Here is a 115,343-nt window from a genome sequence, read left to right as displayed (position 1 = left end):
GGTCGGCCGCGATGCGCAGCAGGAAGGGCACCGCCAACGCCCCCACCGGGTAACGACACCCCTGATGGAACATGGCACCCCACAACACCGCGTCCGCCTCCCGCGCCGTGGCCGGATCCGCGGAGCGCATCCGCTCCAACTCCCCGGGCACATCGGGCTCGCGGGCGAACCGGGCGAACGGCACCCGGTCGTAGCGGAAACCGTCCCGCACATCCAGCGGCATCCCCGCCACCACCACCCGCACGTCCCGATCCGTCCCCCGAGCCCGCTCGACCCAGTCCCCCCGCGACCACGCCCACTCGAAACCCTCGCCATGCACCGGCACACACCCCTTCGAGAACCCAATCGACGCCATCGGCCGGCGCAGTCTGGCCCGAGGGACCGCGGCGTCCGGGGTGGAGTCCGCAGCGGGCAGTGGCTCGCCCTACGGGGACGCGGCCGAGGACGGCCTGTCGAAACTCGGCTCCGCCCGGCAATCGGAGGTGGGATCCACCTTCCCGAACGGGCGGTGGCGAACCACGACGGCCTCCACCACCGCACCTCGCGCGTACGCGTTCGCCATCGGCTCCCTGCCCCTCCTCGAAATTTCCACCGTACGATCCGCGAACGCCGCTACGGGCCCGGGGTGTTCCCGCGTGGCGGGGTGGTGCGAGGATCCGTGCCGTGACAAGCACCTGGCACGCCCCGGCGACGGGCGAGGCGGCGAACCGGCACGACGGCCTCACCGAGCCGACACCCGCCCGCAGTTCCTCACCACTTACCTCACGCGACATTCCATACCCGAGAACCTCCCCGCTATCGGGTCGGCGCCGGAACTCGTCCACAAAACACCCGACGCCTCAGGGGCCGCCCGCCCGGAAAGGCCGGGGCGCGGAGGCCACGACGACAGGAGGCGGTGTCAGAGTCCGAGCCAGGTGACCTGGGTGATGTAGATGCATTCCTGGCGGGGGACGGTGAGGTATTCGAAGAGGAGGTTGCGGGCCGGGTCGCTGTAGGTGCGAATGCCCGGGCCGGTGCCCTGGAAGTCGACACCGTCGAGATAGACCATGGAGTTGACCGTGGCCAGGTCCGCGGCCGCGTTCTCGACGGCGGACAGGACCTCGGTCGGCAGACCCGCGGCGACCTCTTCGATGCTGGGCAGCCATTCCCAGGACCAGTCACTCACCGGCGATTTCGCGGTGCGCCTCGGCGCGGAGTCGAGCGATCTCGGTACCCGCGTCCCGAATCTCCTGAGGATCGTGCGACCGCGCCACGACACGTTCCAGCTCCCGTAGACGCCCCGCGAAAGCGGGCCGGCGCTCGATCGCCACGAACACGGCCCATTTGCGCAGGAACAGCCGGACCGCGTTCGGCTGGAGGTTCTCGGCGACCCAGTCCAGCGCCTCGTCCTCCTCCTGCTGGAACTCGGGCAGGTAGGTGGGGCTCAACACGGCCACCGCCTCCCGAAGCGCCCGGATCTTCAACGGCGGCATCGGGATCAACGGCTCGTCGCCCCAGTCGGCGTGCTGTGCGGTCATGATCTCCTCCTTCACCGCCCAGTCAACCAGAACCATCCGACCCACACCCCCACTAGCCACGAACGCGCCGGACCGCGGTGGGCCCGGCCCGGGTGGTGGCGCAACCGCGGCACGGTGGCCGGTGTCGGGTCCCGGTGTCGGGTCCCGGTGCGGCGCGGGAGCACGGCATCCGGTACGGCGGACGACACGGGTCGCTGCCCGCGTGTGTCGCCCACTCCCTCACCCATCCGAACCCGGTCGACCGGCGGGCACTCACCATCCTGAGCCTGTTGCACGGCATCGCCGACCTCGACGTCCTCGGCCTGTTCTCCTCCGGGGAGTAGGCTCCCGAGCCCTTCCACAACACATCGCCCACCGACCCGACCCCGCAGGACGAGGCGGGTCGGCTCACTCCGCGCATGATCGACCGGACAGAGCCTAGGAGCGTGTCCCAGTAACGGGCAACCCGCCTGCGTTTCATGATCATTCGTGCGGAATGATGACGGTATGCGTGGTGGGGATGGGTTGTTCGAGGTTGAGCCGGTCGAGAAGAGGCAGTCGCAGGGTCGTCCGGCGGCGGTGGACAAGCGGTTTCGGGCGTTCGACCCGCACCAGGTCCTGCTGCTGCCCCCGTCGCTGGAGGACTGGCTGCGGGCATTTCCCCTTCATCGAGGACACCCTGATCATTGGATCGTGAAGATCCATAGGACAGGAGTTCCCGTTGGGGACGTCGAAGTACATCCCTGAGTTCCGGGCCGGTGCCGTCGCGCTGTACCGCGCGAGCCCGGGGCGTACGTATGCCTCGGCGGCCAAGGACCTGGGCGTGAATCACGAGACGCTGCGGGTCTGGGTGCGTGAGGCCGAGCAGGCCGCCGTGCGCGGTACTGCCGAGGCCACCGCCCTGACGCGGGAGAACAAGCAACTCAAGGCCCGCGTCAGGGAATTCGAGCTCGAGCGGGAGATCCTGCACCGGGCGGCCGAATATTTCGCGGGCGAGACGAACTGGTGATCCGCTTCCAGTACGTTGCCGACCACCACGACGCCTACGGCGTGAAGCGGCTGTGCACCCTCCTGGCCGTCTCCCGTTCCGGTTTCTACCGCCGGCGCGAGGCCGGCCCGGCCCGCGCCGAGCGCGAGCGGGCCGACCGGGTCCCGACCGAGCGCATCACCGAGATCCACCGGGAGTCCGACAGCACCTACGGCAGTCCCAGGATCACCGCCGAACTGCGGGGCGAGGGCCGACCGGTCAACCACAAACGCGTCGAGCGACTGATGCGCCGGTCCGGCATCGTCGGGGTGCACCTGCGCAAGAAGGTCCGCACCACGATTCCCGCACTCGACGCGACGCCGGTGCCGGACCTGCTCCAGCGGGACTTCAGCGCCACCGCTCCAAACCAGAAGTACGTCGGCGACATCACCTACCTCCCCATCGGGGACGGACAATTCCTTTACCTCGCAACAGTGTTGGACCTTCACTCCAAGCGGCTGGCCGGCTGGTCCATCGCCGACCACATGTGCACCGAACTCATCGCCGACGCCCTGCGGGCCGCCGCCGACACGCGGGGCGGGAACCTGCGCGGAGCGATCTTCCACAGCGACAACGAAGCCCAGTACGCGTCCAGGGAGTTCGCGGCGCTCTGCGACCGGTTCGGCGTGATCCGATCACCCGGAGCCGCCGTCGTACCAGCGCCGACAACGCCGCCGCGGAGTCGTTCAACGCAGGCCTGAAACGGGAGACCCTCCAGGGCACGAAACGCCGGCCCGGAGCCCGCGCCGCCCGCCTCTCGGTCTTCCGCTGGGTCACTCGCTACAACACCGGACGACGGCGCTCCGCCCTCGGCCAACAGAGCCCGATCACCTACGAACAACGATCAACTACGCCAACCATCGCCGCATGACAACCGGTGTCCTCGATCAAGGGGAAAGCCCCCCGGACAGGTACCTCCTCGAAGAGGTCATGAGGCTTTCACGCCTCTCCCCCACCCCCAGCTCACGCTGGGGACGTTCCTGCCGCCGGCTCCGGGGCAGACGCCGGCCCCGTCCCACCCGGGACGGGGCCGGCGCCCGGCTCCTGCGGCGGCCTACCGCGCCGCTGTCAGTTGACGGTGTAGCTGTACGGGATCTGCGCGAGGACCGAACCGGTGCTCCCGGCCGAGCTGTTCGCGGTGGCGACCCCGCCCGGGCCGGTCACCAGGTACAGGACGCCGCGTACGACGCTGCCCTTCGCACCGGTCGGGGTGACGGTGACCTGCAGGCTGCCGGTGGCACCCGGCTGGACGGTCACGGGGGTGGTCGCCGGGGCCGAGGCGTTCACGGCGGCGGCGAACGGGTCACCGGTGCTGGAGGTGAGCGCCGGGTCGAACGCCTGGGTGTGCGCTGTGGCGGTCAGCGTCGAGCTGCCGGCCGGGGCGCCGGCGGCCGGGAACGGGCCGATCTGCTGGACGGACGTCGACCAGACACCGGGGGCGATCGGCTGCCCGGGGCGGCCGGCGTCCTTGGCCACCGAGATGGTCGAGCCGTCCTGGGCCTTCTTCAGGTCGCCGAACAGGTCGGGCGAACCCGTCACACCGCTGATCTCCAGCTGCGCGGGAGTGGTCGAGGCCGCCACCGCAGTCAGCTTGTCGGTGCCCGGCGGGATCAGGAAGCCGGGGACCGTCGAGCTGATGCTCAGCGGCAGCGCAACCGTCGCCGAGGTGCCCTGCGGCACCAGCGGCAGGTCGGCCCGGCGCTCCAGTCGGCCGTCGGCCTGCACCGACTGAACGGCCGTGGTGTTGTTGGTGTAGTTCACCGTCACCGTGACCGGCTTGCCCGGGGCCAGCTTGATGGCGGTGCTGTTCGGCAGGCCGGGCGCGGTCGCCCGGTCCTGGTCGAGGCCGACCGTGCCGGTGAAGGACTGGCCGAGCTCGGCGCCGCTGACCGGGTTGAGTATCACCAGCGCGAAGTGCCAGCGGCCCTCGGCCGGGTTGACCGCGGTCGCCGAGACGCCCGCACCGGTACCGGTGACGCCGCCCTGAGCGTTGGTCAGCGCGTTGGTCTCCGCGTCGGCCGGCGTGCCGTTCGGGCTGATCAGCACCGCCTGCATGAGCAGGTTCGGGTCCTTGGCGACGGTGACGCCGACCCGGACGTCGTGCTTGCCCTTGGGCACGTCGAAGGCGTAGCTGAAGGTCTGCGCGGGTGAGTTGGAACGGGCGTTGCCGCCGGTGATGGTCCCGGTAAAGCTGCCCGCATTGTCCTTGACGTCGACCAGGCTGCGCAGGATGACCGGCACGCTGGTGGTGTGGCCGTTCGAGCTCGCCACGGTGATCGACTCGGTGGTGTCACCGCTGGTGGCCGGGAGGGTGAGCGGCACCCGCAGGGTCCTGCCGGCGCCGGGCGCCAGGGTGACCACCTGCGGGCTGACCGTGCCCGTCGGCACCGCGCGCTGGGTGGCGGTGTCCAGCAGCACCGGGCCGGTGAAGCCCATGGTGCCGGCCGGGGTGTAGAGGACCGCGGTCCACTCACCGGCGACCGGGCGCGGGACGTCCACGATGCCGAAGTTGGGCGAGACCGCGCCGCCCTGCGGACGGGTGTTGGTCTCCAGGCGGCCGGACGGGTCCAGCAGGGTGAGCCGGACCACCGGGGTCACCGTGCCGGCTCCGGACTGCTGGGGCGCGCCCTGCCACGCGATCGACGCGGCGAGCCGGTCCGCGCCGGCCGGGACGGTGAACTTCACCTGGTGCTGCACCCAGGTGGCGCCGTTGGTGGCGTACTTGAACGTCGGGTCGGTGGCGGAGTCGATCCGCACCGTCTGCTGGGCGTCGCCCAGCGGGGCGAACGTGCGGGTCGCGCCGCTGACCGTCTGCTCGGTGCCGCTGGTGTTGACCACGGTGACGTCCGTGCTCCGGGTCGTCCCCGGGTGACCGGTGATGTCGACCTGGCCGGAGGTGACCGCGACGGTCCGGCTGCTGTCCGCGCCGGTACCGTTCTGGTAGCTCCCGGCCGCCTCGGCGGCCGCGCGGACGTCCAGCAGGCCCGCACCCTGCTCCTGGGCCGGCAGGCCGAGGTCCTGGGTGGTGCCGGTGAGCAGCGACTTGACGACGGCGGGCGTCGGCGAGACGCCGTGGTGCCCGATCCGGTACGCCTGTATGACCACCGCGGCGGCGCCGGCCGTCAGCGGGGCGGACTGGCTGGTCCCGCCGAACGACTGGATCGAGGCCGGGGTGCCCGCGAAACTCCCGCACCCGGTGTACCTGGTCAGGTCGGGTGTGCAGAGCGCCCAGTCCGACTCGCCGGGGGCGACCAGGTCCACGGTCCGTCCGGCGTTGGTGACGCCTGCGGAGGAGAGCGCGGAGATCCGGTTGTTCGACCAGGTCCCGTTGGAGAACTGGGCGCCCGCGTAGCCGGTCTGCAGGTAGTTCTGGTTGTCCGTCGAGGCTCCGACGGCGATCACCTTCGGGTCGGTCGACGGGGTGCCGACGGTGCCGTTGATGCCGGCATCGCCGGTGGACACCGTGACCGTCACACCGGCGGCGACCGCCTGGTCGTTGAAGAGCGAGATGGTGTCGTGCGCGCCGCTGTCGGGCACCACGTTGCTGCCGAACGACTCGTTGAGCACGTCGACGTGGGCCACCGAGACGGCGTAGTCGATGGACTGCAGGATCGCGGAGTTCGGGAGCAGTTCACCGCCGGCCTTGAGGGCCACCAGCGAGGCGCCGGGCGAGATGCCCTTGATCCGGATGTTGCAGCCGGCGGGCAGCGCGTGCGCGGGGTTGACGAACTTCGACACGTCGTAGACCTGGCGGCCCTGCGCGATCATCGCGGAGGCGTCGCCGAAGGCTTCGGCCGCACTGCTCGGCGCGTCCCAGCCATCGCCCGAGAAGTCCTTGTAGTCCACAACGGCGTGCGAGCCGTCGGCCCTGACGAAGTCCGGGTTGTTCACGTCCAGGCCATCCGCTATGTAGGCGACCTTGACGCCGGTGCCGTCCGCCAGGGCGGCGGCGCCGGGGTGGTCGGGGGTGCTCTCCACATGGGTGGTGTAGAGCGCCTCGGGCTCCAGCAGCGGCTTCGCCGGGTCACTGGGGCAGACCGTGTTGGTCGCGTTCTCGGCGCCGGCGCCGGCCGCCCCGGGAGCGGCGGGGGCGGAGGGCGCGGCGGCGGACGCCTTGGGGCCCGCCGGTGTCTTCGGGTCGGCCCCGCCTGCCGGGCCGCCGGGCGGGGCCACCTTCACGCTCTCGTCGGCGACCACCGAGGCGACCGCCGGATCGGCTTCCAGTGAGGCCCGCAGCGCGGGGCTCACGGTCGCGGAGAAGGCGTTGCCGACCACGAAGCTCTTGACGTCGGTGCCACCGTTGGCCTTCACCCGGGCGAGCAGCGGGGCCTGCGCGGAGCCGGTCCGCTGCTTGCGCGCGTCGAGGTGCCCGGCATCGGCCGGGGCGCTCGGGACCTGGTCCTTGAGAACAACGATCACCGGTGCCGGAGCGCCGCTCTGCGAGAGCGTCTGAGCACTCACCGGCGTGGGGAGCGGGGCACCGTTCGCGCCGGTCCCGAGGGCGAGGACCACGGACGCGGCGGTGCCGGTGACGGCTGCAGCTAACTGTGCTTTACGCCAGCCGATCATGAACATCCTTTCGTCTGACAAGACGTCAGGTGGCATGCGCCCAGAACACGTGTGATCCGGAGTCGGACACGTGAACGCTTCTGGAACGCCCCTCCCGACAAGCTCAGGCATTCCAGCGCATCGACCGCGTCCGCGACAAGGGGCGGGAGGGAGGGGATGACGGGGCGACAGGCGAGTCCGGCGTCCGACGTCCGGTCAGCCGCAGATCAGCGGGGGTGCGTAGTCTTTTCGGATAATCCCAGAATTGACCCGTGCCATACCGTGGGTACCGGCAGCCCCGCCCGGAGCGCCGCTCATAGGGCCGCAACCAGGGCCGCGACCAGCGGCCAGGACGCCGGCATCCCGACGCCGCGCCACCGGTCGCCGGCCCGTCAGCCGGTCAGCCGGTCAGCCGGTCAGCCGGTCAATCCATCAGCCCGCCAGTCGGCCCAGCGGTCCGGATGGATCGCTCCGTCGGAGGTAGCCCGCAGTTCCTTCTCCCGGGCATCCGGAGAGGACTCCTGCCCGGAGGATCCGGAGACACGTAGGTACTGCGCCTCGAGACGGACACGGTCCGCGCTGCCGGTGACCTTCATCGACTCGACATCGACCGAGGAGAACCTGCGCTCACGTCCGACCCAAGTCACCGGAATCTTCCCCGAGTCAGCCCAAAGACGAAGCGTCACCGGCTGGTGGTTGATCAGCCGGCGTGCGACGGCCCGATCTGCCGCCTGCAGAGGTAGAACAGCTCGGGGTCGCCCTCATCAAGGCCGTGGAGCAGGCCGACCGGGCTCCATCCGGCTCGTTGGAGCAGTCGCTGCATCGGCTGATTGGAGACGTTGGTCGAGGTGAACAGCTTCGGGGTCGTGCACGAGGCAGCCACGGCGTCCAGCAACCGATGGCCAACGCCTCTGCCGCGGGCCGATGACGCCACCATCAGCATCGTGACGAAGCCCTGCTCGAAGAACGTGTACTCAACCACGCAATAACCAAGAAGCCCGGAATCGCCCTCCGCTACGACCACGAGGCCCTGCCGGCACCACCGTCGGATGCTCGCCGGCCGCTCGCCGTCACCTTCCACCGCGACCGAGTCGATCCCAACCAGCGCGTCCGACTCCGACTCACTCGCACGGCGCACAACGAAGTCGCCGCGGTCCACTGCATCCATGAGTCCATGCTGTCAGCATGCGCCGGAAGGCCACCCTGTTCCCGGACATCCATCGCGGACCAGGTCGTAAGCCGACACCGGAGACGAGCAGGCCCTCACCGATGCCGGTGAGGCCGCCGCCGCGAAGGCCCGGCCCAAGACCAAGGCCCAGGCCAACTTCACCGACCCCGACTCGCGGATCATGAAAAACAGCGACGGCGCCCACATCCAGGCCTACAACGCCCAAGCCGTCGTCGACGAGCAGCACCAGGTCATAACCGCCGCCGACGTGACGACCGACGCCTCGGACGCCCTGACCTACACCACCATGCTCGACCGGTCCGCCGCGAACACCGGCGTCCACCCCAAGCAGGCCCTGGTCGACGCCGGCTACTGCTCCGAGACCAACCTCGAAGCCGCACGCCGGCACCAACTGTCCTGCGGCACCGACACGTTGATGGCTACCGGACGACTCGCCCACGACGAACAGGTCCCGCCCGCACCCCGCGGACGCATCCCAGCGAACGCCACCCTCAAGAAACGGATGGCCCGCAAACTGCGGACCAAGTCCGGACGGGACGCCTACCGGCATCGAAAGTCCATTGTGGAGCCCGTCTTCGGACAGATCATGACCTGCCGGAACGGCCGCCAACTCCTCCTGCGCGGTGAAGACGGCGCCCGCGGCGAGTGGCGACTGCTCGCCGCCTGCCACAACCTCCGCAAGATCTTCCGACACGCCGGGCCCGCCGGACTCGCCACCTCGGCCGGCTGACCAACCAGGCATCCCCGACCCCGCCACCGGGCCCCACCCGGCCGAACCCCAGACCGGCAGGACCTGCCCGCGGCCCCACGGACGCCAACCAGACGACCTCGACCGATCCCACCGATCACGGACGACCAGCCGCTTGCCCGTTACCGACCCACGCTCCTAGCGGTCGCGGGCCTGGCGGAAGGCGTTCCTGAGTTCGCTGACCAGCGGTCCGGGGTTCTCCCAGCCGGGGTAGTGTCCGCCGTGCTCCCGCTCGTTCCAGCTGATGAGGTTTCGGTAGCGGCGTTCCGCCCAGCGCCGGGCGACGGGGAACGGCTCGGCCGGGAACAGTGTGCAGGCTGTGGGTACGGTCACCGGCTGTGCGTTCTCCGCCTCCGCGCCGCGCGGAGCCCACCGTACCGCCTCCCAGTACCAGCGGGCGGCGGAGGCGCCGGTGCCGGTGAGCCAGTACAGGGCGATGTCGTCCACCTGCTGTGCCACGCTGACGCCGCCTCCCGCCTCGGGCCGCGTGTCCGAGAAGGCGACCAGCGCCTCGCCCAGCCACGCGGCGAGCCCGGCGGGAGAGTCGAGCAGGGAGTAGCCCAGGGTCTGGGGGAGCACACTCTGGACGATCACGTGGGTGGGGCCGGTCCGCAGGAACCTGTCGCGTTTGGCGATCATGCGCTTCTCCGCCTCGTCGGCCGTTGCCAGGTCCTCGGGCAGGGGCGACGCGATCGGCATGGTCAGATGCAGGGCGGCGACCCGCTCGGGGGCCAGCCGAGCCAGTTCGGTGCTGATGAACGCGCCCCAGTCGCCGCCGTGCGCCCCGAAGCGCTCATATCCGAGCCTGGTCATCAGGTCTGCCCAGGCACGTGCGGTACGGCCCGGGTTCCAGCCGGGTTCCCGGGGCCGCTCGCTGAAACCGAAACCGGGCAGAGCCGGTACGACCACGTCGAAGGCGTCCGCAGCGGAACCGCCGTACGCGACCGGGTCGGTCAGCGGCCCGATGACGCTCTCGAACTCCAGCACCGAGCCGGGCCAGCCGTGCGTCAGCAGCAGCGGAAAGGCGTCGGGCTCGGGCGAGCGCACGTGCCAGAACGCGATGTTCAGGCCGTCCAGTCGGGTGCGGTAGTGCGGTATCGCGTTCCAGCGCTCTTCCAGGGCTCGCCAGTCGTGCCGTCGCCAGGCGTCCAGCAAGCTCCGTAGGCGTTCCAGGCCGATGCCCTGCGTACCGTCCCGAACCGTCTCCGGTTCCGGAAGCCGCGCGCGGTCGAGACGCTCCCGCAGGTCGTCCAGGTCGTGTTCGGGAACGTGCACCGGAAAGGGTTCGATCTCAGGCATGGCGCCGAGGCTAAACCAGGGCCGCCCCACGTACAACGCCACTGCGGTGGCGGGGTCTTCGCTGCGATCGACGTAGTCGGTGTGCAGGTCGGCGACGTCGATGAAGGGGCCTTCCAGCGCGTAGCCGGCGTTGGCGACGACGACGTCCAGCGGGTCCACATTCCGCTCCACCTCCGCGACCGTGTCGAACACCGCGCGGTCGTCGGTCACGTCCAGGACGCGGCCGTGGGCGCGCCCCGGCTCCGACTCCTCGAAAGCCCGCAGATCACCTACCGAGCGAACCGTGCCGACCACGGTGTGCCCGGCGGCCGGCGCGGCCCGGGCGAAAGCCCGCCCCGGGCCCGTGCCGACACCGGTGATGAGCCGGTTGCGCTGCTCCATCGCTCCTCCGGAAGGGGGTGTTCCGAAGAGGCGGTACCGCCTCTTCGCTCAAAAATCCACACCACGTCGATTTTTGTTATCGGCGCGTAGACTTTTTGGAAGTGGGCCAGGACGTATCGCGGCCGTCCGACCCGGCCTCGGGGCCGGAGAATCGGCCGCCGTGGAAACCGCCTGGCCGACGGGACGCCCGTGGCGTCCGGCACCCTGGCCGGGCAGGTCGCCGGGCGCTGCACGACACCGCTGTCGACCCGGCCGGCACCGGGCCCGGCCGTGCAAGGCGTGACGGCGACCGCGGCGCCCAGACCCTCGCGGGCGCAGTCGGCGGGGTTCTCGACGCCGCCGACTTCCAGGGCAACCTGCGGGGTACTGCCGCTGTCCTCGAAGGCCCGGCCCCGGCCACAGCAGAACGCTCTCACCTCCGCCGTACAGCAGCTGCCGAGCAAGCCCGAGCGGCTGTACGAGTAGCGCCACGCCACCGGACGCCCGCCCCGGCTCACCGTTGCGCCATCCGCCACCCGGCGCCGGAACGAACCCTTGACATCTCGACAGCCTGCGACCGTCTCGGCCACCGGCCCGCGGCCGTGTCGGTCAACAAGGCCACGCGGTGGTGATCGCACTGTCCGCAGCCGTCATTCCCCGCGGACGGCACCGGGTTCGTCGGGCCGCGTCGGACGGTGCGTCTTCGGCTGCGGCGTGCCAAGATCCCCGCCACTTACCTCACCCGACGGCATTCGGCGCCGGCCTCGGCGCGGCCCGTACGCCCGCGGAAAGTGGTCCACGCCCCGCACGACCCGCTTCTCGAAATCGACCTCGACCTCGACCTCGACCTCGATGTCCGGCTCCGGCCATAGCGCCGCATGTCCATCCCGGTGGCCGTCGTCGGCCGGCGGCCGGCAGGTCCGGCTCGGCCGGCACCTGGGTCGGAACGTCGAGCAGCACGGTCGCGGCCGGCTCGGTGAGCACCCGGTTCAGGCGCGGGCAGGTGCGGCACGGACCCCTCCGGCGGCTACCGGGCGTCGAGAACTCGGAACGCATCAGGCCCGTGTGCCTGTCTGTCAAACCTCTGATTCGCCCCGAGCGCGACTCGTACCTGCCCCCGGACCCTGCTTATCCCAGCACCCGCCCGAGGAAGCCGCGCAGGTAACCCGCGACGACGTCCAGGTGGCTCTCCGGCAGGAAGTGACCGCCGTCGATCCGTCCCGGGGTCCCGGTGGCAGCGGAATGAGACCTCCAGCTTGCCGTCGGATCCCTTGGCGGTCTCCGGCCGGAGCGCACGAGCGCCCCCGATGCCGAGGGAGACCCGCGGTCGGCCGCGTCGGTGCGGTTCGTCGGGTAAGGCGGCCGGCAGGCCGAACGCGGTGAGCAGCGCGGCGCGCAGCCGGGGCAGGGCCGGTTTCGCCGCCACCGGCACGCGGTGTACCGGGATGCGGGGCGGGAGCAGGCGCAATGCTTGGTGGAGCGCGATCGTCTTGCCGTGTCCGGGGTGGCCGTACCCGCGCCTGATCCCGTGGGCGGCGACGGTGCGGGCGAGCGCTGTGGATATGGGAAAGCGGGACAAGAGGGTGCGGAACAAGCGGATCGGGCCGCGGAATCACCCGCGGGTCCTCGCGGCCGGCCGTGGAGTTCGCCGGCATGTGGCCTGCTGCCCTATCCGATCCCTGCGGCGCGGCCGGCGCGACGGGACAGCTCCGCGAACGCCGCACCCAGCTCCGGCGGGCCAACCACCTCGATCTCGGTGTCGAAGCGGGCCAACGCCGCCGCGAGGGCGGCCCAGGACCAGGATCCCGTCGTCAACCTGGTCCGGTCGGCGCCGAGTTCCTCGACGCCACCGTCGCCGACGAAAGGGGCCACCTCCGCCACCGGCAGACCGAGGATCACCTCGCCACGGCAGGGCCAGGCGTCCGCGCTCTCGGAACCCTTGAACCGGGCCGACAGGAAGGCGGTCACGTCGCCACCCGGCACTTCGCGGGGAGCGAACCGCGGCCCGGTCGGGAGCCGCGGTGTCATCCGGTCGACCCGCAAGGTCCGCCAGTCGCCGCGGTCGGGGTCCCAGCCGACGACGTACCAGCGCCCGGCCCGCACCACCAGGTGATGTGGCTGCACCCGGTGCCGCAGGCGCGGCTCGGCATCCTCGGTGCGCCCCGGTGAGCGGTAGTCGAACCGCAGCTCCTCCCCCGCGCGGACCGCGGCACTCAGCGTCAGCAGGATCGCGGTATCGACCTGCGGATCGACGCCGTGCCCGGCCGCGCCGATCTCGAGGGCGTCGACCCGCTGCCGCAACCGCGACGGCAACACCTGCCGCACGGTGGCCAGCGCCCGCGCGGCTGCCTCCTCGATGCCCGCGCCCGTCCCGACGGCGATCCGCAACGCCACGGCCAGCGCGACCACCTGCTCCTCGTCGAACAGCAGTGGCGGCACCTGGCTGCCCGCTTCGAGCCGGTAGCCGCCGTCGGGGCCCTTGATCGCCTGCACGGGGTAACCCAACTCGCGCAGCCGGTCGACGTCGCGGCGCACGGTTCGCTCGCTGACGCCGAGCCGCTCGGCGAGCAGGCCGCCCGACCAGTCGCGGCGGGCCTGCAGCATCGACAGCAGCGCCAGCAGCCGGCTGGAGGTCGTCGTCGAGGAGGCGATCGGCATGTTTTCACCATGCCACAAGTAGCGGACGTTCCCTGACCTGTACTGCCGGCATCGTCGGTCCCGTCGCCGGAAACCTCCGGCACCGGAAATCACTCGTGAAGGACCCGAACACGATGTCGCTCAACGCTGTCGCGCACCTCAACTTCCACGGCCAGGCCCGCGAAGCCCTGGAGTTCTACCAGTCGGTCTTCGGCGGCCGGCTCACCATCGCCACCTACGCCGACTTCGGAATGCCCGCCGAACTGCCCGGCGCGACGAACGTCGTATTCGGTCAGGTCGTCGCCGACAACGGCTTCCGAGTCATGGCCTACGACGTGCCCGGCGAGCACACGCCCGCCGCCCCCGGCGCGCCCACCACGCGTCGGGAAAACGGCACCACGATCACCCGGGAACCGTTCTTCCTGTCCGTCCGCGGCGACAGCGTCGACGAGGTCACCCCCGTGTGGGAGGGCCTCGCCAAGGGCGCGACCGTGATCGAGGCGTTCGGTCCCGCCCAGTGGGCGCCTGCCTTCGGGATGCTGGCCGACCGCTTCGGCGTCACCTGGATCGTCGACGTCGCGGCCGAGTACACCCAGGCCTGACCGTTCCGCGAGGTGTGCGGCCGGACCGGCCGCACACCTGCACCCCGGGAGAAACCCATGCGAACCCGTCCACTCGGCCGGACCGGCATCCAGGTCAGCGTCTACACCCTGGGCACGATGATGTTCGGCCCGTACGGCAACCCCGACCCCGACTACTGCGTCCGCATCGTCCACCGCGCCCTCGATGCCGGCATCAACGTCATCGACACCGCCGACGTCTATGGCGGCGATGGTGAAGCCGAGAAGATCATCGGGAAGGCCCTGCGCGGCCGCCGCGACGACGTCGTCCTGGCCACGAAGTTCAACGGCCCGATGGGATCCGACCCCAACCGGCGCGGCAGCTCCCGCCGGTGGATCGTCTCCGCGGTCGAAGGGTCGCTGCGCCGCCTGGGTGTCGACCACATCGACCTCTACCAGGCCCACCACCCCGAGCCCGGCACCGACATCGAGGAAACCCTCGGCGCGCTGACCGACCTGCTGCGCGCGGGCAAGGTCCGTGCGATCGGCCACTCCAACCTGCCCGCCTCGGACATCGTCGAAGCCCAGTGGGTGGCCGAACAGCGCGGGCTCGCCCGCTTCCGCTCCGAACAGCCGCACTACTCGATCCTCAACCGCGGGATCGAACGCGAGATCCTGCCGGTCTGCGAGCGCTACGGGCTGGGTGTCCTGGTGTGGAGCCCGTTGGCGATGGGCCTGCTCGCCGGTCGCCTGCGCAAGGGCAGCGCGGAAACGGCCTCGGCCGGGCGCCTGCACTGGGCACGGCAGCACATGACCGACGAACGCAAGCTCGACGCCGTCGAAGCACTCGCCCGGATCGCCGAGCAGGCCGGACTGTCGCTGCCCCACCTCGCTCTGGCGTTCGTGACCGCCCACCCTGCGGTCACCTCGGCGATCATCGGCCCACGCACACCCGACCAGCTCGACGACCTGCTCGCGGGAGCAGACACGCTCCTGGACGACGACCTGCTCGACCGCATCGACGAGATCGTGCCGCCGGGAACCGACGTCGGACCCGTCGACGTCGCCTACGTCCCACCGGCGCTCGCGCAGCCGGAACTCCGCCGACGCACCACCGAAACCCGGGCAGCGCGCCGACAGTCGCCACCGTGACGACGGCTTCGGCATTCACGGTGCTCGCTCCGGGGCGATGGGTTCGGCCGGGCCGCCGGTTCCGGCGCTGCGACGCCGGGGCCCGCAGGAGAGCCGGAGCCCGCAGGAGAGGGGTGTCGGCCCTTCTTTTTGCCGGTGGTGATGACGAGTCGGGCTGCTCTTCTTGCCGGTGGTGATGACAAGTCGGGCTGCGATGTCGGGCAGGCTCATCTCCTGGTCGCGCAGGTGTACGGCCATGGACACCATGTGGTCGTCGGCGAATGGCGGTCACCGCGTCCTTCACCGACGAGGAGGTCCCGGACGGCCACATCCGGATCCGGCGGTTCGACAACGAGGCGCAGCGCGTCGAGTTCGAGGCCGCCGTCCACGACGGCGACCACTGGAACGACGTGATCGACCCGGTGGTGAAAGACCTGTCGATCCCTGGGAAGTCCGTGGCCACCCGCGCGGCCCCGGCGCCCTGCCTCGCCCCGGGCCGACCCGTCCTCGGGCCGCGGTGCTGCGTTACCTTTCCGGCGAAGGCGGCGTACAGCTGATCGCGGGCCGGCAACCGGAGAAGGGCGACACCCGCCCGTGGCTGCTGGCGTCCAGCCCGGGCAGCGCGGAACTGGCGGCGCGACTGGGACTGCCGATCGCGCTGGCGCACCACATCCGCCCGGATCGCACGATCGCCACGGCAGCACGTTATCGGGAACTGTTCACGCCATCACGGTGGGCGGACCGGCCCTACGTGATGGTCGCGGTCGAGACGGTCGTGGCGGACACGGAGGCGGAGGCCGCACGCCTGGCCCGCCCGACCGACGTCGCGAGATCCAGGCAGACCCCATCGGCGCTGCTGTCCCCGGAAGAAGCAGCCGTCTACCAGATTTCGGAAGAGACCCGCGGCTACGTGGAAGCCACTGGTGCGGCACAGGCACGCGGCACGGTGACGACGGTACGGCGACGGTTCGCGGAGATCGTGGAGCAGACCGGCGCGGACGAGCTGATGTTGTACGCCTCCATTTACGACGCCGACGCACGGATCCGCTCCTATGAACTGGCCGCCAAAGCCGCCGAGTAGGCCCAACGACGACACGCCACGCACCGCAGGTGCGGTGTCCGGGCCCGCGCGGTCCACCACTGGGTGAGACCTTCGTAGCTGAGCCCGACCATGCCGACCCGGCCCGTGCACCAGTCCTGCTCGGCGACCCACTCGATGCCGTCGTAGCCGTCGTCGCCGTCGTCGCTGTCGTGCACGAAGGGCCGGAAGTCGCCGTCGGAGTCGTCGCGTCCGCGCATGTCGATCATGACGTAGGCGTAGCCGGCGGCAACGAGCCGCTGCATCCAGATCCCCGGCTTGCGGTTGTAGGGGGTCCGGCGTGGGGGTCCGTGTCACCACTGCCGAAAACGGACCGTCGCCGGCCGGGACCATGATGTCGCCGGCCGGTTCGATGCCGTCGCGCATCTGGATGCGGCAGTTCCACAGGGCTCAGACCTGTGTCGTGTTCCCCTTCAGTGCGGGCATCAGAAGGCCTTGGCGTACGCGTTCAGCGCCGGCTGGCCGCCGAGGTGCGCGTACAGCACGTTCGAGTCCTTGGGGATGTCGCCGTTGCGGATCAGGTCGATCAGGCCCGCCATCGACTTGCCTTCGTAGACGGGGTCGATGATGATCCCCTCCGTCTTGCCGGTGAGGCGGATCGCGTCGAGGGTCGACGGGACGGGGATGCCGTACTCGTCACCGGCCCAGCCGGGGAGCACGGTGATCTCGTCCTCGCGCAGGTCGCGCCCGAGCCCGATGAGCTCCGCTGTCCTTCGGGCGATGCGATCGACCTGGTCGACCGTCTTCCCCAGGGTGGCCGACGCGTCGATGCCGATGACGCGGCGGGGGCGACCGCCCGCGTCCTCGAGTGCCGCGAAGCCCGCGATCATCCCCGCGTGTGTCGAACCGGTGACGGTGCAGACCACGATGGTGTCGAAGAAGGTGCCGAGTTCCCGCTCCTGCCGGGCCACCTCGTAGGCCCAGTTGGCGAAGCCGAGACCGCCGAGGCGGTGGTCGGATGCGCCGGCCGGGATTCCGTAGGGCTTGCCGCCGCGCCTTTCCACGTCGTCGAGCGCCTGGCGCCACGAGTCGCGGAAGCCGATGTCGAAACCGGCGGGGTCGAGGCGCACCTCTGCCCCCATGACGCGGCTGAGCAGGATGTTGCCGACTTCGGTGCTCGACGGGTCGGTCCAGGAAGGCACCCAGTTCTCCTGGACGAGGACGCATCCCAGCCCGAGGTGGGCGGCGACCGCGGCGACTTGCCGGGTGTGATTGGACTGGTGGCCACCGATCGACACCAGCGTGTCGGCCCCTTGGGCGAGCACGTCGGGGATGAGGTATTCCAGTTTGCGCGTCTTGTTGCCGCCGTAGGCCAGGCCGGAGTTGCAGTCCTCGCGCTTCATCCAGATCGAGGCGCCGCCGAGGTGGGCACTCAGACGTGGGAGCGGGTGCACCGGGCTGGGGCCGAAGGTGAGCGGGTGGCGGGCGAAGTCCTCAATGGACACGGCTCGTTCTCCTCTGTGGATACGAAGATCGACGACGAGGGCATCAGCGTGCCTCGTGCGATCAAACTGTCACTCATCCGGTTGCCCTGCTTCGTGGATGAGGCCGAACCTCGGGTGTGGCTTTGGGCCGGAGTCACGACAATCGGCGGGCGGCACGGGAGGCTTCCTGGTTGTTGCGGCCCCGCGCGGCGACGGCCCAGGGGCGCAGGGCGCCTCTGTGGTCGATCCAGAGGTGCTCGGCCGGGTTGCCGGCCGCGCAGCAGTGGTTGGGAACCACCGCGACCCGGCTGCCCAGCGGAGGCAACGAGGCTTCGCCCATGTCCACGACGGCGTGGTGCTCGGGCTCGATGATCATCCGGGAGTCCGCCACGACGATGTCCAAGAGCGTGTCGAGCGGATCCGCGTCACCGCGCCACATCGCGACCTGCGCGAGCGTCATGCCGTTCCCCTCGGACGTGTTGCCGCTCAGGAGCAGGATTCCGTCGGCACCGCCCGCGTTCAGGTAGGAGTTGTCCCAGTCGGTTCCCGGGGCTCGGATGGCGTCCTTGACCGTGGCTCGGAAGTCCTCGCGCATGAGCTTGCCGCGCAAGGCGTCCGGACCGCCGTCGTGGAACCGTGGAGGGATGATGCAGGCGTCCAGGCCGGTGGCGCCCGCCTCGTACGGATGGATGTCGGCGGTGATGGCGAGGCCGGTGGCCCTCGCTTCCTCGATGCGCTTGATCGCGGAGGCCGTCACGGGCTGGTTGCCCCGGCCCGCCGCCTTCAGGTGGTAGACCTCGGCCCGCGCTCCCGACCTCTCGGCGATCGTGATGAGCTCGTCCAGGCTCTCGAGCAACGAGGCGAACCCGTTGCGGATGTGCGAGATGCGGATGTGCGAGATGTAGAGCGCGTCATACTTGGCGAGCACCTCGGCGAAGGCGGTCAGCTCCTCGGTCGAGGCGTACATGCCCGGGGCGTGGATGCCCGGGGCGTGGATGAGGGCGGAACCCAGCCCAGTGCGCCGTTCGCCGGCTCTTCGTCGAGGAGCCCGCAGGCGGCGGCCGACTCGCCGGCCGTCAGCGGCCCGTTCCTCCACCGCCCGAGCCGGTCCGCTCGTATGGCAACGGCGAAGTCCCATGTGGCAATCCGCAGTTGTCGACTACGTACTGTCATATGACTGAGTCGCGGGCTCGGAGTCGGCCGCAGTGCTGCACTCGTATCCGAAGTCTTGCGCATGGCCGTGATCAATGACGACGAGCGGGCGGTGGCCGGAATCCACTCCGCAAGTGTTTCGGCACAGGCTGCGGACGCGCGGTCGATTCGACCCGCCCGCGTCAGGCCATCGCGTCGATGGTGATGATGCCGGTACGTTCGGGGCCGACCAGCAACAGGCAGCCGTGGAAACCGTAGTCCTCGTCCGATATCTCGAATGGCAAGCCGATCCCGTATGCCGCCGGTCGGCCGTCGCCGGGGGCGCCCGCGACCTGCGCCGCGGTTGCGTCGAACACGTCCCGGCCGAGGAGGGCCACGAGCCGGTCACCCGGGAAGCGGGGCTGGGAGTCGTCGTCGATGTCGTAGTCGTCGATCTCCCCCATGGCCCACGCGCCGCTTCCGGCCATCGAAACGTTGTGTTCCTGGAAAGCGGCCAGGAACTCGGTGAGGGTTTCCTCGTCCAGCGGACGGAGCTGCTCGTCCTCTTCCCACCATTCGTCGTCCACCAGTCGTGCCCAGTGGTCGGATTTTCGCCACCACGCGCGGACCGCGTCGTCGGGGTCGGCGGGGTCGAGCCCGAGGCCGTGGGGCACGATCCGCACCTCGACCCGCATGCGCTCGTTGTTGCTCAGCCAGACGAACTCGCCGAGCAACTCCGCCGCGCACTCGGCGCGGCCGGCCGGCTCGGCCCGCCGGTCCGCGCCCGCGTACGACCCGCCGAGAAATGCGGCAGAAGGCGCAGCGGTGATGGACAGCCGCAGCGTGTCCCCGAGGTGGGATCGCACGAGCAGATGCAGTTCATCGTCGAGTGGTGCGCCGCCGGGCTCCGCAGCGACACCGACGCGGAGCAGGTCCCTGTGGCCACCGGCCAGTTCCGCTGCCAATACGGCGATCAGCTCCCGGGCCTGTTCGTCCGGAGCCCCCGCATCCGGGCCCGGGGCGAGCGCACAGGGCCCCGATGGGCCCGGGGCGAGCGCACCGGTCAGCAGCCGCTCGATCTCCTCGGCGACCTCTTCCGCCGGACGCGCGCTCGTCCACGAGTGGCCCAGCCGCTCCGGCACGACGATCGTGTGGTTCACCGTCTCGACGGCCACGGGATACCGGTGCCCCGACGGTCCGTCCTCGGTGGACGTCTCCGGAAATCCGCCGTATCGGGTGACCTCCGCCGGTGACGGCGGCACATCCCACAGCCGCTCCGTCGGTGGCGGTGCCTGACCGCTCACCGGCACGCACCGGTACGCGGGCAGATCGGTCCCCGGCCGCGTCGGCCCCCAGTACTGCAACAAGCGCATCGCGGCAACCGGATCGAGCGATGTCATGCGTACCCTCCTTGCCGGCCCGAGCCCCACTCCGATCCGGGCTCGGCGCGACACACGCTAGCCAACGGCACTGACAACCAAGGGCGTTGAGCGGCACGAGGTCACAGGTCCCGGGCCGCTTCGACAGACGCCCTCAGCGCATGGTTTCGACGGAGTAAGTGCGCCCGGGAGCACAGAGACAAGGGCTTCGCCGCCAAGGAGTTCGAGACCGATCTCGCCTTCCAGAGCGTCGAGTTGCTCCGTCCGTCGACCCCGTTCGGGCCAATGCGCCGCCCATGCGTCGACCTTCGGGCGTGGCGGGCGGACGTGCGCGGTCGTGCCGTCGTCGACCGCGAGGAAGTCGTCCCGGGGATCGACGGGTTCGGGTTCGGCGGTGGTCGGCGCCGCCGGTGCGTCGTGCCGGCGGCGCTCTCGAAAGGACAGTCCGTCCGGCTGACGCGTGGGCGGCAGTTGCGGTGAGCTGACGCGTGGGCGGCGGCTGCGGTGCGCCGATCGGCCGGTGACCGGTGCCCTTCGACATCGACGCCCGAGGTCTTCGTCGGTCTGGCGGGTCGTGTGGGTCAGCCGCCCTGGCCGGCGCTGCCGATGGGGCCGACGTTGACCGGGGAGCCGGCGCCGTCGACGACGGGCAGGGTGGGGGTGCCGGGCCAGTTCAGGGTGATGGCCTTGGTCTCTCCGGGCGGGGTGACCTGCAGGCCCGTGACCTTGACGCCGTAGTCACCGGTGGCGCCGGAGGGGTAGGTGATGCCGAACGACACCGACGTGCCGCTCTTGAGGACGAACGGGTCGGCCGGGGCGCCGACGCGCTTCGCGGACAGGGGTCCCTTGGCGGTCTGGAGGTCGACGCCCGCGAATCCGGACATCGTGCAGTTGTGGCCGATGTTCTTGAACGTCACCGCGACGGTGAGTTCGGCGTCGCCGCCGATGGTCGCGTCCTGCGCGGTAGCCCTGAGGTCGTCGGTGCGGCACTTGCCGATCGAGCCGTTGTCGCCGCCGCCCCCGCCTCCGGCGGTCATGGCCTGTCCGCCGGAGCTTTTCCCGGCGGAGTCCTTCCCAGCGGAGTCCTTCCCGGCGGAGTCGGTCCCGCCGCCGCCCCCGCCGGCTCCCGGGTTGCCGCCCGTGTTGCCGCCTGTGTTGCCGCCGGTGGTCGACGCGCCGGTCGCGGCGGCCGGCGGGGCGACGGGCGAGGAGCCCTGCGCGGCCCCCGAGTTCGAGTTCGAGTCCGTGCCCTGGCACGCCGTCGTCAACATCGCGCCGCCGAGGACGGCCGCGGAGACGAGGAGGGCGGTGCGACGGTTGCGGAACATGAACGACCCCTTGATATCCGGTGGTTGGAGCCGAAACACCCTCGGCCCCTCGGTGCCTGCCCGACCACCATGGCCGGGCCGCCGGCCCCGGCGATACCCCGGTCGTCGCACCACGACACCGCTGTCACAGAGCGGTGACAAGGTCACAAGAAGGAACGACAACCACCCCGACCGAGCTGTCCAATACTCCCGACAACACCGCGTCTTCCCTGGTCACAGCCATCACAGGTCGCCCCGAAGAACGGTGTTACAACACCCCCGCCGGCCGGCGACCCAACCGCCTTCCCCACCCACGGCCCGGTAACACGCCGCTGACCTCGCGGACCTTGTCGGTCCTCGAATTCGCCCGGCCCGCTCGGGAGCGGACGGGAACGCCGCTGCGCGGGGCGAGACGTGTGGAGGAGCGGGTCGAGACGGCCGTCGCGCCGGACCGGTCGCCGGGCGAACGCACCCGGCACGCGGCGGTGTTCGCCAAGCCGGCGAGCGCGCTGCTGCCCGGCGACTACCTGCGCGTGCACCGCCGCGCCCCGGAGACGGCCCGCAGTGTGGACGAGGGGTTCTGCCGAGTGCACTGGACCGCGATCCTCGAAGGCGCGGCGCGGCCCTGGAACGCGTCTTGGCGGAACCGGGCCGGGCGGGCGCCTGGTCGTCGTCGCCTGCTCCGGCAGCCGGACATCACCCGTTCAAGTTCAGTAGTTGGTACCAGTTGCCATCGACGTCGCAGCAGCCCCACCGTGGCGACGTCGTCCCACCGCCTCGCCGGGCGGACGTACTCCCGGAACACCGCTGAGCCGGCGGCGTGTCCGCGGCCCTCGCGGACCCGGTCGGGGCGCCGGCGCTGCCGGTACCCGACCGGGACCCTCAGTGCGGGCATCGTCGGGCGCTCGGGCAGTTCGACGGCCACCCCACCCGCCCCTGCACGGCGCCGCCCGCCTCGGCCTCCCCACCGCCACAACGGCCCTCGCCGACCTCGTGCCCGACACGGACCCGGCGCGCCCGGCCGCCGCCCTGGTCCGCGTCGACCTCGACCCGCCTCCGGCCGAGCGGCTCGCCCGAGGGCCGGGTCAGGAGACGAAGCCGAAGGTGCGCCAAATCGGCGACTGGTAGGGGGACTTGGCCCAATCGATGAACATGGGTGGCGCAGTGGCGCCGAGAAAGGCGGCGGCCGACGCCGATGAACCACGTTACAGACGGCACCCGCGCCCGCATCCACTCCCGGGGAGCACCATGACCGTTCCGACGACTCCCGTACTCGGCCCTGCGCTCGGGCAAGCTACGGCAGAGGAACAAGCAGCTCAGGGCGACCGGGGGCGGTCGGCCGGCCGTGTTCGCGCAGCATGCGCACGACGGTGTCGGGTGAGGGGTGCCGGCCCTTCTTCGCGCCGGTACGGAAGTGACACGGATCACTTGGCCGCGATCTCGGCTTTGTGTTCTCCTACAGATGTCCAACATTTGGAGGTTTACATGGGGCTTGCCGAACCTCGCCGGGTGGCAACGTTGTCCGCCCAGGTCGCCGATCAGCTCCGGGACGAGATCGCCTCCGGCCGCTGGCCGGTCGGTGGGCGGATTCCCGGCGAGCACGAGTTGGTCCGCATCCTCGGGGTCAGCCGCAACACCGTGCGGGAGGCCGTGCGTTCGCTGGTGCATCTGGGTCTGCTCGAACCCCGGGCCGGGGACGGTACCTACGTCCGGCTGACCAGCGAGTTGGAGGCCGTGCTGGTGCGCCGGGCCTCGACGACGCGATCCTGCGACGTGCTCGAGCTTCGTGCGGTGCTCGAAGAGCATGCCGCCGGTCTGGCCGCCGAGCGTCGGACGGACGCCGATGTGACGCGTCTTCGGGAGCTGCTGCGCCGAGCGCACGAGACCGATCACGCTGAGATGACCGCGCTGGCCGACGCCGACAACGCCTTTCACCTGGCGGTGGTGGAGGTCGGCGGGAACGAGTTGCTCGCCGAGGTCTACCGGCACCTGGGCAGCGCACTGGCCGCAGTCGTCGCCGAGTTGGCCTGGGACGAGGACCTCGCCGCCCGGCACAACCACTGGCACACCGCCCTCGTGGACGCCATCGAGGCGGGCGACCCGGTGTCCGCGCGCCTCGCGGCGGCCACGCTGGTACAGCTCACGCGTCGCGCCGGGGAGGGGTGAACATGCCCGCCCCGCAGGCCCCTCCCGGAACTCCCACCACTGCCCCGCCGACGCACACCCGACGCCGAGCGCCGAGCGGGACAACCGGAACAACCGGGACGACCGGGACGACCGGCTGGGTACTCCTCGTCGCCATCGTCCTGGTGGCGGCGAACCTGCGGGCCGCGCTCACCGGAGTCGGCTCGCTCCTGCCGACGATCGAGGACGGCACCGGCCTGTCCGGCACGGCGGGTGGACTGCTCAACACGCTACCGCTGCTGACCTTCGCGGCCACCTCGCCGCTGGTGAACCGCAGCGCGCGACGCCATGGGACCCACCGTGTCCTGTGGGTCGCCCTGCTGGTCCTCACCGCCGGGACCGTGCTTCGCTCGTTGCCCGGCGCGGCGGCGCTGTTCGCCGGCACGGTGGTACTCGCGGCCGGAATCGCGTACGGCAACGTCCTGTTGCCCTCGCTCATCAAGAGCAGCGTGCCCGACCACCGGATCGGCACGGTCACCGGGCTGTACGTGACCGTCATGGGCCTCGTCGCCGCCGTCTCCTCCGGGGTATCCGTGCCGCTCGCCGACCACCTCCCGGGGGGTTGGCGTACCGCGCTGGGCTGTTGGGCCCTGCTCGGCCTGCTCGCCCTCCTGATCTGGACTCCGCAGGCGATCCGTCACCGCCCCCCGGCCCGGGTTCCGGACTGCGGCCCCGACACTCGGGCCCGTACCCCCTGGCGTTCGGCCCTGGCCTGGCAGGTCAGCGCGTTCATGGGCCTTCAGTCCCTCGGCTTCTACACCACCATCGCCTGGTTCCCGAGCATCGTGCACGACCACGGCGTCTCCGATTCGGCCGCCGGCTGGCAGCTCTCCCTGTTCCAGTTCGTCGGTTTGTTGTCCGGCAGTGCCGTGCCGCTGCTCGCGCGCCGCCTCACCGATCAGCGGTTGCCCGCGGTCGCCGGCTCGCTGATGTGCGCGGGTGGCTACGCGGGACTCCTCTGGGCGCCCGGCATCGCGCCGGTGTGGAGCGTACTGAGCGGCTTGGGCGGCGGCGCCTGCCTGGTGCTCGCGCTCACCTTCCAGAGCCAACGCGCCGCCGACGCGTCCCAGGTCGCCGCGCTGTCCGGAATGGCGCAGAGCGTCGGCTACCTGGTGGCCGCCCTCGGCCCGCTGGTCATCGGCTCACTCCACGAACTCACGAACGGGTGGACCGTACCGCTCACCGTGCTCATCGCCCTGGCCGTGGCCCAGGCTCTCGCGGGCCTGGGAGCAGGCCGCGACCGGCACGTCTCCATGTCGGCAGGTCCGCCGGCCCCGCCGAATCCCCCGATATCACCGGAAGGGACCCCACCCGCATGAACGCGACGAACGCCTTCAGCTATCTGGACACGCCCACGGCGGCGCCCCTGTCCATCACCGAACTGATGCCCGGCGCCTATCACTTGATGGAGTACGCCGCCGTCGCCGCAGGCGAACGGGTATTGATCCTGACCGAGAACCCGGTCGACCCGGTGGTGGTGCAGGCGCTCGCGGCGGCGGCCTCGTACCGCAACGCGGACGTGCATGTGCTGGCCGTCCCGCCCTTCAGCGCCGGCGGCTGGGATGCCGGGCAGGACTTCGGGATCGCCACCGCCGCCCACGCCGCCGCCGATGTGGTGCTGTCGTGTACGTGGTGGGGGGAAGTGCACGGCGACGGCCTGTTCTTCGACGAGATCGCCAAGCGCCGGGCCAGGTTCGTCTCCCTGCACCAGACCGCCACCGCCGCGGCCCTGGTCACCGGCGCGCGTTTTCCGCTGGAGCTGTATTTCGCGCTGGAGGCCAAGGCGACCGCGTTGCTCGCCGCCGCGGGCGAGATCCGGGTGACCACCGCCGCGGGCACCGACGTGACCTTTCGCAACTTCGTCACCAGCGGCCACCATGCGCCACTCACCCCCGGCATGTGGCGGCCCTTCCCGTACGGGGGCGTCAACTTCTACCCCGACCGCACGGATGGGGTCCTGGTCATCGAGGAATCCACCGTCACCGGCACACCGGTCGAACCGGTCACCGTCGAGCTCACCGACAACATCGTGACGTCGATCGACGGGGGAAGCTCGGCCGCCGAGCTGCGCCGCTACTCCCCCAAGGGCTACTACCTTCGGCACGCGCTCATCGGGCTCAACCCGAAGGTACGCGCCGGCGGCGGAACCCAGTTCGAGCGCGAGAAGCACGCCGGAGCCTTCTATCTCGGCTTGGACGCCCTCGCCGACCGGGGCGCCCCCGACCGTAGCGGCCCCGGACACGCCCATTGCGACTGCCAGTTCGACCGTCCGACCATCACGATCGACGGCACGCCGTTGGTCGACGGCGGACGGCTGTTGCTGCTCGACGACCCGGAAATCCGGGCTCTGGCCGACCGGTTCGGCCCCGCCGACGTACTCCTCGACGCCAACCCCCGGATGGTGCTGCCCGCCCGATACACGCGGCGCACTCGGTAGCGGGCCGACGCCGGCAGGGGTCGCCCGGCCCCCCGTGAGCACGGGGGGCCGGAGCAGCCGCCGGGATGGGGTGGTACGACGACCCTTGTCGTCCGAGTCGACTGTCACGCGGGCAACCGGCGGGAGGCTCGTCGCACTGGGCTACACGCCGATCGTGCGCCGCCCGATCCCTGAAAGGGCCCCATTGACACCACTGTTGGTCTAGTCCAATGTGGTGAAGCAAGGTCATCCGCACGAGTCCGGCGGAGCCCCGCGCCCCGGCACCGACACCGGCACCGACACCGCTCGGGACTCACCGGCCACTCGACTCGACTACATCACCGCTGCTTTGAGGAAGTCATGCGGCGTTGCCATGCTTCGATCCTCGGACGGGCACACGGATCTGATGATCGATCGGAGACGCCGTATGCGCAGAGCCCGTTCGGCCTTACCGACGATCCCGAACTCTTCGGCCGACGCCGCCTTCACCGGCCGCGCCGGGACCGTTGGCGAGCTTCTCCCCGCTCCGAACGGGTACGAGCGAGTACCGCCGGACGCGTCCTGTCGCGAACCGGGCGGCGGGTACGCCGGGTTCGCCGACCGTCCGGCGCTTGCGCAGGGGTGTCTGCGCGGCGAGGCTCGGGCCGACGAGGAAGGCGCCCACCCGCTCCGGGCCGGGGGGCCTCCGGGCGAGGCGGCCCGGACGGTCGGAGGTTCCGCGTCGATGGACGGCGACGTCGACTTCCGCCTGCCGGCCGAGGACGCCCGGGACGCCGCCGCGGCAGGGGCGCGTTCCACCCCCGCCGGTCCCCGCCGTAGCTCTCCGGCCGCACCGGTGGCCTCGTCCGTGGTGGCGCAACGGGCCGGTCGAAACCGCCGTCCAGTGCCCCGTTCCTCGCTCGACCGACAACTGCTGTAACGAATCCGACGACCGGACGGAGAGTCCCACACCATGCAACGAGTCTGCCTCGCCCTGCCCACCATGCGTGCCTGTCCCGGCACCATCGTGGACCTCGCCGAGGAGGCGGCCTACGCCGTCGCGACCTTCGGGGTCGAGGTTCACCTCCTCGTCCTCGACACCACCGAAGCCGCCGAGTTCGCGCAGAACGCGGACGCCGTGGCCGCACTGGCCCCCACTCCCGGCGTGTTCGTCCACCACCTCGGCGAGGCGCAGCAGCGGGAGTTCCTGCGCGGGGTGGTCGAGCGCTCCGGCGCGGCCGACCCCGAGCTGCTGCTCGACCTGATGCTCCCGCAAGGTGTCGCGTACGGTTCCTGCGTCAACCGGCTCTTCCTGGGCGCGGCTGCCCTGGGCTGCACCTCGGCGCACCTGCGCAACGACGACTTCGACTTCCAGGTCGTCGACGGTCGCAAGATGTTCCCGATCCACCACGAGTTGCTCTCGATCGGCCGGCCGGCCGGCGAGGCGGTGGCCGGCGTGTCCCGCTCCGAGCTGGACCCGGCCGACGCGGACAAGCCGGTGATGCTGGTCAGCGGCTCCTTCATCGGCGAACTCAACGTGGACATCGGCGAGATCCAGGAGCTGGACCCGGCCGTCTACCGCGACCTGGTGCGCCTGTGGACGCCGCCGGTGTGGTCGGAGGAGGACCGGGACGCGATGGTGGACGTCTCCTTCAAGGGCGCCGGCTCCGAGCCGTTCGGCTCCGACGACTCCGTCCTCGGCGTGCCCGACATCTGGGACGTCTATATGTGCAACGTCGCCCTGGACCACCGGGCTTACGAGGTGTTGCCGCTGCTGCCCTCGGTCCAGACCATCGGCAGCGACTACGCCCTGCTGCACGCCCTGGTACACGCCCGGCTGCCCGGCGTCGTCCACAAGCGCCACATCGTCAACTACTACACCCCCGAGCGGCGCATCGGCGCCGGCTTCATCTCCTACCAGATGCGGTTCGTCAAGTTCCTGCTCTCGATGTTGTACCTGTACCCGGTCTACGGCGGGATGATCGACCTCGGCCGCGGGATGCTGGACGAGCGCAACGAGCTGAGGGTCGAGCCGATCCTGGACCTGGTGCGGGGCAGCGTCGGCTGGGACCGGGCCGGGAACGAGCACTGCCTGGACGTCGTGGACCGCTCCTACCGCAAGCTGGGTGGCAAGTACGCCGAGCTCGCGGACGTGGTGGCCGGGCAGCGGCAGCAACTCCTGGACGAGGCTGAGGAGGACGCCGAACGCTGGGCGGTGCTGGTGCAGGCCTGGGCCGAGATGGTGGCCGCCGCCCGCGCGCAGGGCCTGGGCGTGGACGGGACGGCCGAGTGAGCGGGGAATTCCTGATCCGGCAGCTGATCGACGACGACTGGGACGCCGTGGTCGCGCTGGAACACGACGCCTACGCGGCCGACGGCCTGTCGGAGGGCCGGGAGGCACTACAGTCCCGCGCCCTCGGCTCGCCGGGGACCTGCTTCGTGCTGGAGCAGCGCGGCACGGTCCGCGGCTACCTGTTGAGCCTGCCGTACCCGCCGCTGCGCTGCCCGGACCTCGCCGAGGCGGAGGACACCGCGTTCGAGTCGAGCAACCTGCACGTGCACGACCTGGTGATCGCCGAGGACCTGCGCGGCGGGGAGGTCGCGGAGGACTTCATGGGGTATCTCCGGGCGCGGGCAGTGGAGTCGGGCTTCGAGCAGATCTCGATGGTCGCGGTGCGCGGCACGGACATCCTGCTGCGGCTCCTCGGCTACCGTGCGCACAAAGAGGTGGCCGTCCCCGCGTCCTACGGGCGGCGTGCGGTCTACATGTCGATGCCGGTGCACTGACCTGCGGGGGCACCCGGACGGATCGCCACTCCTTCGGCCCGGATGAACGAGCCTGATGTGCCCGGTGATCGGAGGCGATCGGTGAGCGGGTGACCGGTGCTCGGATCAGGTTGTCGTGCCGGATGCCGGCAGCCGACGCGCGGACGCGCCGGGTGACCCGGATCGCGACGCCCTCGAAGGCCCGCGCGCCGAGGCCGAGTTGCCCTTCGAGGGGGTCGTCGACCGACTCGGTCCGGCGGCGGACCTCTCGAGCATCGGCTCACCGTGCGCTTTGTCGATCAGGGAGGTTCAGGGCAGCCGCGGGGCGATCCAGCTGCGGTGGCGGACCGTGAAGGGATGGTCCAGGTCGGCGGCGACCGCCGCGCGGAACGGGCCCGGCACCGTGACGTCGGACAACCACAGCGGACCGGGTCCCAGCGGACCCGCGTCGGCCAGGCGCAGCGGCGAGGGACCGGTGAGCGGGAGGCCGAGGCCTTGGGCGAGCCGGCCGCCGTGGACCTTGACGCAGGCCTCGCGACGGCACCAGAGCCGGGTGAAGCGGTCGGCGCTGTCGGCCGGGGTCGGTGCTTCGAGGACGAGCGCGGCGTCGGGGGCCGGGAAGTGGCGGCGGGCGATCCGTGCGCCGACGCCGGGTGGGTGGATCTCCTCGACGTCCGCGCCGACCCGGCGCCCGTCGGCGATGGCCAGGACTGCGAGGGCGCCCGAGGCGGACCAGTTGACGTGGATCCGGCCGGCGGCGGACGGGCGGACGGGTGCGGGTTTGCCGTGCGGGCCGCGCTGCCACACGAGGTCGGCGGCTCCGGTGCCGAGCCGGTCGGCGACAAGCAGGCGGACGGCGCCCCTGACCACGGTGAAGCGCTCGCCCCGGACCGGGTCGTGGGCTCGGTCGGCGCGGTCTCGTTCGTCGAGGTCGAGCAGGCCTCGCAGTCGGCGCACGACGGCCGGGGGTTGGTCGGTGGGGATGGTCCAGACGTCGATCACGTCGGCGGCATCGACCACCTCGCCGACGGGATCGGCGTTCACGGCAGCGACAGGGTGCTGAGCCTGCCCAGCCGCCGGTCGTGGTCCGCGACCAGCAGCGGGCCACCGGTTTCCGGGCGCTGTGCGAGGCGGTCGGCCAGCAGAGTCCAGACTCCGGTGAACGGTTGTCCCGGTCGGGCCGTCTCGACGGCTTCGGGGGTGTCGTGCGCGTCGAGGTCCGCCGCCGGGGCGGCGCCGGCCAGGTCTGCGGCCAGCAACAGCCCAGCCCCCCGGCCGAGTTCCCGGTGGTCGGCGAGTACCGACCGCAGGGCCTGTGCGCCGTCCACCTGCGCCTGCTGGTGGACGCGCATTCCCTCCCCCGCACCCTCCTCGCAGACCAGGACGACGGCACGGTGCTCCTCGGGCAGGCCGACGGGCTCGGGGGCCTCGTAGTGCAGGGCGCTCTGCTCGGCGAGCACGATCACTGCCCGCCGGCAGCCACCGGTGCGGTGGTGGGCGGCGGCGATCCGAAGGGCGGTGAAGGCTGCCGCGCTGCCCTGGTCGCAGACGGCGAAGGCGGTCGGCTGCCCGGGGCAGTGCCGGCTGAGGTGCAGTGCGGCGGGGGCGCCGGGCCGGACGTCGGGGGAGGAGAAGGCGAGGATCAACAGGTCCGCGGGCTCGCCTGCGGGCAGGGCCTTCCCGAGCAGTCCCTCGGCCATCTGCCCGTAGTCGTGTCCGGCCCCCTCGCGCAGCAGGTCCTCGCGCAGTGGCAGGCCGTACGGGCGGACCAGGTCGCCGACGAAGGTCCGCAGATCGGGGTGGAGCGAGGCTTCGGAGCGGCCGTCGAACCCGGCGGCGATCGCCCTGGTGACGCGCAGGCCCCGGGCCCGGGCGGCGGGCACCGGGTCAGTCCTCGTCGACGATGTGCCCGGCGACATAGTCGGTGAGGCTGCCGATCGAGCGCAGGTCGTCCACGCCGAGGTGCTCGATGTCGACCTGGACGTCGAGTTCCTCCTCGATTTCGAGGACCAGCTCGATGATGCCGGACGAGGTGAGGCCGAGGTCCTCGAAGAAGCAGGTGTTCTCGGAGATGTCGGCGAGCTCGATCTTGAGAATGCGGGGCAGAACTTCCTCGATGCCGCGCGTGACGCGGCCGCGCAGCTCGGTGTCGACCGGTTCGGTGCCGGGGAGGGCGGAGTCTGACATGGGTGGACCGTCCCGTGGTGGGTGATGGGAATACGGGGGCGAGGCGCCGAGACGAGTGCGGCGACCGTCCGCTGACGGCGCGTCAGTGCCGAAGGGCCATGGCCGAGAAGGTGGCCCCGACGCCGGCGGCGGCGATCAGGTAGTGATCGCCCGGCCGGAGCACTCCGCCGGTGACGGCGGTGCGGAGGTTGATGAAGGCGTCCGCAGCGAAACTGTGCCCGACCGAGGGCACGTTGTCCAGCATCAGCCGGTCGAGGGGGTAGCCCAATCGACGGCAAATCATGCGCCAGGATGCCTGGTTGACGTTGTGCGGTAGCAGTAGCGCGATCTCGGAGAGGTCCAGGCCGGCCTGATCGAGTGCGGCTTCGATGGCCTCGATCATGGTGGGCTGGTACTCCCTCTGGTAGCGCGCCAGCAGCTCCGGGTCCTCGGCCAGCCGGCCGTCGAACTCGGGCCGCTGGCGGACCGCGTAGGAGAGCACGCGGTCGCGGGCACCGCCGGGGCCGACCAGGCAGGCCGCCGAGGCCTCCGCGAAGATCGAGGTGTCCGGGACGACTTGGGCGTCCCGGGTGAAGGTCTTCTCCCCCGCCACCACCAGGGCCAGCGCCGACGGATCGGCATCGTCCGCCAGGAGTCGCCCGGCGAGGTCGACGGCCAACAACGAGGCCGCGCAGGCCTGTTGGGTGACGGTGAACGCGTTGGCATGGGTGAGGCCGAAGCGCTCTCGGAGTTGGTGCAGGGGGTTGAGCGGATAGGGCACCGCGACCGGCATGCTGCGCGCGTGCAGCAGGTATCGGACCCGGTGTTCGTTGCCGCGCAGCTCGGGCAGGCCCCGTACTGCGGCGTCCAGCAGGTCGAGCAGCGTGCCGTCCGGGTCCAGGCGCACCTGGTCCAGGCCGTGGAAGCGGCGGAAGAGTCGAAGTTGACGTGGGGTCAGGCCGATCCGCGCGCCCACGTCCTCGATCGATTCGAGTTGTGGGGGGAGGTGGACGGCCACTGCCTCCAGTGCGGTCACCCGGGCTAGTATTCCCACGCTCCGCGGGTCGCACAAGTGATCACCGACCCGGAGCCCTCCCTTTCGCCCCCGTGCCGTCGAGCTGGTGGAGCCCCCGATGACTGATTTCGAGCCTTCCTTCGTACCCTCCGAACCCGATGCGGACCGGTCACCCGACACACCGTCCGAGCCGCCGTCGGTGGTGGACCCGGAGCTCGTGGCGCTGCTGGTCGCAGCCGCCGATGCGTCGCCCCAATGGGCGGAATTGGTGGTACCCCAGGCCCGACTCGACGCCGATCTGCTCCTGGACGAAACCGAGTTCGCCGTCCTGGACACCTTGTTGCGGGCGCGTTTCGGCGTCGATCTGGGCGCGCTGCGGGCCGGCCTGGACCTGGATGGGCTGGCCGCGCTGACCGTCGGCGACCTGGCGGAGCTGGTGCGCCGATGAGCCGCTTCCTGCTGGTGGTGCCGCCGTTGACCGGGCACGTCAATCCGGCGTCCGGGATCGCGAAGGAGTTGGCCGCACGCGGCCACGAGGTGGCCTGGAGCGGCACCGAGACGGTGTTGCGGCCGCTGCTGGGTCCGCACGCACAGGTCTTCGGCACCGGCACCCGGGCGTTCCGGGCACTGGGGGGCCACGGCCTGGCCTCGCTGCGCTCGCTGTGGGAGGGCTTCGTCGTCCCGTACGCGCGGTTCACCACGAAGCCGCTGGACGCTGCGGTGCGGGAGTTTCGGCCCGATGCGCTGCTGGTGGACCAGCACACCCCGGCGGGCGCGCTGGTCGCGCACCGGCACGCACTGCCGTGGGCGACTCTGGCGCCGGGGGCGATGGAACTGGGCCGCCCCTACCGGGCGTTGCCGCAGGTCGAGGCCTGGATCGTGGGCCTGTTGGCCGGGCTGTGGCAGCGGGCCAAGCTGCCCGTCGCCGAGTTCACCGATCCGCGGTTCTCGCCGCACCTGGTGCTGGCCACCACCGGCCGGGCGCTGCTCGGCGACGTGCCGACGCTGCCGCGGTACGCCCTGGTGGGACCGGTGCTGACCGAGCGTTCGGCGGATCCGGCGTTCCCGTGGGAGCGGCTGGACCCCGGCCGGCGCACCGTCCTGGTCACCATGGGAACCATGTCGGACGCGATCGGCGCGGACTTCCTGGACCGCACTGTCCGGGCCCTGGCCGGCTTCGGCGAGGGCATCCAGGCCGTGGTCGCCGCCCAGCGCGGGGCGCTGCCCGCCGCACTTGCGGACACCGTGGTGGCGGCGGAACGGGCGCCGATTCTCGAGCTGTTGTCCAAGGGGGCACTGGATGCGGTGATTTGCCACGGTGGCATGAACACCGTGGGCGAGTCGTTGGCGCACGGCGTCCCACTGCTGATGGCGCCGATCCGCAACGACCAGCCCTTCGTGGCGCAGCGGGTCGCCGAGGCCGGGGCCGGCCTCCGGGTTCCGTTCGCCCGGGTCTGCCCCCGGGTCATCGCCGAGCGGCTGCGGCAGGTGCTCGACGAACCCTCCCACCGCACGGCCGCGCAGCTGCTCGGGCGTGAACTGATGTCCGGTGGCGGGGCGGTGGCGGCCGTCGACCGACTGGAGGCGCTGGTCACGGCCTCGCCGACATCATCCCCCTGAATTGGTCTAGTCCATTGCTTCCTGGGCATCGGAGCATCTACTGTGAGGCAGCAGCACCGGTGCCCAGGAGCCCCTGCACCCCATCCCAGTACGGGAGTTCTGGTTGATCGAGACCAAGGGACTTCGCAAGTCCTATCCGTCCGGAAAGCGCGGCCGAACCGTTGTCGAGGCCGTCCGCGGCATCGATCTGGACGTCCGGGCACGGGAAATCTTCGGATTCCTCGGCCCCAACGGTGCCGGGAAAACCACCACCTTGCGCATGCTCGCCACGCTCATCCGCCCGGACGGCGGCGAGGCCCGGATCGCCGGCGCCGACCTGTTGGCCGACCCGGCCGGGGTCCGTCGGCGGATCGGCTACGTCGCCCAGGGCGGCGGAACCACCGACGCGGTCACCGCCCGCGAGGAACTGGTGCTGCAGGCCCGGATGTACGGCACCGGCAAGGCCGAAGCCCGCCGACGGGCCGAGGACGCCCTCGATGCCTTCGACCTCACCGAGTTCGCCGACCGTCCCTGCCGCACCTACTCCGGCGGCCAGCGCCGCCGGGTGGACATCGCCCTCGGGGTGATCCACACCCCGCAGGTGCTGTTCCTGGACGAGCCGACGGTGGGCCTGGACCCGGCCGGCCGCAGCCGGGTGTGGGCCGAGATCGAGCGGCTGCGCACCGAGGGCATGACGGTGGTGGTGACCACCCACTACCTGGAGGAGGCCGACGCGCTCTGCGACCGGGTCGCGATCGTCGACCATGGCCAAGTCGTCGCCGAGGGCACGTCCGAGGCGCTCAAGCGCGAGATCTCCGGCGACGTCGTCCTGCTCGGCATCGCCGCCGGCGAGAGCGGGCCCGCAGCCGACGCCCTTCGCGACCAACCCTGCCTGCACCGGCTGGAGCAGCAGGGCGAGGACGGCCTGCGGGTCTACGTGCCCGACGGCGCCGCGGCCATTCCGCAACTGCTGCGCATCCTGGCCGAGGCGCGCATCGTCCCCAGGACCGTCCAGCTGCAACGGCCCAGCCTGGACGACGTGTTCCTGGCCCGCACCGGCCGCTCCATCGAACAGTCCGGACAATCCCAGGGGTCCCTTCCGTGAAGCTCGCCCGTGACACCTGGCTGGTCTTCCAGCGGCAGTTGCTGCTGATGTGGCGTACCCCGATCTGGCTCGTCGTCGGGTTGACCCAGCCGATCTTCTACCTGCTGCTGTTCGCTCCGCTGCTGAAGACGGCACTCGAACCCGTCGGTGCCGACACCTATGCCGATGCCTACCGGATATACGTCCCCGGCCTGTTGACGGTGCTCTGCATCTTCGGCGGGCTGTACACCGGATTCAGCCTGCTTGCCGAGTTGAAGGCCGGCATCATCGAGCGCTCCCGGGTGACCCCGGTCAGCCGGCTCGCCCTGCTGCTGGGGCGGGCGCTGCGCGAAGTGGTGGCGCTGCTCGCCCAGGCCGTCGTCATCACTGTGCTCGCGCTGCCGTTCGGCCTGCGGGTCGGCCCGCTGAACCTGGTGCTGGCCTACCTGCTGCTCGGTCTGCTGGCCCTGATGACCTCGGCCATCTCGTACGGCATCGCCCTGGTACTGCCCAACGACGCCGCGATGGCGCCGCTGGTGAACACGCTCTCCCAACCGATCGCCCTGCTCTCCGGGGTGTTGTTGCCGCTGGCGCTGGCGCCGATGTGGCTGCGGACGGTGGCCAAGTGGAACCCCTTCTACTGGGCGGTGGAGGGCATGCGGGCGCTGTTCTCCGGCCACATCGGCGCCGACGCGGTCTGGCAGGGACTGCTGGTCGTCGTCGTGATGACGATCGGGGCGGTCTACTGGTCGGCCCGGCTGTTCTCGACCCGGGTCCGGTAGGGAACCGGCCCGACGGTTCCGACCGGACCCTCGGGGTCGTGCAGTGGGAGTCCTGTCCAGCCAAGGGGAGGGGCCGGGTGAGCACCCGGCCCCTCCCCTCGACATGTCTGCGGCGGTGCGGTCAGCCTGCGGACTCCCGGATGAAGTCGGCCAGTCGGGCCACGCCTGTCTCGATCCGGTGCTCGCTCAGGGCGCTGATGGACAGCCGCAGGCGGCGCTCCCCACCGCCTGCCGGGTAGAACGGGGCCATCGGGGTCCAGAGCACCCCGTGGTCGCGGGCGCAGCGCTCCATGGCCGCCTCGTCGGCGATGAACGGCACGTCGAGCACGGCGAAGAAGCCGCCTTCGGGCTCGTTCCAGGACAGGCCGAGGCGGGCCCGCTCGGCCGCCGGGAAGTGTCGGGCCAACTCCCGTAGCAGCACGGTGAGATTGGCCGCGTAGTAGGCACTGGCGGCCGCGTTGGCGGCGCGCAGTCGGCAGTCGTGGGTGAGCAGCATGCCACCGATCACGGCTTGGCTGAGCGCGGGGGTGTTGACGGTGGTCATGCTCTTCAGTTTGGCCAACTGGTCGGCGAGCAGGCTGGTGCGGCCGTCCGGTGCGACGACTTCCTGATCGGCGACCACGTAGCCGAGCCGGGCGCCGGGGAAACAGGTCTTGGCGAAGGAGCCGAGGTAGACGACCTGGCGGCGGCGGTCGAGGGCCTTCAGGGTGGGCCGTTCGCCGGGCTCGCGGGCGAAGAAGCCGTAGGGGTTGTCCTCGATCACCAACAGCCCCTCCCCCGCTGCCGCGTCCAGCAGCCCGGCGCGGGCCTCGACGGGCATGCTGGTGCCCGAGGGGTTGGCGAAGTCGGGCACCACGTAGAGCGCGCGCGGACGCCGGCCGCGGGCTCGTACGGCACTCGCGGCGGCGTGCACGGCCTGCGGGTCGGGGCCGCCGTCGGGGCCCTCGGGGACCGGCACGGTGGCGATGTCCAGCAGTCGGGCGGCGCCGGTGACCCCCACGTAGCAGGGCGAGCTGACCAGCAGCACGTCCTCCGGGGTGGCGCACAGGGCGCGCAGCACCAGCAGCATGCCCTCCTGGGCGCCGACGGTGAGCACCAGCGCCTCGGGCGCCACCGCCAGGCCCTCGTCGTTGGCGAGGGTGCGGGCGACCAGGTCGGCGATGATGCCCTTGGTCGGGCCGTACTGGAACAGTGCGGTGCGCACGGCGTCGGGGCTCAGACCCCGGTCGGCGAGATGGGCGAGGTAGGTGTCCAGGTAGGTGTGCACCGACTCGGGTTCGAAGAAGCCCTCGTGCGGGCGGCCGGGGGCGAAGGAGAGCGCGTCCGGGTAGCGCTCGGTGACCTCGTTGAGGAAGGTCATCGCGTCCAGCAGCGGATCGGCGAGGCTGGCGTGCAGCTCCCCCAGCGGCAGTGGAACCGCGGGACCGGTCGCCGGAGTTCTCGGGTCGGAGGCGGTCACCGCAGGGCCTCGCGCAGCCGCCGGGCGGCGTACTCCTGGGCCTCGCGGCCGTCGTCCAGCACCCCGGCCATGGCGAAGAAGCCGTGCGGCATGCCCGCGTAGCGGCGGGCCTGCACCGGGACGCCGGCGGCGCGCAGGGCCTCGGCGTACAGCTCGCCCTCGTCGCGCAGCGGGTCGTACTCGGCGGTGATCACGGTGGCGGGCGGCAGGCCGGACAGGTCGTCGGCGCGCAGCGGGGAGGCCAGCGGGTCGGCGCCGTCCGCCGGGTCGGCCAGGTAGTGGGACCAATACCAGGCCACCGAGCGGCGGTTGAACAGCAGCGGGTCGTCGTGCTCGCGCATCGACGCGGTGTCCGCGCCGCAGTCGGTGTTGGGGTAGATCAGGAGCTGGTGGCGAAGGGCCGGGCCGCCCCGGTCGCGGGCGAACAGGGTGAGCGCGGCGGCCAGGTTGCCGCCCGCACTGTCACCGGCCACGGCCAACCGCCCGGGGTCGATGCCCAGTTCGGCGGCGTGCCCGGCGATCCGGCGGGCAGCCGCGGCCACATCGTGGACGGCCGCCGGGAACGGGTGCTCGGGCGCGAGCCGGTAGCCGACCGCGACGGTCACGCAGCCGACCGAGTTGGTGAGCCGACGGCAGATCGCGTCGCCGGTGTCCAGGGAGCCCAGGGTCCAGCCGCCGCCGAACAGGTACAGCACAGCGGGCAGCGGACCGTCCGGGACGGTGTCCGCGGCGGGGCGGTAGACCCGCAGGGTCAGCGGTCCGCCGGGGCCGGGGACGGTGAACTCCTCGACGGCGCCCACCGGTTCCACGTGGCCCGCCGAGGCCCGGATGTCGGCGAGGTCCGCGGCGCGGGCCTGGGCCGTGGTGAGGGAGTAGAGCGGGGGCGTACCGGCCGCGGAGCGCTGCTTGCGCAGGGCCTCGGCCTGGGGGTGCAGGGGCAAGGGGTGTCCTGTGGATCGGTCGGCGGATGGTTCAGTGGTCGGTCGGCCGGGCGACCGCGGTGTGGTCGAGATCGGCCAGCCGTGGCCGGCCCAACAGGGCCATCGTGTCGTCGAGTTCGGTCTTCAGGAGATCGAGGACTCGGGCGACGCCGTCCTCGCCGTCGGCGGCCAGGCCCCACAGGATCGGGCGGCCGATCAGGACGGCCCGGGCGCCGAGGGCGATCGCGAGGGCAACATCCGTGCCCGTGCGCACACCGCCGTCCAGCAGCACGGGCAGATGCGGCGGTACCGCGGCGACCACTTCGGGCAGAGCCGAGAGGGTCGCCAGGGCACTGTCGAGTTGGCGTCCACCGTGGTTGGAGACCACGACGGCGTCGACACCGTGCTCGGCGGCCAGCCGGGCGTCCTCGGCGGTCAGGATCCCCTTGAGGACGATCGGCAGGCTGCTGCGCTCGCGCAGCCAGGACAGATCGGCCCAGGTCAAGGTGGGGTCGAACTGCTCCCTGGCATGGTCGGCGATCCCTGAACTCCCTTCGCCGGCACGGTGGCTGGCGGCCATCAGGGCCTGGTCGAGGTTGACGGCACGGATGTGTGCGGGGATGGCGAAGCCGTTGCGGGCGTCGCGCAGCCTGCGGCCGATCCGGGGGGCGTCCACGGTCAGCACCAGGGCGCAAAAGCCGGTTGCCTCGGCGCGTTCGATCAGCGCGGCCAGCGCGTCGCGGCGGCGCAGCCAGTACAGCTGGAGCCAGAGCGGGCCGGTGGCGGCCTCGGCGATGGATTCCAGGGTCCGGCTGGCGAAGATTCCGGCGACCAGGAGCGCCCCGGCCCGCCCGGCCGCGCGGGCGGTGGCGATCTCGCCCTCGGGGTCGAACAGTTGGTGGTAGGCCATCGGTGCGATGCCGATCGGAGTGCGCAGCCGGCTCCCGAGCAGGGTGAGGCCCTGGTCCGTGTCGGAGACGTCGACGAGGGTTCGCGGGCGTAGGCGGCAGCGTTCGAACTGGGCCCGGTTGGCGGCGAGGGTGCGTTCGGCGCCGCTCCCGCCCTGGACGAAGTCCCAGATTTCGGCGGGGAGTCGGGTGCGGGCCGCGCGTTCGACGTCGGCAAGTTCGAGTGGCCCCACCAAGCTTCCTTTCCGGGCATGCCTCGTTCGGGCCGGCTCCACCTGGGCAGCGTAGGAGGCCGACCGCCCATTGGTCTAGACCTTGCGTTTGCTCGATCGCCTGTGCAATCGTCGGGAACTCGAAACCTACCCCGTCAGTTGCGCACGGTTTCCCTGCAACCTCCCCCTTCGTGGAGTGGTGTTGACCGGCTCTGTCTCCCTTCCTCCCCTGCCGGCCGGGGCCTCGCATGCCAAGGCCCCGCAAGACTGGGTGGATCGCCTCCTCCTGGTCGGCCCCGATGACCAGGAGTGCCTCCACTTCGGCACTCCCGTCGACCGCAAAACCCTGCGCGGACTCGTCGCCGAGCAGGCCGAACGGCTCTCCGGCGCAGGTCTGTCGACCGGCGGCACGGCCGCCCTGCGGCTGGCACCCTCGCTCGGCTATCCGGCCGCGCTGTTGGCCTGCTGGCAGTTGGGCGCCCAGGTGATCCTGCTGGACCACCGGCTCACCGACCACGAGGTCGGGCTTGCCGTCGAACGGCTGGCCCCCCAGGTGCTGGTGGAGTCGGCGCACCGCCCCGCGGCGGCGCTGCGCGGCTTCGCCGAGACCGACCCCGTGCCGCGCGCCCTCCTCGGCGGCCGGCCCGCGGCGACCGAGCACGCCCTGCTCCAGCTCAGCTCGGGCTCCACCGGCCCCGCCAAGGTGATCGCCCGCACCGCCGCCGACCTGCTGCGCGAACTCGACTGCTACCGGCGGCTCGCACTCTTTCCCAAGGCCGGCGAGCGGGTCGTCCTGCTCTCCTCCGTCGTGCATGTCCTGGGTCTGGTCGGCGGACTGCTCAACAGCCTCCACTCCCATGTTCCGCTGACCGTCCCGGAGCGGATGACGGCGGCCGGGATCCTGGCCGCGATCGGCCAAGACGACCGGCCCACCACGGTGATCGGCGTCCCCTTCCACGCCGAACTGCTGGCCGGCGCCACCGCTCCCCCGCAACTGCCGCACCTGCGCCGGATGATCGTCGCCGGCGAGCCGATCCGCCCCGGGCTGCCCGCCGCCTTCACCGCCCGCTACAAAGTGCCCCTGGGCACCATGTACGGGATGACCGAACTCGGGGTCATCGCCACCGATCTCGACGGCAGCCGGTACCCGCAGGCCGAACCGGTGCACGGCCTGGACGTGCGCGAGGACGGCGGCGAACTGCACATCGCCATGGCCGATTCCCCTTACCCCGGCCGCGCCGACCCCACCCGCTGGTCGGACGGCTGGCTGCACACCAGGGACGCCGGGCGGGTCGATCCGCGGGACCGCCGGGTCACCGTGCTCGGTCGGCGCGACTCCCAGGTCTCCATCGGCGGACTCAAGGTCGACCTCACCGAGGTCGAGCAGACCCTCGCGGCCCTGCCGCAGGTCCGCGAGGCCGTGGTGGTCTTCGACAACGGCGCCATCGAGGCCTACCTGGCCACCGAGCCCGCCGCCGACCCCGCCGCCGTCCGCGACGCCCTGACCCGCGAACTGGCCTCCTACAAGCGCCCCAGGCAGCTCTCGTTCCTCCCGGCGCTGCCCCGCACCACCACCGGCAAGCTGGTGCGCGACACCACCGCACTGCGCGCCGCGGTGCCCGCCGCCGATGCGGCCGGCGCGCCCGCACCCTGATCCGAAGCACGCACCACCGCACCGGCCCGACACGGCACGAGGAGTACCACCATGCAGGAGCGCATCCGCGAGTTCGTCCTCGCGGCACTCGCCGAGATGAACTACGACGTCTCCGAGGTCACCGGCGACACCGACCTCGGCCCGGCCGGACTCGACCTCGAGTCGCTGGCACTCGCCGACCTGTCGGTGCAGGTCGAGGACGAGTTCGGGGTCAAGTTCGACCTCGACGAGATGGAGACCACCGCGCTGATGACCCTCGACCAGTTCACCGCCGACGTGGCCCGACAGATCGCCGCCGCCCCGACCGTCTCCGGCAGCCCCGCGTGAGTACGCCCGTACTGCCGGACCGGGCCGAGGTCGTGGAGATGCTGGCGGCGTTCGGGCAGCGCCCCGCCGACCGTGTCCCGGAGACCCTCGGATCACTCGAACTCACCTGGCTGACCGCCGAGTTCGAGCAGCGCTACGCGGTGGTCCTGGAACTCTCCGACGAGCAGTTCGAGGCCGTCCGCACGGTGGACGACGCCGTCACGGTGCTGCGCGAAGCCGTCCTCGCCGCCGCCCTCACCCCCGGCCCCGGGGCCACCGGAACCAGTGGGGTCACGCGGTCATGAGTGCCGGCGCACCGCCGGACGTCCGGCCGGTGTTCACCGGTCTCGGGGTGCTCAGTGCCTTCGGCCCCGGGCTCGCCCCGCTGACGGCCGCGACCGTACACGGCAGGACCGGCTTCACCGAGGTGACCCGCTTCGACGTCGGTCGGCGCGGCACCCGGCGGGCCGCCCTGCTGCTCGACCCGCCGCCGCTGGCCCGAGCGTTACTCGGCGTCGTCGCCGACGCGTGCCGGCAGTCCGGGCTGCCCGCCGGGCCCGGTGACCCGCCGCTGCTGCTCGCCCTGCACAGCGATCTGCGCACCCGCGAGGTGGTCGAGGCGGTGACCAGGGGCTCCGCCGCCCTCGGCCTGCCCGGGGTGACCCGGGTCTACACCGGCGCCTGCGTGGCGGCCGCCACCGCGGTGGCCGACGCCGCCGCCCTGGTCGCCTCCGGCCGGCACCCCCGGGTGCTGGTCGCGGCCGGCCACCTGGTGGAGCCGGGCATCTTCGCGGCCTTCGACGCGGGCCGGGCCCTGGCCCGCGACGGGGAACTGCGGCCGTTCAGCAGCGGGCGGACCGGCACCGTGCTCGGCGACGCCGCGGCGGCAGTGGTCATCGAAGCGGACACGGCCGCCGAACGGCGCGGCGCGCCCCCGCTGGCCCGGCTGGCCGGCTGGGGCCGCTCCGGCGACGCCCATCACGTGTGCCGGCCACGCCCCGACGGCGAGGGCGTGGCCCGCGCCGCCCGGGCCGCGCTGACCCGGGCGGGTGTCGCCCCGTCCGAGGTGGGCTACGTCAACGCCAACGGCACCGGTTCGCCGATGTCCGATCTGGCCGAGGCACGGGCGCTGCGCCAGGTGTTCGGCGACGCCCTGGACGAACTCCCGGTCAGCTCGAGCAAGTCCGTCCACGGCCACGCCCTGGAAGCCTCCGCACTGCTCGAACTCGTGGTCACCATCGCGGCGTTGCACAACGAACGGCTACCGGTCAACGCCGGCTGGCTGGGCCCCGACCCGGAGATCGGCCTGAACCTCGTCCTGGCGGAATCGCGCGCGGACCGCCCCCGCTACGCCCTCAGCCTCAACTCGGCGTTCGGCGGCGCCAACACCGCACTCCTGGTCGCCGCCGCATGAGCAAACTGCGCACTCTCGCCACCGCGACCTGGCCGCCCCCGCAGGGAACCGGCGAGCCACCGCCGTTGCCCGGCTTCTCGGCCTCCACCTTCAACCCCCTGGTCGCGGCCGTCGCCGAGCTGTGCCTCACCCGGCACCTCGACCCGGGCCGGGAGGGCGGCAGAGCGGGGGCGGACGGGCGCGACGACCGGAGCGAACGGCCCATGCCGGGCACTACGACCCCGCCGGCCCGATCCGACGGGCCGGATGGAGCACCTGGGGACCACCCGTCCCCACCACCCGCGACCAGCCGCACGGGGCTGGTACTCGCCAGCGCCGGCGGCGACCGCGCCACCGCACTGGCCATCGACACCGCCGCCGCCTCCGGGCGCCGGATGCCGCCGCTGCTGTTCTTCCAGTCCAACCCCAACGCGATCCTCGGGCATATCGCCGCCCGCTGGGGGCTGACCGGCCCGGTGGTCGCCATCAGCCCGCGGGAGGCAGCCGCACCCGGCCGAATCCCGGCGGACGCACTGGAGTTGGCCGCTCTGCTCCTGGCCGACGGCGACGCCGACCAGGTCCTGGTCATCGCCGCGGAGCAGGCCGAACCGGCGGGGGGCACCGATCACGGCACCGCCGTCCTGGTCGCCGCCGGCTGACCGCGCGACGCACCGTCGCACCCCACCGACCGCGCATCCGCGCACACTGCGGACACCCCGTCCGTACGCGTCCCGAACGCCGCACACCGCATGGCCGGCACCATGGAGGGATCCATCACCGTGAGCATCCGCAGTATCCGCAGCCTCCTGGCGGGCGACCCGGACGTCGGCGCAGGAAACGTGCTGACCAGCAGAATCGCCCTGGGCATCGGTCTCGACGACCCACTGCTGACCTTCGACACCGCGGTGGACGAGCACGCCGCCTGGGAGCCCTTCACCCTGCGCGAGGTCGACCGCGCCGTCCGGGCCCGGGCAGCCGCGCTGCACACCCTCGGGGTCGGCCGGCGGGACCCGGTGGTGGTGTATGCGACCGCCGCCGCCGACCACGTCCTCTCCTTCCTGGCACTGGTCCGGCTCGGGGCGATCCCGGCGCTGCTCAACCCCGGGGTGCGGGGCGAGCGCGCGGCCCGCTACATCGCCCGCCTCGGCGCCGTCGGCATTCTCACCGACCCCGAGCACCGGGCCGAGTTCGCCGGGCACGACCCGGCGACCCCGGTGCTCGCCGATGCCTGCGAGCTCGGCTCCGGCGACCCGGACGCGGCGCCCGAGCCGTACCGGCACTGCGCGGACGACCCGGTGGCGATCACCCACTCCTCCGGCACCACCGGGATGCCCAAAGCCGTGGTGCACTCGCACGCCAGCCTGTACGCGGCGATCCGCCACCGGGCCACGCTGCCCCGCCCGCAGGGCTCGGACCGGATGCTCAGCGCCCTGCCCGCCCCGCATGCGGCCACCCTCATCGCCGTGAACTTCGCCCTCAGTACGCACGCTGAACTCGCCCTGCTCTCCCAGCAGTCCGGGATCGGCGTGCTGGCCGCCATCGAGAACTGGCAGCCGCGCGGGGTGATCGGCTTCGCCGCCACCTGGGCCGACCTCGCCCACCACGACCTGTCCACCCGCGAGCTCGACACGATCGCACTGTGGTGGAACACCGGGGACTGCGCGCACGAGGCGCACATCCGCCGGCTGATCGCCACCGGCTCGCGCGAGACCGTCACCCGCCGGGGCCGCGGCCGCGAGCCGGGCTCGGTGTTCGTCGACGGCCTGGGCTCGACCGAGATGGGCCACTCGCACTTCTTCATCACCCACGCCCCCGGCACCGAGAAGTACGGCCGCTGCGTCGGCCGTCCGCACACCTTCGTGGACTGCGAGGTGGTCGGCCCGGACGGCGACCCGCTCGGCCCCGGCGAGGTCGGCGAACTCGCCACCGCCTCCCCGACCCTGGCGCCCGGCTACTGGAACGACTCGGTCACCACCTACCGCACCCGGCTCCGTGGCCGCTTCCTCACCGGCGACCTGATGTACCGGGACGAGGAGGGCTTCTACTACCACGTCGACCGTCTGGTGGACTCGGTCGACCTCGGCGACGGCAAGCGGCTGTACACCGCGATGTCCGAGGAGCAGGTGCTGGCCCGCGTCCCGGGCGTCCGGGACTGCACGGTCGTCGCGGTCAAGGACGGCGACCGCGTGGTCACCGACGTGTTGCTGATCCTCGCGGACGGCGCCGACCCGGCCGCCGACCGCACCGAGGAGGTCGTCGCCGCGCTCGACGAGCACACCGCGGCCACGGTCCGCTCGGTCCTGGTGGTCGGCGACGAGGACATCCCGCTCGGCCCGACCGGCAAGGTCCGCAAGGTCCTGCTGCGCGAGCGCTACCTCGCCTCGGTGACCGGCCGATGACCCCGACCGCGCGTCGAACCCCGAGCCGGCCGGGCGCCGTCGTCACCGGGATGGGCCTGGTGACCCCGCTGGGCCGCAAGCCCGCCGAGGTCTTCGCAGCGCTGACCGCCGGGCACAGCGGCATCGTCGCCGTGCCGCGGGGCCACGCCGCGCACGGTTGGCTGCCCGCCGCCGGGATCGCCCCCCACATCGAGGGCCGGGAGGTGTTGCCGCCGACCGAGACCCGCTGCGTGGACCGCTTCGTGCTGCTGGCCCTGGCCGCCGCGGACGACGCGCTGGCCGACGCGGGACTGGTGGTCGGCCGCGACGTCGACGCCCGCCGTACCGCCGTGGTGCTGGCCACCGGCGGCGGCGGCCTGGAGACGTTCGAGCAACAGTCGCACCGGCGCCTTGAGCGCGGCCGGCCCGGCGTCAGCCCGTATCTGCTTCCGGGGATGCTCTCCAACATGGCCACCGCCCGGGTGGCGATCAAGCACGGGATCCGGGGCTACAGCACCACGATCGTGACGGCCTGCGCGGCCGGCGCCCAGGCGGTGGCCGAGGGGCTGCGGCTGATCCGGGCGGGCGACGCCGACGTGGTGGTGTGCGGCGGGACCGAGTCCTCGTTGCATCCGACGATCGCCGCCGCCTTCACCAACGCCCGTGCGCTGGCCCAGGGTTGGCCCGACCCGGCGCAGGCGAGCCGACCGTTCGACACCCGCCGCAACGGGTTCGTGCTGGGCGAGGGCAGCGCCGTCCTGGTCCTGGAGAGCGCCGAGCACGCGGACGCCCGGGGCGCGGCCGGCTACGCCGAGCTGATCGGTTGGGGCTCGACCACCGACGCCCACCACCCGACCATGCCCCGCCCGGACGGCGAGGGCGCGGCCGACGCCATGCGCACCGCCCTCGCCGGCGCCGGCCTGGCCGCATCCGACATCGGCTACGTCAACGCACACGGCACCGGCACCAAGCTCGGCGACGTCGCCGAATCGGCCGCGCTGAACGCGGTGTTCGGCGAGCACCGGCCCGCCGTCAGCTCCACCAAGGGCGCCACCGGCCACCTGCTGGGCGCAGCCGGAGCGGTGGAAGCCGCCATCACCGCGCTGGCCGTGGCCCGCAGCCTGCTCCCGCCCACCCTCAACCTGGCCGAGCCCGACCCGGCATGCGCCCTGGACCACGTGCGCGGCACCGCCCGGCCGGCCGAACTCCGGGCCGCGCTGAGCAACGCCTTCGCGTTCGGCGGCCACAACACCAGCCTGATCTTCGGGCCGACGCCCACCCGCACCGTCAAATAGGCCGCCCCAGCCTGCGCCCTCCGCTCCCAACTCCTTCCGCCAGGAGCCCAGTTGTCCATCCAGACGATCACCCATGTCGAGTACCACTGCGCGGACGCCGCGCAGACCGCCGCCGAACTCCAGACCGGCTTCGGCTTCCTGCGCGACACCGACCCGCCCGGGGGGCAGCCCGAGGTGCAGACCATCCACCTCCACCAGGGCGCCATCCGACTGCTGCTCCATTCCAGCGAGAACACCGATCACCCGGTGGCCCGCTACGTCGAGCGGCACGGCGAGGGCGTCGCCGCGCTGGCGCTCGGTTGCACCGACCCGCAGGCCGCGCTGGAGCGGGCCGAGCGGCACGGCGCCGTGGTCCTGGACCGGGCCGGCGGGCTGATCGCCGGCTTCGGCGACACCGCGCTGCGGTTCGTCCCGCTGCGGGACGAACCGGCCCACACCGGCGGCGAACTGCTGGACGCCATCGACCACGCCGCCATCTGCGTCCCCGCCGGGCAACTCGCGGACGCCGTACGGTTTTGCGAGGCCGCACTCGGCTTCCACCGGATCTTCGACGAGTACATCGAGGTCGGCGAGCAGGCGATGGACTCCAGCGTGGTGCAGAGCGCCTCCGAGGGCGTCACCTTCACTCTGATCGAACCGGACACCAGCCGCCGGGCCGGCCAGATCGACACCTTCCTCGCCGACCACGACGGCGCGGGCGTCCAGCACCTGGCGTTCCGTACCGACGACATCACCACCGCCGTCCGCACCGCCAGGTCGCACGGCATCGAGTTCCTCTCCACCCCCGGCACCTACTACGACGGCCTGGCCGAGCGCCTGGACAGCACCGCGATTCCGGTGCAGACGCTGCGCGAGCTGGACGTGCTGGTCGACCAGGACCACGGCGGCCTGCTGTTCCAGATCTTCGCCCGCTCGACCCACCCCCGGCGGACCTTCTTCCTGGAGGTGATCGAGCGCCGGGGCGCAGGCACCTTCGGCACCGCCAACATCAAGGCCCTCTACGAGGCCGTCGAGCGCCAACGCGCAGCCGCTTCCGTCTGACCCGCCGGCCCGACTCGTCCGTCCGACCCGTCCGTGCGACGCGTCCGTCCGACCTCCGAGGAGGAGCACCCCATGACCACCGCACCCGAGTTCGTCCTGGCCCGGGGCGAGCGCGCCCTGCTGCCCACGCCCGAGGAGGTGGCGGGCTACCGCGAGCACGGCTGGTACCTCTCCCACCGGCTGTTCACCGACGAGGAGCTGGACACCCTCCAGGCGGCCACCGAGAAGTACTACGAAGGCCACCGAGACCGCACCCTCGCCGTCCGGCCGCCGAACCTGGCCTCCTGGGAACCCTCGCACGGACCGGTCCAGCGGCACAACGACTACGTGCACTACGAGAGCGACGCGATCGCCGCGATCCTGCGCAAGCCGCTGGTCGGCGCGGTCGCCGCACTGCTTGCCGGAACCGAGGAGATCCGGGTCTTCCAGTCGACCCTGATCCTCAAGCCGCCCGTGCCCGAGGAGCCCTCCAACCAGGTGCCGTGGCATTTCGACAAGCACTACTGGCACACCTCGTCCTCGGACGACATGTTGACCGCCTTCATCCCCTTCCACGACTGCGGGGTGGAGAACGGCACCATCACCATGATCGACGGCAGCAACCGCTGGCAGGAACTCCCCTCCGGGGAGGATGCCACCCGGCACTTCGCCCGGCGCGACCGCGCCGAACTGGAATCGATCCTCGCCGCCAACGCCCACCACAACGGCGAACAGGTGCGCAAGATCCCCGTCGTCATCCCGCGCGGGCACGTCAGCTTCCACCACTGCCGCACCTACCACGGCAGCGGCGCCAACCTGGCCGACACCCCGCGCCGGGCCATCTCACTGCACCTTCAGGACGGCGGCAACCGGTACCGCCACGCCACCCGCCCGGACGGCACCCCCGCCTCGTACAACCACGACGTGGTGGTCCGCCGCACCCCCGGCGGCCGCCCCGACTACGCCGACCCGCAGATCTGCCCCGTCATCTGGCGGGGAACCCGGTGACCGACCCCGCCCACCCCGACTCCGCCGGCCTCGGCTCCCCCGCCGCGCGCTACCGGATGTTGCGGCTGATCCGCAGCTTCGAGGAACTCGCGCTCGGCCTGGTGAAGTCCGGGGCGATCATCGGCGGTATCCATCCCTACATCGGGCAGGAGGCGGTGGCCGTCGGCGTCTGCGCCGCACTGCGCCCGCAGGACCGGATCACCTCCACCCATCGGGGCCACGGCCATGTGCTCGCCAAGGGCGCGGCCCCGGACCGGCTGTTGGCCGAACTCCTGGGCCGTACCGCCGGGTTGAACAAGGGCCGGGGCGGCTCGATGCACGCCGCCGACTTCTCCCTCGGCATCCTGGGTGCCAACGGCATGGTCGGCGCCGGCGGCCCGATCGCGGTCGGCGCCGCCTGGTCCGCCCGGCAGGCCGGCGAGGACCGGGTCGCCGTCGCCTTCTTCGGCGACGGCGCACTCAACCAGGGCGTCCTGCTGGAGTCCTTCAACCTGGCCGCCATGTGGCAGTTGCCGGTGCTGTTCGTCTGCGAGAACAACGGCTACGCCACCACGCTGCCGGCCGCCACCGCAGTGGCGGGCAGCGCCATCGGCCGGGCCGCCGCCTTCGGGATCCCGGCCGCCGAGGTGGACGGGATGGACACCGAGGCCGTCCGCGCGGCTGCCGCCGAGGCCGTCGAACGGGCCGCCGGCGGCGGCGGTCCCGGCCTGCTCGAGTGCCGCACCTACCGCTTCGAGGGGCACCACACCATGGAACGGCTGATGAAACTGCACTACCGCACCCCGGAGGAGATCGCCGACTGGCGCAGCCTCGACCCGCTGCCGCGCGCCGCCGCACTCCTGCCCCACGGCCGCGCCGCGCAACTGGACACCTCGGTCGCCGAACAGCTGGCCGCCGCACAGCAGTTCGCCCTCGCCTCCGAACACCCGGACCCGGAACGGGCTGCGGACCATCTCTACGCCGACGGGCTGCGCCCGAGGGCGGGGTCGACGGGATGAGGCTCTCCTACACCAAGGCACTCAACCGGGCGCTCACCGACGCCCTCGCCGAGGACCCGGCGGTCTGCGTCTTCGGCGAGGACATCGGCGCGGGCATGGCCGGCCCCACCCTCAACCTGCTCGACCGCTTCGGCCCCGGCCGGATCGTCGACACCCCGCTCTCCGAGCAGGCCTTCACCTCCATGGCCATCGGCGCCGCCCTGACCGGACGGCGGCCGGTGATCGAATTCCAGATCCCCTCGCTGCTCTTCCTCGTCTTCGAGCAACTCGTCAACCAGGCCCACAAGTTCTCCCTGATGACAGGTGGTCAGGCCGGCGTCCCGCTGACCTGCCTGGTCCCGGGCTCCGGCTCCAGGGACGGCTGGGCCGGCCAGCACTCCGACCACCCCTACAGCCTCTTCGCCCACGCCGGCATGAAGACCGTCGTGCCGGCCACGCCCACCGACGCCTACGGACTCCTGCGCTCCGCGATCGCCGACCCGGACCCGGTGATCGTCTTTGCCCCCGCCGCCGCGCTGCCGGTCCGCGAGACCGTCACCTGGGAACTCGCACCGATCCCGCTCGGCTCGGCCCGCATCCACCGCGAGGGCACCGACGTCACCGCGGTCGCCGTCGGCCACCTCGTGCACGACGCACTGGCCATCGCCGAGGAACTCGCCCCGGAGATCTCCGTCGAGGTATTCGACCCCCGCACCCTCCACCCCTTCGACTGGCCGGCCCTGGCGGCCTCATTGGAACGCACCGGACGCCTCGTCGTCATCGACGACTCCAACCGCAGCTGCGGCATCGGCGCCGAGGTCCTCGCCACCGCGGCCGAGGAGATGCGTCTTGTCGCCCCGCCCCGGCGGATCACCCGACCGGACGGCACCGTGCTGCCGTTCGCCCTCCGCCTCGACCGCGCCCTGCAACCCCACCGCGACCAACTGCGCAACGCCCTGCGCGCGGTCATGAAGTCATGAAGCAACCCCCGGCCCGGCGCCGTTACGCAACCCATTCAGCGGAGGATCGGCACGTCCGACAACCGCTACCACGGGGACCGTGAGCAGTTCCAGGAGCGGAATCCACGCCGCTCCCGGCGGCAACCATCGGTTCGGTGCCGGTTCATTCGGCCGCGGCCATGCCATGCCGCCGTCGTCGTCGGCACACTCTCCTCCACCGGGCTCCTCCCCTACGCCGTCGTGGTCTGACAACATCGAGGATGTGGAGGACGGGGAGGAGATGGTGCCGCGTTTCGCCGTCCGCGAGGGCTACCTGTTGTATGGGGGTCCGTCGGTCGGCAACACCTTTCATGGTCACGCCGCCTTCCAAGTCTCCATCGCGGCCCGGGGCGAGCTGACGATGCTGGACGCATTCGGCACCCGTCATCGAGCCGGAGCACTGATCGTGCCGCCGATGGTGCGGCATCGAATGTTGCCGGCGCCGGCCGTGCTCACGTTCTTTGTCGAGCCACACTGCGCGTTCGCGGATCGGCTGCGTCGACGTTGCGAGCAAGGCATCACCCCGGCCCCCGGGATGCGTGACCTCAGCGAGGAGAGCATCCGGCCCGCCGGCGCGCACCGATCGAGCGAACTGGACGCCCGCCTGGTGGAGGCGATGAACACCCTGGCGCACCGGAGGGTTTCGATGCCTGCCCTCGCCGCGCAGGTCGGACTGTCACCGCAACGTCTTCGCGCCCTGGCACGGGGTCAGTTGGGCCTGCCACTCGCGCGCTGGCGGATCTGGCAGTGCCTGGGCCGCGCGGCCCAGGCACTGTACGAGGGCCAGTCGCCGGCCGAGGCGGCGATCACGGGCGGCTTCGCCGACCAGGCGCATTTCAACAGGCGGATGCGCGAGATGATGGGGCTCACGCCGTCGGCCATGCTGCCGGTGTTACGCCCCTCAGTCGCGATGGGCGACGTAAACCGAGATCGAGCCGGTGACCGTTGACACCACCTCGACCTCGCGCGGGTCGCGGAATCCGGCGTCGGACATCAATCCCGGCAGGACACCGTCGGCGTTGGGCTGGGTGTCGTCCCTGCCGTCCGCCAATTGCACGACACGGAACGCGAGGCGCATGCGCCTTGTCCGCTGCAACCCATAGTCGGCGATCACCAGCCTTCCGCCGGGTCTCAGCACCGCGAACATGGACGCGAGGATCGCCCGCTTCATCGCCATCGGGCATTGGTGGAGCACGAGACTGGAGACGACGGTGGTCGCCGAGCCGGCGCCCAGGATCTCCGTCAGCGTGTCGCCCATGCCGACCCGCCATTCCGGCGCCACGCCCGCGGCGTCGGCCTTTCCTCGGGCCACCGCCAGCACGTCAGGATCGGGGTCGATGCCGACGAGCCGCGCGCGCGGCTCGACACGGCTCAATAACGACGCCAGTGAACCGGTACCGCAGCCCACGTCGATGATCACATCCTCGGGCCGCGGGGCCACATGCATGGCATGCAGGCCACGCCACAGACGTTCGCGCGTCAGGGCGACAAGCGGATCGTAGAAGCGCGTTGGGGCGAAACGGCCCAATGCGGGGGTGAAAGCTCGTTCGGTCATGCGTACAGGTTCGAACGCACCGCGCTGCACGGTCTTGAACAAACCGCTCGCGCGCGCAGCCCGCTCGCGAGCCCCGCCCGGCCTCCCGCTCGGGCGGGTGTGCCGGTCGCCGGCCACGCAAGCCGAACCCCACCGACACCCCGCCCCTCTCTGTCGGTGTGTGACGAGACGAGACTCCCCGATCGATCCGGCGGCAGGCCGCGGAACACCCACAGGTCTCGGCCGGCACCGTGGTTCGGTGGAGTTCGCGGGGCGCAACTCGCCGGACGGGCCTGCCTCGTCGAGTGCGGGGCCGTTCCCCGCGCGGCTCGGCACACCCGAACCGGCCACCGCGAACCCACCTTCGCCGGGATGACCACGTCCGCCACTGCCACCGACCACGCCCTGCTCCTGGCCCACGGGCGGGACGGGAGACTGATCTCGGGCGGGGCGAGAAACTCCGTATGCACCGAGCCCGTCGGCGAACCCGCCGGACCGTGACCATGGCCGCGGGTACGGGCCGGTGTTGCCGCCCGGGTCGGGCCGACGGTCGGGCGGGGTCGCACGGACGGCCGGGCTACGAAGGCTGGAACGCGAAGTGTCGCGGAATGTGGCCGAATGGCAACTGGACGTGGATTCCAACGCCTGCTTTGTTGTGTCCGTGCACATCTGGACCTCTGCGGTCTGAGCCCGTCTGGGTGGGGGTGGGGCGGATGCACGTGCAAATCCTGGGGCGAGTCCGCGCGTGGCGGGACGGTACCGAGATCGATCTCGGTCGCGCGAGACAGCGCGGGTTCCTGGGGCTGCTGGCGTTGACGGTCGGACAGCCGTGGTCGCGGGCCGACTTGGTGGACGCGCTGTGGCGGGACAGTCCACCGGCCACTGCGACGAACGTCATCCAGGGCTACGTCAAACACCTGCGCCGACTCCTGGAGCCGGACCGCGTGCGGCGCACCCCGAGCGTGGTCATCCCCGCAGTCGGCGACGGGTACGCACTTCAGCTCGCGGACGGCGGCGTGGACCTGGCGCGGTTCCGCGGACTGGTCGCCGCAGCCGACGAGGCCGTGCGTGCCGGCGAACTCCCCCTGGTGACCCGGTTGCTCGGGGACGCACTGGGGTGCTGGCAGGGGCCACCCCTGGCCGACGTGCCGGTCCTCGCCGACCACCCCAAGGTAGTCCGCCTGCTCGGCGAGCGCCGGACCGTGCTGGCCCGGTACGTGGACGCGTTGCTGGCCTCGGGTGCCGCGGCCGAAGCACTGCCGCTCCTGGAAGAGGAGGCGTGCTGCCACCCTTTCGACGAGGCCACGCAGGCGCGGCTGATCCGGGCGCACCAACTGGCCGGGCACCGCGGAAAGGCGTTCGTCGTCTACGAGAGCGTCCGGCGTCGGCTCGCCGCCGAACTCGGCGTCGATCCCGGGCCTGAACTGGCCGCGGCACACGCCGCGCTGCTGAGCCGGCGAAACGACGCCGAAGGGACGGTGGCCGTTCGCCGCGCCGCCCCGGTCGAAGGGCCCCGGCGGGAGGCGGCCGGGGCCGAGGCACGGCCTCCCGCCGGGGCCGAGGTCCCCGCCCAACTCCCCCCGGACCTGCCCGTGTTCGTGGGACGCGGCAACGAGCTGGGGCAACTCGACGACCTGCTCGATTGCCCGGCGCCACGCGCCGACGCGGTGACGATCGCGATGATCACCGGTGCCGCAGGCGTGGGGAAGACCGCCCTCGCGGTGCGCTGGGCCCACCGTCGGGCCGATCGGTTCCCGGACGGGCAGTTGTTCGTCGACCTCAGGGGATTCTCCCCGGGTGGGCCGGCGGTGACGCCGGCAGAGGCGGTGCGGGGGTTCCTGGACGCGTTCGCGGTGCCGCAGCAGCGTATTCCGGTCAGCGTCCAGGCGCAGAGCGCGCTGTACCGCAGCCTGCTGTCCGGCCGTCGTGTACTGGTGGTGTTGGACAACGCCGCGCACGCCGAGCAGATCCGTCCGCTTCTACCCGGTTCGCCCGGCTGCCTGGTGCTGGTGACCAGTCGCAACCGGATGCCTGGCCTGGTCGCCGCCGAGGGGGCCGCGCCGACCGTCCTCGATGTGCTGCCCGCCGCCGAGGCCAGGAAGTTGCTGGCCGGCCGGATCGGCCCGCATCGGGTGGCGGCGGAACCGCAGGCGACCGACGAGCTCATCACCCGGTGCGCGGGGCTGCCGCTGGCCCTGGCCATCGTCGCCGCCCGGGCGGCCACCCACCGCGACTTCTCACTCGGTGCGCTCGCCGGCGAACTGAGCGCCGCCCGCACCGCCCTCGACCTCTTCGCCGGCGATGACCGGGCCACCGACGTACGGGCGGTGTTCTCCTGCTCACACCGCACTCTCGACACCGCAGCGGCCAGGCTCTTCCAACTGCTGGGCCTGCACCCCGGACCGGACATCACGCCGCCCGCGGCAGCCGGCCTGGCAGCCGTTCCGGAGTCCCGGGCACGCCGGCTGCTCGAGGATCTGGCCCGGGTGAATCTGGTCACCGAGCACCTGCCCGGCCGGTTCGCCTGCCACGACCTGCTCCGTGCCTACGCCGTCGAGCTCGCGGAGGCCCACGAGCGCCCCGCGGAACGCAGCGCGGCGACGCGGCGGATTCTCGACCACTACCTGCATACGGCGTACCGGGCCGCGCAGATGATGGATCCGCATCGGGATTCGGTGCCGGCGGCCCGGGAGCGGATCGAGCCCGGGAGCAGCCCGGAGCAGCTGACCGACCGGGATCACGCGGTGGCCTGGGTCGCCGCCGAACAACGGGTGCTTCTCGCCGCCGTTCGGCTGGCCGCCGACACCGGCTTCGACGCCCATGCCTGGCGGCTGGCCTGGTGCCTGACGGACTTCCTCGACCTGCGAGGGCACTGGCAGCAGCAACTCACGATGCAGATGTGCGCGTTGGAGGCGGCACACCGCCTCAACGACCCGGTAGGACTGGCCCACACCCACCGGGTCCTCGGCCGGTGCTGCGCTCGACTGGGCCAAAACGCGGACGCGCGCCGCCACTTCGAGGCGGCACTCGCCCTGTTCCACGACGTCGGCGACCTGGTCGGCCAGGCCCACACGCACCGCAATCTGACACTGCTCTTCAACAGCCTGCGCCACTACCCGGAGTCCCTGAAGCACGCCCTGCTGGCCTTCGAAATGTTGCGGGCCGCGGACCACCGCGACGGGCAGGCCAGGGCCCTCAACATGCTCGGCGAGGCATACGCGCACCTGGGCGACCAGCAACGGGCCCTGACCTACTGCCGGCGGTCGCTCGTCCTGGCCCGACGACTCGGCGATCGTTACTGCACGGCCAACGCCCTGGACAGCCTCGGCTTCGCGTACGCCTGCCTCGGACGGCACCGATGGGCGGTGGACCACTACGACCAAGCCCTGGAACTGCACCGGGACGGTGGGGACCGCTACTACGAGGCGGAGACCCTGACCCGGCTCGGCGACAGCCACCAGGCCCTGGGCGGCCTCCCCAGGGCCCGTGACGCGTGGCACCGCGCACTCGCCATCCTCGACGACCTCGGCCACGACCACGCGGCAGCGGTCCGCACCCGGCTGCGGCAGTAGCGTCCTCGCCTCGGTGCGGGACAGCGGTCGAGCCGGGTCCGCTGGAGAACCCGGCTCGACCCGGCGCCGACGCGGCGCGTTGGTCGGGAACGGCTCAGCTCACCCCGTAGACGCCTTCATTCACCCGGCGGCCCTGGGGGCACCGGGCATACACGGAGTAGCTACCCGGTCCGTGAGGAGCGCTGGTGTACGTGCCGCCGATCGAGCACTGGATCCAGAACACGATGGCACCGCTGTGCACCGTGCAGTTCCACTGCGCCGCGTTGTTGTAGCGGAACGGCGGGAAGCAGGTGAAGTTGGCCAGTACACCGGCAGGTGCCTGGGCCGACATGGGGACCGCAGGTGCAGCCTTGACACCGGTTCGCTGTTCCTGCCAAATGTTGCTCTTCCCCGGCGTGGGCGCCGCGTGTGCCGAAGCCATCGTCGCGATGCCGATGATCATGGCGGCCAGGACCGCCAGAACCGCCTTCGGCATCATGTGCGTCTTTTTCACCATGAGGGACACTCCTTCGAAATCTCGCACGCGGATCGATCCGCGTGCGACGACGATTGCAGTGCCGACTGGACCACCACTGACCGCCGAGTGACCGTCCGCTGAAACGACCGACGGGATCACCGTCGGCGAACGTGCGTCACGGTCGCGGCGTCGAGGCGTTCCGCGAGGGCGGAGTTCTCATCGACGAAGGCCGTCCACCCGGCGATGCGGGCGGACTTGGCAGGCCATCTCGGGCCGACTACCGCGTTCGGGACCCGCCCGGGCTCTCACGATCATGCCCCTGGAGTCGGGAACTTTGGTCCAGGGCACCGGAGTTCCGGTCCACGGAGAGGGAGAGGGGAAACCGGATGGCGAAAGACTTTGACGGGTCGCCATGGCTCGTTGTTCGGCCGGCCGCAGCAGGCGGCCGTGCAGCAGTGCGGTCTCGAAGCGGAGCAGGTCGCCGGTGGTGGAGAGGATCTCGCCCGACCCGCCGACCCGAGCAGCCGCAACGAAGTGCCCTACGGGGTGCGGATCTGCTCGGCCGGCGGCTCGGCGACGTCCACGGGCGATCCCCAACCGGTGTGCGTGACGAGCACGCCGAACGCGAGCGGCTTCGGCATCGTGTCGAGGTCTGCCGGATCGTCCACGGCGGCGGCCGACGACTGCCTGCTGCCCGGCCGGCCGGTCTTGAACAGCGGGTCCTCGGCGCGCTCGTAGCGGCTCTTCGCGCTCTGACGCACCGGCAACCGGTCGGGTCCGAGCCAGATGTCGAGCAGCACCGAAGTCTGCCGGTTGTCCAGGAACTCGACCGCAAGGCGCCGGTACTGGCCCTCGGTCAGGCCGAGCGACGCCGCGGTCGCGGACTTGAGCGCGGACGCCGGGTAGACGCCCCGGTAGTGCGCGCTCGGGATGCCGTCCACCGGCTCGTCGCCGACTTTGCGCACGTCGGGAGCCGCCGCCAGCACGGCGAGCCCCACCACCGGGTCCTGCAGGGCGAGGTGCGCGTCCGCCGTGGCCGAAGGCATCCTCGGGCCGTCCGTGTCGGCCGCAACGACAGGGGCAGGGCGCCTGATCCACAACCTCGAAACGTCGCCGGCATCGGGGAGGTCACCGCCGTCGAGGACCTTCGCGTAGAGCTGGGTCTCGGTGACGAGGTACTCGATCGACGGCGACCGCATGCCGTTCCCCGGCTGCGCCGACCCGCCGAACATCGTCGCGGCGTGCACGACCGGGGCCGGACCGTACCGGAACGCGGAGTCCACCGACAGAGTCGGGCCGGTCTCGCCGACGGTGATCGTCCCCTTGCCGCTGACGGTCTGCTTGGCCGTCGCGGCTTCTTGCGCATCTCGGAGTGCGCGCATCGCCCCTGCGTCGCCCGTCGACGCCGCCTCCTTGGCGGTGGCCGCGCCGTCGTTCGTGCCGGTGCACGCCCCGGCCCCGAGCACGACTGCGGTCAGGCACGCCACAGCCGCCGACGCCCGTCCCATCCGTGAGCCCATCGAGCAGTCCCCCCTCGATCCTGCGCAGACCCAAAGCCCGGGAGCGTCGGGCGCTTCCGGGGGTCTACAGGAATGGCGAGAACACTAACCGTCGAGACAGCCGGTGTTCCAAGCGGGGTGGGCGCACTTGCAGCGGGACGAACAACGGTGCAAAGGCTCCGGATTCCCCGAGCCACGCGCGCGTCGGAAGCCGAGATCTGATGCACAGTCAGAAATGGCCGGCGGCGGCCCGGACAACGGTGACCCGCAGCACGGCCTTCGAGATCTCGTAGCGGATGACCACATCGGCAACGGCGGCACCGCGGCAGTCCTCGAAGCCGGGGCGAGCGGGACCCGATCCGTGTCTGCCCGCGAAGGGCGGCGTAGTCGACGGCGACGGCGACCTTGGTCGAGGAGGCTCGGGCGCCGGGAGATCCGATCGCGCGGATGGACCCGTCGTCCGCTTCGGATCGGTAGGCGCTCACTCTCGCCGCGGCCCGGCTCGGCCCGCGTCCAGGGTGACCCGCTGCCGCTCGCCGAGATCCCACAGGGCGGCGGTGGGTGGTCGACCCGCTCATGGATCGCCGCCCACCGCTGCCCCGCCCGGGACTACTGGACCGGTCGTGGACCCGTGCTGCGCCGGGCGGTGAACGGCGTCATGCCCGCGGCCCCGCCTGCGGGGCCGCCCGTTGGGCTACGGGACCGCCCGTTGGGCCCGCAGCCCCCGTCACGGGGTTGTCTCGACGTCGAAGGGGGTCTTCCACACGTTCCAGGGGGTGTCGTTCGCGCAGTCGAAGATCTCCAGCTGTTCGCCCTTCGTCCCCACGGGGTTGGGGGGTCGGAGGCAGCGACCGGAGGCCGGATTGATCAGGTGACCGTTGGCGTCCTGTACCCACTTCTGGGCGGGGACTCCGCCGGGGACGCAACTCCACACCTGAACCTTGGTGTTGTTGCCCGTCCCGCCGCCGGCGACGTCGAGGCACATATGAGAGGTCTCGGTCGGGGCCGCCATGATCCTGCCGTCGATCAAGGACCAGAGCTGCGCCGAGGACAGGTTGCAGTCCCAGAGCTGTACCTTCGTTCCGTCGACGTTTTGTCCGCCGGCGATGTCCAGGCACAGGTCGTTGTAGCCGAAGACGATCCGGCCGCCGTGCGGAATCACCCAGCGCTGGTAGTTCGCCATGGTGCAGTCCTGTATCCGCAGCTGGATGCTGGGTGCCCCGACACCGGCGTCGATGCAGCGCCCGGAATTGGGGTTGACCAATTCCCCGCTCGAGTACGCCTTCCACTGCTGGCCGGGCGCGCCGTCGGTGCAGTCCCACAGCTGCAACGGGGTGGCGGTGGCCGTTCCCCCGTTGGGGATGTCGAGACACTTGCCGAGGACTCTCAGCGTGCCGTCTGCGTGGATGGTCCACTTCTGCGCATCCGACCGGTTGCAGGTGTAGACCTGCGCGGAGGTTCCGTTTCCGGAGTTGCCGCCCGCGGCGTCCATGCACAGTCTGCTGTTGCTCGCCGAGAAGATCGGTCCCAGCCGGTTCGCGGTCGGCGTCACGGCCGATGCCGGCGCCCCGGACAGTACGAGTGTCGCGAGCGACAACACGCACACGACGCCCACGGCTGCGAACTTCCTGATCCAGTTCACTTCCACCCCTCGTCTGATCGTCGATCCGGTACGAACTGTGTCGACGCGCCGGCACCTCCCCTGCTTTTCTCACGCCGGTATTGCGGTCGACGGGCCGTGCGGTACGCCTCCTTGCGCCGAGCCGTCGTCGAGCCGGGGAGGGTTGGACGGCCTTCGATCGTCGTGGTGGTCGCGCGGTGGCGACGGTCCGGGTCGGTGGTCGCCACGCAGGTCCGCGGGACGCTACAGGCCGTAGATCGTCTTGACCGCGTCCCTCTCGGCGTCGGTGGGCACGGCCAACGTGTCGGAGCAGCCGGCGGGGACCTCCGTGTCAGTCGCCCTCATGACTTCGCATCCGGGATCGGTGGCGTGCGCCAGTCCCAGGGTGTGGCCGATCTCGTGAACCATGAGGGCCACGGCGGCAGTCCTCCAAGTGGCCGGCCAATTCGCGGTCGTCCGGCCGACTTCGACACGCTGGGGAAGCCCGAGGGAGCATGTTCCGTCCAAGCAGCCCTCGTTCGGCCCGGCTTGGGCCTGACTCCACAGCTCCCAGTCCTCCACGATGCCGAACGTGATTCCGGTGGTTTGCCTACCTGGGCGCTGGGGGTCCGGTTGCCTCGCGTCGCGCTTGAAGAGCCCCTTGTCTCCCACCAGTTTGACGCTCCAGTTGTCGAGCGCTTCCCCGATGGCTTCCTGCTGACGGGTCTCGAACTCGGGTGAAATCCACACGGTGATCTGCTTGATGCCGGCGCTCGAGTCGAGTGGGGCATGCCTCTCGGACTTCGGGAACGGGTTGGGCGTGGCCGCGGCGGGAGTGACGGTTGCCAGTTGGAGTCCACAGGCCAGGGCCGCGGATACGGCGGTCGCGGACAGGAAGCGTCTGGTTTTCGGGGTCATCTTCTCTCCGATGTGATGGCTGCGGGCAGGTGTTTCGTGGTCTTCCGACGGCCCGGCCGTGCGTCTGCGCGGCCGAGTGGCGACACCGTGGGTGTGCCGGGTGCTCCCGTCGTCGTCGACGTCGCACCGTCTTCGACGGGACGCGGGCGGGACAACTTCGGGAAGGGGACCGACGGCCGACGGCCGGGCGCCGGCGCGGGTACTCGAGCGCCGGAGCGGTCGGACCGGGCGGGCACGTGCCCGGCCTCGGGTCGTTCGGGCCGTCCGGGTGCGCCGGTCGCGGCCGTATGGGCTCACGAGGGGCCGATGGGATCGCCCGTGACCGCGAAGGGCCGGACGGCCCGGTCGAGTCCGGAAGGTCGCCGGCTCGTGCCTTTTGGGCGTCCGTGTACCGGGCAGGCGTCGACGCGTGCCGGGTACACGGACGCAAGGGGGGCGGACGACCACGCCGGGAACCGTGGCTCTCGTCCGGCGCCGGCGCCAGGAACGACCGCTTCGGAGGCCGAGGAACGCTCCGCGAGGATCCGCCGACGTCGGGTGTCCTCCCGGTCCCGGTGGACTGTCGCGAACCGGTCCGTTCCCGCTCCCGCTCCCGCTCCCGCGACATGCCTCGTACACGGTGCCGGGTCGTCCGCCACCCGGCGCGGACCACGTTGCGTCACAGCGCGTCCCCTCCCCCACCGCATGCTCCGACCCGACCGGTAAGCCCCACCCACCGGTCCCTTCGACAGCCCCTGAACCGTAATCGCGCCTGTAACGCCGTCACCAGAACACTTCAGGACACAACCCACACCCCCGGAATCAGCTATTCCCCGGGCAACCGAAGGACGCCCCCCGTGCCCCCGCGGACGGGCGTGAGCTCCGCCGGGAGCGCAAGGACCGGCGAAGCCGGGAGCCATCCGCGCCTGCGCAGGGTGGGCGCGCGCGTGCCGCACCGGCGCGAGCGGTACACCCGCCACTCCGGCTCCGACAGCGGCTGCGCGCCCACCGGGCAATGCCCCGGCGCGAGCACGGGGATCAGGCCCTCCGGGAGCCGGCGGACATCGGTCTCCTCCCGGCCGGTCCGGGGCTCGACATCGGCCCGGCAACCGGCCGGAAGCTCCGCGAACACGGCGCGCGGCACCGGGAGTTCCCGGCGGCGGACGCCGAGGAGGTCCAGGTACTGCTCGAGCGTGGCGGTGCGGGTGAGGTGGAGGCCGACTCCGTCGACGCGGTGCTTGTCGTAGGTGCCCGGGAGGAGGTGGCCGAGCAGCCGGTGGGCGGTGGGCGGTGGCCCGGGAGAACTTCCGTGCCGGTATCGGGATTCGCGGGATCCGAATCTCGTCCGAGGTCTAATCTGCGGACATGCCGCGCTACCCACTGCGGCCATGCGAGGAGGTGTTCCGTGTCATCACCCTGCGATCCTTCACACGCCCCCGTCGGCGACGTGGGTGCGGCGCTCATGATGGTCGACTCTCGGCTCAAGAGCATCCATGGCGGCGACGTCCACACCGATCCCGAGCAGCAGGAGTTGACGGACCGGTTCGTCGCGTCACTGAGCCCCGAGGGAGCGGCGGCCGTGTTGGACGGCGCGTGCACGCTCATCCTCCTGTTCATGGAGTGGTTGCGGGGCGCCTATGCCGAGCATGGAATGGACCCCATCGAAGGTGTGCTGCCCAACCTCGTGGCCACGCTGCGCATGATGCCGGTGAGCATCCGTCCGGAAGCCATCCCCACCATGGCCGGCCTGGTCGTCGCTGCGGGAACAGGTCTGAGCCCCGGTCTGTGGCGCGCGCAGTACGGACGCTGGACCAAGGACGAGATGACCCCCTTGGAGGCAACCGCCTTTCTACTCGCGGAGCACATCAATCGCCTCACCGACGACCCCGGCTTCGCCACCCGCATGATCGCCGACACGCTGTCCGCCTCGGACCGTGACTGACGTACCCCGGCGGGCCGATTCTCGGCGAAGGTGACCCTTGACTCTTCCGAGTCCGGACGGCCCATAGCGAGGTCACGTACGTCGTCCGCATTGGGATATCCGTTCACCCATCCGACCGGGCGGGGTTCGGAACGAGCGCAGCAGCCTCGAGGACATCGCCGGCCGCGTGGCAACGAGCCGGGGCCGTGATCGCGGTTGTCGTGGTGGGCGGTGCGGTCTCCTCGCCGTCGCGCACCGCCCCGGCGTCCGTGCGCCGGCCGCCGATCAGCGTCAACGCCACCTCGGGGGCCGGGCGGCGGTGGGGTCTCGTTCGCGTGAAGTTCGTGCAGTGGGTGGGTGGTTGCCGGCAGGGCGGGCGGGTGCCGTTCGCGGGGGTCCACACATTCCGCCTCGCGGCGGGCTGTGCGGGCTGTGCCCCCACGACGGAAACCCGGACGGCGTCGACCGCACATGTGACCGGCGCCTGTCCCGCCCATCCCGGATCGAGGTCGTCGTGTCCGCAGGCACACGCTACGGAGCGCAAATCCGTCGACCACGGCTCACCATTCGCGGTTCCCAACGCTCGCCCGCCACCACCCACCACCCACCACACCAGCGCTCCGCCACGCCGCAGGGTCCGGGAGTTAGGGTTGCCTGGTTGCAAGATCGAACTTGGGGCAGGGGAAGTGCTGGTCATGGGGGGAAAGTTGCCGGGGAGGGCCTTGGAGCTTCGGGTGCTGGCCGAGGCCGTCGGGGCGGCGGGTGAGGGCCGCGGCAGGGTGGTCGTGCTCTCGGGCGAGGCCGGCATCGGCAAGACGACGTTGTTGCGGTACGCCGGTGAGCTCGGCCGCGCCGCGGGGGCGCGTGTGCTCTGGGCCAACGCCAGTGCGCTGGAGCGTGAGTTCGCCTTCGGTGTCGCACGGCAACTGCTTCCGAATCTTGATGGGGCCGTACTGAAGGCGAAGGTCGAGGATCCGTTCGAGGCGATCCAGGCTCTTTCCTCGGGGATCAGGGAGATCGCCTCGGCCGGGCCGGTCCTGCTGGTGGTCGACGACCTGCAATGGGCCGACGCGGCCTCGCTGCGTTTCCTCAACTACGTCGCGACGCGGATCGACACGCTGCCGGTCACGGTGCTGGCCGGGCGCCGCCTGGACGACCCGAGGGACGAGCCGCTGGTTGCCGAACTGACCGCGCGTGCGGCCCAGGTGTGGGTGGCGCCCCTGGACGCGGGCGACGTCGCGGAGCTGGCCGGGCGCACGTTCGGCGAGGAGGTGGACGACGGCTTCGCTCGGGCCTGCCACGCGGCGAGCGGCGGCAACCCGTTCCTGGTCACCCAGGCACTCGCCGTGCTCCGGGAACGCGGGGTACGCCCGACGCGGGACGCGATCCCGGACGTGACGACCGTGACCTCGCAGGCCGTCGTCGACTGCACCGCGTCCCGCCTGCGGGCCGTGGCCGGCGCCCTGGAGCTGGCGCAGGCGCTCACCGTGACCGGTGACCACGGCAGCCTCGAACTGGCCGTCGAGGTGGCCGGGTTGACCACGGACCGGGCCGCGTCGGCGCTGGACGCGCTGCTGCACGGCCGCATGGTGAAGTACGAGCAGGACGAGATCGTCTTCGTCCACTCCATCATCGCCTCGGCGGTGGCCGCCACGCTCAATCCGCTGCGTACCCGTGCCTTGCACTTCACCGCGGCCGAGTTCGGCCACCGGCACTTCCGCAGTACCGAGCGGATCGCCGCCCATCTGCTCCAGGCCGGGCCGCCCCGCGAGGACTGGCAGATCGACGTGCTGGCCGAGGCGGCGGCGGGCAGCCACCGGGTGGGGGCGTTCGAGTCGGCCGCCACGCTGATGAAGCACGCGCTGAGCGCGCCCAGCCTGCCGAAGGGCACGCGCCTGCGCCTGCGGGCCGGGCTCGGTGCTGCCCTGATCGTCGACGACCCGGTCGCCGCGCGGGAGGCGCTGGTCGAGCTGCTGCCGCTGACCAGCGGCGATCTGTACGCCCAGGTGGCCTCCGACCTGCTCCTCGCCACCTTGAACACGCAAGGTTTCAGCGCGGGAACGAAGGTGATGGGTGCGGTCATCGACAAGGTGGCCGGGCATGATCCGGCCGCGACTCTGCCGCTGATCGCCCGCTCGATGGGCGCCGGCTGGCTGTCCGACGGCCCGGTGCGCGCGATCCTGGACCGGGTGGAGACCGTGGCCGACGCCCATCCGCACGGCCGGGCGATCGTGTGCGCGGCCCGCGCCCAACTCGCCGGGGAGATCGCTTCGGACGCCGAGGCCTGCGCCGTTGAGGCGGCCAGGGCGCTGGATCTCTTCTGGGGCGCGGGGGAACCCGAAGCGGCCGATATGCACATTCAGTACGGGGCGGTCCAAGGGCTACTGACATCCGAACGCTTCGCGGACGCCCTGGCCTGGACTGCCAGGGCGGAGGAGTTGGCGGCTCGCCGAGGCTGGCCGGTCGTGTTGCGGGGCACGGCCTGGGTCCGGTTCATGTGCGCCATGCTGGCCGGCCACACCGACGACGCGCTGGCCGCCGCCCGGGACGTCGAGGAGCCCCAGGCCGCTCCCGGGAGCGGGAGACCGATCTTCCACGCGGGCGGGTTCGTCGCGGGCGCACTGCTCGCGGCGGGCCGTCTCGACGAGGCGGAGAAGGCCCTGGGAGCGCTGGCCTTCGGTGAACTCCGCTCGACGGACCAGTTCGTGGTGGCGGGTACGCGTGCGGGTCTGCGACTGGCCCAGCACCGGTGGGAGGAAGCGCTCTCCGACGCCCTCATGTGCGGGCGGCTGCTGCCCGAGACGGTGGACAACCCGCTGGTCGTCCCCTGGCGGTCCCTCGGGGCGCTCGCCGCATACGGGCTGGGCGACGTGGCGCAGGCCCGTCGGCTGGCCGACGACGAGCTGCGGCCGGCCCGCCGGTGGGGCACCCCGCACGCGCTGGGCGTCACGCTTTCCGCGGCCGGGATCGTGCACGGGGATACCGCCCTGCTGCGTGAGGCCGTCGACCTGACCCGGGACACCCCCGCCCGGTCGGCACTGGTGCGGGCCCTGCTGGCGCTCGACGAGCCGGACGGGCTGGCCGAGGCACTGCGGATCGCGGAACAGTACGGCATGGGTCTGTTCGTGCCCGCCCTTCGCGAGGCGCTGCGTGCCCACGGAAGGCGCCCCGGCAGCAGGCCGGCAACCGCCCTGACCCGCAGCGAGCACACGGTCGCCGACCTGGCGGCCCGAGGACTGACGAACGCGGCGATCAGCGGCCGGCTGCATCTGGCGCCGCGCACGGTCGAACAACACCTGACGCGCACCTACCGCAAGCTGGGCATCGCCGGGCGCACGGAGCTGGCGCCCGCGATGCGGGCCGCCCGGCGCCGCTGAACGAGGCGAGGTCGTCGAAGGCCGGAGCCGGCCGGACGTCCGCGCCGGCCGGGCAGCTCCGCCGGCACCACGCCGGGCCGCCGGCCGCATCGGAGGAGTTGCCCGCGTACGCCGCCGGACGAGGGCGGCGGCCCGCCGTGCGGCCGACCGCGCACGACACGCATCCTCCGCCGAGCCGCAACCGGTGTGCGTTGATCGCCTGAATACGCGGTCCCCCGGCGCAAAGTACGCGGTATCCGCCGCCCGGTTGACGGTTATCCCGGATCGGCACGGGTTCTAGCGTCTTCCTGTGTCGCCCCGGCCGCCGGCCGTCCCGATGAGCGACTCCGTCACCGCGCGGTGCAGCGCCTGGCGCATCTTTTCGCTCCGTCCGTGCGTTTGTCCGTCCATCCACCTGTCTGTCCAAGGGAATTCCCATGTCCAAAATCATCACCGCCGCCATTCCGGCACACGGCCACACCGGACCGCTGCTCGCCATCACCGCCGATCTGGTGGCTCGCGGCCATGAGGTGGTGTTCCTCGGCGGGGCACGGTACGGCAAGGCTGCCGAGGCGGCGGGCGCGCGGTTCGTCGCGCTGCCTGCCGAGTCCGACTTCGACGACCGCGACCTGGGCACCGCCTTCCCCGGGCGGGACGCCACCACGCCCGGTCCGGAGCGCGTCGCGTTCGACATGAAGAACCTCTTCCTGGACCCGATGCCCGGTCAGTACCGCACCCTGCGCCGGGTGTTGTCGGAATTCCCCGCCGTCGCGGTCATCGCCGATTCCGGCTTCGTGGGGGCCCAGGCCCTGGCCCTGGCGCTGCCGACGGACCGGCGGCCGACCGTGGTCAACATCGGCACCGGCGTCCCCCCGCTGCAGAGCGTGGACACCGCCCCGTTCGGTTTCGGACTGCCGCCGGTTCCGGGCGAGGAGGGACGCGCCCGGAACGCGGCGCTCAACGCCGAGGTGGCCAGGCTCAGCGAACCGCTCACGCGCTATGCGGCGGAACTCTTCGCCACGGTGGACGCACCCCTCCCGGAGGGCTTTTTCGGCCACGTCCTCTCCACCGTCGCCGACCACTTCCTCCTGCTGACGGTGCCCGGGCTCGAGTACCCGCGTACCGACGCCCCGTCGAACCTTCGCCTCGTCGGGGCGCTCCCGGCGCCCGCGGGCGACGATCCCGAACTGCCCGGCTGGTGGGACGACTTGGCGCAGGATCGGCCGGTGGTCGTGGTCACCCAGGGCACCGTGGCCAACGACGACCTGGACGAACTGGTCGCCCCCACCGTCCGGGCCCTGGCCGGCCGGGACGTCCTGGTGGTCGCGGCCACCGGCCGCCCGGACGGCCCCCGGATCCTGACCGGCCTGCTCGGCGAACTGCCCGAGAACACCCGCGCGGGCGCGTACGTGCCCTTCGAGCGGCTGCTGCCGTACGCCGACGTCCTGGTCACCAACGGCGGCTACGGCGGGGTGCACGCCGCGCTGCGCCACTCCGTTCCCCTGGTCGTGGCAGGCGCGTCCGAGGACAAGCCCGAGGTGGCCGCGCGGGTGCAGTGGAGCGGAACCGGCCTCGATCTGCGGACCGGACGGCCGACGGAGTCCGCGATCGCCGAGGCGGTCACCGCGGTCCTGGGCGACCCCCGCTTCGGCGAGCGGGCCCGCGCCCTGCGCAACGAACTCGTCCTGCACCGCCCGTTCGACGTGATCGCCGACCTGGTCGACGGGCTCGGCTGAGCGGCACTCCACGGGTCGGCAGGGAGCGGGCCGACCGGACCGGCCGGACCGCTCCCTGCCGACCGCCCCCTGCCCGGCACCGTCATCCGGAGAATCGAGGAGTACGTCATGCAGCTCACGACATGGAAGAGCAAGGTCGCGGCGTTGGTGGCGACGACGACTGCGGCGGTACTCGGCCTGGGCACCACCCCGGGAACCGCTGTCGCATCCGACGGCGGGGCACCTCCCGGCCGCGCCGTGCGGCCCGCGTCGGTGGTACGGACCGACTCCGGCGCGCTGCGCGGCGCGGCGGACCACGGCACCTGGACCTTCGACGGCGTCCCCTACGCCGCCCCGCCCGTCGGCGACCTGCGCCGGCGCTCGCCCGCACCCGTCACCCCGTGGACGGGGGTGCGCGACGCCACCCGGCCCGGGAACCGGGCGATGCAGCCGGCCGACGGGTCGGGGCTGCTTCCCGTCGATCTCAACCCCGGCCACACACCCCGGCCCATGAGTGAGGACAGCCTCGATCTGAACGTCCGGACCCCGTTCGGTTCCCACCTGCCGGTGCTGGTGTGGATCCACGGCGGTTCGTTCACGGGGGGCAGCGGTGCCGCCTACGACACCTCCGCACTGGCTCGCAAGGGCATCGTCGTGGTCTCCGTCAACTACCGACTGGGCCCGCTGGGCTTCCTCGCCGATCCGTCGCTGGACCCGGAGGGTACCGGCGGCGACTACGGCCTGCAGGACCAGCAGGCGGCGCTGCGCTGGGTCAAGCGCAACATCGCGGCCTTCGGCGGCGACCCGCACCGGGTCACCATCGCGGGGGAATCCGCCGGTGGCATCTCGGTTGCCGCGCATCTGGTCGCGCCCGGTTCCCTCGGTCTGTTCGACGCGGCCGTCATGGAGAGCGCGGACGCCTCCTCCACCATCCCGCTCGAGACCGCCCGGCAGACCGGCGCGGACTACGTCACCAACGTGCTCGGCGTGCCCACCGGCCCCGACCGGGCGAGGCAACTGCGCGACCTCGACGTCCGGAAGATCACCGCCGCCGAGAGCCGGAGCGCGACCAAACTGGGCTACCCGATCCCCCTCGGCCGGCTGCCGACCTACGGCAGGGGGTCGTGGCTGGTGTCGGGCGGATCGGTCCTCCCGGAGAATCCGGCCGACGCCATCCGCGCGGGGCGGGCCGCCCGCGTCCCGGTGCTGACCGGCACCAACAAGGACGAGATGCGCATCTTCGGCTTCCTCATGGAGAAGGCCGGATATCCGATCACCGACGCGAGCTACCCGGGCAATCTGCGCGACATGGGCGTTCCGGCGGCCCTGGACCGGTACCCGCTCACCGCGGGTGCCCGGCCCCCGGTCGTGCTGGGCACCGCGCTGACCGACGCGTGGGTGGGCGATGTGCGGAGCCAGGCACACGATCTGGCGAAGTACGCGCCCGTGTACGCCTACGAGTTCGCCGACACGGCCCCCGCCCTGCCCGGGCAGGCTTTCGACCTGGGCGCCTACCACACCGCCGAACTGCCGTACCTGTTCAACGTCGCCGACCTGCCCGTGCGGCTGAACGCCGAGCAGCGCCGACTGTCGCGGCAGCTGATCGAGTACTGGGCGAACTTCGTCCGCACCGGCGATCCCAACGGCCCTCGCGTCCGGACCACCTGGCCGACCCTCCCGTCGGCGGTCGCCTTCCGCCCCGGAGGAACCGTCGTCGCTCACGACGACGAGTTCGCAGCCGAGCACAACTGGGCGTTCTGGCGGAACCAACCGTTCCTCCGGTAAGTCACCGCGACCGTCCGCCACATCCACATTCCGAGTCGATCGCGGGAGTCAGATTGCCTGCCCAGAGTCCGTCGCCGGCACACGGACGGAACCCCATACCCGATGCTCCGATATCCCGGGCGAACCGAAAACCGGGGCTCGGGTTGCTTGCCTGCATCCTCTCCGCGGCCCTCGTCGCGGGAGTTCTGTCGTTCTTCCCAGGCATCGTCACCCCTGCCCGGGCCCAGGATCGGAACGAATTCCGGGTCGCGACCTGGAACATGCACAACGGGGCCCAGGGGAAATGGACGGAGGCGATCCCCCGGATGCTCGACGAGGAGCATCTCAACGTCCTGAGCCTCCAGGAGCACAACGACCCCAACTTCTTCGAGCAGCGGCCCGCCATGTTCACCCGAATCGGGCAGCTCGAACAACTGGGTACCGATCCGAACGATCGGCTGGGCACCTACACGTTCCGCAATCCCACGAACGGGCGGACGTACTACGTATACGTCCTGCAACGAACCAACATTGCCCACCGCACCCGGGTCATCGTCACCGATCGCGCCGCAGACGAGCTCAGGGCCACCCCCGCCACGGCGGGACCGAACTCCCCGCGTCCGGCCTTCGGCGTACGGCTGGGCCGGACCTGGCTGTACAACATCCACGCCGACTCGCGGGCGAACCAGCTCAACGACGCACCGAATCTGCTCGAAGGCATCCGCACCGCACACCCGAACGACCCGTGGATCACCATGGGGGACTTCAACGTGGAGCCCCTTCGCATGCTGCGGGACTGGGACGCGGTCGGGCCCGACGAGATCATGCTGAGTACCGGACAGCAGACTCAGCAGAACACCATGGGCCGACCGGAGGAGTTCCCGCCGGGAAGCCGGGGCAACGAGTACGACTACGCGGTCGCCAACCGCGTCCGCCCGACCGACACGCCCTGGACCAGCCGGGATTACACGGGTTCCGACCACTACCCGGTGTTCTTCCGATTCACCGCACTGCAGGACGCCGACGGGCCCTTGCACACGCTTCGCCACCAGCGCGACCAAAGGTACATCGGGGTGTCCGATCGAGAAGATGGGCGCCACTTCGCCGAAGGCTCGTCCACCCCTGCCCTGTCGAGCACCTTCCAGGAGTCCGGCTCGGTGGTGGTCCGGGGCGTGCGGTTCTTCCTGCTGGTCAACCCGCTGTCGAGGCGATGCCTGGGGACCCGGTCGTTGGTGCCCAAGTCCTCGGCGGGAGACGAGCCCGCACTGGAACTGGTCTCCTGCGCGACGGATACGCCGCCGAACAGCCAACTGTGGCGGTTCGACGAGAACGGCGCCCTGCGCAACGCGGACGACCGGGCGGTGTGGAGCGACGACGCGTCGGCCGAGCAAGTGCTGCGGCTGGGGCCGGCCGGCAAGGAACAGCCCCAGGACACCTGGGAGCACTGCTCCTGGAACGCGGCTTCCCAGAGCCTGAACCGGCTGGAGCTGACCCCCGTTTCCTGTAGCCACGGATCCGCCCCGCCGCCTGCGCTCATCGACGCGCCGCGCGGCATCGACGCGTCGTTCGTCGATCTGTCGGGGGCGGGGAAGGACATCCGGTTCCAACTCTTCTCGGCCGGTCGGACGGCGACGCTGCGGTTCGACCCGGACAAGCCCGAAGCGGCCGATACGCTCACGCCGTCCCGCGACTTCCCCGAGCCGGAGAACACCTTCCTGCAAAACGCCGACGCAGCAGTGTCCACCCTGTCCAGTCTCGGCGACGGAACGTTCCTCGTCTTCGGCAAGGACGGTCGCTACGCGCGGATGAAGCCGGGCGCGCGCGGGATGGTCGACGCCACGGTCGCCGTCGCGGACCAGCCGAAGCCGATCGGCGACGCGTTCCACGCGCTGCGCGGGACGGTCTTCGAGCACGGCGTGGACGCGGTCTTCGACGTGCCCGGTGAACTGGCGCTCCGGAACGAGGTGTACCTGTTCAAGGGAGACCAGTACGCCCGGATGGCCGTCGACCTCGGCGGCACCGGAGACAAGATCACCAACGGTCCGCTGTCCATCGCGGACAACTGGGGCGACCTCAAGGACAAGGCCCCGGAGTTCACCCGGGACCTGGACAGCGCCTTCATGTTCGGGGAGTTCGCCTACCTGTTCAAGGGCGACAAGTACGTGAAGATCAAGATCACGCCGGAGGCGAATGCCGACCGGGTCGTGGAGGGTCCGGCCCGGATCTGTGCGCGCTTCAAGTCGCTGTGCGGCACCGTCTTCGACGGCGAAGTCGTGAAGAACCGCGGCGACTTGGAGATGCAGCAGCGCGCCGGGCACAAGAGCGTCGGCGGGCAGGCCCCGGCGCAGCCGGGCGGAGTGCAGCCCGTGGGTGGCCGGTTCGCGACCCTGACCTCGGCCGCCGGCCCGGCTGCGGACCTGGCCGGCGGCAACACGGCGCCGGGCACCCGGGTGTTGGCCTGGGATCCGGAGGGGACCAAGCCGAACCAGCAGTGGGCGCTGCGTGATCTGGGCGGCGGCGGGACCTGGCAGCTCGGCACCGCGTCGGCGCCGAACACGGTCCTGGACCGCAACATGGCCAACCAGCAGGTGGTGGTGTGGGGCGCCGACCCCGCCAAGGAGAACCAGCAGTGGGAGTTGGAACCGGGTGGCCAGGGTTGGTACGCGCTGCACAGCGCCGTCGACCAGAACTGTCTGACCGCCTCGGGCAAGGGCGCCGACCTGACGGTGGCCCCGTGTGACGCGAGCGCCGCGCAGTGGTGGAAGTTGTCGTTCACCACGCCGCCGGCCGGAGCCGGCGACCCGTTCGACGCGGCGCCGGATCAGCGGGTCGCCAAGCCGCCCGTGTCCGGTTCGCAGGCGCAGTGTCGGCCGGACGGCATGGCCGCGACGGCGGGCGTGGACGCGCGTTACTGCGACGTGTACGACGCCGGCGGGCGTGAATGGCTGGGCGGCGCCGGGCACGACAAGCGGGTGGTGGGCTACTTCACCGGCTGGCGTACCGGCGCCAAGGGCGACCCGCGCTACCTGGTGAAGAACATCCCCTGGTCGAAGGTGACGCACCTCGACTACGCCTTCGCCGGCGTCGTCGACAACAAGATCTCGATCGGCAACACCGAGGACCCGACCAACCCGGCCACCGGGATGACCTGGCCGGGGGTGGCGGGCGCGGAGATGGACCCGTCCCTGCCGTACCGGGGGCACTTCAACCAGTTGGCGAAGTACAAGAAGCTGCATCCGCAGGTGAAGTCGCTGATCTCGGTGGGCGGTTGGGCCGACACCAAGGGCTTCTACGCGATGGCCGGCAACGCCGACGGCAGCGTGAACCAGGCCGGGATCGACACCTTCGCCGATTCGATGGTCGGCTTCCTGGACCGGTTCAAGGACGCCTTCGACGGGGTCGACATCGACTACGAATACCCCACCGCCCTGCCGCAGACCGGCAATCCGAACGACTGGGACCTCGCCGACCCGCGCCGCAAGGGGCTCCAGGCGGGCTACACCGCGCTGATGAAGACGCTGCGCGCCAAGCTGGACCGCGCGGGCGCCGACCGGGGCCGCTACTACCTGCTCACCTCGGCCGGTTCCGGCTCGGGCTATCTGGTGCGCGGCTACGACGCCGGATCGGCGCTGCAGTACCAGGACTTCGTCAACGTCATGTCCTACGACCTGCACGGCTCCTGGAACAACTTCGTCGGCCCGCAGGCCCCCCTGTACGACGACGGCCGAGACAACGAACTGGCCGCCGCCGGGGTCTACAACGACACCGACCCGAACACGAAGGACTACCGCAAGACCGGATACTTCAACGTCGACTGGGCCTACCACTACTACCGGGGCGCACTGCCGCCCGGCCGGATCAACCTGGGCATCCCGTACTACACGCGCGGTTGGCAGAACGTCAGCGGCGGCACCGACGGCCTGTGGGGCACCGCCGCGCTGCCCGACCAGAAGCAGTGTCGGCCCGGCACCGGCATCACCGCCCCCTGCGGCAGCGGGGCCGTCGGCGTCGACAACGTCTGGCACGACTCGGACGGCCGGGGCGGCGAGGTGGCCGCCGGCTCCAACCCGCTGTGGCACGCCAGGAATCTGCAGAACGGCATCACGCCGAGCTACCTGTCCGCCTACACCGACACCAGCACGGAGGCGGGTCGACTCAGGGGCACCTACCAGGAGAAGTACGACCCCACGTTGCAGGCGTCCTGGTTGTGGAACGCGGACAAGAAGGTGTTCCTGTCCACCGAGAACGACGCCTCCATCGACGCCAAGACCCAGTACGTCAAGGACAACGCCATCGGCGGCGTGATGTTGTGGGAACTCGCCGGCGACTACACCGGCGGCCCCGGCGGGCAGTACGGCATGGGCTACGACGTCACCACGCGCATCGACAACGCGCTGCGCAACTCCGGTACGTACCAGGCCGATCGCGCCGGCGCCACCCGGCTGCCGGACCAGGTGGTGGACGTGCGGACCGAACTGGTCGACTTCCCCACCGACGCCAAGGACATGTGGTCCCTCCAGCCCACCCTGCGGATCACCAACAACACCGGGACTGCCCTGGTCCGGGGCACCGAGATCGCCTTCGACCTGCCCACGTCCACGCCGCCGGTGGTCAAGGACGGCGCCTGGCAGCCACTCACCGGCCTCACCCCCGGGCGCGGCGGCCCCAACGTGGGCGGCCTGAAGGCCGATTTCCACCGCCTGACCATCACCTTGGAGTACTGCCAGGACATCGCACCCGGGAAGAGTATGGACATCCCGCTCAAGTACTACCTGCCGATCACCGGCATCACCAACACGGTGATCAGGATGGACGGCAAGGAGTACGGCACCACCGGAGACCTCCGGCGCAACGTGGGCCGGACCGAACCACCCGCCGTCACGGGCGCCGAATGCCGGGCACCGCAGTGGGACGCGAGCCGCAAGAACGACAAGACCCGCCCCTACGGCCCCACCGTCGGCCGCACCTGGACCGCATGGGACAAGGGCTCGGGCACCTGGCAGTTGGAGCGGGGCGACGGAATCGTCATGGACCACAACACGCGCGAACACCGCGTCGGTCTGTGGCCGGCGCAGGACGGCAACGGCAACCAGGCCTGGAAGGCGAACGTCGGTGACGGGGGCTGGTATTCGCTCGAGAACGGCGGCCTGTGCATGACCGCCGGGGACATCGCCGGGGACGTCACGACGACCGACTGCGACCGCGACAACGTGAGGCAGCACTGGTGGTTCGTCGACACCGACCCGAACACGGGGGTCGACGGCGGCACCGGCGCGCCCCGGCACGGAAGGACGTTCAAACTCCGGGCCGACAACGGCACCTACGCCGAGAGCGCGACCGGTGCCACCGCTCCCGACACGCACATCGTGAGCGGCGACCGGGCCGGCGCCACGACCGGCACCGTCTGGTGGAACGGCTCCTACTGGCGCGCCGAATACTGGACCATGGGCGAACCCGGAAACGACCCCGCCTGGCTCAGGATCGCAGCCAGGTCCTGACCGACCGCTCCGTCGGCCCGGCCTCCGCAACCTGCGTGGCGGCCGGGCCCGACCATGGGTGGCGCCGTTCGCCCGGGACCGGGGCCCCAAACGCCTGCTCGGCATCGCCGTGCACAAGCTCGCCATCGCGATCCGGCACGTCCTGCACGACAGGACCGCCTACCGAGAACCCGGCAGCGGTTCACTTTCGGGTCGGACCCGTCAGGTTCCGGGCCGGCACGGGCTTGTGGCGGTGTTGTCGAGGTTCTCTTCGACCCAGGTGCGCAGCAGGCCGAGGGGGACGGCGGCGCTGTGGCCCAGCTCGGTGAGGGCGTACTCCACGTGCAGGGGTACGGCGGGGTAGACGGTGCGGGTGAGGATGGCGGAGTCCTCCAGCCGGCGCAGGGTCTGGGTGAGGACTTTGGGGCTGATGCCCTGGAGGCGCCGTTGGAGCTCTCCGAAGCGTCGCGGGCCCTGTTCGAGTGCGCCGATGGCCAGTGCCGACCACTTGTTGGCGAGCAGCGGGTGCACGCCGCCGGGATCAACCCGGTGGACTGGCAGACACGTTCCGGCACGGGTATGGCCGGGGTGCTGGGCGAGCCGCCGTTCATTCCGGGCTGGGACGTCTCCGGAGTGGTGGAGGAGACCGGTTTCGGGGTGACCACCTTCGAGCCCGGTGACGAGGTCTACGGGATGCCGTGGTTCCCCCGCGCGGTCGGCGGCTACGCCGAGTACGTCACCGCACCGGCGCGCCAGTTCGCCCGCAAGCCCGCCGGTCTCACCCACGAACAGGCCGCCGCCGTTCCCCTGGCCGCCCTGACCGCGTGGCAGGCGCTGGTGGACACCGCGAGGCTCCGCGCCGGTCAGCGGGTACTGATCCACGCGGCCGCGGGTGGGGTGGGGCACTTCGCGGTCCAGTTCGCCAAGCACCTGGGCGCGCACGTCATCGGCACCGCGAGCAGTGGCCGCCACGACTGGCTGACCGGACTCGGCGCGGACGAACTCGTCGACTACACCGCCGTGCGCTTCGAGGACGTGGCCCGAGACGTCGATGTGGTCATCGACCTGGTCGGTGACGGTCACGACCGCACCAGCACCCGATCGCTCGACGTGCTGCGCCCCGGTGGCCTGCTCGTGGCGATCCCCGCCGGGGTCTCGGCCGAGCTGGCCGAGGCCGCTCGCTCGCGCGGTATGCGCGCGAGCGCCTTCCTGGTCGAACCCGACGGCACGGCCCTGACCCGGATCGCCGAACTCATCGATGCCGGCGCGGTGACCGTCGAGGTCGAGGAGGTCTTCGCACTGGAGCAGGTCGCCCGGGCCCACACCCGCGGCGAGACCGACCGCACCCGCGGCAAGCTCGTCCTGCGCGTCGCCTCCTGACACACCCCTTGCCGGCATCCGCACCACCACCCTTCGCCGGGCGCACTCGACGGTGGCGCGCGAACGCATCGAGGGCGTCGAGATCGTCGAGATCGTCGAGGGCGACGAGGGCGACGACGTGGCGCACGACTCGGGCTCGGCATCGTGCCGGCCGACGCCCGCCCGGCAGAGGCGGGGTACTTGGGCCGGCGGGGCCGGTCCTGGCCGCGACCGTGCGGTGGATGCGGCGGGCCTGATCGATCTCGTTCGGGTGAACCGCCTGCGGCCTCGGGCCGGTTGGTGGCGGGGTGGGCGGGCTCACTCGGCACCTGCGACCTACGTGTCGCACCGGGGTTTGCGCGCGACCCCACCGTAGGCGGCGATCTCGCGCGCCCCGGCCGGCTCGGAATCCGGTCGTCGCCAGTGCGTGATCTTCCCGAAACCCGGGTCGAGCAGCTCGAGACCGTCGAAGACGGTGCGCAGTTGGTCCTGCGTGCGCGGGATGTAGGGCACACCGCCGGACTTGGCGTACTCCTCGCACATCCGCACGTAGTGCGGGCTGTCGGTGGTGCCGTCCCAGTAGACCAGATGACTGCCCGGCGGCACCGCGGCCAGCACTGTTCTCGTGATGCGCAGCACGTCGTCGTGGGTCCGGGCGTGTCCGAGCACGCCCATGAACATCACGCCGACCGGCCGGGTGAGGTCGAGGATGTTCCCGGCCTCGTCGAGGATGCGCTCGGGGTCGTTGAAGTCGGCCTCCACGTAGGTGGCGACGCCCTCGCCGGTCGTGCCGGCCGTGCCGGCCGGCAGGGCGCGCGCGTGGGTCAGCACCAGGGGGTCGTTGTCGACGTAGACGACGCGGGCATCGGGGGCGATGCCCCGGGCCACCTCGTGGGTGTTCTGCATGGTGGGCAGACCCGTGCCGATGTCGAGGAACTGCCGGATGCCGACCTCGCCGGCCAGATGACCGACGGCGCGGATCAGAAATCTGCGACTCTCGGTCGCCATCTCCGCGATGTCGGGGTCGATCTCCAGGGACGCGTCGCCGACTCGACGATCGATGTCGTGGTTGTCCGTACCACCCATCCAGTAGTTCCAGATCCGCGCGGAATGCGGAATGTCGGTGCGAGCCTCGTCAACCACGGCGATGGACCTCCAACGTCGTCGATCATGGATGGCCGGTCCCAGTCGAACTACCCTGCGCGCACGGCCCGCAACACCCGGACGAGTGGCCGGACATCACCTCACCGCGCCACACGGTCGTCGGCGGACGAGGACGTTGCAGGGCACCCCATGATCACGCTCGTCGCTCCGCCGAGCACCCGAGCACCCGAGCACCCGAGCACCCGAGCACCCGAGCAACTAGGCTCCCCCTTCGGCCCTTCCGGCAGGCAACGGGGATCGTCGACGACATGCCGATCGACGACGCGATCATGCCCGCCTGGCACCACGACCTCCGAGACCAAGACGTGCTGTGGGTGCGCATCCACGCCCCACTACCCGTCCTCGAGGAACGCGAAGCCGACCGCCACCCCGAACGCTTCCGCGGACTCAGCCGGGGCCACCAAGACGTATGCGTGCCCGACGACTTCGACCTCGACGTCAACTCCGCCGAACTCGACCCGACCGAACGCGCCCACCACATCGCCACCGCCCTGCACCCGCCAGCCGACACCTCGCCCTCTCCCTCGACGCACCCCGGCCGCCCGTGACCTCCCCCGCCGCCGGCCGATGGGGCGCCCCGGGGATCGCCACCGCGCCGGCGGTGCGGATCGTGCGCATGCGATCACCGTCGTGGCCGCGGTCCCAGCGCAGGCATCGGGTGGTGTTGCTGCGCCGGGGCGGTACCAGACGGGCGCGGGCCCAGACGGGCGCGGGCCCAGACGCGCGCGGGCCCCGAAGGTGCTCCGACATGCCCTACAGTCCGATCAGGTCGTCCGAGTGGGCGGCGGGATGGCTGTGCTGGGGAGCGGAGTTCCGGTGGGTGGGGCCAAGGGCTTGGGGATTCTGCTTGTGGTCGGGACGGCGGCGTTGGGGGTCGTCCTGTATTTCGTCAACGACACGTCGTTGGCCGATTTGTTGTCGCTCGGCGCGGGTGCGCTGTGTCTGTTCTGGTTGATCATGGTGCTGACCGTGCCGTGGAATCTGTACTTCCGGGCCCGGCAGTTGATCCAAGAGATCAAGATCAGCCGGGAAAGGGGCCTCGCGGTCTCCGCGGCCAGTGAGCCGGAGGCGCGGCGAATCGCCCGGCGGCTGCTGTGGGGCGCGATCGGCGCGCATGTGATCTCGGCCGCGGTGATCGCGGTGATCACCTGGGTGTCCGGCGGCGTGGTGGGGTACTGGTTCGCCGGGTTCTATCTGCTGAGCACGCTGTTTCGGCCCAGTCAGGCGTACTTGGAGTACCTCGGTCAGCGGCTGCGGAACATGCTGCGTGAGGTGACCCACCCCCGTGCGGACGTGCTTGCGTTGATCGACCGGGTGACCGTCCTCGAGGGCAGGCTCGAAATGTTGGAGAACAGCACCAAGGAGCTGGGCGAGACCGTCCGCCTGCTCAAGGTCGCGACCATGGAGGACGCCGAACGTGCAACCGCGCAGTATCACGCGGGGGATCGCAAGATCGACGCCCTCGGTCGGCGCTTCGAGGACACCATCAGCCAATTGACGGACAATCAGGAAGTGATTTCCGGCATCAAGGCGTTTCTGCGTTTGTTGCGCACCGAACAGAGCTGAGTTCAGGCCGCGGTGGTGCGCACCGCCAAGGCGGTCTCGCGGACGTCCGCGTCCGGGTGCGCGCGCAGGTCGCGTAGCAGTGCGCGCCACTCGGCCGGCCAACCGGTCTGCGCACCGAGTACGCCTACCAACGCGCAGCCGAACAGGCCCGCCGCTGGGGCCGGTTGCGCCGCGAGCAGGCGGGCGGCAGTGGACAGCGCGTCGGGGTCGATCGTCGCGGTTGCCCGGCCGAGGCGGTCCCGCAGTACGCCGGCCGCCTCGATTGCGGGCAGCGCGCGGCCGGCGCACAGCTCGACCAGCGCCGCGAGTTCGGCCTCGATCGTGTCGCCGGACAGGGAGAGGCCGGACGCGGTCAGTACGGCCGCCTCGATGCGTAGCTCCGGTACGGCGGCAAGGGCGGACCGTACCGGCCGCAACACCGAGGCGGATTCGGCCGGGTCGCGGTCCGCCCACGTGCGTGCCTGTCGAAGCAGGGTCGTCAGGCGGCGGCGGGCCGGACGGTCGCGGTCCGGGTCGGCGTTCGGTGTGTCCGGGGCGCCGTCCAGGGCGATCAGCGACTCGATCACTTCGAGGTAGGTGTCCGGCGCCACGCCGTTCGTGGTGAAGGTGTGCAGCGCCTCGGCCGCCTCGCGCCATCCGGTTTGACTGCCGAGGTCCAGGACCGCGTCCCGGATCGCCGCGATGCCGACGGGCGAATACCGGGCCCAGCGCGGGAAGGCGCGATAGGCGGCCCGGCGCACCTCGGTGTCCGGGCTCGCGCACGCGGTGGTGACCAGCTCCGCGTACCGGGCCCGCAAGGTGGGTGTGAGAGCGGTCGGTTGAAGTGCCAGGATGGTCCGGGCCGCCTCGCGCGGGCCGTCGATCGCCGCTCGCAGTACCGTCCATGACGTCTGGTCATCCAGCCGCGTGGACAGCTGGGACACGATCGCGCCGCGCACGTCGCGATGCTGATCCGGCGCCGACCACGCTTGCGCCAACAACGCCACCGCGCCCGGCAGCGCCTCGCGCAGCGCCACCCGGGCCGCCTCCTTGCGCGAGGTCACCTTCGACGGGCCGAACAGCACCTGCCGCAGGGCCGGTTCGAGCACGCTCGGCGCGATGTGGCGGGCGGCGCGGGAGATCGAATAGGCCGCCACCCGAGCCCGGTCGTCGCCGACGTGCGCCAGCAGGATCGGCAACGCCGCGCCGGGGTCGTCGGTATGGGTGAGACCGTTCAGCGCGGCCTCCACCAACGGCACGTCCGAGGAGTCGAGATACCCGTGCAGCACCACGCGGCCGAACCCGGGCACCCGGGCCAGCCTGCGGACCGCCTGCGCGCGGGTGTCGCCGTGCTGCCGGACGTCGTCGGCGAGTTCGACCAGGCGCGCCGCGTACGCCCGCTGCTGCCTGGGCAGCAGCCGCCCCATGGCGTCGAGGGGCAGGTACGGGATCCACCGCACCCCGTCCGTACCGAACCGGCCACGCAGCGCGGAGCCGTCGAGGTAGGCGTCGAGCAGGTCGGTGCGGCGATAGGCGAGCGCGTGCAGGACCACCGGCACCGTCGGCGTCGACTCGTCCCACCCGACCAACTCGGCGGCCCGCTCGGCGCGCCGATGCGGGTCGGCCAACCACAGCGTGATCGCGGTACGCGCGACGTGATCCGCCTTGTCCCGGGTCGCTCGGTGCAGGATCTCCTGCAACGCGTCCAGGGCCCACGCCCGCCTGTCCAGCGTGGTCGCGAGCGCGAAGGCCGGCCGGTGGTCGCCCCGCGCGACTCCGGCGCGGATCCACGGCAGCAGCACCGCGAGGATCTCGTGCTCGCGGCCATGGCGGAGGTTGTCGGCCGGGCCGGCCAGCCGGATCACCCCCGACCGGCCCGCCACCTGCTCGAAGGTGGCCAGCGCCCACCCGGTCAACTCCGGTGCGCCGCCCACGACATGGTGGGTCAGCAGGCGTTCGGCCAGGCTGGTGAGTGCGGCCCTGGTCCGGTGCGACGTGTCTCGCGCTTCCAGGGTGTCCCGGACCAGTTCGGTGAGTACCTCCACCAGGTCGGCGCCGAACAGTCGAGGATGCGCCTGCGCGACCGCGAGCAACGCCGCGCCGCGGACCGGATCCTGCTCGTTGCGCAGCCGGGTCAGCGTGCGTACGACCGTGCCGAACTGCGCGGGGTCGCCGGTCCGCGCCGCGCACGTGATCAGCCGCCGATAGCCGGTCGCCCGGTCGTCGGCGTTCGGCAGCCGGGTGGTCGCGGCGAGTTCGTCGTGTGCCTCGGTGAGCGGCAGGTACGCGAGCAGGCGCAGGCGCTGCGGCTCGTCGTCGACGATCGAGGGGAGGGCGAGCATCCGGCGCGCCTCGGCATGGCGGCGCGCGTGCGGGAGCACGGCCAGGAGGGTGCCGGTCGGCAGGTCCCGACTCCGATTCCGGTCGGCATGCACGGCGTCGAAGAACCCGACCCGCAGGCTCGGCGCCATCGCCTTCAGCAGCCGGGCCGTGGTGCGCTCGTCGGTACGCACCGCGCGGCCCAGTGCGAGCAGTTCGGCGGACTCGGGACCGGCGCCGACCAGCCGACGCAGCACACCTGCGCTCAGCTTGGACACGGTCGGGCCACGCTGCTCGGAGGCGGCGAGCAGCCGCAGCACCCGGGACCGGTCGGCGGTCAGGAACCGCTGGATGTGCGTGGTGAAGGCCCAGGGCAGCGGGCGCCGCAGGGAGTGACGCTCGATCAGGTCCAGGACGCGATGCGGGAATCGCTCGCCGGCCGCGACCACGCCGACCCCGTGGTTCGTCCACCACTCGTCGCGGTCGGAGGCAGGCAGGCCGGCCAACTGCCGCTCGGCCTCGTCGAGCGCGAGCGCGGGATGCCGACGGGCAAAAGTGGTCCAGACGTGGTCGACGTGTCCGAGCACGCCGATGTACTCGACCACCACGGTCGGACTGCACGCCGGCAGCACCCGGGCCGCCTCGACCGGACCGCGCACCGCGAGCACTTCGGCGATGAGCCCATCCGCCAACGCGGTCCGCCGACCCTTGCGCAGCGCGCGGTAGATCGAGGTGCGCAGCGCCGAGGGGGCGTCGTCGAGCAGATCGGACAGCGCCCGGTCGGGGACGGGCAGCAAGCGGGCGGCGCTCACCGCGCGCTGGGCTGCGACGAGGACGTCGGGCCGGCTCGCCTATCGGTGGGGCGTTTGCGTCGTCTGAAAACCCCTTGCTCCCGGGTCCGCCTGCTTGGTGGGATACAGGGGCTTCAACGGGGGGAGGGGACGGCTTGGCGGTGTTCGGGTGCGCGAGCTGCGGTACGGTCCTGACGGCGGCGGTGTCGGAGGTGGCGTTGCCGATCCACCTGGCCGATGCCCACTGGGAGACGCTGCACCCGCCACTGCTGGAGGCCGGGTCCTACGCCGTCGACCCCGAACCGTTCGGGCCGCCGTGGCGGCAGTGGGACGAGGTCGGGGCGCGCGAGGCGGCTGACCGGGGGCGCTTCGCGCCGTGCGGCGCGCTGTCCGACGGACCGTCGGACACGATCCTCCTCGCGCCCGGCGACATGCGTGGCACCGGGCTGATCCTCGAGCAGGCCGGGGGCTACTGCATGGGGATCGACGGGAGGGACGGGCCGAACCTTGCCTGCCTGGGCTGCGATCTACCGGTCGGAACGAGGATGGACGACTGCGGGTGCTGGCAGGTCGTCCGGCTCGTCCCGCAGGCGGTAGTGCGGCTGCCCGGCCCGCCGGAGCGGCCGGTCATGGACTGGGCGGAGGTACTGGCCACCGGCGCGCTGTGGCACCGACTGAGCGAGTACCGGGACATCCCGGCGGGCGTGGCTCTTGCCCAGGTGGTGGTGGCCGCCGGGGGCGCGCCGGTCGAGGTGGCGCCCGGGCCGGTCGCCGATCTCCTCGGCCGGGCACTCGGCGCGCTGCTGCCCGCCGGGGAAGGTGCGAAGCGGCTGGACCTGGCGGGACCCGGGTTCGGCGAGCCGGCCGGCGACCTGGTGCTGGTGCCGGTCCATCCGCAGACCGGAGACATGTGGCAGCCGCGCGCCGGTGCGGTGCCGGTACCCATGGATGCCGCGCTCTGGGCCGAGCTCGCCTTCCCGCCACACCGGACCCGGCTGCCGATGGTCGGCGGGCTGCCGGCAGGCGTGGAGCGGGACGACCCGCTGCCACCGCACCCGTGGTACCCGTTCCAGCCGTCCGGGGCGGCGTTCCGGTACACGCTCGCGCGGATGCCCATCGTCGGGGAACCGTGGCTGCGGGCGATCTACCACCGAGGATGCTGACTTCCCCGACGAATTCGCCTTCGAGGACTGGCTGTTCCCGCATGGAGGACCTGGCCGAGGACGAGCAGAAGCTCGCCCACGGCGAGCACGTCAGCGGCCCGGCTGCCGATGCCTATCGCCTTCGGGTGACAGCAGCGAGTCGTGAGTTCGCCGGCCGCGTCCCGACCGGCAAGCGCCAGGCCCGCGACCTCGTCGGCAACCCGCTCCCACAGATCCACCACGGCCAGGGCATGACCCGCGTCCTCAACCCGGCCACCGCCGCCTGCCGGCTCCGAGGGACGGCCGACGACCCGATGGTCATGCCCGAACTGAACGACGGCCGCCCCAAATGCCCCAACCTCGCCCGCACCGACCGCAACTATCGAGCACGTCCGCGAGCAGACGGCCGGCCTCGCCGAGATCGTCGCCGACCCCCTCGCCCCACCACTGCGACACGAGCGTGACCGACACGAGCTCGACCGGCTGAGGCGGATCATCGATGCGCACCAGCAAGGAGCCGCCGACCGACGACGAAGATTCCGCTCAACGGCGAGACCGACCCGACCCGCCGGGCGATCATCACCGCGATGAACCGGCTCCTCGCGGGAACCCGGCAGCGGTCCAACGGCCGGCTCGACATCACCCAGCCGGCCATCGAAGCCGACCTCAAGCGCCGGCGCCTCACCCACCAGCACCCCGACCTCAAGGACCTCTTCCAAGAGCAGGTCGCCAAGAGCGAGGCCCAGCGGCGGAGCCACGTCCGGCCAGCCGACGCCTTCGAGGAGCTCAAGAGGAAGCACATCGACCTTCAGGCCCACTGCCGGTTTCCGGAGGCGCGGCTCCAGAACTACGCGACTGCTCTCAATCTGATGACGCTGGAGAACGCGGCGCTGTCCGGCCGGGATGCCGAGGCGGCCAAGGTCCGAGTCATGCCACCGCGGCCGCACATGCCCTGAGATCGCCGACGCAAGGAGGTTCCTCTTGGCCTGGTGCTCTTCAGAGTGAAGCCCACCAGCGCAAGGAGGTGTCGGTCGGCGCCTCAGGGCTCCCGAAGTGGAACGGCACCCCGAATCGCTTCGCAAGGGCCCGCCCAACGGCGCTCGCCTCCTCCGCCTCCGGCCAGGGCGGCACTTCGCGATTGAACAAGCGCAGGTCTCCGCCGAATTGGACCAGCGCAAGATCGTGCTCGGCGTTCGGCGCGGTCATGACGGCGAGGAGGCGGACGAACCATCCCTCGGTATCTCCGTCCCACACGGCCTCGATCGCGGCCGGCCGACGGGGCAGCCCTGTGACCTTGGCGGTCAGCACGTCGACGTCCAAAGACGCGGTCGGGACACGGGGAACACGCAACAGCCCCAGCGCAGCACAGCGCTCCGTGATCAGGTCCATGCACTCATGAATGCCCGACACGGGCTGCGGGGAGGCGTCCCGGATGGCCTTGATCGCTTGAACGTGATGCTTCTTCGCCAGAAGGGCATCTATGCGGTCCTGCGCTCCGGCGGGCAGAGCGCCCCACAAGACCTTCGTCCACGAAGCGGGGGTCGAATACCCGCGCCGCGGCAGGCCTTTGAGTGTGGCGTTCCGTGGTGACTTCGACTGCTCGGGTGAGGACATCGAACGCAACTGGGTCGCACGGACCGGGTGTTGGGCGCGGGTGGAGCCAGTACTCCTCACCGACAAGCGGGTGCGGGCGTACGAACTGCCCGCCACCGAGGGCAAACGCGGCGCGTCTGGGCCGCCGGGTGTCCGGGTCTGTCGGTCGGGCTGCGGTCTCCCTCGGGTCGAGGGTGAGCGTGTAGCCGAGTCGGTTGAGCCGGCCGATGGCCCGGCGGGTGGCGCGTTCGGGCTCGCGTCGGGTGAAGTGGGTGCCGCCGAGTTCCCGGTGGACGACCTGGTCGGTGAGCATGTGCCGGATCGCGGTGATGATCGAGTGCTCGACGGCGACGAGTGCCCTCAGCGGGCCGCGGCGGGCGGTCGGTCGTTTGTGTCGGGCCGCGAGATGGGTGTCCTTGGTTCTCGAGCCCGAGGGCGCCTTCGAGGTGGTAGGGGTTGCCGGGCCTGACCTTGGTGTTCTTGGTGCGGCCGGCGGATTCGTGGTGGCCGGGGCGGACTCCGGCCCGGGACGCGAGGTGCTTGGCACAGGCGAACCGGGTCGTGTCCCCCGCCGGCCTCCGCGATGATCACTTCGGCGGTGGCCCGGTTGATGCCGGGGATGGTGTCGGGCAGGTCGAGGGCGCCACGAAAGGGCGCCATCGCCTGTTCGATCCGGCCTGGCCGCGGCCCACGTCCTCGCCGGCGACTTCGCCGCCATCACCCGGGAACGACGCGGGAACGACCTGACCGCACGGATGACACACGCCCTCGAAGACGGGCCGAAACCACTGCAGGACTTCGCCGTCGCGCTCCGGACCGACTGGGACGCCGTCGTCAACGGCCTTACATTGCAGTGGAGTTCCGGAATGGTCGAGGGTCAAGTCACACGCGTCGAATACCGGGTCAAGTCACACGCATCGAATACCTCGAGCGACGCTCATCCGGGCGAGCCTCCTTCGCCTTGTTGCGCACCCTCGCTCTCGCCCCATCACCGTGACCGTCCCGAAATGCGCGTCACAGCCCGGTCGGCCGACCGGGGACGGGACGCCCTCGTGTCCGTTGCGGACGGCTTCGGAAGTCCTGGGCCGACTCAGCGGGCCGTCGGAGCCGGCAGCGTGACCGCCTCGCGCAGCTCGTCGGCGGCCTGGGTGATCAGCTGGGAGAGGGAGGCGTTCGGGTCGGTCAGCCAGCGGGACGTGGCGCGCCGGTGGATCGCCAGCACCACGTCGATGACGAACCGTGCCTTGTCGGGCTCGACGCCGCGGCGCTCGAGCGCCCGCGCCAGCGCGTCGGCGATGTCGGCGAGCTTGATCAGATCGCGCTCGGCCAGTGCCGGGTTGGCGGCGATCACTCTGACGCGGCGCAGCAGGAACTCGCGCGGGCGAAAGATCTCCTCGGCGGTTCTCAGCGCGGTCAGCAGCGCTTCGATCGGCGTGAGGCCCGGGTCGGTCGCCTCGAACCGGGCGACGAGGTGGGTCTCGAGCTCGTTGCCGGCGAAGAGGACTTCCCGCTTGTCCGGGAAGTAGCGGTAGAAGGAGCGCTCCTTCAGACCGGCGGCGCCCGCGATCTGCGCGACCGAGGTGCGCTCGAAGCCCTGCGTCTCGAAGAGCTCGAGCGCCGCGCGCTCGAGCCGGCCCTGTGCGTCGGATTCCCATCTCGGCATGGCCACCAGGCTACGACAACAGAAGCTGTTGTCAGCTGGTACGGTCGATGACAACAGATGCTGTCATCAGGCGGGAGATCGTCATGAAGGCTCTTCAATTCGACCGGTTCGGTTCCCCGGACGTGATCGTGCTCCGCGACGTCCCACAGCCGGAGCCGGGAGCCGGTCAGATCCGGATCGCCGTGCGGGCGTGCGGCCTGACGCCGGCCGACTGGCACATCGTCGACGGTCTCCTCGCCGACCGTCTGCCGCCGCTGCCGCGCGGGCTCGGCCTCGAGATCGCGGGCACCGTCGACGCGCTCGGCGATGGCGTCACCGGCGTCCGGATCGGCGACCGCGTGTTCGGCCCGGCCACCTTCGGCGGCCCGACGGCCGGCGCCGCCGAGTACGCGCTGATGCCGGCCTGGGCACGCATCCCCGAAGGTGTCACCGCCGAGCAGGCCGCCGCGCTACCGATGGCGGCCGAGACGGCGTGGCGCGCGCTGGACGACCTCGGCGTCCGGCCGGGTGAGCTGCTGCTCGTCCACGGCGCGGGTACCACCGTGGGTGAGGCGGCGGTGCGCTTCGCGCTGCACCGGGGCATTCGGGTGATCGCCACCGCCGGGCCGACTCGGGCCGCCGCACTGGAAGAGATCGGCGCCCGGGTGACCGCCTACGGCGAGGGCATGGCCGAACGCGTCGGCGCACTGGCCGGAGGCCGCGTCGACCGCGCCCTGGACACGGCGCCGACCGGGGGCCGCATCGACCGCGCCGACCGGCCCGGCCCGGCCGGCGGCTCGCTACCGACCCTGATCGCGCTGACCGGCGATCCCGACCGTGTCCTCACCGTCTCGGACTTCGCCGCCGCGGCCGAGTTGGGCGTCCGGATCACCACCGAGATCCGCTACGACCGGATGGACGAGTTCGCCCGGCTCGCCGGCGAAGGCGTCCTGGTCGTACCGGTCGCCCGCACCTACACGCTCGACCGGATCCAGGAAGCGGCCGAACTCAGCCGGTCCCGCCGCCCCGGCGGCAAGCTCATGCTCGTCCTGTGATCGCCCTGCCGGCCCGGTAAAGCGAGACCACCTGGACAAGGAGCGTGGCCAGGCTTCTCCTCCTCGCCCGGGGCGCCACCTTCCGTGTGGGTGCGGAGCGGCGAACCGCAAGAACGGCGCCCTGCGGTGGATCCCGAGCCGGTCCGCGCCGCACCATGCATCTGCGGCCTTCGCCAGGGTCGGCGCACCGGACACCGGCGGGGACCTCGTGGAAGAGGCACGCACCGGTGCCCCTGAAATAGGTGGCGGCGTCCCAGCGGAACGCCTGGTCGTGCTCCACTGCGCGGCCCACCTCGCCCGCCGGCCCGATCCGCATCCGGTGGTGGTTGACGCGGTCCTGGTCGTAGTGCACGCCGTCACCGCCGCCGGGGGATCCCGCGGTGCAGAAGTCGGCGTGGTTGTCCGCGCCTCGGGTCGTCGGCTCCACCCTTCCGGAAGTCGGTGTCGGCGGACCGTTGTTCGGCGACCCGGTCGGGCGTGGGATCGTACGGCTGGAGGTCGACGACGTCGACGGTCGACCCCAGTCCCACGCGCGGGCCGCGGCCTGCTCACACGTGGCTACGACGCCGACCTTGACGTCGTAGCACGTTCCGACGTGCACGAAGAACCCGCCGTCCCCGACCAACCGGCGCCGGGTGCCCTCGCGCAGCACCATTGCACGGAGCAGGGCCGGCGCGGTGCCCAGCGGGATGGAGGAGCCGTCGCAGTAGCCGGACAGGTCGTACGGGAAGAGTTGTTCGTCCAGTCCGTGGCCGTCGCGACCCGCACGCACGGGGAACGAGAAGAAGCCGTGTTCCAGACGACGTCTTCGGCGAACCCTCCACCCGATTCCGCCGGGGGTGGGTCGGTCAGGTGGTCGCCTGGTAGGCGATCAGCCATCCGGAGCCGGTGTGGTCGCCGCGGCGGGACGCCGACGCCGACGCGCGTCGCGGATGCACGGCGACCTGCCCGGCAAGAGGATCGAAACTCCGATCGATTGCTCCATGATGTATCTGTGATATCACTCACCGATGCCGAAGCCGTCCAGCGTTGCCAGGGCAGCACGACCCGGGGGTGCAGTGCCGGGCGTTGGTGTCGGTGGAGAACGGTTGGTGTGCCGCGCACCGCCCGGTGGACGCGGGGCCGGCCCCGGTGAGCGTCCCGCCGAGCAGTCGCCGAACGGGCAAGGCGCTGCAGGAGTATCGGGAGCGGATCAGGGCCACGGTCGCCTGCCCGCATTGTGACGCCGCCGTCGGGGACCCCTCCGACGGCATCGACGGCACCGCGAGGGTGAGCAATCACAACGAACGGCGCCACGTCGCGCTCCGGGGTGACACCCCTGCGACCACGCCCACCGTCGCGAAGGACGTGTCCGAGTCGCCCCTCGAACACCCTGCGGACGCGGCCGAGGGGGACACGACCGTGGCACAGGTGATCGAACAGCGCGGCGTCGTGTTCGCGAAACGGGCCGATGGCTGGTCCGACACGGAACCGATCGCACCTCGGTTACCGTGAGACTCGGCCTGATCGCCGCCGTCGGAACGGTCGACGACGCAACCCTGATCCAAACGATCGGCCTGCTGTCCAACCACTTCGGTCCCCTTGCGGCACACGCCTTGGAAAGACTGCCTGGGGGTGCGGAGGCCCTGCTCTGGTTCACTGATCGCGTGGCCGACTGGGGGCGCGTGTACGTCGTGGAAGCCCTCTGTCGGCTCGGCGACCCCGTCGCCCAACCGTGGCTCCTCCGCAGGGCATGCGATGGCGATTTCCGAGGACCCTGGCATCGTCCGGCTCGTGGAGACAGCGTCAGGCCGTCGGCTGCCGGCGTTCGCGAACCGGCCGACACCCGACGGGGAATAGCGCACGTCAGGAATACCTACATTCGGCGATTTCCGGTGATCAACGGTCCCGCGCACGCATGGGCGATGCTTGCCGGCCGTCTGGGGCGAGTGGATCGGCGATTTCCGGAGAACGGTTGCAACAGTGGTTGGTTAATCAGTCCGCGAGCAGTTTATGCAGGCACTCGGCTGGGGTTTCCCAGTCGAGCGTTTTGCGTGGGTGTGCGTTGAGTTGGGCGGCAACGACGTCGGGGTGCTCGCAGGTGTGGACGCACGGGTCCGTACCCCTTGGGGAAGTACTACCGAAGCAGGCTGTTGGTGTTCTCGTAGTGGGTGCAGCGTTGACAACCCTCGTTTGCCGCATTCACTGTTGGCTATGAAGAAAATCTTAAGCGTGCTCGGCGGACTCGCCACAGTCCTGGCGGCCGGCGTCCTCACGGCCGGTCCCGCGGCGGCATCCCCCAGCTACGTACAAGTATCGACTCCCGAAGGTTGCTCTGGGGCCCTTGACCTGAGCGCCCCGAACTGGGGGTCCGGGAGTGCGAGGAACAGTTCGTCCGTTCCGTGCATCCTGACGATCATGCAACACAACCTCAGCACCGGCGGTCAGCAGAACTGGAGTATGACCCTCCCACCCGGGAGCTTTGGCACCACCAAGGCGTTCTACCACGGCGATGGTGTACACGAGCTCAACGTCTGCCTCGATAACGGCGACTCGTACAACTGCACCGGCTGGTTCGGCTGACCGCGAAGGCCGGCGACAGGCGCCGCAACTGAGTGGTCTTGAAACTTGGATTCGAGGGGCCATCGCAACACATGATCGGTTGTGCGTGGTGACGGGCAGTTTATGCAGGCGCTCGGCTGGGGTTCCCAGTCGAGCGTTTTGCGTGGGCGGCCGTTGAGCTGGGCGGCGACGGCGTCGAAATGTTCGCGGCTGTGGACGGACAGGTCGGTGCCCTTGGGGAAGTACTGCCGCAGCAGGCCGTTGACGTTCTCGTTGGAGCCGCGCCGCCGGGGGCCGGCCGGGGCGCGGAAGCAGACCGGGATGTCGGTGGCGACAGTGAACGCGTGGTGGGCGGACATCTCCGGCCCCCGATCCCAGTTCGGGCGAAATGGCTATTCACCTTGACCCGGCCATAACGTTTGGGGACATTCGCGACAAAGCCTCTGGCGAGTGCCCGGCGGTATTCCGAACCAATATGGACCGGGAAGCCGTCCACGAAAACGGGGAATCGTGAAGAGACGGCGCGTCCGAGCATTCATAATTGCGATGCTCACGACTGTTGGTGTTATTTCAGGGACAACGACAGCGAATGCCCAGATTCTCTGGAACGACAGGGCTCTGCGAAACAGTGCAACCGGGCAGTGCGCGACGGTCGACTTCAACTGCTCCGACGACCCCGACCGGCAGTGGGCGCATGCCGCCCTATCGTCCGGTGATCCCGAAATCGACTACTTCGACCGTCCCCGGGCTGGTCTTCGAGTAGTCGATGCAGGTCCCGTCCGGGTGGCCGGTCTCGGCCGAACCGCGAAAGGTGTCGGTGAACCTGAGCCAGCCGGTTCCCCCGTACGTCTGACGCACCCAGTAGGTGATGTAACCGCTGTTGTTGCCCGAGCAGAATCCGTACGTCGTCCAGGTCGTCTTCGGCGGGTTGTTGCCGTAATACACCGAGCCGTTGGTCGCGTAGCAGATGGGGAATCCGTGATGCTGTGTCCACATCCGGAAGAAATCCGCCCGGCCCCCGCAACCGACCGGACCCGTGGCCGCCGCGGGGGCGGTGCCCGCTGTTCCCAGTCCCGCGGCGAGGACCAGTGCGCCGGCCAGGCCGGCGAGCTTCCTGCGCATGATGATGCTCCTTCGTTCTCCGAGGCTTCAGAGCCTCCGGGAGCAGCGTCCCGCCGACCGGCCGACGGTGTCATCGACGTGGAGCGCAGGGGAGTTGACATCATGTGTAGGAGCGAGCAGGGGGCTGCGCGGTGGGGGTCGTGGTGCGGACGACGGACGTGCCGAGGGCGGAGCGGTTCGACTGGTGGTGTGAACTGGTGGCGCGCGATCTCATGCCCACGCACATCGTCAGCGAGCATCGGGGTGACTTCCGGGCATCGGCTGCCACGGTGGAGCTCGGGCGGGTCAACGTGTCCGAGTTGTCGTTCCCGACGTTGCGATCGGTGCGAACGCCCCGGTTGATTCGGCGATCCGATCCGGAACGCGCGCGGCGAGGGCGGCGAGCCAGGAGGCGTGTTCGGCGAGCATGCGCAGGCGGTGGCGAAGTGCGGTGCGGGCGGCGAGTTCCTGCTCCCGGTCCCCGCCGGCGTTCTCGAGGTTGCCCTGGGCCAGGGCGACCCGGTCGCCGTCCCCGCGCAGTTCTTCGGCGGCGGCCAAAGCCCCGTAGCGGACGCCCCGCGCGGCGGCGCCCGTCCCTTCCAGGAGCGCGGCCGCGGCGGCCGGGACCATCGCGCAGGCGTGCGGGCCCCGGGGGCCGTGCGGGATCAACCTCGTGCTCCACGAGCGCAACGTCCCACCGAACGCCGCGGTGCCCAAGTCGTCGTCCAGGTCCCACAGTTCCTCGTCGACCGGATCGGGGTCCTTGATCCAGCCGGGGGTGAAGGCATCCATGGCACGACCGTACGCAACCACCGCGCGTGATGGGCCGGCTCCGTCGAAAGCGATCCGGGACGCTAGGCCGCAACGGCCCCAACCGTGCGCCGTGCCGTCGGTGGCGCGGACGCGACCGGCGGTGCGCGCCCGGCCGGCACGGCCGCCGTGGCTGCCGCGTCGGTTCCCGCCCGCGTTCGCTCGACCGACTCGCCGGGGAGCGGTGGGCGCGGTGCGTCCCCGATGCCGGTCCGGGCGAGTGTGGGTCCGCATTCGGACGCGCACGATTTCCTGAGGAAGCATCGAATTCCGCGCATGATGTGCACCGGGTTGGTCGGCCGGGATCGCACACTTGCCCACCGTCCGAGCCGCGACGCGCGACACATCCCCTGCAACGGCGCACGTCACGAGATCCTTTTGGCGGCACGGGAACCGGCGCAGTCGGATCCTGCGCTTGCGGTCGTGCGCCTGATCGCCACCGGTGGGCGGACGCTTGCCGCCGCCGAGGCCTGGGCGATGCGGATGCCCGCCTGGTGCGCCGTCCCCAAGGATGTGCACACCGACGTCGCCCGGGCACTTCGAGATCCGCACTACTCCGAACTACGGCAGCCGCATCGACCCCGTCAGCTACCTGCGCGCGCATGGCGTCAACCTCTGATCCCGGCGTCACCAGGCAGTACGTAGTACGTAGTACGGCAGTAGCCAATGGTCCGGGCCAGTCGATCACCGTCGACGGACCAGGCCCTTGCCGTTCTTCCGAACTCAGCACTCCGAACCGGGCTTGTCCTCGGATCACCCGGGCCGATGCGCGGCAAGCAGCCGGCCCGCGGCATCGTGCGCGCCCCGTCGTTCCTCGGCCGAGATCGTGGCGAAGAACGCGTCCTCGGGCCTCGGGTCAGCAGTCGGGTGCTCTCCGCAACCAACGCGAAACCGGCGGGCTGACGTGGAAGACGTGCCGCCGCCGGTCGTGCGGATTGCACCGGCACTCGGCGCACCCCAGCGCCTCGAGGTCGTCGAGCAGGCCCACGAGAACGTTGGGATCGATCCCGAACACTCGACTGACGTCCTGTTGGGACAGCGAATCGTAGGCCAACAGGCTCTCCAACACATGCACGTGCTTGGTCTTGACCCCAGGGTGGCCGGCGTCTGATCGGCGAGCGTCCATGCCGATCGGCGCCGGCCTGCTCGGCCAAGGCGTCGGCGGCCACCTGCTCGTCGGCGCCAACCAACCCCTCTACCCGTCCCAAGTCGCCACCCAGGCCGGGGAGTTGACCGACCGCCTCGCCGCCGAACCCGACGTCGACGGCGTGACCTCCTACTGGACGACGGGAGCGCCGACCCTGCGCACCATCGACGGGCGGCACGCGCTCGTCCTCGCGCACATCCGGGGCAACGTGATTGCCGGCACGTCGGATGTCGAACGTGTCCGGGTCGGCGAACCGGCGTTCGTCTCGATTGGCCGACGCGATCCCGAGCAACAGTTGGGTGCCCTCGGCGACGGTCTCGCCGTGGAGCTCGAACTCGTAGCCGGCGTACCGGGTTCCGGATCGTCGACGTAGTCGCCGATGTGGTGGAACCACATGCCGCCTGCCGGACCGGACCAGGGGGACTCCGTGCCACCCTCCCAGAGCTCGACCGGCGGCTCGGCGGCCGGCATCCAGCACAGACGTCCGCCGACACGGACCGTGCGTCGGCGCGGAGGTTGCCCGGGAGCGCGCGGCTTGCATCCGGTGTCGACGGCGTGCCGGATCGTGTGCACGATGTCGCTGTTCGGGTGCTTTGCCGGGAGTGCACCGAGTGGCTTCGGCCGGAGCGACGCTCAGGACCCTGTTCGGAGCGGGCTGGGCCCTTCGGTGTGGGTGTGGCGGAGTTCGCGGACGAGTGCGCGGACGGCGGCGGAGGCCGCGAGTTCGGGTGTGGTGACGTAGCCCACGGAGCGGGTGGGGCGTCCGGGGCCGAGGTCGGTGATCTGCACCGGGAGTGGTGCTCCGGTGAGTGAGAGCGCGGGCATGATCGCCATGCCGAGACCGCGGGCCACCATGGCCAGGACGGCTCCGTCGTCGTTCGCCTCGACCGTGGCCTGGGTGATCCAGTCCTGGATCGCCCACCACTCGCGCGTGTACGAGGAGCAGTTCTCGGTCCAGTCGACCAGCGGCAGTGCGCGGGGGTCGGGATGTCCGGCGGGGTGTACCAGGGCGTAGGGCTCCTCGAGCAGGATGCCTGCGACCAGTCCCGGCGGTGTCGGTGTCGCGGTTCCCAGGGTGGCGATGCCCACGTCCGCGCGTCCTGCGGCCACCTCTCCGGCGGTGCCCGGGCCGACTTCGCGCACGATGCGCACCCGTGGTTCGATGCCCGGGTGCCGGGCGGCGAGCCGTTCCAGCACAGGTGGCAGCAGGTGCAGGGCGGCGCTGCGAAACGCGGCGATGTGCAACGGTCCGCCGGCGGTGGTGCCTTCGTCGGCGCCGGTCCCCCGGCCTGCCGCGCGGGCGTCGGCGACCAGGACGTCCAGCATCCGCAGCACCCGTCGCGCGTGGGCTGCGGCCGTCGTTCCGGCTGCGGTGGGCCGGGCGCCGGTTCGACCTCGTTCGAACAGGACGGCGCCGACCTTACGTTCAATGCCGCGCACGGCGTGTGAGACGGCCGATTGTGTGGTGCCGAGCGTCGCGCCGGCCGCCGAGAAACTTCCCGAACCGGCCGCGGCGACGAGGATCCGAAGCTCTTGTGGGGAAAGGTCGGCGAGGGTCGTCATCAGGGCTCCCACCTGCTGTTATGAGTGCAACTCATGGATAAGGGTCCGTCATGAGCGCAACCCTCTGCCCGACCCGGGCATTCCTGCCTAGGTTTCGTCCCATGAACTCGCTCCTGCCGAACACCACGGCGGTCACCGTCCACCAGATCGCCCGCCCTGCCGATTTCCCCACGATCGGACACTTCCGGTTCGTGGAGACGCCGCTCCCCGAGCCGGTTCCAGGCACGGCGTTGGTCGAGAACCTGTACTGGTCGGTCGACCCGTACCACCGCGAGATGATGGACGGCGAGTTCGCCCTGAACGCCCCGCTGGAGGGCCGTACGCTGGGCCGAGTCGTCGCCTCCCGCGATCCGGGACTCCTCGAGGGCGCTGTGGTCTTCCATCGCCGAGGCTGGCGTACACACGCGGTGGTCGGCGCCGACGAGGCGCGAGTGCTGCCGGACCTGCCGGGCGTTCCCCTGTCCGCGCATCTGGGCCTGCTCGGCGGGACGGGGCTGACCGCGTACGTCGCCCTGACCCGTATCGCCTCGCTGCGCGAGGGCGACGACGTGTTCGTCTCCGGCGCGGCGGGCGGCGTAGGCACCGCCGTCGGCCGTTTCGCCCGCCTGATGGGCGCCGGGTTGCTGGTGGGCAGCACGGGATCGGCGGCCAAGGCGACATACCTGACCGAACAGGTCGGCTACGACAAGGTCTTCGACTACCGGGAGGGCCCGGTTGCCGACCTTCTCGCGCGGGCCGCCCCGGACGGCGTCGACGTATTCGTCGACAACGTCGGCGGCGACCACCTCGCGGCTGCGGTCGGCGCGCTGCGCGAACGTGGCCGCATCGTCCGGGTCGGCACGATCAGCCAGTACAACCGGCCGGGCACCACACCCGTCGACGTCGACCACGCGGACTTCGTGGAGAAGAGCCTGCGTATGGAGGGATTCCTGGTCCGCGACCACAACGACGTACAGGACGAGTTGTACGCGTTCGCGGCACCTCACCTGCGCGAGGGGCGCCTCGCGTCGGACGAGACGATCGTCGTGGGCTTCGAACGGATCGTGGAGGCGTTCGTCTCCATGCTGCGCGGCGGCAACATCGGGAAGATGATCGTCAAGGCGGCACAGATATAAGCGAATTCGATCGCCGGGACCACGAGACCGCTGGTTGCGGCATCGACACGATCTCGGACGACGCCGACCGTGTGGCGGTGACCGTACGGGAGCCGCAGCCGTCCACGGCGCCCGCATGATCACCGAGCGTAGGGTGCGAATGGCCAGGCCCGGGGCCTCGCCGGCCGAGTCGGGCGCGACGTCGATCGCGTAGGCGGCGCCGTCGGCCCGGACCACCATCACCGAGACGTTGTGTGCGACGCGAGCACGTCGTACAACTCGCGGGCGAATAGGGCCCGTTCGGCCGCCCGCGGCGAGCCGGGCCCGCTGGTCGCGCTCGATCTCCGGGCGGGCGGCCCGGTCGATCGGCTCGGCGTGGAACGCACGTCGGGCGCGCATCGAATCGCCCGGCGCCCACGAAATGGCGAGCAACACCGGGACGAAGCCGGTCGGGAAGAGGCCGTCCGTCCCGGGGGGACCCGTCCTCGGAGCGCGGGAAGCGGGCCGGCAGGATCGCCGGTGCGAGCGCGATGGACGCGAGTGCGGTGGACGCGAGCGCGGCCCGGGAGCGTCACTGCGGACCGGACTCGGCGGCCGTGTACACGATCGCCGGCATCGCGAAGTCGGCCGGGGTGATGGTGCCTTCGACGGACAACCGGGCTGGGCCGGGTCGGCCCCGATCACCGGAATCGTCGCCTGCCGGGCCCGGACCCGGTACAACGCCGTGCCGAGGCTCGGGGCCGGCCCGATCGCGTACGACTACGGCGCCTTCACCGGGTCGTACTCGGCGTGGAAGATCTGCAGGAGGCCTGGCTCCGAACACCGGGATCGTGCAGACCGGGTCGGCCCACCGCGGATGCGCGCGCAGCCGGGCGTGGGTTCGTTGCACGCGGCGACGGTACGACGTGGATGCCCGTCGGACGTCACCCTGTGCGCCTTCCCGATCCGTCCACCGTGGGTCGAACTCGGCACGCAGGGTTCCCGGCCCGAGTGCGATCCGGGCACGTCCGGCGAGGGCCGGCCGGAACAGCCGTGCCGACGACCGGCATTGCGGCCGGTCGTCGGCACGGGTGATGGGAGATGGGTTATGGGTTATGGGTGCTCGTCCGTCGGTCCGTTCAGTCCGTCGGCCTCGCGGTCGAACTGCGAGCGATCGAGCGGCGAACCGCCGAACCGCGAGCGGCCGAGCGGTGGATCAGCGGTTGGTGGTGATGAAGTAGTCCGTGTTCGGGAGGTACGGCGCCACGTACTCCGTCTTCTGGCTCTGGTAGTCGAACCGGCAGCCGGTGGCGGCGTAGTGGGTGAAGGTGATGTTGCCCTTCCACCACCAGCCCTGGATGTAGGTCTGGTCGCTCGGCGTGTAGAAGCAGCCCGAGACCCACTCGCCGTTCTGGTTGCGACCCTCGATGCGGATCGAGAGGGTCTTGCCGTACAGGTCCACGAACTCGATCTGCTGCCCGTTCGATCCGGCCGACGCGCTCCCCGCCCCGGTCACGACAGCCCCCGCAGCCATCGTCACCGTCAGGGCACCCGTCGCCAGGGTGGCGGCGATCTTCTTGCGCATGGGTCCTCTTTTCCGAATGGTCGTGCTTATCCATATGGTGGTGGTGACCCGCACACCGCCGAGATGATCATGGCAAATATCGTCACCCCGTCAAGATCAACGATCGACAAATCCTCGCCGAACACCGGGGATTGGCCGGTGATCATCGTCACCCGGCCGGAATCCACCTGCCGACTGGGCGAGTTCGCCGGAGCGGGCCGGGAAGATTGCGCGCGCGGGGCTCGTTCGGCGCGGATCACACCGGGAGACTCGTCGTACATCGACAGCGCCACCGGCACATCATGTACGTACGAAGACGAAGGATGTTCACCATCGCCGCGACCGGCGCGATCCCGGTCCTGGCGACGGCCCTACCGGCGACCGCCGCCGCGGCACCCGGTTCGTGGCTCCAAACGGCGGCCCCGACACGGGCGTTCGGGCCCGCCGACAACAACCGGAGCCTGTGTACCGGCGAGAATCCGGTCGCGGTCGATCCGCAGAGCACGATCGACACCTGTTATGTGGGTTTCCAACGGCGCGATCAGCGGCTTCCCCACCATGGTCTTTCGCAGTCCGCGGCCGGCGCAATGGGCCGCTTGTTCGGTCACCGTGACCGTCGAGAAGCAGGCGGCCGACGGTACGTGGGGAGCAATCGCCACGCGCACCGACGACTGCCTCGCCGATACCCGGAACAGCAACCCCTCCTGGGGCCCCACCGCCGACCGGACCCTGATCGACAAGGGCAGGTACCGGGCGCCGAGTTCGTCGATGACCGGCCGGTATCCGGTATGGAGCCACCACCGCGATGAACGTGGTGGCCCGTGGATCCCTCCCCGCCGGCGCGCGTCGGTCGTTCCGTCTCCGTTTCCCCCGAGGACCCCCGAAGACCCCTGAAGTCCCCCGAAGTCCGCCGAAGTCCGCCAGGCGTACAACGGCCATTTGCCGTACGGACCTTGATCAACTCATCGGCTAAGATCCAGACTTGGGCACGGCCGGAGCGGGCGGGTCGGGCCGCCGAGCGGCGGCGCTGCGAACTCGCCGGGTTCGACCGTGTCTTCGCCATGCGGCGCGCGGGGGCGTTCGGGGGCGTGACGTGCCGGGCGAGGGGGGTGCGTCGCTGTGCCCGGATGGTTCTTCGTGGGTTGCGTGGTGTATCGAACCACGATCACCTCGAGAACGGAACGTTGAGTCGTGAATATCTTCAAGAAGGCCGCGACGTTGATGGGGGCGCTCGCGCTCGCCGTCTTCGGCGTGCTTACGATGGCGCCGAGTGCGTCCGCCACCGCCAGCCCGGACGCCCCGCCGGCGAACCAGCGGTTCGAGTTCCAGCGGGTCTGGGGTGACGGCGAGCACGGGGCCCTTTGCCTGGGGGTTCAGGGTGGCAGCAGCAACAACGGGGCGGCCGTGATCCAGTGGGAGTGCAACGGCAACAGCGACCAGCGCTGGTTCACCCGGCGGAGCTACACGGGCTACGTCGAGATCGTCAACGTGAACAGCGGCAAGTGCCTGGACGTGCCCGGCGGCAGCACCAGCGCCGGCACCGGCCTCATCCAGTGGGACTGCAAGATGGATGGCAATCAGCTCTGGTACTTCAACAACGTCACCGGCGGCAAGGAGCTCCACAACTACACCAGTGGCATAAACCTGGACATGCCCGGCGGTTCCGAGGCGTGGGGTACCCAGGCCGTGCAGTGGCCGTGGAACGGCGGGTGGAACCAGCGCTGGTTCACCATGCCCGTCTGATCTGACGTGTGACGGAACAGGCCACGGGCCGGTGGGGATTCGTCCCCGCCGGCCCGTCGGTCGTCGCCCTCCGGCGCCCGGCCACGCGCACCACGATCTCGGGATCCGCGGCACGACTTCCGCCGCACCATGCCCGTCCGGATCACCGCCCTGTCCGCCGCCCTTCGCCGACGGCCGAACCGGTGCAGGGCGGGGCACTGCTCTGACGGGGCGTCAGTGCCTGCTCCCAAGACTTTGCCAAGGCCCTGGTGCACCGGGGTGGCGGCCGGGCAGGCTAGTTTGCTCGGATGAGTCTCCTTGATGATGTGGCCGAGCGCGACGGCTGGCGGTGCTGGGTGTGCGACGAACCGGTCGACCCCGACGAATCGGTGAACGACCCGCGGGGGCCAAGCGTCGACAGTCGGACCGCCGACCGGAAGGCCAAGGTCGCCGAGCGGCTCGCGCACCGCGGGTGCAACAGTCGCAAGGGCGCGGTCAAGGTGGTGATCGCCTGGCCGGACCGCCTGTACGTGGTCGAACCCGCGCCGCTGATCACCGTTGCCGGGAGGCTGGAGCGCAAGGGCGGCCGCGAGATGGTGGGCCGTTGTCCGACCAGGAAGGACGCGCAGGAGGCGGCGGATTGGTTGGTGGACCGGTTCTCCCGACTGGTACCGGGCCTGCCGGTGACCGCCGACATCGAGGCGGGCGGCGGCCAGTTCCTCGTCGTCCTGGCCACCGGCCGCCGCTGACCGCGTGCCGCCCCACGCCGCGCCGCGCCGCGCCGGCAACCTTGAAGCGGGTGTCGCGGTCGAGGCCGGGGCGACGCGTCCGTGGCCCGAAACGGACGGCGCGGGTTCGCGTTTGCTCCGGCGGGATGTGCCGCACCTCGCGAGGCGTCCCCGATAGCCCGGATGCGCCTTCGGATGGCCGCTGACCTGCGCGATATCGAATGTTCCGGTGTGCCGGCGGCGCATCGAACACACTGGGTCGCGGTTCGGCGATCCGCTGATCAGATGCTTCTGGGCGGAACACCGTGGTGTCAACGGTGATCGATACATCATTCGGCAGGACGTCCGCGTCACCCATCCCACGGGTTGATGGGTGACCCACGTCACCAATGCCAGGCTCACTGCGAGCCGCCCTCCGCGATGACGCGCTCCCATGCCATCGCGGAAGGGGCGGTCCCCGTCTGTCGAAGGAGTCGATCCGTGAGTGTCCCCCGTCCGACATTACGGCGCCCTCTCGCCGCTTCCGCCGCCATCGCGACGCTCGCGTGCATGGTCGTGGGAATCCGGGCCGCCCCCGCGTACGCGGATTCACCCGACTGCAACCCGAACATCACCCGCTACCGGGGTACCCCCGACACGGCGGTGCTCAGCCCGGTCATCACCGAGTGGGACAGCATCGCGGTCGCCCCGGGTACCACCTACGAGGACACCCGCACGCTCAGCGAGGTGAACTCGGTCAGTACCTCGGTCAACAACAATCTCGAGTTCTCCACCGAGGACAAGACCACCCTCGGCAGCGTCGGCACGAAGTACGGTCTCAGCGTCGCCACCAACGTCGGCAGCACCAAAACCAGCACCCAGACTCGAACCGTGCGCTTCAACCAACCCGGTGTCTACGGGCTTTACCGCGGCACCGAGCGGGTGGAGGGCGAGTGGATCATGGACATCTGCGGTCGCACCGGCACCAATACCGGCAAGTGGGTCCGGATCCCCGACAACGCCGGCAGGGGCACCTACGTCACCTTCACGTCCCCCGATCAGGGCACCGTCTCGTGTGCCCAACCCGAACCCCCCGGCACCCTGCGCGCGACCGCCCGCGCGCGCCTGCACTGCTGACCCGTCCCACCGACCCCGGAATGGTAGGACAGCCATGACGCGTACGACCCGAACCCGGTTACCCATTCGACGCCTCGTCGCCGCGCTCACCACCACGATCGTCGCGGCCGCGATGCTCCTCACCGCCTCGCCCACCGCCCACGCCAACCCGTCGTGGCCGTCGGACATGGACTGTGGGGGCGTCTACATCATCCACACCGGCAGCGGCATGTTCCTCGACTTCGACCAGAGCGACGACTTCCGGCACGGGCGGGTCATCCAAATGCCCTGGAACGACTGGGACGACGAGAAGTGGACCATGTGCCACACCAGGCCGGTCTTCGGCGATCCCCTGGAAAACACCGAGTACACGTTCGTGACCAGGTGGGCCGGTGGTCCCTGGTGCATGGGCGTCACGCAGGGCAACGGCAACGAGGGTGCCATTCTCGCGGTCGAAGACTGCAACAACCTTCCGCACCAGCGGTTCAAGCTGTTCTACGACAGCCACCCCATAGGTGGACCTGCGAAGTTCGTGATGCAGGTCCAGCACAGCAAGATGTTCGTCGCGATCTCGGACTTCACGTCGATCGGCGCCGTTACCCAGGAATGGCGCTACCGGGCCGACATGTACTGGCTCCAACAGGTCTGATCGGCGCCGTCGCGGTGTGAGACACACGTACGAGACGTTGTCCCCACGCGTACTGACGGAACGTCAGGGATGGGCCGGGGGTGGGCGAGTATCAGGCCTGATACTCGCCCACCCCCGGCCCTGACCCGCCATGGACGACACAGGGGTCCCGGTCACGGGGAATCCCCCGATGGCACGACGACGGATGGCGCCGCTGACCCGGCTGCTCGCGACCGAACCGTGGCTGCGCCGCCCCACCGGCCCGGTCGATGCCGGCCCGGCCGAGCCCGACTGTCCAGACCGTCCCGCCCGCAAGGCAACCGCGCCCGGGGCCGGGGCCGAGGCCGAGGAGGCCGAATCCCCCGCCCGGGCGGTGCGGTTCGCCACCGACGTCACCGTGGCGGTCGACGACCGGACGGACGACGGCGCCGTGCTGATCCGCGGCGGCCGACCCCACGCGCCGGCCGGATCGCCGCCGGCCCTCCTGGTGTTGCAGGCGCACGTCGAGTACCAACTGCGCGCGAACGACCGCGACCCCGATTTCGACATCGGCGTGTTCTGGTCGCACCCCGAACGTCGGGCCGACCTCGACGCGGCCCTCGCGACCTACCCCAAGGACGGTGCCGGCCGCAATCCCACCTGGCTGCACGACCTCAGCGTCTTGACTTTCTGCCTCGCGATGTCGGACCGATGGATCGACCTCGCGGTCCGGTTCGCGGCCGCCGACAACAGCGTCTACGAATACCCCTGGTACTACACGAGCCGTGGCTTTCTCGCCGTAGCCTTCCGCAACTCGCAGGAGGCACTGGCGCCTCGTCGCGACTGAGCCACGCGCGTGCGGACGGTCGGATCACTCGGCGAACCGGAATCCCGTCGAACTCGTCGTGTTCCGCCGCGGAATCCGGATCGGCTTCTCGCCGACCGATGGATGCAGATGCAGTCGTTCGGCTTGATCACTGCGAGCGGCGCACCGACTTTTTGCGCGGCGGTTGGCGAGGTGGCAGCGGAACGGGGGCGCGGCGTAGGGAAATACCCACACCTGACGCCCGTCGGGACGCGAGGATGGTGTCGATCGAACCCGGGGCTGTCCGCGGATCGTGCACGCGGCACCTCGGGCGGGCTTCGTACGGGGAGGACGTGGCGCGCGATGCGCGTACAGCCGGCAAGGCTGGTGGCCGGGTGTCTGATCACGGTCGTGCTCATGGGGATTGCGGCCGGGTGCGGTGGTTCCCCGTCCGCGAGGCGCCCGGCGCCCGCGGTGGTTGTCGGGGCGCCGGCGGCGCCGGAGCCCACCACGCCGTCGGCCGCGCCGCTCGGGTGTGATCCGTGGGCCAGTCTGCGGCCGACGGATGCCGACGGGCCGGCGATCGCCCGGATCCGGCAGCGCGGATTTCTGATCGCGGGAGTCGACCTCAACAGTTATCTGTGGGGGTCCGCGGACCCGGTGACGGGCGAGATCGTCGGGTTCGACATCGACATCGTGTGGGCGATCGCCCGCGGGATCCTGGGCCCGGGCGCGCAGGTCAAATTCGTGACCATGTCCCCCGAGCAGCGGGTCGCGCGGATCCGGGCCGGAGACGTCGACGTAATGGTGCGGACGATGACCATCACGTGCCGGCGCATGACCGAAGTAGCCTTCTCCACCGTCTACTTCCGCAGTGGTCAACAGCTCGTGGTACCCAAGGGGTCGCCCGTCCGGGCCTTCGACACGGGGCTGCGCGGGCGGCGGGTGTGCGTGGGCGCCGGCACCACGGCTGTGGACGTGTTGGCGCAGGCGAACCTCGGCGCGATCGTCGACCTTGCCGACAACCATCTCGACTGCCTGGTGCGCTTGCAGGAGGGGCAGACCGACGCGATTCTCACACACGGTTCGCTCGCCGCGGGACTGGCCGCGCAGGATCCGATGATCCGCGTTCTGGAGCCACGCCTCGACGAGACGTTGTACGGAGTCGCGATGAATCCGAACGACACCGACCTCGTCCGACGGGTCAACGGGATCCTGGAGGACTACCGCGCGGGTGGCCCGGACAGCCCGTGGATGGTCTCCTACCGGAAGTGGCTCGCCAAGAACCTGTCCGACCCGAACCCGGCCCCGCCGACCGCGCGCTACGTGGACTGAAGGGTGGGCCACCCGAGCCGCCGCGGTGGCCACTCGGGCCGCGGCAGCCGCCTCGACCCACCGGACGGTCGATCGTCGAGTGCGATCGTGTTCTCGGCCCGTCCGACAGAGGCTTCGGAGGCCGGCCTGCCGCGTTCGTTCCGGAAAGCGCCGTCGACCACCCACCGCGTTCGCGGTCAGGGGCGAGGTGCGGACCTGTAGGACACCCGAGCGCCCGGTCAGGCGGAGCGGTAGCCCGGGTGCACCCCGGGGTGGAGACCCTCCCGGGCGGCCACGCGCCGCAGCAGCGCGGTGAGTTGCCGGTGCTCGTCCTCGGACAGCGCCTGGAGCAGCCGCTGTTCGTGGGCGATGGCCACACCTCGGACCTTGCCAAGGAGTGCGAGGCCGTCCGGCGTCAGGTAGAGCGCGTGCAGGCGGCGGTCCTCGGGGTTCTTGCGTCGCTCGACCAGTCCGCGCTGCTCCAGCGTGTCGACGAAGGCCACGAAGCGGTTCTGGGGCATGCCGAGCGCGTCGGCGAGTGCGCGCTGGCTGCGTCCGGGGTCGGCGGCGAGCATCCGCAGGAGCCCGGCCTGCGGGGGCGTGAGGTCCAGGGGCGCGAGGGCCTGGGCGAACAGGTTGGCGGCGTGCGTGCCGATCTGCGTCATCAGGAACGCCGCACCGGGCCGTGGCTGCCCGGGAGGTCGTGGCTGCTCTTGCTCGTGATTGATCCCCATGGGGTGAGCGTACCCGATTGACAATCGTTCATATCTGGAATCATTATCTTTCATACACGGCCTGCCGGACGATGCGGGCCGGGACCGCGCCTTCGGAGGACCCCATGGCCACCACCGCTACCGATACGCCCTCTTCGCAACGCCCCGGCCGTCGACCGCAGATCGGCCCTCCACTGCTCGCCCCGGTCCTCACCTTCACCGCCCCCACCATCGGCTACGTCGTGGTGAACCGATCCACGCCGCACTTCGACGCCTCGGCCCGCACCGTGCTCGCCTACGACCACGGGCACGGCTCCGCGCTGCGACTCGGCTCGACCCTCCTGCTGGCCTCGGCGATACCGCTCGTTCTCATGGCAGCGGTCCTGTACCGGCGCCTGCGCGCGCTCGGGGTTTCCGCCCCGGGCCCGGCGATCGCGCTCGTCGGCGGAGTGAGCGCGTCGGTGATGCTGACGGTGTGCGCGATGACGTCCTACGCCTCCGGACGGCTCGCCGGTGACGCGTCGCCCGCCCTGGCCAAGGCACTCGCCGATCTGTCGTTCTTTTCGGGCGGCCCCGCGTTCGCCGCAATGTTCGCGATGCTCGTCTTCGGGGTGGCGGCGACCGGACTCAAGGCAGGTCTGCTGCCGAGGGTCGCCACCGTCCCCGGACTGGTGATCGCCGTCGCCGGCGTGCTTGCCGTGCTCTCCCCGGCCGTGTCCGGGTTCTCGTACCTGGTGCCGGTGGTGCGGTTCGGGGGCTTGGTGTGGCTGCTAGCCGTCGCGCCGATGATCCCCCTCACCCGACGCCGCACCGTCTCCTGACCACCAACCCGTGAGACTCCTCGATCCCGAAACTCGGAAAGGGCACGCGTGATGATCGCCATCCATCCCGACCTGCGCGACAAGACCGTCCTCGTCACCGGCGGATCCCGCGGCATCGGCGCCGCCACCGCCCGGGCGTTCGCCGAACAGGGCGCCCGCGTCTGCGTCGTCGGCCGCGACGCCACCGCGCTGGATGCCGTGGTCGCGGAGATCACCCTCGCCAAGGGCACCGCGATGTACACGATCGCCGACGTCACCGACGCCGCCGCGCTGGCCAGGGCGCACAAGGAGGTTGTGGACGAATTCGGCCCGGTGCACGTCCTTGCCGCCTTCGCGGGTGGCCAGGGCCGCGCGGTCCCCACGCCGGACCTCACCGAGGAGCGCTGGCGCGAGGTACTCGATTGCAACCTCACCTCGGCCTACCTGACGATCCGAACCGTGCTGCCCGGCATGCTCGAACGCGGCTCCGGCGCCGTCGTCACGATGTCCTCGACCGCCGGGCGCCAACCGGAGGAGGTCAACCTCGCCTACGCCGTCGCCAACAGCGGGCTCGTCATGATGACCCGGCAACTCGCGACCGAGGTCGGCCCACGCGGTGTCCGGGTGAACTGCATCGCACCGTCGACGGTGCTGACGGAGAAGGTCCGCGCGCACATGCCGGTCGCCATCCAGGAACGGGTCGCGGCGATCCACCCACTGCGCCGCCTCGCGACACCGGAGGACGTCGCGCACGCCGCGCTGTTCCTGACGTCGGACGCGTCGTCGTACCTGACCGGCCTCACCGTGGACGTCTCCGGCGGCCGCGTCACCGGCTGAGACCCGAAATCAATCGCCCGAGTGAACTCCCCTCCGCACGTCCCCACTTCCCCGCGTCCCCACGGCTTCGTTCAAGCAAGGACATGACACTGTCCTGACCCCACGCCCGCCCTCTCCCCCGAGAGACCACTCCCGGTCGTCCCCGCCCGCACCGCAGCCGGGACGAACCGCACCGACGCCTCGTGTGCAGCACCGGTCCCACGCATCCACGCTCCGAGGGCCAGGCCGGCAAGCCATCTTCACTCTTTCGAGGAGTTCCGCATCCACGTCCCCCGCGACAAGATGGGCGAGCATCCGATTTCCCCCGGTGAGACCACGTTCAATGCCCTGCCCCATTGTGGGGATCCTCGGCTTGTGGGGATCCTCGGCGTGGCCCTCCCGATCTCAACGCCGATGAAAGCCGCAGATGACCAGGGACCCGGGAGAGGAAACATGTCCGAAGGCGGCCTGAAACCGGCTCGCGCCCGATTCGATGCCAACTACGCCGGCGACGCGTTGTACGACCCCGACTCCCCGCTGGGGGAGATCTACGGTGACATCATTCCCTGGGACATCGGAGGTCCCCAGCCGGTGCTCGTCGAGATCGAGAGAGCCGGCGGGTTCCGGGGCGACGTCCTCGACCTCGGTTGTGGCCTGGGGGAAAATGCCCGGTTCCTCGCCGGGCGAGGGCACCGGGTCACCGCTGTCGACGCCTCGCCCAACGCCGTCCGGCAGGCCACCGAACTGGCGACGGCGCTCGGTCTCGACGTACGGTTCGTCGTCTCCGACGCCGTCACCCTCGACGGGCTCGACGCGGATGCCCGCTTCGACACGGTGATCGACAGCGCCCTGTACCACGGCCTGGAACCGGAACAGCGAAAGCGATATCTCGCCGCATTGCATCGCGTCGGCACGCCGGGGGCAACACTGCACGTGGTCTGCTTCTCGGACCTGGTCCCCAAGGAGATCGCGGCGCCCAACCGCTGTTCCGAGGAAGAACTGCGCAACACCTTCACCGGCGCGGGCTGGTCGATCACCGCTCTGACGCCGGCCACCTACACCGTGTCCGTGAGATTCACCCGGGACATCCTGTACCGGATCGTGGACGTGCTGAACGTCTCCGGCGGGCGGGAATTCGTCGACGGCCTGTCCGCCGACGAGCAGAACCGGCTGCTCCTGCCGGTATGGGCCGTCACCGCCGACCGGGCCTGAGGCGCGTCAGGGTCGCCGGTCCGCGCTCCGGCGTTCGATCCCGACCATCGCAGCGAAGAAATGCGAACGGCGGGCGGCCTGCCCCGGACGACGCGCGGGTGGATCCCGGCGCGTCCGCACGCGGTAATTGCCGACCCGGCGAGGCCCGGGTCGATCTCCACGCTGACCAACTGACGGCCGGTCGCGGCGCGCAGGAGACATGCGTTCCATCCGGTGACCGCCGACGCGCGCCCGGCCATCGCCGGAGGCGCGTCGGGGTGCCGAGCGGCACGCGGGTGTCGCCGAGTGGTTCGAACGGGACTCGGGACGCCGGAGTTCCGGCGTCCCGAGTCGTGGGGTGGAGGTGGTGGGGGCGGGGCGGCGGTCGGTCAGTGGTCCGTCAGGGACTGGACCGAGAAGGAGTCACCGGCGCTGTTGAAGTTGCCGGGGCTGGCCAGGAGGAAGAGACCGCTGCCCGAGATATAGAGCGCGGTCGGAGCGAGGGACCCCAGCGGGCTGTTGTTGACCGTCGCGCCGGTGAAGGTCATCGTGCCGAAAGGCGCGATCCAGTGATTGGGCGCCTCTACGATCACTTCGGCACTGTTATCCGGGCCGGCGACCTGGTTGGTCGTCTGGTTCCAGCCCCGGGTGTTGTTCGTAAGACTGAGCGTGTAATTGTAGCTATTGTCGTGCAGCACCGTCGCGGTCAGCGAATCACCGGGGCCCACCGGTTCGTCGTAATACACGGGCGGGTCCGGGAACATCTCATACCAGGCCTGGTACACCGGCGATCCGGAATCACATCTCGCCGCCACTCCGGTCTGCTGGACCGTTTGACTGCCGCCATACCCGTTGAAACCCACCCAGAAAGCCGTGACGTCGTTCGGCGAAAAGCAGTCGACACTGGGCAGCACCCAGCTCGCGCTTACCTGGTGAAATAGCTGTGGGGCGCCGGTCGCGACATATCCGGCCCAGATGTTTCCGTCCTGCGAGCCGAAGTGCGCGGGCCGGGCAGCTTGCCCCGAGCCGGCGGCCGGGTGCGCTGAGACGGTGGACTCGCGGCCGGCCCCGCCGGTCGCGGCGCCGACCGTGGCGAGCAGGCATAACGACAGGCACGCGAGGAGGCCGAGCAGAGTTTTTCGTACGGGAGTGCGTGCGATCATCAGCGTCTCCACAAGCCGTTGCGACAAATAGGTGCACGGTGGGGGTGCTATTTGCGACACTCGATTCGGAACGTAGCAACCCGGACGCAGGGTGGCAATACTCGACGACCTCTCGGATTCCCTCGCCCACGATGTACTCACGCACCGCCGCAAGATCGATATTCCGCTTGATGGCCATACATCGGTTCTACGGATACGCATCGCGACCGGTGAGATCGAAGATTCTCGATGCTCCACGCGGTTCGAAATGTGCGGACATTCTCGCCGGGAAGCCGTCGAGCAACCCGCCCGGCGCGTTCACGACCCACCGGCCGAAGCCGCTGCCCGCCGCCTTCGAGGCGCGGATGGCACCGCGATGCCGACTGGATCGGTTTCGGCGGCCGAACGGTGCGCGCACTCGAACTCCCCGGCCGGCCGGATGTCGTGCGGTCGTGCGCGGTGGCGGATGGGTTGTGGTACCAGCGGACTATCGACCTTCGCGTGCCCCGAATGGGAGGGTGGTTCGGTGGCAGACTTCGCGAATCCACACAAGGCGAACGCCGATGACACTGCGCGGGCGTTGCGCATCGCCGAGGCCGAGCGGTTGCGCGGGGCCGAGCCGGCTCGCGTGGATGGGCAGGGTGAGGCGGCGGAGACGTTGCGTCGGCGGTTGCTCGCTCGGGAGGTGACCCGGGTCGCCCGGCGACGGCGTGGTGGCGGGACGGCCGCGGGACCCGACACGACGGCGCCGGCGGGTGGTACGGCCGGGCCGGCGGACGCGGCCGGAGGCCGGGCGCCCGTCGGCGGCGCGCGCCACGCCGATCGGTCCGAGACCGTACTCGACGCGCTGCGCGGTCGATCCGCCCAGCGTCGCGCCGCGCCCGCCGCGCCGGGCAAGGCACCCACCCACTCCGGCCGGCAGCCCGCCGCGCCGCGGCCCGCCCGGGCGCCCGGCAGGAAGCCCGACGCCGGCGCGCCGCACACCGCCCCCGCCACGCCCGGCAAGATCGGTACCCACCCCGCCAAGGCGGGCGGCACCACGCCCGGCGCCGGCGCGTGGCAGGCCAAACCGGGCGCCATCCCGGGTGGTGTGCGGGATCCGGATCCGGACCCCGGGGCGCGTCGGATCGAGCCCATTCCGGCATACCTGTTCCCGGGGACCAACCCCGATCTTCGGGTCCTGATCCTCGGTGGCGTACACGGAAACGAGCCTGAAGGACGGCACGTCGTCGAGCTGTTGCAGAAGCGATTGACCGACGACTCGGCGGTGGGGAGGCGGCACACGGCTACCACGATCCTCGTGCCCGAACTCATCGTCGCCACGCATCACGAGTACGGGACGCACCCCCCGTACGGAGCCCGCCTGGTGCCGGGGGGACCTGCGCGACCCGGAGGCGGACCGGTCGAGCCGAACCGGAACTTTCCCCTCCCCGGCCTGAGTTACCAGGAGGCGCGGGCGCTGGGGCCGGCGGGAACGCGGAGCTGACCACCCTTCCGATCGACGCGAACGGCAAGTCGATCTCCGGCCGGGCAGCACGGCCCCCGGCCGACTTCGGAAAGTTCAATACCAGCAGTGCGCGAATGTTGCCCGAGACGCGCGCCCTGATCAGCCTCATGGAGCGTTTCAAGCCGGATCGCATCGTCAGCGTGCACGCGCACGAGCGGGTGAAAGTGGAAGGTGACGCGCCTGGCGTCTTCGTGGACCCGAAGGGTGGGATCGACCCAGTCACCCGGAAGGCCAGGAACCAAGCAGGCGCTGCCGATGACGAGCTCACCCGCCAACTGGCCGTCAGGGCCGCCGAGTATGTACCTGCGGCCCTACGCAATGAAGCGTTCGCCGGGAATACGTTCGTTCGGGGCTCCGCCAAAAACGCGGGTTCGTCCAAGAATGCCGGCTCCCGTGAAGACGTCGGCTCCCCCGGGAACGTCCACTACGCCTCGAGCGAGCATGGCGAGGGCAACTCGCTGGGCATGTACGCCCCGGTAGCCACGTCCGCCCGGCAGGCCGCGACCACCATCACCGTCGAGGTGCCCAAATTCGTGGACAAGGGCGCACTGGATCAGACCACCCAGGCCCACGCCGATGCGATCTACGAAGTCATCCTCGGGGGCGTCATAGAGAAGAAAGAGAAGAAGAGGAAGACGAAGTGATCGTCGCCCCTCGTCGGCGTCGGAAGGCGATCGGCTGACATCCGCACCGGCGGACGGCATGGGCCTGCCCGGCCACGCTGCCGCGGGACGATCCGATCCGGGCGGGCCGCGCCGGCGTTGCGGACGAACATGTCGGGGTCGTCCGCGAGTTGGTCGCGCAGGGTGGTGGGCGGGTCCGAATGGTCGACGACGGCCTGGCGTAGGAGGGGTCGGTGAGCAGGGCGCCGGCTTCGGCGGCGACGCGGTCCGCGACGTCGGGGTGACGGGCGAGGGTCAGGAGGATCCAGCCGACGGCGCGCGTGGGTGTCTCGCTGATGGCGGCCATCAGCCCGGTCAGGCTGTCGACGATGGCTCCCTCGCGCAGCCGGTGGCCGGTCGCGCGGCCACGGCGCGGGGTTTGCGGCCGCGCATCCGGGCGGCGTGCCCGTGTGTGTGCTCCGCCTCGGGCGGCGGGGCCCCCGGTGGTGGCGCCTCGGAGGGCGGGAAGGTTCCCGGGAACGTGGCGTATTCGTAGGTGGTGCGTTGGAGCACCGTTTCGCACGGCCGGGCGGAAGCCGCGACGTACACGTCGGGTCGCAGTCGCCACACGTCCCCGCACTCGCGGACGGCTCGCACGACGTAGGCCGGGCGGTCACGCCCGTAGGCCCGCGTGCCGTCCGGCAGTCGGGGTGGTCGAAGGGACACGTTCATGCCGCGAGGACTCTGTCGGTGATCTCGGAGTTTCCCGGTGCGGTCGGCTGATCGACAGGCATGCTCGGGTTGTGTCGTAGGCCGCTGCCGTAGCACCGCTCGTCGAGCGGGACGAATTCAGTCTTCCGCCCGGGTTCGCGGCTCCTTCCTGTGCCGTGGGAGGCGATGCGTTGCGATCGGCCGGCCGTCGATGAGGTGGTCGGCCACGATCGTGGTGATCGTCGCCGGGTCCACCTGCCCGTACCAGACGTCGTCGGGCTGTACGCTGACCAACGGGGCCTGGTTGCAGGGGAATTGGCACCCCGTCTGGACCACGAGGACGTCGTCGTCGCCGAGCCCGTGCTCCGCGAGCTGCCGCACCAGCGAGCGCAGGTTGTCGTCCGCGCCCTTGGCCGTACAGCGCGGTCCGCGGCATACCAGGACCTGGTGCCGGTGGTTGGTGACCTCGTCCCAGGCCGGAGAGGTGAGACCGGGTTCCTCGCCGGTGATCGGTTTGACCGATGCCGCAGCCGCGGCCACGGCATCCGCGGAGTCGGCGAGCCGGGCGGCGACGAGCAGTTCGGGGCGATGGCCGGCGCGCTCCCGCCACCAGTACGCCGCGATTCGCCGCAGCCAGGAGTGGCCCGGACCGGATGCTCCGAGGCGGACCCCGATCAGGACCACGGTCTCCGTGCCCGCGTCGGCCAGCCTGGTCAGCTCGGCCGACAGGGACGGCTCGCCCTGCTGTAGGAACGCCGTCGTGGCGTCCAACGGGACGGCGGCCGTGAGCAGTTCGGCCCGGCGATTGGCCTCCGTGACGGACATGCCGACCAGGACCGTCGCCCGGCCCGAAACGGGCCCTGCGGGGGTTCCCGCACGGTCTTGGCTCATGACTTGTCGCATGACCTGGCGCATGACTCGAACCCCTCGGAAAGCAAGCCGTTCCATCGGATGTGCGGTCGGGGATGCAGGGGGTGCCGCTCCACGGTCGCGTCGACGCCGTAGGCGCGCGCGATCGTTGTGGAGGTGAGCACCTCGGAGACGGACCCATGGGCCAACAGGCGGCCGTCGAGCAGCACGGCGACGTCGTCGCAGTAGGCGGCGGCGAGTTCGAGGTCGTGCAGGGCCGCGACGGTGGTGATACCGAGCCCGCGCACGGTTTCCAGGAAGCCGAGCTGGTAGCGCAGGTCGAGGTGGTTGGTGGGCTCGTCCAGCAGGAGCACCCCGGGTTCCTGTGCCAAGGCGCGGGCGAGTTGGACTCGCTGGCGCTCGCCGCCGGAGAGGGACGACCAGGTCCTGTCGAGCAGCGCGCCGACATCGGTGGCGGCGGCGGCCTCGGCGAGCACGGAATGCTCGTGGGCGGTCGCGGGGCCCGGCAGCACGGGCCATCGGCCGCGGTGTGGCGTGCGCCCCAGGTCGATGACCTGGCGGGCCGTCAGTGGCAGCGCGGTGTCGGCCTGTTGTTCCATGAAGGCCACCTGTCGCGCACGTCGGCGGGCCGGGAGGGCGTACAGGTCGCCGCCGTCGAGCAGGACACGGCCCGTCTGCGGCCGGCGCAGTCCGGCCAGGGCCCGCAGCAGCGTCGTCTTGCCGGCACCGTTGGGCCCGAGCAGGCCCGTCGTCCTGCCGGGGGCGAAGCCGAGCGTCACGTCCGTCAGCAAGGTGGCGCCGTCGACGCGCACGCCGACGTTTTCGGCATCGAGCCCCATCGGGTTCACCACGATCACGGCCGACTCCCCGTCGCCCGCCTGCCGGCTGCCTGGCGCCACAACAGCCATGCGAAGAACGGCGCGCCGAGTCCGGCGGTGACGATGCCGACGGGAATCTCCTGGTCCGGGAGCACCGAGCGCGCCACGATGTCGCTGCCCACCAGCAGGGACGCACCCACAAGTGCGGACATGGGCAGCAGGAGGGCATGGCGCGGGCCGCACACCAGGCGGACGACGTGCGGCACGACCAGACCCACGAAGCCGATGACGCCGGTGTTGGCGACCAGGCATGCGGTCACCAACGCGGCGGCGGCGATCAGGGCCCAGCGGGTACGTTCGACGTGGACGCCGACGGAACGGGCCGCGGTCTCGCCGAACGCGAACGCGTCCAGGTCCCGGGCGGCCGCGACCATGACCACCGTGCCGACGACGGCCACCGCGGCCAGGAAGACGGCCGTGTTCCACCGCACCCCGGCCACCGAACCCAGCGTCCACTCCATGACGCCGCGGGCGGCGTTGCGGTCGCCGAGGACGAGCACGACGAACGAGGTGTACGCTCCGCACAACTGCCCCACCGCGATGCCGGCCAGCACGGTCCGCGAGGCCGGCAGGGTCCGGCTGTGCGCCCCGGCGAGGGCCAGCACGACGAGGACGGCCAGCAGTGCGCCGACGAAGGCGGCAGCCGGGAGCGCGCCGATCACCGCGGTGCCGGAGACTCCGACACCGAGGACGATCACGGTGACCGCGCCGACGGCGGCGCCGTTGGAGATCCCGAGCAGGTAGGGATCGGCCAGGTCGTTCCCGGTCAGGGTCTGCAACACCGCGCCGCACACCGCGAGTCCCGCGCCGGTCGCGGCGGCCCCCAGGACTCGCGGCAGCCGCAGCTGCCAGATGATCCGGTCGTCCAGCGGTGTGACGTCGGAGCCACCGAGACCGAGCCGGCGCAGCACCACTTCGGCCACGACCTGCGGCGGCTCGTGGACCGATCCCACGGCGAGGCCGAGCAGCACGGTGAGCAACAGCAGGAGCGCGGCAACGGCCAGGGCCACCGCCGCACGACTCGCGCTTGCGAGCCGTGCGGCGGGACGATCCGGCACGGTCATGAACGTGGGGCCAGGCTGCTCAGGCCGGCCGAAACCCGGACGGCACCGTCGGCGAGCAGCACGCCGGGGGTCGATTCGGAGAACGGCACGACCACGAACGCACGGTGCCGGACGGCGCTGAGCTTGCTCAGCACCGGGTCGTGTTCGAGGTAATCGATCTTGGACTGCGCGGTGTCCCAACCGGCGTCCGCGAGCACGATGACGTCCGGGTCCGCCGCGACCACCTGCTCCCAACTCGCGTTCTGCCAGTCACCGGGCAGCGTGCCGAAGACGTTGTGGGCACCGACGGCGTCGAGCACGAGCTGGGGTCCGCCGTGGCCGGCGCCGACGTACGGGGTCTTCGTGCCCGAGTCGTACCAGAACACGTTCAGGCCCTTGCCCGCCGACTTGGCCGCGAGTTCGGCAAGTTGCTGCTGCTGCGCGTCCCGGATGGCGGCAGCGCGCGGTGCGACACCGAACACCTCGGCGACGTCGCCCAGTTCGTCCCACACCGCCTGGAAGGACACCGGCGCCACCTGCTTGTTGTCGGCGCAAGCCAGCGGCGACAGGTAGGTGGTGATGCCCTGGGAACCCAGCTCGTCCCGCGTGCCCGCCACCTTGTCGGTGAACGCGCTGGAGTAGGAGGCGTAGAGGAAGTCCGGGCGCGCCGCGAGGAGTTTCTCCTTGGTCGGGTACTTCTCGGAAAGCACCGGGACGGTGTCGTAGGCCGCCTTCCATTTCGCCGGGACCGCGTCGTCGAGGTACGCCGTTCCGGCCATTCGGGTCTGCAGGTCGAGAGCCAGGGCCACTTCGGTGGCGCCCTGGTTGAGGGTGACCAGCCGGCTCGGCGGTGCCGCGACGGTCGTGGTGACACCACACCTGCTCACGCTCACCGGCGCCGGGTGACTGCTCCCGGCCGCCGCGGCGGGCTGGTCGGCCGCAGGCGCACCCGTACACGCACCGAGCGCACCGACGAGCAGGAGCGCCGCGGCGGCGAGGCCGGCGCGCGTCGAGCGCGGGGCGCGCGCGGGACGTATGGAACGTTCGGATCGAAACGGGCGCAGGGGAGCGCGAGTCACGTGTTCTCCAACCCTCGTGGAACATGTCGCGCCGTGGCCGGTCTCCTGGCTTCCGCATCGACGCTCCGCGGCCGGCCTTCCCGGTTGGCTCGTTTCCGATCCACCCAGTGGCCCTGACCGCTCCGGGAGCCGTCAGCGAGGGCCGCGGGACTCCGCGGCTACAGTGGCGAGGGCCGCGCCGGCTTGGACCGGCTTCCCGTACACCACGGCGGCGCCAAGCTACCAAACCGCTCGTAGTGCCTCATCGGCGGGATCAACACCTTCGGATACGTCGACCCGGCTTCACCGGCCGGCCGGGGTGGTGCTGTCGAGTAGGGCTCGGACCGTCGGGGGCCACGGGCGGGACGGCGGGCCCGACAGGGTCAGGCGGCGGTGGACCGATGGCTTCAGGGGCACCAGGACGACGCCGGGCGGCAGCATGTGCCGGGCCAGGTCCGGGACGACGGACACGCCGAGGCCGTCGCCGACCATGGCCAGCAGGGTGGCGAACCCACGTATGCGTGGCGGCGGAACGTACGGGGTGCCGCCGAGCCGGTGCAGTTCACGCAGGTAGGGCTCACAACCGCCGTCGGAGAGCAGGAAACGATCGTCGTCCAGGTCGGACAGGGTGATCGAATCCTCCTGGGCCAGCGGGTGGTCGGCCGGCAGCGCCGCGCGGAATTCGTCGCGCAGCAGTGGCACCGCGCCCTCGGGTACCGGGTCGGCGTCGACCAGTACGGCGAGGTCGGCGGTGCCGTCCGCCAACCAGCCGGCCACCTCGGCGTCCTCGCCTTCGAAGACGCGCACCCGGATCCCGGAGTGCGCCCGACCCCACCGGCGGATCAGTCCCGGGACAAGTCCCCGGCAGGCCGTGGGGGTTGCGGCCAGCAGGACGGTGCCCACCGCGCCGGCCCGCTCACGGGCGGCGAGGGTGACCACGGCGTCGGCCGCCGCAACGGCGCGTCGCGCGTGCGGCAGGACCAGTTCGCCCAGCGGCGTCGGCCGCGCGCCCGGAGCGCCGCGATCCACGACGGGTGCGCCCAGCGCCCGTTCCAGGGCGGCCACGGCGTGCGAGACCGCGGACTGACTGATCCCCAGCGTCGTCGCGGCCGTGCCGAATCCGCCGGTGTCCAGGACCGCGACCAAGGCCCGGAGTTGCGCGAGGTTGACGGCCATGAGGAAGCCTCATCTCCGATGAGCGAAGCGTGTTGGACCCGATCATCGTCGGCCGCCCACACTGGTGTCCACGCCCACCAGCCCGGAGGACACCTTGATCGAATGCTCCCGCGCCGACCTGCCACAGCACCGGGCGGCCCTCGTCGACCTGCTGCTGCACCTGCACGACCGGGCGGAAGTCGGCTCCCGCTACGGTGCCTTCCGGATCGTCTCCGCGGCGGGCAGGCCTTGGGCCGTCTCCGAATTCGGAGCCCGGTACTACGAAGAGGGTGTCCCCGTACACCTGATCGTCGGCCTCTCCACCGGCGCCCATGTCACGGTGACCGCCCACCGGGTGAGCGCCACCCGGCCGGACGCCATGGATGCCTTCTTCGACCCGGACCCGATACCGCCGACGGACCCGATCAGGCAGTGGCTGGCACAGCCGGCCGACCGGCCGGACCCCACCCCGATCTCGGTGGACCGGCCCGACCTACTGGAACGCTTCGCCGCCGCCGACCTGGTCCGCCG

100 protein-coding genes, 7 pseudogenes and 1 riboswitch (1 of these 108 only partly in view) are annotated in these 115,343 nt (G+C 71.2%); of the genes and pseudogenes, 61 read left to right on the top strand and 46 right to left on the bottom strand.

Annotation, left to right across the window (positions count from 1 at the left end):
* Positions 1-898: 898 nt before the first annotated feature.
* Positions 899-1,165 (bottom strand): hypothetical protein, encoded by a 267-nt coding sequence (locus ABIA38_RS16645; protein ID WP_424639419.1) that lies wholly within the window; start codon positions 1,163-1,165, stop codon positions 899-901.
* Complete coding sequence (locus ABIA38_RS16640; protein ID WP_424639418.1) at positions 1,158-1,517, bottom strand: hypothetical protein; 360 nt, start codon at positions 1,515-1,517, stop codon at positions 1,158-1,160. Before ABIA38_RS16640 ends, ABIA38_RS16645 begins: the two co-directional genes overlap by 8 nt.
* 134 nt (positions 1,518-1,651) lie before the next feature.
* Here ABIA38_RS16640 and ABIA38_RS16635 point away from each other — a divergent pair, with 134 nt between their 5' ends.
* On the top strand, positions 1,652-1,840 hold the full coding sequence (locus ABIA38_RS16635; RefSeq protein WP_424639417.1) for a hypothetical protein: 189 nt from the start codon (positions 1,652-1,654) through the stop codon (positions 1,838-1,840).
* Positions 1,841-2,217: 377 nt separating this feature from the next.
* Positions 2,218-3,394, top strand: a pseudogene (locus ABIA38_RS16630) (IS3 family transposase).
* Between the two features lie 197 nt (positions 3,395-3,591).
* On the opposite strand, the gene ABIA38_RS16625 reads toward ABIA38_RS16630, so the two are convergent.
* The 3 genes from ABIA38_RS16625 to ABIA38_RS16615 all read right to left on the bottom strand — a co-directional run bounded on the left by ABIA38_RS16625 (position 3,592) and on the right by ABIA38_RS16615 (position 8,239).
* Positions 3,592-6,984, bottom strand: a complete 3,393-nt coding sequence (locus tag ABIA38_RS16625; protein WP_424639416.1) for a S8 family serine peptidase — start codon at positions 6,982-6,984, stop codon at positions 3,592-3,594.
* 503 nt (positions 6,985-7,487) lie between these two features.
* Positions 7,488-7,718 (bottom strand): hypothetical protein, encoded by a 231-nt coding sequence (locus ABIA38_RS16620; RefSeq protein WP_424639415.1) that lies wholly within the window; start codon positions 7,716-7,718, stop codon positions 7,488-7,490.
* Between the two features lie 53 nt (positions 7,719-7,771).
* Positions 7,772-8,239 carry an N-acetyltransferase family protein gene (locus ABIA38_RS16615; RefSeq protein ID WP_424639414.1) on the bottom strand — a complete coding sequence of 156 codons (468 nt, stop codon included), beginning with the start codon at positions 8,237-8,239 and terminating at the stop codon, positions 7,772-7,774.
* 70 nt (positions 8,240-8,309) lie between these two features.
* Between ABIA38_RS16615 and ABIA38_RS16610 the strand changes: the two are divergent.
* Positions 8,310-8,990 (top strand): annotated as a pseudogene (locus ABIA38_RS16610) (transposase); the annotation flags it as partial.
* Between the two features lie 156 nt (positions 8,991-9,146).
* On the opposite strand, the gene ABIA38_RS16605 reads toward ABIA38_RS16610, so the two are convergent.
* Positions 9,147-10,688 carry an alpha/beta fold hydrolase gene (locus ABIA38_RS16605; protein WP_424639413.1) on the bottom strand — a complete coding sequence of 514 codons (1,542 nt, stop codon included), beginning with the start codon at positions 10,686-10,688 and terminating at the stop codon, positions 9,147-9,149.
* A gap of 189 nt (positions 10,689-10,877) precedes the next feature.
* On the opposite strand from ABIA38_RS16605, the gene ABIA38_RS16600 reads away from it, so the two are divergent.
* Positions 10,878-11,153 (top strand): hypothetical protein, encoded by a 276-nt coding sequence (locus ABIA38_RS16600; RefSeq protein ID WP_424639412.1) that lies wholly within the window; start codon positions 10,878-10,880, stop codon positions 11,151-11,153.
* Between the two features lie 1,182 nt (positions 11,154-12,335).
* On the opposite strand, the gene ABIA38_RS16595 is transcribed toward ABIA38_RS16600, so the two are convergent.
* A complete protein-coding gene (locus tag ABIA38_RS16595) occupies positions 12,336-13,325 on the bottom strand; it encodes a helix-turn-helix transcriptional regulator (protein ID WP_424639411.1) in 990 nt (329 codons plus the stop codon).
* A 113-nt stretch (positions 13,326-13,438) separates the two neighbouring features.
* On the opposite strand from ABIA38_RS16595, the gene ABIA38_RS16590 reads away from it, so the two are divergent.
* The 4 genes from ABIA38_RS16590 to ABIA38_RS16575 all read left to right on the top strand — a co-directional run bounded on the left by ABIA38_RS16590 (position 13,439) and on the right by ABIA38_RS16575 (position 16,076).
* Positions 13,439-13,906, top strand: coding sequence for a VOC family protein (locus ABIA38_RS16590; RefSeq protein ID WP_424639410.1), 468 nt, complete (start codon positions 13,439-13,441; stop codon positions 13,904-13,906).
* A 57-nt stretch (positions 13,907-13,963) separates the two neighbouring features.
* Positions 13,964-15,016, top strand: coding sequence for an aldo/keto reductase (locus ABIA38_RS16585; protein ID WP_424639409.1), 1,053 nt, complete (start codon positions 13,964-13,966; stop codon positions 15,014-15,016).
* Positions 15,017-15,276: 260 nt separating this feature from the next.
* Positions 15,277-15,552 carry a hypothetical protein gene (locus ABIA38_RS16580; protein ID WP_424639408.1) on the top strand — a complete coding sequence of 92 codons (276 nt, stop codon included), beginning with the start codon at positions 15,277-15,279 and terminating at the stop codon, positions 15,550-15,552.
* A complete protein-coding gene (locus tag ABIA38_RS16575; protein WP_424639407.1) occupies positions 15,513-16,076 on the top strand; it encodes an LLM class flavin-dependent oxidoreductase in 564 nt (187 codons plus the stop codon). Before ABIA38_RS16580 ends, ABIA38_RS16575 begins: the two co-directional genes overlap by 40 nt.
* On the opposite strand, the pseudogene ABIA38_RS16570 reads toward ABIA38_RS16575, so the two are convergent.
* From ABIA38_RS16570 to ABIA38_RS16550, 5 genes and pseudogenes are all read right to left on the bottom strand, one after another.
* Positions 16,046-16,360: pseudogene (locus ABIA38_RS16570) on the bottom strand (CocE/NonD family hydrolase); the annotation flags it as partial. The gene ABIA38_RS16575 and the pseudogene ABIA38_RS16570 sit on opposite strands and share 31 nt — an antisense overlap.
* Positions 16,361-16,519: 159 nt before the next feature.
* Complete coding sequence (locus ABIA38_RS16565) at positions 16,520-17,539, bottom strand: 1-aminocyclopropane-1-carboxylate deaminase (protein ID WP_424639406.1); 1,020 nt, start codon at positions 17,537-17,539, stop codon at positions 16,520-16,522.
* Positions 17,540-17,672: 133 nt separating this feature from the next.
* Entirely contained in the window at positions 17,673-18,485 is an 813-nt protein-coding gene (locus tag ABIA38_RS16560) for a hypothetical protein (RefSeq protein WP_424639405.1), read from the bottom strand.
* A gap of 367 nt (positions 18,486-18,852) precedes the next feature.
* Positions 18,853-20,049: a hypothetical protein gene (locus tag ABIA38_RS16555; RefSeq protein WP_424639404.1), complete on the bottom strand. Its 1,197-nt coding sequence runs from the start codon at positions 20,047-20,049 to the stop codon at positions 18,853-18,855.
* Positions 20,050-20,609: 560 nt separating this feature from the next.
* Positions 20,610-21,356, bottom strand: coding sequence for a DUF4232 domain-containing protein (locus tag ABIA38_RS16550; protein ID WP_424639403.1), 747 nt, complete (start codon positions 21,354-21,356; stop codon positions 20,610-20,612).
* A gap of 972 nt (positions 21,357-22,328) precedes the next feature.
* On the opposite strand from ABIA38_RS16550, the gene ABIA38_RS16545 reads away from it, so the two are divergent.
* From ABIA38_RS16545 to ABIA38_RS16520, 6 genes are all read left to right on the top strand, one after another.
* Positions 22,329-22,463, top strand: a complete 135-nt coding sequence (locus ABIA38_RS16545) for a hypothetical protein (RefSeq protein ID WP_424639402.1) — start codon at positions 22,329-22,331, stop codon at positions 22,461-22,463.
* Positions 22,464-22,844: 381 nt separating this feature from the next.
* Positions 22,845-23,501, top strand: coding sequence for a FadR/GntR family transcriptional regulator (locus tag ABIA38_RS16540; RefSeq protein WP_424639401.1), 657 nt, complete (start codon positions 22,845-22,847; stop codon positions 23,499-23,501).
* A gap of 2 nt (positions 23,502-23,503) precedes the next feature.
* Positions 23,504-24,838 (top strand): CynX/NimT family MFS transporter, encoded by a 1,335-nt coding sequence (locus ABIA38_RS16535; RefSeq protein ID WP_424639400.1) that lies wholly within the window; start codon positions 23,504-23,506, stop codon positions 24,836-24,838.
* Complete coding sequence (locus ABIA38_RS16530; RefSeq protein ID WP_424639399.1) at positions 24,835-25,956, top strand: hypothetical protein; 1,122 nt, start codon at positions 24,835-24,837, stop codon at positions 25,954-25,956. Before ABIA38_RS16535 ends, ABIA38_RS16530 begins: the two co-directional genes overlap by 4 nt.
* A 931-nt stretch (positions 25,957-26,887) precedes the next feature.
* The gene (locus tag ABIA38_RS16525; protein ID WP_424639398.1) at positions 26,888-28,207 is read left to right on the top strand and encodes a DUF6271 family protein; all 1,320 of its coding nucleotides are present in this window, start codon (positions 26,888-26,890) and stop codon (positions 28,205-28,207) included.
* Positions 28,204-28,701 (top strand): GNAT family N-acetyltransferase, encoded by a 498-nt coding sequence (locus ABIA38_RS16520; RefSeq protein WP_424639397.1) that lies wholly within the window; start codon positions 28,204-28,206, stop codon positions 28,699-28,701. Before ABIA38_RS16525 ends, ABIA38_RS16520 begins: the two co-directional genes overlap by 4 nt.
* Before the next feature lie 288 nt (positions 28,702-28,989).
* On the opposite strand, the gene ABIA38_RS16515 is transcribed toward ABIA38_RS16520, so the two are convergent.
* From ABIA38_RS16515 to ABIA38_RS16500, 4 genes are all read right to left on the bottom strand, one after another.
* Complete coding sequence (locus tag ABIA38_RS16515) at positions 28,990-29,724, bottom strand: 4'-phosphopantetheinyl transferase family protein (protein WP_424639396.1); 735 nt, start codon at positions 29,722-29,724, stop codon at positions 28,990-28,992.
* On the bottom strand, positions 29,721-30,563 hold the full coding sequence (locus ABIA38_RS16510; RefSeq protein WP_424639395.1) for a hypothetical protein: 843 nt from the start codon (positions 30,561-30,563) through the stop codon (positions 29,721-29,723). The genes ABIA38_RS16515 and ABIA38_RS16510 overlap by 4 nt, the downstream gene beginning before the upstream one ends.
* Before the next feature lie 4 nt (positions 30,564-30,567).
* Positions 30,568-30,867 carry a phosphopantetheine-binding protein gene (locus tag ABIA38_RS16505; protein WP_424639394.1) on the bottom strand — a complete coding sequence of 100 codons (300 nt, stop codon included), beginning with the start codon at positions 30,865-30,867 and terminating at the stop codon, positions 30,568-30,570.
* A gap of 82 nt (positions 30,868-30,949) precedes the next feature.
* On the bottom strand, positions 30,950-31,882 hold the full coding sequence (locus ABIA38_RS16500) for a 3-oxoacyl-[acyl-carrier-protein] synthase III C-terminal domain-containing protein (RefSeq protein WP_424639393.1): 933 nt from the start codon (positions 31,880-31,882) through the stop codon (positions 30,950-30,952).
* A 97-nt stretch (positions 31,883-31,979) separates the two neighbouring features.
* Here ABIA38_RS16500 and ABIA38_RS16495 point away from each other — a divergent pair, with 97 nt between their 5' ends.
* The 4 genes from ABIA38_RS16495 (at position 31,980) to ABIA38_RS16480 (ending at position 35,326) form a co-directional block, all read left to right on the top strand.
* The gene (locus ABIA38_RS16495; protein ID WP_424639392.1) at positions 31,980-32,309 is read left to right on the top strand and encodes a hypothetical protein; all 330 of its coding nucleotides are present in this window, start codon (positions 31,980-31,982) and stop codon (positions 32,307-32,309) included.
* The gene (locus ABIA38_RS16490) at positions 32,306-33,481 is read left to right on the top strand and encodes a glycosyltransferase (RefSeq protein WP_424639391.1); all 1,176 of its coding nucleotides are present in this window, start codon (positions 32,306-32,308) and stop codon (positions 33,479-33,481) included. Before ABIA38_RS16495 ends, ABIA38_RS16490 begins: the two co-directional genes overlap by 4 nt.
* Before the next feature lie 103 nt (positions 33,482-33,584).
* Entirely contained in the window at positions 33,585-34,565 is a 981-nt protein-coding gene (locus ABIA38_RS16485; RefSeq protein ID WP_424639390.1) for an ATP-binding cassette domain-containing protein, read from the top strand.
* Positions 34,562-35,326, top strand: coding sequence for an ABC transporter permease (locus tag ABIA38_RS16480; protein WP_424639389.1), 765 nt, complete (start codon positions 34,562-34,564; stop codon positions 35,324-35,326). Before ABIA38_RS16485 ends, ABIA38_RS16480 begins: the two co-directional genes overlap by 4 nt.
* Before the next feature lie 121 nt (positions 35,327-35,447).
* Here ABIA38_RS16480 and ABIA38_RS16475 read toward each other — a convergent pair whose 3' ends face one another.
* Genes ABIA38_RS16475 through ABIA38_RS16465 form a run of 3 tightly spaced genes read right to left on the bottom strand, consistent with a single transcriptional unit; the run spans position 35,448 to position 38,846 of the window.
* The gene (locus ABIA38_RS16475) at positions 35,448-36,785 is read right to left on the bottom strand and encodes a PLP-dependent aminotransferase family protein (protein WP_424639388.1); all 1,338 of its coding nucleotides are present in this window, start codon (positions 36,783-36,785) and stop codon (positions 35,448-35,450) included.
* On the bottom strand, positions 36,782-37,726 hold the full coding sequence (locus ABIA38_RS16470) for an alpha/beta hydrolase (RefSeq protein WP_424639387.1): 945 nt from the start codon (positions 37,724-37,726) through the stop codon (positions 36,782-36,784). The genes ABIA38_RS16475 and ABIA38_RS16470 overlap by 4 nt, the downstream gene beginning before the upstream one ends.
* A 31-nt stretch (positions 37,727-37,757) precedes the next feature.
* The gene (locus ABIA38_RS16465; protein WP_424639386.1) at positions 37,758-38,846 is read right to left on the bottom strand and encodes an alpha-hydroxy acid oxidase; all 1,089 of its coding nucleotides are present in this window, start codon (positions 38,844-38,846) and stop codon (positions 37,758-37,760) included.
* 250 nt (positions 38,847-39,096) lie between these two features.
* Here ABIA38_RS16465 and ABIA38_RS16460 point away from each other — a divergent pair, with 250 nt between their 5' ends.
* From ABIA38_RS16460 to ABIA38_RS16405, 12 genes are all read left to right on the top strand, one after another.
* Positions 39,097-40,479, top strand: a complete 1,383-nt coding sequence (locus tag ABIA38_RS16460) for a class I adenylate-forming enzyme family protein (RefSeq protein ID WP_424639385.1) — start codon at positions 39,097-39,099, stop codon at positions 40,477-40,479.
* Between the two features lie 51 nt (positions 40,480-40,530).
* Positions 40,531-40,806: an acyl carrier protein gene (locus tag ABIA38_RS16455; RefSeq protein ID WP_424639384.1), complete on the top strand. Its 276-nt coding sequence runs from the start codon at positions 40,531-40,533 to the stop codon at positions 40,804-40,806.
* Positions 40,803-41,090, top strand: coding sequence for an acyl carrier protein (locus ABIA38_RS16450; RefSeq protein WP_424639383.1), 288 nt, complete (start codon positions 40,803-40,805; stop codon positions 41,088-41,090). Before ABIA38_RS16455 ends, ABIA38_RS16450 begins: the two co-directional genes overlap by 4 nt.
* The gene (locus tag ABIA38_RS16445) at positions 41,087-42,199 is read left to right on the top strand and encodes a beta-ketoacyl synthase N-terminal-like domain-containing protein (protein ID WP_424639382.1); all 1,113 of its coding nucleotides are present in this window, start codon (positions 41,087-41,089) and stop codon (positions 42,197-42,199) included. Before ABIA38_RS16450 ends, ABIA38_RS16445 begins: the two co-directional genes overlap by 4 nt.
* On the top strand, positions 42,196-42,837 hold the full coding sequence (locus ABIA38_RS16440) for a beta-ketoacyl synthase N-terminal-like domain-containing protein (protein WP_424639381.1): 642 nt from the start codon (positions 42,196-42,198) through the stop codon (positions 42,835-42,837). Before ABIA38_RS16445 ends, ABIA38_RS16440 begins: the two co-directional genes overlap by 4 nt.
* Before the next feature lie 120 nt (positions 42,838-42,957).
* Positions 42,958-44,577 (top strand): class I adenylate-forming enzyme family protein, encoded by a 1,620-nt coding sequence (locus ABIA38_RS16435; RefSeq protein WP_424639380.1) that lies wholly within the window; start codon positions 42,958-42,960, stop codon positions 44,575-44,577.
* Positions 44,574-45,851, top strand: coding sequence for a beta-ketoacyl-[acyl-carrier-protein] synthase family protein (locus ABIA38_RS16430; RefSeq protein ID WP_424639379.1), 1,278 nt, complete (start codon positions 44,574-44,576; stop codon positions 45,849-45,851). Before ABIA38_RS16435 ends, ABIA38_RS16430 begins: the two co-directional genes overlap by 4 nt.
* Before the next feature lie 51 nt (positions 45,852-45,902).
* Positions 45,903-46,892 carry a 4-hydroxyphenylpyruvate dioxygenase gene (gene hppD, locus ABIA38_RS16425; RefSeq protein WP_424639378.1) on the top strand — a complete coding sequence of 330 codons (990 nt, stop codon included), beginning with the start codon at positions 45,903-45,905 and terminating at the stop codon, positions 46,890-46,892.
* A gap of 72 nt (positions 46,893-46,964) precedes the next feature.
* Positions 46,965-47,879, top strand: a complete 915-nt coding sequence (locus tag ABIA38_RS16420; protein WP_424639377.1) for a phytanoyl-CoA dioxygenase family protein — start codon at positions 46,965-46,967, stop codon at positions 47,877-47,879.
* Positions 47,876-48,877, top strand: coding sequence for a thiamine pyrophosphate-dependent dehydrogenase E1 component subunit alpha (locus tag ABIA38_RS16415; protein WP_424639376.1), 1,002 nt, complete (start codon positions 47,876-47,878; stop codon positions 48,875-48,877). The genes ABIA38_RS16420 and ABIA38_RS16415 overlap by 4 nt, the downstream gene beginning before the upstream one ends.
* A complete protein-coding gene (locus ABIA38_RS16410; protein ID WP_424639375.1) occupies positions 48,874-49,836 on the top strand; it encodes an alpha-ketoacid dehydrogenase subunit beta in 963 nt (320 codons plus the stop codon). The genes ABIA38_RS16415 and ABIA38_RS16410 overlap by 4 nt, the downstream gene beginning before the upstream one ends.
* Positions 49,837-50,077: 241 nt before the next feature.
* On the top strand, positions 50,078-50,803 hold the full coding sequence (locus ABIA38_RS16405) for a helix-turn-helix domain-containing protein (protein WP_424639374.1): 726 nt from the start codon (positions 50,078-50,080) through the stop codon (positions 50,801-50,803).
* Here the strand turns inward: ABIA38_RS16405 and ABIA38_RS16400 are convergent.
* The gene (locus ABIA38_RS16400) at positions 50,756-51,409 is read right to left on the bottom strand and encodes a class I SAM-dependent methyltransferase (RefSeq protein WP_424639373.1); all 654 of its coding nucleotides are present in this window, start codon (positions 51,407-51,409) and stop codon (positions 50,756-50,758) included. The genes ABIA38_RS16405 and ABIA38_RS16400 overlap by 48 nt on opposite strands.
* 692 nt (positions 51,410-52,101) lie before the next feature.
* Here ABIA38_RS16400 and ABIA38_RS16395 point away from each other — a divergent pair.
* Complete coding sequence (locus ABIA38_RS16395; RefSeq protein WP_424639372.1) at positions 52,102-54,960, top strand: AfsR/SARP family transcriptional regulator; 2,859 nt, start codon at positions 52,102-52,104, stop codon at positions 54,958-54,960.
* Between the two features lie 94 nt (positions 54,961-55,054).
* On the opposite strand, the gene ABIA38_RS16390 is transcribed toward ABIA38_RS16395, so the two are convergent.
* The 4 genes from ABIA38_RS16390 to ABIA38_RS16375 all read right to left on the bottom strand — a co-directional run bounded on the left by ABIA38_RS16390 (position 55,055) and on the right by ABIA38_RS16375 (position 59,434).
* Positions 55,055-55,456: a hypothetical protein gene (locus tag ABIA38_RS16390; RefSeq protein ID WP_424639371.1), complete on the bottom strand. Its 402-nt coding sequence runs from the start codon at positions 55,454-55,456 to the stop codon at positions 55,055-55,057.
* Positions 55,457-55,956: 500 nt separating this feature from the next.
* Entirely contained in the window at positions 55,957-56,937 is a 981-nt protein-coding gene (locus tag ABIA38_RS16385) for a hypothetical protein (RefSeq protein ID WP_424639370.1), read from the bottom strand.
* A gap of 706 nt (positions 56,938-57,643) precedes the next feature.
* Positions 57,644-58,558, bottom strand: a complete 915-nt coding sequence (locus ABIA38_RS16380) for a ricin-type beta-trefoil lectin domain protein (protein ID WP_424639369.1) — start codon at positions 58,556-58,558, stop codon at positions 57,644-57,646.
* A gap of 222 nt (positions 58,559-58,780) precedes the next feature.
* Positions 58,781-59,434: a hypothetical protein gene (locus ABIA38_RS16375; protein ID WP_424639368.1), complete on the bottom strand. Its 654-nt coding sequence runs from the start codon at positions 59,432-59,434 to the stop codon at positions 58,781-58,783.
* 1,384 nt (positions 59,435-60,818) lie between these two features.
* On the opposite strand from ABIA38_RS16375, the gene ABIA38_RS16370 reads away from it, so the two are divergent.
* From ABIA38_RS16370 to ABIA38_RS16350, 5 genes are all read left to right on the top strand, one after another.
* The gene (locus tag ABIA38_RS16370) at positions 60,819-61,355 is read left to right on the top strand and encodes a hypothetical protein (RefSeq protein ID WP_424639367.1); all 537 of its coding nucleotides are present in this window, start codon (positions 60,819-60,821) and stop codon (positions 61,353-61,355) included.
* A 674-nt stretch (positions 61,356-62,029) separates the two neighbouring features.
* Positions 62,030-64,711 (top strand): ATP-binding protein, encoded by a 2,682-nt coding sequence (locus tag ABIA38_RS16365; protein WP_424639366.1) that lies wholly within the window; start codon positions 62,030-62,032, stop codon positions 64,709-64,711.
* 416 nt (positions 64,712-65,127) lie between these two features.
* A complete protein-coding gene (locus ABIA38_RS16360) occupies positions 65,128-66,426 on the top strand; it encodes a glycosyltransferase (protein ID WP_424639365.1) in 1,299 nt (432 codons plus the stop codon).
* 108 nt (positions 66,427-66,534) lie between these two features.
* Complete coding sequence (locus ABIA38_RS16355) at positions 66,535-68,190, top strand: carboxylesterase/lipase family protein (protein ID WP_424639364.1); 1,656 nt, start codon at positions 66,535-66,537, stop codon at positions 68,188-68,190.
* Positions 68,191-68,333: 143 nt separating this feature from the next.
* Complete coding sequence (locus ABIA38_RS16350) at positions 68,334-73,667, top strand: glycosyl hydrolase family 18 protein (protein ID WP_424639363.1); 5,334 nt, start codon at positions 68,334-68,336, stop codon at positions 73,665-73,667.
* A gap of 201 nt (positions 73,668-73,868) precedes the next feature.
* Here ABIA38_RS16350 and ABIA38_RS16345 read toward each other — a convergent pair whose 3' ends face one another.
* Positions 73,869-74,177: a winged helix-turn-helix transcriptional regulator gene (locus tag ABIA38_RS16345; RefSeq protein WP_424639362.1), complete on the bottom strand. Its 309-nt coding sequence runs from the start codon at positions 74,175-74,177 to the stop codon at positions 73,869-73,871.
* Between ABIA38_RS16345 and ABIA38_RS16340 the strand changes: the two genes are divergently transcribed.
* Complete coding sequence (locus ABIA38_RS16340; protein ID WP_424639496.1) at positions 74,121-75,026, top strand: NADP-dependent oxidoreductase; 906 nt, start codon at positions 74,121-74,123, stop codon at positions 75,024-75,026. The genes ABIA38_RS16345 and ABIA38_RS16340 overlap by 57 nt on opposite strands.
* Positions 75,027-75,341: 315 nt before the next feature.
* On the opposite strand, the gene ABIA38_RS16335 is transcribed toward ABIA38_RS16340, so the two are convergent.
* Entirely contained in the window at positions 75,342-76,148 is an 807-nt protein-coding gene (locus ABIA38_RS16335; RefSeq protein WP_424639361.1) for an SAM-dependent methyltransferase, read from the bottom strand.
* 269 nt (positions 76,149-76,417) lie between these two features.
* Here ABIA38_RS16335 and ABIA38_RS16330 point away from each other — a divergent pair, with 269 nt between their 5' ends.
* The gene (locus tag ABIA38_RS16330; protein ID WP_424639360.1) at positions 76,418-76,717 is read left to right on the top strand and encodes a phosphotransferase-like protein; all 300 of its coding nucleotides are present in this window, start codon (positions 76,418-76,420) and stop codon (positions 76,715-76,717) included.
* A gap of 241 nt (positions 76,718-76,958) precedes the next feature.
* Positions 76,959-77,735 carry a hypothetical protein gene (locus tag ABIA38_RS16325; RefSeq protein WP_424639359.1) on the top strand — a complete coding sequence of 259 codons (777 nt, stop codon included), beginning with the start codon at positions 76,959-76,961 and terminating at the stop codon, positions 77,733-77,735.
* Between the two features lie 2 nt (positions 77,736-77,737).
* On the opposite strand, the gene ABIA38_RS16320 is transcribed toward ABIA38_RS16325, so the two are convergent.
* Positions 77,738-80,845, bottom strand: coding sequence for a hypothetical protein (locus tag ABIA38_RS16320; RefSeq protein ID WP_424639358.1), 3,108 nt, complete (start codon positions 80,843-80,845; stop codon positions 77,738-77,740).
* Between the two features lie 140 nt (positions 80,846-80,985).
* Here ABIA38_RS16320 and ABIA38_RS16315 point away from each other — a divergent pair, with 140 nt between their 5' ends.
* The 3 genes from ABIA38_RS16315 to ABIA38_RS16305 all read left to right on the top strand — a co-directional run bounded on the left by ABIA38_RS16315 (position 80,986) and on the right by ABIA38_RS16305 (position 82,922).
* On the top strand, positions 80,986-81,987 hold the full coding sequence (locus tag ABIA38_RS16315) for a hypothetical protein (protein ID WP_424639495.1): 1,002 nt from the start codon (positions 80,986-80,988) through the stop codon (positions 81,985-81,987).
* 41 nt (positions 81,988-82,028) lie between these two features.
* The gene (locus tag ABIA38_RS16310; RefSeq protein WP_424639357.1) at positions 82,029-82,430 is read left to right on the top strand and encodes a hypothetical protein; all 402 of its coding nucleotides are present in this window, start codon (positions 82,029-82,031) and stop codon (positions 82,428-82,430) included.
* 123 nt (positions 82,431-82,553) lie between these two features.
* Positions 82,554-82,922: a hypothetical protein gene (locus ABIA38_RS16305; RefSeq protein ID WP_424639356.1), complete on the top strand. Its 369-nt coding sequence runs from the start codon at positions 82,554-82,556 to the stop codon at positions 82,920-82,922.
* A 40-nt stretch (positions 82,923-82,962) separates the two neighbouring features.
* On the opposite strand, the gene ABIA38_RS16300 is transcribed toward ABIA38_RS16305, so the two are convergent.
* From ABIA38_RS16300 to ABIA38_RS16290, 3 genes and pseudogenes are all read right to left on the bottom strand, one after another.
* On the bottom strand, positions 82,963-83,580 hold the full coding sequence (locus tag ABIA38_RS16300; protein WP_424639355.1) for a hypothetical protein: 618 nt from the start codon (positions 83,578-83,580) through the stop codon (positions 82,963-82,965).
* Positions 83,581-83,636: 56 nt separating this feature from the next.
* Positions 83,637-84,116: pseudogene (locus ABIA38_RS16295) on the bottom strand (hypothetical protein); the annotation flags it as partial.
* A gap of 533 nt (positions 84,117-84,649) precedes the next feature.
* Positions 84,650-85,222: a TetR/AcrR family transcriptional regulator gene (locus tag ABIA38_RS16290; RefSeq protein WP_424639354.1), complete on the bottom strand. Its 573-nt coding sequence runs from the start codon at positions 85,220-85,222 to the stop codon at positions 84,650-84,652.
* 83 nt (positions 85,223-85,305) lie between these two features.
* On the opposite strand from ABIA38_RS16290, the gene ABIA38_RS16285 reads away from it, so the two are divergent.
* Positions 85,306-86,256, top strand: a complete 951-nt coding sequence (locus tag ABIA38_RS16285; protein WP_424639353.1) for an NADP-dependent oxidoreductase — start codon at positions 85,306-85,308, stop codon at positions 86,254-86,256.
* Here the strand turns inward: ABIA38_RS16285 and ABIA38_RS16280 are convergent.
* Entirely contained in the window at positions 86,240-87,028 is a 789-nt protein-coding gene (locus tag ABIA38_RS16280) for a hypothetical protein (protein WP_424639352.1), read from the bottom strand. The genes ABIA38_RS16285 and ABIA38_RS16280 overlap by 17 nt on opposite strands.
* Positions 87,029-87,285: 257 nt before the next feature.
* Between ABIA38_RS16280 and ABIA38_RS16275 the strand changes: the two genes are divergently transcribed.
* The gene (locus tag ABIA38_RS16275; RefSeq protein WP_424639351.1) at positions 87,286-87,750 is read left to right on the top strand and encodes a hypothetical protein; all 465 of its coding nucleotides are present in this window, start codon (positions 87,286-87,288) and stop codon (positions 87,748-87,750) included.
* A gap of 480 nt (positions 87,751-88,230) precedes the next feature.
* Here ABIA38_RS16275 and ABIA38_RS16270 read toward each other — a convergent pair.
* Positions 88,231-88,399: pseudogene (locus ABIA38_RS16270) on the bottom strand (IS30 family transposase); the annotation flags it as partial.
* A 254-nt stretch (positions 88,400-88,653) separates the two neighbouring features.
* Between ABIA38_RS16270 and ABIA38_RS16265 the strand changes: the two are divergent.
* On the top strand, positions 88,654-88,818 hold the full coding sequence (locus ABIA38_RS16265) for a hypothetical protein (protein WP_424639350.1): 165 nt from the start codon (positions 88,654-88,656) through the stop codon (positions 88,816-88,818).
* Between the two features lie 99 nt (positions 88,819-88,917).
* On the opposite strand, the pseudogene ABIA38_RS16260 reads toward ABIA38_RS16265, so the two are convergent.
* Both ABIA38_RS16260 and ABIA38_RS16255 read right to left on the bottom strand, forming a co-directional pair.
* Positions 88,918-89,174 (bottom strand): annotated as a pseudogene (locus ABIA38_RS16260) (IS30 family transposase); the annotation flags it as partial.
* A 325-nt stretch (positions 89,175-89,499) separates the two neighbouring features.
* Entirely contained in the window at positions 89,500-89,919 is a 420-nt protein-coding gene (locus tag ABIA38_RS16255) for a hypothetical protein (protein ID WP_424639349.1), read from the bottom strand.
* A gap of 212 nt (positions 89,920-90,131) precedes the next feature.
* Between ABIA38_RS16255 and ABIA38_RS16250 the strand changes: the two genes are divergently transcribed.
* Positions 90,132-90,665: a hypothetical protein gene (locus tag ABIA38_RS16250; RefSeq protein ID WP_424639494.1), complete on the top strand. Its 534-nt coding sequence runs from the start codon at positions 90,132-90,134 to the stop codon at positions 90,663-90,665.
* A 578-nt stretch (positions 90,666-91,243) separates the two neighbouring features.
* Positions 91,244-91,327, top strand: a pseudogene (locus tag ABIA38_RS16245) (M23 family peptidase); the annotation flags it as partial.
* A 237-nt stretch (positions 91,328-91,564) separates the two neighbouring features.
* Here ABIA38_RS16245 and ABIA38_RS16240 read toward each other — a convergent pair.
* Complete coding sequence (locus ABIA38_RS16240; protein ID WP_424639348.1) at positions 91,565-91,783, bottom strand: hypothetical protein; 219 nt, start codon at positions 91,781-91,783, stop codon at positions 91,565-91,567.
* 49 nt (positions 91,784-91,832) lie between these two features.
* Here ABIA38_RS16240 and ABIA38_RS16235 point away from each other — a divergent pair, with 49 nt between their 5' ends.
* Positions 91,833-92,228, top strand: coding sequence for a hypothetical protein (locus tag ABIA38_RS16235; protein ID WP_424639347.1), 396 nt, complete (start codon positions 91,833-91,835; stop codon positions 92,226-92,228).
* A 260-nt stretch (positions 92,229-92,488) separates the two neighbouring features.
* Here ABIA38_RS16235 and ABIA38_RS16230 read toward each other — a convergent pair whose 3' ends face one another.
* Positions 92,489-93,418 carry a LysR family transcriptional regulator gene (locus ABIA38_RS16230; protein WP_424639346.1) on the bottom strand — a complete coding sequence of 310 codons (930 nt, stop codon included), beginning with the start codon at positions 93,416-93,418 and terminating at the stop codon, positions 92,489-92,491.
* Positions 93,419-93,519: 101 nt separating this feature from the next.
* On the opposite strand from ABIA38_RS16230, the gene ABIA38_RS16225 reads away from it, so the two are divergent.
* Positions 93,520-94,533, top strand: coding sequence for a zinc-binding dehydrogenase (locus ABIA38_RS16225; protein WP_424639345.1), 1,014 nt, complete (start codon positions 93,520-93,522; stop codon positions 94,531-94,533).
* Positions 94,534-95,707: 1,174 nt separating this feature from the next.
* Here ABIA38_RS16225 and ABIA38_RS16220 read toward each other — a convergent pair.
* Together ABIA38_RS16220 and ABIA38_RS16215 are read right to left on the bottom strand one after the other, a co-directional pair.
* Positions 95,708-96,076, bottom strand: a complete 369-nt coding sequence (locus tag ABIA38_RS16220) for a hypothetical protein (RefSeq protein WP_424639344.1) — start codon at positions 96,074-96,076, stop codon at positions 95,708-95,710.
* A 26-nt stretch (positions 96,077-96,102) separates the two neighbouring features.
* Entirely contained in the window at positions 96,103-96,348 is a 246-nt protein-coding gene (locus tag ABIA38_RS16215) for a hypothetical protein (protein ID WP_424639343.1), read from the bottom strand.
* A gap of 898 nt (positions 96,349-97,246) precedes the next feature.
* On the opposite strand from ABIA38_RS16215, the gene ABIA38_RS16210 reads away from it, so the two are divergent.
* The 6 genes from ABIA38_RS16210 (at position 97,247) to ABIA38_RS16185 (ending at position 102,347) form a co-directional block, all read left to right on the top strand.
* Complete coding sequence (locus tag ABIA38_RS16210; RefSeq protein WP_424639342.1) at positions 97,247-97,798, top strand: RICIN domain-containing protein; 552 nt, start codon at positions 97,247-97,249, stop codon at positions 97,796-97,798.
* 287 nt (positions 97,799-98,085) lie between these two features.
* Positions 98,086-98,526 carry a hypothetical protein gene (locus ABIA38_RS16205; protein WP_424639341.1) on the top strand — a complete coding sequence of 147 codons (441 nt, stop codon included), beginning with the start codon at positions 98,086-98,088 and terminating at the stop codon, positions 98,524-98,526.
* Between the two features lie 528 nt (positions 98,527-99,054).
* Complete coding sequence (locus ABIA38_RS16200; protein WP_424639340.1) at positions 99,055-99,621, top strand: hypothetical protein; 567 nt, start codon at positions 99,055-99,057, stop codon at positions 99,619-99,621.
* Positions 99,622-99,655: 34 nt separating this feature from the next.
* Positions 99,656-100,249, top strand: a complete 594-nt coding sequence (locus ABIA38_RS16195) for an RICIN domain-containing protein (protein ID WP_424639339.1) — start codon at positions 99,656-99,658, stop codon at positions 100,247-100,249.
* A gap of 169 nt (positions 100,250-100,418) precedes the next feature.
* Positions 100,419-101,054 carry a hypothetical protein gene (locus ABIA38_RS16190; RefSeq protein WP_424639338.1) on the top strand — a complete coding sequence of 212 codons (636 nt, stop codon included), beginning with the start codon at positions 100,419-100,421 and terminating at the stop codon, positions 101,052-101,054.
* Positions 101,055-101,486: 432 nt separating this feature from the next.
* Positions 101,487-102,347: a glutamate ABC transporter substrate-binding protein gene (locus ABIA38_RS16185; protein ID WP_424639337.1), complete on the top strand. Its 861-nt coding sequence runs from the start codon at positions 101,487-101,489 to the stop codon at positions 102,345-102,347.
* A gap of 218 nt (positions 102,348-102,565) precedes the next feature.
* Here ABIA38_RS16185 and ABIA38_RS16180 read toward each other — a convergent pair whose 3' ends face one another.
* Positions 102,566-103,060 (bottom strand): MarR family winged helix-turn-helix transcriptional regulator, encoded by a 495-nt coding sequence (locus ABIA38_RS16180; protein WP_424639336.1) that lies wholly within the window; start codon positions 103,058-103,060, stop codon positions 102,566-102,568.
* Positions 103,061-103,164: 104 nt separating this feature from the next.
* Between ABIA38_RS16180 and ABIA38_RS16175 the strand changes: the two genes are divergently transcribed.
* The 3 genes from ABIA38_RS16175 (at position 103,165) to ABIA38_RS16165 (ending at position 105,867) form a co-directional block, all read left to right on the top strand.
* A complete protein-coding gene (locus ABIA38_RS16175; protein WP_424639335.1) occupies positions 103,165-103,860 on the top strand; it encodes a DUF4386 domain-containing protein in 696 nt (231 codons plus the stop codon).
* A gap of 51 nt (positions 103,861-103,911) precedes the next feature.
* Positions 103,912-104,676, top strand: a complete 765-nt coding sequence (locus ABIA38_RS16170) for an SDR family NAD(P)-dependent oxidoreductase (RefSeq protein WP_424639334.1) — start codon at positions 103,912-103,914, stop codon at positions 104,674-104,676.
* A gap of 432 nt (positions 104,677-105,108) precedes the next feature.
* Complete coding sequence (locus ABIA38_RS16165) at positions 105,109-105,867, top strand: class I SAM-dependent methyltransferase (RefSeq protein WP_424639333.1); 759 nt, start codon at positions 105,109-105,111, stop codon at positions 105,865-105,867.
* A gap of 368 nt (positions 105,868-106,235) precedes the next feature.
* On the opposite strand, the gene ABIA38_RS16160 is transcribed toward ABIA38_RS16165, so the two are convergent.
* A complete protein-coding gene (locus ABIA38_RS16160) occupies positions 106,236-107,009 on the bottom strand; it encodes a G1 family glutamic endopeptidase (protein ID WP_424639332.1) in 774 nt (257 codons plus the stop codon).
* Positions 107,010-107,514: 505 nt separating this feature from the next.
* Here ABIA38_RS16160 and ABIA38_RS16155 point away from each other — a divergent pair.
* Both ABIA38_RS16155 and ABIA38_RS16150 read left to right on the top strand, forming a co-directional pair.
* Complete coding sequence (locus tag ABIA38_RS16155; RefSeq protein ID WP_424639331.1) at positions 107,515-108,474, top strand: hypothetical protein; 960 nt, start codon at positions 107,515-107,517, stop codon at positions 108,472-108,474.
* A 95-nt stretch (positions 108,475-108,569) separates the two neighbouring features.
* The gene (locus ABIA38_RS16150) at positions 108,570-109,139 is read left to right on the top strand and encodes a hypothetical protein (RefSeq protein WP_424639330.1); all 570 of its coding nucleotides are present in this window, start codon (positions 108,570-108,572) and stop codon (positions 109,137-109,139) included.
* 333 nt (positions 109,140-109,472) lie between these two features.
* Here ABIA38_RS16150 and ABIA38_RS16145 read toward each other — a convergent pair whose 3' ends face one another.
* The 6 genes from ABIA38_RS16145 to ABIA38_RS16120 form a co-directional block, all read right to left on the bottom strand.
* Entirely contained in the window at positions 109,473-109,829 is a 357-nt protein-coding gene (locus ABIA38_RS16145) for a hypothetical protein (protein ID WP_424639329.1), read from the bottom strand.
* 117 nt (positions 109,830-109,946) lie between these two features.
* Positions 109,947-110,633: a (2Fe-2S) ferredoxin domain-containing protein gene (locus tag ABIA38_RS16140; protein ID WP_424639328.1), complete on the bottom strand. Its 687-nt coding sequence runs from the start codon at positions 110,631-110,633 to the stop codon at positions 109,947-109,949.
* Between the two features lie 62 nt (positions 110,634-110,695).
* Entirely contained in the window at positions 110,696-111,535 is an 840-nt protein-coding gene (locus tag ABIA38_RS16135; protein WP_424639327.1) for an ABC transporter ATP-binding protein, read from the bottom strand.
* Positions 111,532-112,620, bottom strand: coding sequence for a FecCD family ABC transporter permease (locus ABIA38_RS16130; RefSeq protein ID WP_424639326.1), 1,089 nt, complete (start codon positions 112,618-112,620; stop codon positions 111,532-111,534). Before ABIA38_RS16130 ends, ABIA38_RS16135 begins: the two co-directional genes overlap by 4 nt.
* On the bottom strand, positions 112,617-113,678 hold the full coding sequence (locus ABIA38_RS16125; RefSeq protein WP_424639325.1) for an ABC transporter substrate-binding protein: 1,062 nt from the start codon (positions 113,676-113,678) through the stop codon (positions 112,617-112,619). The genes ABIA38_RS16130 and ABIA38_RS16125 overlap by 4 nt, the downstream gene beginning before the upstream one ends.
* 18 nt (positions 113,679-113,696) lie before the next feature.
* A riboswitch (cobalamin riboswitch) is annotated at positions 113,697-113,901 on the bottom strand.
* Positions 113,902-113,960: 59 nt separating this feature from the next.
* Positions 113,961-114,833: a LysR family transcriptional regulator gene (locus ABIA38_RS16120; RefSeq protein ID WP_424639324.1), complete on the bottom strand. Its 873-nt coding sequence runs from the start codon at positions 114,831-114,833 to the stop codon at positions 113,961-113,963.
* 94 nt (positions 114,834-114,927) lie between these two features.
* Between ABIA38_RS16120 and ABIA38_RS16115 the strand changes: the two genes are divergently transcribed.
* Positions 114,928-115,343, top strand: the 5' portion of a protein-coding gene (locus ABIA38_RS16115) for a hypothetical protein (protein WP_424639323.1). Its footprint extends 166 nt past the window's final position; the window shows 416 of its 582 coding nt (coding positions 1-416); it begins with the start codon at positions 114,928-114,930; its stop codon lies beyond the right edge, outside the window.

It is taken from the genome of Embleya sp. AB8 (assembly GCF_049739465.1).
Lineage (GTDB): Bacteria > Actinomycetota > Actinomycetes > Streptomycetales > Streptomycetaceae > Embleya.
Note: the sequence above shows the minus strand (reverse complement) of the source record. Positions and strands in the feature narration are given on the sequence as shown.

Excerpts from the sequence above, each read along its gene's own strand:
- ABIA38_RS16640 (WP_424639418.1), bottom strand. The coding sequence starts at position 1,517 with ATGACCGCACAGCACGCCGACTGGGGCGACGAGCCGTTGATCCCGATG.
- ABIA38_RS16615 (WP_424639414.1), bottom strand. The coding sequence starts at position 8,239 with ATGGATGCAGTGGACCGCGGCGACTTCGTTGTGCGCCGTGCGAGTGAG.
- ABIA38_RS16605 (WP_424639413.1), bottom strand. The coding sequence starts at position 10,688 with ATGGAGCAGCGCAACCGGCTCATCACCGGTGTCGGCACGGGCCCGGGG.
- ABIA38_RS16595 (WP_424639411.1), bottom strand. The coding sequence starts at position 13,325 with ATGCCGATCGCCTCCTCGACGACGACCTCCAGCCGGCTGCTGGCGCTG.
- ABIA38_RS16590 (WP_424639410.1), top strand. The coding sequence starts at position 13,439 with ATGTCGCTCAACGCTGTCGCGCACCTCAACTTCCACGGCCAGGCCCGC.
- ABIA38_RS16585 (WP_424639409.1), top strand. The coding sequence starts at position 13,964 with ATGCGAACCCGTCCACTCGGCCGGACCGGCATCCAGGTCAGCGTCTAC.
- ABIA38_RS16580 (WP_424639408.1), top strand. The coding sequence starts at position 15,277 with ATGGCGGTCACCGCGTCCTTCACCGACGAGGAGGTCCCGGACGGCCAC.
- ABIA38_RS16560 (WP_424639405.1), bottom strand. The coding sequence starts at position 18,485 with ATGTACGCCTCGACCGAGGAGCTGACCGCCTTCGCCGAGGTGCTCGCC.
- ABIA38_RS16555 (WP_424639404.1), bottom strand. The coding sequence starts at position 20,049 with ATGACATCGCTCGATCCGGTTGCCGCGATGCGCTTGTTGCAGTACTGG.
- ABIA38_RS16550 (WP_424639403.1), bottom strand. The coding sequence starts at position 21,356 with ATGTTCCGCAACCGTCGCACCGCCCTCCTCGTCTCCGCGGCCGTCCTC.
- ABIA38_RS16535 (WP_424639400.1), top strand. The coding sequence starts at position 23,504 with ATGCCCGCCCCGCAGGCCCCTCCCGGAACTCCCACCACTGCCCCGCCG.
- ABIA38_RS16530 (WP_424639399.1), top strand. The coding sequence starts at position 24,835 with ATGAACGCGACGAACGCCTTCAGCTATCTGGACACGCCCACGGCGGCG.
- ABIA38_RS16525 (WP_424639398.1), top strand. The coding sequence starts at position 26,888 with ATGCAACGAGTCTGCCTCGCCCTGCCCACCATGCGTGCCTGTCCCGGC.
- ABIA38_RS16505 (WP_424639394.1), bottom strand. The coding sequence starts at position 30,867 with ATGTCAGACTCCGCCCTCCCCGGCACCGAACCGGTCGACACCGAGCTG.
- ABIA38_RS16495 (WP_424639392.1), top strand. The coding sequence starts at position 31,980 with ATGACTGATTTCGAGCCTTCCTTCGTACCCTCCGAACCCGATGCGGAC.
- ABIA38_RS16490 (WP_424639391.1), top strand. The coding sequence starts at position 32,306 with ATGAGCCGCTTCCTGCTGGTGGTGCCGCCGTTGACCGGGCACGTCAAT.
- ABIA38_RS16455 (WP_424639384.1), top strand. The coding sequence starts at position 40,531 with ATGCAGGAGCGCATCCGCGAGTTCGTCCTCGCGGCACTCGCCGAGATG.
- ABIA38_RS16445 (WP_424639382.1), top strand. The coding sequence starts at position 41,087 with ATGAGTGCCGGCGCACCGCCGGACGTCCGGCCGGTGTTCACCGGTCTC.
- ABIA38_RS16440 (WP_424639381.1), top strand. The coding sequence starts at position 42,196 with ATGAGCAAACTGCGCACTCTCGCCACCGCGACCTGGCCGCCCCCGCAG.
- ABIA38_RS16430 (WP_424639379.1), top strand. The coding sequence starts at position 44,574 with ATGACCCCGACCGCGCGTCGAACCCCGAGCCGGCCGGGCGCCGTCGTC.
- ABIA38_RS16420 (WP_424639377.1), top strand. The coding sequence starts at position 46,965 with ATGACCACCGCACCCGAGTTCGTCCTGGCCCGGGGCGAGCGCGCCCTG.
- ABIA38_RS16410 (WP_424639375.1), top strand. The coding sequence starts at position 48,874 with ATGAGGCTCTCCTACACCAAGGCACTCAACCGGGCGCTCACCGACGCC.
- ABIA38_RS16400 (WP_424639373.1), bottom strand. The coding sequence starts at position 51,409 with ATGACCGAACGAGCTTTCACCCCCGCATTGGGCCGTTTCGCCCCAACG.
- ABIA38_RS16395 (WP_424639372.1), top strand. The coding sequence starts at position 52,102 with ATGCACGTGCAAATCCTGGGGCGAGTCCGCGCGTGGCGGGACGGTACC.
- ABIA38_RS16390 (WP_424639371.1), bottom strand. The coding sequence starts at position 55,456 with ATGGTGAAAAAGACGCACATGATGCCGAAGGCGGTTCTGGCGGTCCTG.
- ABIA38_RS16385 (WP_424639370.1), bottom strand. The coding sequence starts at position 56,937 with ATGGGCTCACGGATGGGACGGGCGTCGGCGGCTGTGGCGTGCCTGACC.
- ABIA38_RS16375 (WP_424639368.1), bottom strand. The coding sequence starts at position 59,434 with ATGACCCCGAAAACCAGACGCTTCCTGTCCGCGACCGCCGTATCCGCG.
- ABIA38_RS16365 (WP_424639366.1), top strand. The coding sequence starts at position 62,030 with ATGGGGGGAAAGTTGCCGGGGAGGGCCTTGGAGCTTCGGGTGCTGGCC.
- ABIA38_RS16360 (WP_424639365.1), top strand. The coding sequence starts at position 65,128 with ATGTCCAAAATCATCACCGCCGCCATTCCGGCACACGGCCACACCGGA.
- ABIA38_RS16355 (WP_424639364.1), top strand. The coding sequence starts at position 66,535 with ATGCAGCTCACGACATGGAAGAGCAAGGTCGCGGCGTTGGTGGCGACG.
- ABIA38_RS16330 (WP_424639360.1), top strand. The coding sequence starts at position 76,418 with ATGCCGATCGACGACGCGATCATGCCCGCCTGGCACCACGACCTCCGA.
- ABIA38_RS16325 (WP_424639359.1), top strand. The coding sequence starts at position 76,959 with ATGGCTGTGCTGGGGAGCGGAGTTCCGGTGGGTGGGGCCAAGGGCTTG.
- ABIA38_RS16310 (WP_424639357.1), top strand. The coding sequence starts at position 82,029 with ATGGAGGACCTGGCCGAGGACGAGCAGAAGCTCGCCCACGGCGAGCAC.
- ABIA38_RS16305 (WP_424639356.1), top strand. The coding sequence starts at position 82,554 with ATGAACCGGCTCCTCGCGGGAACCCGGCAGCGGTCCAACGGCCGGCTC.
- ABIA38_RS16300 (WP_424639355.1), bottom strand. The coding sequence starts at position 83,580 with ATGTCCTCACCCGAGCAGTCGAAGTCACCACGGAACGCCACACTCAAA.
- ABIA38_RS16290 (WP_424639354.1), bottom strand. The coding sequence starts at position 85,222 with ATGCCGAGATGGGAATCCGACGCACAGGGCCGGCTCGAGCGCGCGGCG.
- ABIA38_RS16285 (WP_424639353.1), top strand. The coding sequence starts at position 85,306 with ATGAAGGCTCTTCAATTCGACCGGTTCGGTTCCCCGGACGTGATCGTG.
- ABIA38_RS16265 (WP_424639350.1), top strand. The coding sequence starts at position 88,654 with ATGCAACACAACCTCAGCACCGGCGGTCAGCAGAACTGGAGTATGACC.
- ABIA38_RS16255 (WP_424639349.1), bottom strand. The coding sequence starts at position 89,919 with ATGCGCAGGAAGCTCGCCGGCCTGGCCGGCGCACTGGTCCTCGCCGCG.
- ABIA38_RS16250 (WP_424639494.1), top strand. The coding sequence starts at position 90,132 with ATGCCCACGCACATCGTCAGCGAGCATCGGGGTGACTTCCGGGCATCG.
- ABIA38_RS16235 (WP_424639347.1), top strand. The coding sequence starts at position 91,833 with ATGCCGATCGGCGCCGGCCTGCTCGGCCAAGGCGTCGGCGGCCACCTG.
- ABIA38_RS16230 (WP_424639346.1), bottom strand. The coding sequence starts at position 93,418 with ATGACGACCCTCGCCGACCTTTCCCCACAAGAGCTTCGGATCCTCGTC.
- ABIA38_RS16225 (WP_424639345.1), top strand. The coding sequence starts at position 93,520 with ATGAACTCGCTCCTGCCGAACACCACGGCGGTCACCGTCCACCAGATC.
- ABIA38_RS16220 (WP_424639344.1), bottom strand. The coding sequence starts at position 96,076 with ATGCGCAAGAAGATCGCCGCCACCCTGGCGACGGGTGCCCTGACGGTG.
- ABIA38_RS16205 (WP_424639341.1), top strand. The coding sequence starts at position 98,086 with ATGAGTCTCCTTGATGATGTGGCCGAGCGCGACGGCTGGCGGTGCTGG.
- ABIA38_RS16200 (WP_424639340.1), top strand. The coding sequence starts at position 99,055 with ATGGTCGTGGGAATCCGGGCCGCCCCCGCGTACGCGGATTCACCCGAC.
- ABIA38_RS16195 (WP_424639339.1), top strand. The coding sequence starts at position 99,656 with ATGACGCGTACGACCCGAACCCGGTTACCCATTCGACGCCTCGTCGCC.
- ABIA38_RS16190 (WP_424639338.1), top strand. The coding sequence starts at position 100,419 with ATGGCACGACGACGGATGGCGCCGCTGACCCGGCTGCTCGCGACCGAA.
- ABIA38_RS16180 (WP_424639336.1), bottom strand. The coding sequence starts at position 103,060 with ATGGGGATCAATCACGAGCAAGAGCAGCCACGACCTCCCGGGCAGCCA.
- ABIA38_RS16175 (WP_424639335.1), top strand. The coding sequence starts at position 103,165 with ATGGCCACCACCGCTACCGATACGCCCTCTTCGCAACGCCCCGGCCGT.
- ABIA38_RS16170 (WP_424639334.1), top strand. The coding sequence starts at position 103,912 with ATGATCGCCATCCATCCCGACCTGCGCGACAAGACCGTCCTCGTCACC.
- ABIA38_RS16165 (WP_424639333.1), top strand. The coding sequence starts at position 105,109 with ATGTCCGAAGGCGGCCTGAAACCGGCTCGCGCCCGATTCGATGCCAAC.
- ABIA38_RS16160 (WP_424639332.1), bottom strand. The coding sequence starts at position 107,009 with ATGATCGCACGCACTCCCGTACGAAAAACTCTGCTCGGCCTCCTCGCG.
- ABIA38_RS16150 (WP_424639330.1), top strand. The coding sequence starts at position 108,570 with ATGTTGCCCGAGACGCGCGCCCTGATCAGCCTCATGGAGCGTTTCAAG.
- ABIA38_RS16145 (WP_424639329.1), bottom strand. The coding sequence starts at position 109,829 with ATGAACGTGTCCCTTCGACCACCCCGACTGCCGGACGGCACGCGGGCC.
- ABIA38_RS16140 (WP_424639328.1), bottom strand. The coding sequence starts at position 110,633 with ATGTCCGTCACGGAGGCCAATCGCCGGGCCGAACTGCTCACGGCCGCC.
- ABIA38_RS16130 (WP_424639326.1), bottom strand. The coding sequence starts at position 112,620 with ATGACCGTGCCGGATCGTCCCGCCGCACGGCTCGCAAGCGCGAGTCGT.
- ABIA38_RS16120 (WP_424639324.1), bottom strand. The coding sequence starts at position 114,833 with ATGGCCGTCAACCTCGCGCAACTCCGGGCCTTGGTCGCGGTCCTGGAC.